The organism is Pseudoduganella ginsengisoli, assembly GCF_009720865.1.
Lineage (GTDB): Bacteria > Pseudomonadota > Gammaproteobacteria > Burkholderiales > Burkholderiaceae_D > Rugamonas > Rugamonas ginsengisoli.
Genome location: NZ_WNLA01000010.1, coordinates 56,916 through 172,258 on the forward strand (window position 1 = coordinate 56,916; position 115,343 = coordinate 172,258).

90 protein-coding genes, 4 tRNA genes and 1 riboswitch (2 of these 95 cut by a window edge) are annotated in these 115,343 nt (G+C 60.5%); of the genes, 61 read left to right on the forward strand and 33 right to left on the reverse strand.

Features of this window, described 5'->3' with window-relative positions; all coding sequences use genetic code 11:
* The 7 genes from GM668_RS15640 to GM668_RS15670 form a co-directional block, all read right to left on the reverse strand.
* Positions 1 to 1,337, reverse strand: the 5' portion of a protein-coding gene (locus GM668_RS15640) for a PglL family O-oligosaccharyltransferase (protein ID WP_155439898.1). The gene continues 421 nt to the left of window position 1, outside the view; the window shows 1,337 of its 1,758 coding nt (coding positions 1-1,337); it begins with the start codon at positions 1,335 to 1,337; the stop codon falls past the left edge of the window.
* 22 nt (positions 1,338 to 1,359) lie between these two features.
* On the reverse strand, positions 1,360 to 2,547 hold the full coding sequence (locus GM668_RS15645; protein WP_170305661.1) for an RCC1 domain-containing protein: 1,188 nt from the start codon (positions 2,545 to 2,547) through the stop codon (positions 1,360 to 1,362).
* A 133-nt stretch (positions 2,548 to 2,680) separates the two neighbouring features.
* The gene (locus GM668_RS15650) at positions 2,681 to 3,700 is read right to left on the reverse strand and encodes an NAD(P)H-dependent glycerol-3-phosphate dehydrogenase (RefSeq protein WP_155439900.1); all 1,020 of its coding nucleotides are present in this window, start codon (positions 3,698 to 3,700) and stop codon (positions 2,681 to 2,683) included.
* 3 nt (positions 3,701 to 3,703) lie between these two features.
* Positions 3,704 to 4,165: an SH3 domain-containing protein gene (locus GM668_RS15655; RefSeq protein ID WP_371868708.1), complete on the reverse strand. Its 462-nt coding sequence runs from the start codon at positions 4,163 to 4,165 to the stop codon at positions 3,704 to 3,706.
* A gap of 78 nt (positions 4,166 to 4,243) precedes the next feature.
* Positions 4,244 to 4,735 carry a protein-export chaperone SecB gene (gene secB, locus GM668_RS15660; RefSeq protein WP_154380544.1) on the reverse strand — a complete coding sequence of 164 codons (492 nt, stop codon included), beginning with the start codon at positions 4,733 to 4,735 and terminating at the stop codon, positions 4,244 to 4,246.
* Positions 4,736 to 4,857: 122 nt separating this feature from the next.
* On the reverse strand, positions 4,858 to 5,118 hold the full coding sequence (grxC, locus tag GM668_RS15665; RefSeq protein WP_155439902.1) for a glutaredoxin 3: 261 nt from the start codon (positions 5,116 to 5,118) through the stop codon (positions 4,858 to 4,860).
* Positions 5,119 to 5,128: 10 nt separating this feature from the next.
* On the reverse strand, positions 5,129 to 5,530 hold the full coding sequence (locus GM668_RS15670) for a rhodanese-like domain-containing protein (RefSeq protein ID WP_170305662.1): 402 nt from the start codon (positions 5,528 to 5,530) through the stop codon (positions 5,129 to 5,131).
* 93 nt (positions 5,531 to 5,623) lie between these two features.
* Between GM668_RS15670 and gpmA the strand changes: the two genes are divergently transcribed.
* From gpmA to GM668_RS15755, 17 genes are all read left to right on the forward strand, one after another.
* Positions 5,624 to 6,370 (forward strand): 2,3-diphosphoglycerate-dependent phosphoglycerate mutase, encoded by a 747-nt coding sequence (gpmA, locus tag GM668_RS15675; RefSeq protein ID WP_155439903.1) that lies wholly within the window; start codon positions 5,624 to 5,626, stop codon positions 6,368 to 6,370.
* Positions 6,371 to 6,454: 84 nt separating this feature from the next.
* Positions 6,455 to 8,041, forward strand: a complete 1,587-nt coding sequence (locus tag GM668_RS15680) for a murein hydrolase activator EnvC family protein (RefSeq protein WP_155440013.1) — start codon at positions 6,455 to 6,457, stop codon at positions 8,039 to 8,041.
* 76 nt (positions 8,042 to 8,117) lie between these two features.
* A complete protein-coding gene (locus tag GM668_RS15685) occupies positions 8,118 to 9,602 on the forward strand; it encodes a S41 family peptidase (protein ID WP_155439904.1) in 1,485 nt (494 codons plus the stop codon).
* Between the two features lie 6 nt (positions 9,603 to 9,608).
* On the forward strand, positions 9,609 to 10,364 hold the full coding sequence (locus GM668_RS15690; protein ID WP_155439905.1) for a HesA/MoeB/ThiF family protein: 756 nt from the start codon (positions 9,609 to 9,611) through the stop codon (positions 10,362 to 10,364).
* A gap of 29 nt (positions 10,365 to 10,393) precedes the next feature.
* On the forward strand, positions 10,394 to 12,517 hold the full coding sequence (locus GM668_RS15695) for an amidohydrolase family protein (protein WP_155439906.1): 2,124 nt from the start codon (positions 10,394 to 10,396) through the stop codon (positions 12,515 to 12,517).
* Positions 12,518 to 12,634: 117 nt separating this feature from the next.
* The gene (gspG, locus tag GM668_RS15700) at positions 12,635 to 13,075 is read left to right on the forward strand and encodes a type II secretion system major pseudopilin GspG (RefSeq protein WP_155439907.1); all 441 of its coding nucleotides are present in this window, start codon (positions 12,635 to 12,637) and stop codon (positions 13,073 to 13,075) included.
* Positions 13,076 to 13,091: 16 nt separating this feature from the next.
* Positions 13,092 to 13,565, forward strand: coding sequence for a type II secretion system minor pseudopilin GspH (gspH, locus tag GM668_RS15705; RefSeq protein ID WP_155439908.1), 474 nt, complete (start codon positions 13,092 to 13,094; stop codon positions 13,563 to 13,565).
* Between the two features lie 3 nt (positions 13,566 to 13,568).
* Positions 13,569 to 13,949, forward strand: a complete 381-nt coding sequence (gspI, locus tag GM668_RS15710; RefSeq protein ID WP_155439909.1) for a type II secretion system minor pseudopilin GspI — start codon at positions 13,569 to 13,571, stop codon at positions 13,947 to 13,949.
* The gene (locus GM668_RS15715) at positions 13,949 to 14,644 is read left to right on the forward strand and encodes a PulJ/GspJ family protein (RefSeq protein ID WP_155439910.1); all 696 of its coding nucleotides are present in this window, start codon (positions 13,949 to 13,951) and stop codon (positions 14,642 to 14,644) included. The genes gspI and GM668_RS15715 overlap by 1 nt, the downstream gene beginning before the upstream one ends.
* On the forward strand, positions 14,641 to 15,630 hold the full coding sequence (gene gspK / locus GM668_RS15720) for a type II secretion system minor pseudopilin GspK (RefSeq protein ID WP_155439911.1): 990 nt from the start codon (positions 14,641 to 14,643) through the stop codon (positions 15,628 to 15,630). The genes GM668_RS15715 and gspK overlap by 4 nt, the downstream gene beginning before the upstream one ends.
* A 25-nt stretch (positions 15,631 to 15,655) precedes the next feature.
* Positions 15,656 to 16,888 carry a type II secretion system protein GspL gene (gene gspL / locus GM668_RS15725; RefSeq protein WP_155439912.1) on the forward strand — a complete coding sequence of 411 codons (1,233 nt, stop codon included), beginning with the start codon at positions 15,656 to 15,658 and terminating at the stop codon, positions 16,886 to 16,888.
* Positions 16,885 to 17,409, forward strand: coding sequence for a type II secretion system protein M (locus GM668_RS15730; protein WP_155439913.1), 525 nt, complete (start codon positions 16,885 to 16,887; stop codon positions 17,407 to 17,409). Before gspL ends, GM668_RS15730 begins: the two co-directional genes overlap by 4 nt.
* A complete protein-coding gene (gene gspN, locus GM668_RS15735; protein WP_371868709.1) occupies positions 17,406 to 18,194 on the forward strand; it encodes a type II secretion system protein N in 789 nt (262 codons plus the stop codon). The genes GM668_RS15730 and gspN overlap by 4 nt, the downstream gene beginning before the upstream one ends.
* Entirely contained in the window at positions 18,194 to 20,377 is a 2,184-nt protein-coding gene (gspD, locus tag GM668_RS15740) for a type II secretion system secretin GspD (RefSeq protein ID WP_155439914.1), read from the forward strand. Before gspN ends, gspD begins: the two co-directional genes overlap by 1 nt.
* Entirely contained in the window at positions 20,374 to 21,792 is a 1,419-nt protein-coding gene (gene gspE, locus GM668_RS15745; protein ID WP_155439915.1) for a type II secretion system ATPase GspE, read from the forward strand. Before gspD ends, gspE begins: the two co-directional genes overlap by 4 nt.
* Before the next feature lie 3 nt (positions 21,793 to 21,795).
* Positions 21,796 to 23,019 carry a type II secretion system inner membrane protein GspF gene (gene gspF / locus GM668_RS15750; RefSeq protein WP_155439916.1) on the forward strand — a complete coding sequence of 408 codons (1,224 nt, stop codon included), beginning with the start codon at positions 21,796 to 21,798 and terminating at the stop codon, positions 23,017 to 23,019.
* A gap of 119 nt (positions 23,020 to 23,138) precedes the next feature.
* Positions 23,139 to 23,720, forward strand: coding sequence for a type II secretion system protein N (locus GM668_RS15755; RefSeq protein ID WP_155439917.1), 582 nt, complete (start codon positions 23,139 to 23,141; stop codon positions 23,718 to 23,720).
* Positions 23,721 to 23,931: 211 nt separating this feature from the next.
* Here GM668_RS15755 and GM668_RS15760 read toward each other — a convergent pair whose 3' ends face one another.
* The 10 genes from GM668_RS15760 to GM668_RS15805 form a co-directional block, all read right to left on the reverse strand.
* A complete protein-coding gene (locus GM668_RS15760; RefSeq protein WP_155439918.1) occupies positions 23,932 to 24,123 on the reverse strand; it encodes a hypothetical protein in 192 nt (63 codons plus the stop codon).
* An 18-nt stretch (positions 24,124 to 24,141) separates the two neighbouring features.
* On the reverse strand, positions 24,142 to 25,473 hold the full coding sequence (gene hslU / locus GM668_RS15765; protein ID WP_211923405.1) for an ATP-dependent protease ATPase subunit HslU: 1,332 nt from the start codon (positions 25,471 to 25,473) through the stop codon (positions 24,142 to 24,144).
* The gene (gene hslV, locus GM668_RS15770; protein WP_155439920.1) at positions 25,470 to 26,018 is read right to left on the reverse strand and encodes an ATP-dependent protease subunit HslV; all 549 of its coding nucleotides are present in this window, start codon (positions 26,016 to 26,018) and stop codon (positions 25,470 to 25,472) included. Before hslV ends, hslU begins: the two co-directional genes overlap by 4 nt.
* A 174-nt stretch (positions 26,019 to 26,192) precedes the next feature.
* Positions 26,193 to 27,584, reverse strand: coding sequence for a hypothetical protein (locus tag GM668_RS15775; protein ID WP_170305663.1), 1,392 nt, complete (start codon positions 27,582 to 27,584; stop codon positions 26,193 to 26,195).
* Between the two features lie 174 nt (positions 27,585 to 27,758).
* Complete coding sequence (dksA, locus tag GM668_RS15780; protein ID WP_154380577.1) at positions 27,759 to 28,205, reverse strand: RNA polymerase-binding protein DksA; 447 nt, start codon at positions 28,203 to 28,205, stop codon at positions 27,759 to 27,761.
* Between the two features lie 112 nt (positions 28,206 to 28,317).
* The gene (locus GM668_RS15785) at positions 28,318 to 29,379 is read right to left on the reverse strand and encodes a CobW family GTP-binding protein (protein ID WP_155439921.1); all 1,062 of its coding nucleotides are present in this window, start codon (positions 29,377 to 29,379) and stop codon (positions 28,318 to 28,320) included.
* A gap of 229 nt (positions 29,380 to 29,608) precedes the next feature.
* Positions 29,609 to 30,541, reverse strand: a complete 933-nt coding sequence (locus GM668_RS15790) for a tyrosine recombinase XerC (protein ID WP_155439922.1) — start codon at positions 30,539 to 30,541, stop codon at positions 29,609 to 29,611.
* 4 nt (positions 30,542 to 30,545) lie between these two features.
* The gene (locus GM668_RS15795; RefSeq protein WP_155439923.1) at positions 30,546 to 31,217 is read right to left on the reverse strand and encodes a DUF484 family protein; all 672 of its coding nucleotides are present in this window, start codon (positions 31,215 to 31,217) and stop codon (positions 30,546 to 30,548) included.
* Between the two features lie 222 nt (positions 31,218 to 31,439).
* Positions 31,440 to 32,735 (reverse strand): porin, encoded by a 1,296-nt coding sequence (locus GM668_RS15800; protein WP_155439924.1) that lies wholly within the window; start codon positions 32,733 to 32,735, stop codon positions 31,440 to 31,442.
* Positions 32,736 to 32,931: 196 nt separating this feature from the next.
* On the reverse strand, positions 32,932 to 34,044 hold the full coding sequence (locus tag GM668_RS15805) for a porin (protein ID WP_155439925.1): 1,113 nt from the start codon (positions 34,042 to 34,044) through the stop codon (positions 32,932 to 32,934).
* Between the two features lie 499 nt (positions 34,045 to 34,543).
* On the opposite strand from GM668_RS15805, the gene GM668_RS15810 reads away from it, so the two are divergent.
* Positions 34,544 to 36,034, forward strand: coding sequence for a tetratricopeptide repeat protein (locus GM668_RS15810; RefSeq protein ID WP_371868710.1), 1,491 nt, complete (start codon positions 34,544 to 34,546; stop codon positions 36,032 to 36,034).
* A gap of 3 nt (positions 36,035 to 36,037) precedes the next feature.
* Here the strand turns inward: GM668_RS15810 and dapF are convergent, their stop codons facing one another.
* Genes dapF through GM668_RS15825 form a run of 3 tightly spaced genes read right to left on the reverse strand, consistent with a single transcriptional unit; the run spans position 36,038 to position 38,640 of the window.
* On the reverse strand, positions 36,038 to 36,901 hold the full coding sequence (gene dapF / locus GM668_RS15815; RefSeq protein ID WP_155439927.1) for a diaminopimelate epimerase: 864 nt from the start codon (positions 36,899 to 36,901) through the stop codon (positions 36,038 to 36,040).
* Positions 36,902 to 36,904: 3 nt separating this feature from the next.
* Positions 36,905 to 37,804 (reverse strand): LpxL/LpxP family acyltransferase, encoded by a 900-nt coding sequence (locus GM668_RS15820; RefSeq protein ID WP_155439928.1) that lies wholly within the window; start codon positions 37,802 to 37,804, stop codon positions 36,905 to 36,907.
* On the reverse strand, positions 37,801 to 38,640 hold the full coding sequence (locus GM668_RS15825; RefSeq protein WP_155439929.1) for a lysophospholipid acyltransferase family protein: 840 nt from the start codon (positions 38,638 to 38,640) through the stop codon (positions 37,801 to 37,803). The genes GM668_RS15820 and GM668_RS15825 overlap by 4 nt, the downstream gene beginning before the upstream one ends.
* Before the next feature lie 186 nt (positions 38,641 to 38,826).
* On the opposite strand from GM668_RS15825, the gene metK reads away from it, so the two are divergent.
* From metK to GM668_RS15850, 5 genes are all read left to right on the forward strand, one after another.
* Positions 38,827 to 39,990 carry a methionine adenosyltransferase gene (gene metK, locus GM668_RS15830; RefSeq protein ID WP_155439930.1) on the forward strand — a complete coding sequence of 388 codons (1,164 nt, stop codon included), beginning with the start codon at positions 38,827 to 38,829 and terminating at the stop codon, positions 39,988 to 39,990.
* 108 nt (positions 39,991 to 40,098) lie between these two features.
* Positions 40,099 to 40,165, forward strand: a riboswitch (S-adenosyl-L-homocysteine riboswitch).
* Between the two features lie 29 nt (positions 40,166 to 40,194).
* The gene (ahcY, locus tag GM668_RS15835) at positions 40,195 to 41,622 is read left to right on the forward strand and encodes an adenosylhomocysteinase (protein ID WP_155439931.1); all 1,428 of its coding nucleotides are present in this window, start codon (positions 40,195 to 40,197) and stop codon (positions 41,620 to 41,622) included.
* Positions 41,623 to 41,686: 64 nt separating this feature from the next.
* Positions 41,687 to 42,043 (forward strand): phage holin family protein, encoded by a 357-nt coding sequence (locus tag GM668_RS15840; RefSeq protein ID WP_155439932.1) that lies wholly within the window; start codon positions 41,687 to 41,689, stop codon positions 42,041 to 42,043.
* On the forward strand, positions 42,030 to 42,857 hold the full coding sequence (metF, locus tag GM668_RS15845; protein WP_155439933.1) for a methylenetetrahydrofolate reductase [NAD(P)H]: 828 nt from the start codon (positions 42,030 to 42,032) through the stop codon (positions 42,855 to 42,857). The genes GM668_RS15840 and metF overlap by 14 nt, the downstream gene beginning before the upstream one ends.
* A gap of 97 nt (positions 42,858 to 42,954) precedes the next feature.
* Positions 42,955 to 43,230, forward strand: a complete 276-nt coding sequence (locus GM668_RS15850; protein ID WP_155439934.1) for a hypothetical protein — start codon at positions 42,955 to 42,957, stop codon at positions 43,228 to 43,230.
* Here GM668_RS15850 and GM668_RS15855 read toward each other — a convergent pair.
* A complete protein-coding gene (locus GM668_RS15855) occupies positions 43,227 to 43,763 on the reverse strand; it encodes a 5-formyltetrahydrofolate cyclo-ligase (RefSeq protein WP_229499405.1) in 537 nt (178 codons plus the stop codon). The genes GM668_RS15850 and GM668_RS15855 overlap by 4 nt on opposite strands.
* Before the next feature lie 84 nt (positions 43,764 to 43,847).
* Here GM668_RS15855 and GM668_RS15860 point away from each other — a divergent pair, with 84 nt between their 5' ends.
* Genes GM668_RS15860 through GM668_RS15880 form a run of 5 tightly spaced genes read left to right on the forward strand, consistent with a single transcriptional unit; the run spans position 43,848 to position 49,228 of the window.
* Positions 43,848 to 45,824 (forward strand): lytic transglycosylase domain-containing protein, encoded by a 1,977-nt coding sequence (locus tag GM668_RS15860; protein WP_155439936.1) that lies wholly within the window; start codon positions 43,848 to 43,850, stop codon positions 45,822 to 45,824.
* A gap of 34 nt (positions 45,825 to 45,858) precedes the next feature.
* Positions 45,859 to 46,584: a glutathione S-transferase family protein gene (locus GM668_RS15865; protein ID WP_155439937.1), complete on the forward strand. Its 726-nt coding sequence runs from the start codon at positions 45,859 to 45,861 to the stop codon at positions 46,582 to 46,584.
* 5 nt (positions 46,585 to 46,589) lie between these two features.
* Positions 46,590 to 47,696, forward strand: coding sequence for a tRNA nucleotidyltransferase/poly(A) polymerase-related protein (locus GM668_RS15870; RefSeq protein WP_155440016.1), 1,107 nt, complete (start codon positions 46,590 to 46,592; stop codon positions 47,694 to 47,696).
* A 59-nt stretch (positions 47,697 to 47,755) separates the two neighbouring features.
* Positions 47,756 to 48,433, forward strand: coding sequence for a GNAT family N-acetyltransferase (locus GM668_RS15875; protein ID WP_155439938.1), 678 nt, complete (start codon positions 47,756 to 47,758; stop codon positions 48,431 to 48,433).
* A 9-nt stretch (positions 48,434 to 48,442) separates the two neighbouring features.
* Positions 48,443 to 49,228, forward strand: a complete 786-nt coding sequence (locus GM668_RS15880) for a substrate-binding periplasmic protein (protein WP_155439939.1) — start codon at positions 48,443 to 48,445, stop codon at positions 49,226 to 49,228.
* Here the strand turns inward: GM668_RS15880 and GM668_RS15885 are convergent.
* Positions 49,197 to 49,718: an Lrp/AsnC family transcriptional regulator gene (locus GM668_RS15885; protein WP_155439940.1), complete on the reverse strand. Its 522-nt coding sequence runs from the start codon at positions 49,716 to 49,718 to the stop codon at positions 49,197 to 49,199. The two genes, GM668_RS15880 and GM668_RS15885, sit on opposite strands and share 32 nt — an antisense overlap.
* A gap of 193 nt (positions 49,719 to 49,911) precedes the next feature.
* On the opposite strand from GM668_RS15885, the gene hppD reads away from it, so the two are divergent.
* The 6 genes from hppD (at position 49,912) to GM668_RS15915 (ending at position 60,054) form a co-directional block, all read left to right on the forward strand.
* Positions 49,912 to 51,021: a 4-hydroxyphenylpyruvate dioxygenase gene (gene hppD / locus GM668_RS15890; RefSeq protein WP_155439941.1), complete on the forward strand. Its 1,110-nt coding sequence runs from the start codon at positions 49,912 to 49,914 to the stop codon at positions 51,019 to 51,021.
* 136 nt (positions 51,022 to 51,157) lie between these two features.
* Entirely contained in the window at positions 51,158 to 54,727 is a 3,570-nt protein-coding gene (locus tag GM668_RS15895; RefSeq protein ID WP_155439942.1) for an indolepyruvate ferredoxin oxidoreductase family protein, read from the forward strand.
* 205 nt (positions 54,728 to 54,932) lie between these two features.
* Entirely contained in the window at positions 54,933 to 56,354 is a 1,422-nt protein-coding gene (locus GM668_RS15900) for a sensor histidine kinase (protein WP_155439943.1), read from the forward strand.
* Positions 56,351 to 57,772: a hybrid sensor histidine kinase/response regulator gene (locus GM668_RS15905; protein ID WP_155439944.1), complete on the forward strand. Its 1,422-nt coding sequence runs from the start codon at positions 56,351 to 56,353 to the stop codon at positions 57,770 to 57,772. Before GM668_RS15900 ends, GM668_RS15905 begins: the two co-directional genes overlap by 4 nt.
* 77 nt (positions 57,773 to 57,849) lie before the next feature.
* Complete coding sequence (locus GM668_RS15910; protein WP_155439945.1) at positions 57,850 to 59,610, forward strand: M14 family metallopeptidase; 1,761 nt, start codon at positions 57,850 to 57,852, stop codon at positions 59,608 to 59,610.
* A 165-nt stretch (positions 59,611 to 59,775) separates the two neighbouring features.
* Positions 59,776 to 60,054 (forward strand): hypothetical protein, encoded by a 279-nt coding sequence (locus GM668_RS15915; RefSeq protein WP_155439946.1) that lies wholly within the window; start codon positions 59,776 to 59,778, stop codon positions 60,052 to 60,054.
* A gap of 17 nt (positions 60,055 to 60,071) precedes the next feature.
* On the opposite strand, the gene ttcA is transcribed toward GM668_RS15915, so the two are convergent.
* From ttcA to GM668_RS15930, 3 genes are read right to left on the reverse strand one after another with little or no spacing between them, the layout of a single operon-like run.
* Entirely contained in the window at positions 60,072 to 61,019 is a 948-nt protein-coding gene (gene ttcA / locus GM668_RS15920; RefSeq protein WP_155439947.1) for a tRNA 2-thiocytidine(32) synthetase TtcA, read from the reverse strand.
* Entirely contained in the window at positions 61,019 to 61,417 is a 399-nt protein-coding gene (locus GM668_RS15925; RefSeq protein WP_155439948.1) for a dihydroneopterin aldolase, read from the reverse strand. Before GM668_RS15925 ends, ttcA begins: the two co-directional genes overlap by 1 nt.
* A 31-nt stretch (positions 61,418 to 61,448) precedes the next feature.
* A complete protein-coding gene (locus tag GM668_RS15930; RefSeq protein WP_155439949.1) occupies positions 61,449 to 62,231 on the reverse strand; it encodes an SDR family oxidoreductase in 783 nt (260 codons plus the stop codon).
* 32 nt (positions 62,232 to 62,263) lie between these two features.
* Here GM668_RS15930 and GM668_RS15935 point away from each other — a divergent pair, with 32 nt between their 5' ends.
* Together GM668_RS15935 and GM668_RS15940 are read left to right on the forward strand one after the other, a co-directional pair.
* Positions 62,264 to 63,415, forward strand: coding sequence for a class I SAM-dependent methyltransferase (locus GM668_RS15935; RefSeq protein WP_155439950.1), 1,152 nt, complete (start codon positions 62,264 to 62,266; stop codon positions 63,413 to 63,415).
* A 123-nt stretch (positions 63,416 to 63,538) separates the two neighbouring features.
* Entirely contained in the window at positions 63,539 to 64,492 is a 954-nt protein-coding gene (locus GM668_RS15940; RefSeq protein WP_155439951.1) for a J domain-containing protein, read from the forward strand.
* A 30-nt stretch (positions 64,493 to 64,522) separates the two neighbouring features.
* On the opposite strand, the gene GM668_RS15945 is transcribed toward GM668_RS15940, so the two are convergent.
* Positions 64,523 to 66,211, reverse strand: a complete 1,689-nt coding sequence (locus tag GM668_RS15945; RefSeq protein WP_155439952.1) for a methyl-accepting chemotaxis protein — start codon at positions 66,209 to 66,211, stop codon at positions 64,523 to 64,525.
* A gap of 7 nt (positions 66,212 to 66,218) precedes the next feature.
* Complete coding sequence (locus GM668_RS15950; RefSeq protein ID WP_155439953.1) at positions 66,219 to 66,710, reverse strand: chemotaxis protein CheW; 492 nt, start codon at positions 66,708 to 66,710, stop codon at positions 66,219 to 66,221.
* Positions 66,711 to 66,937: 227 nt separating this feature from the next.
* Between GM668_RS15950 and GM668_RS15955 the strand changes: the two genes are divergently transcribed.
* Positions 66,938 to 68,542 carry a DUF3369 domain-containing protein gene (locus GM668_RS15955; RefSeq protein ID WP_155439954.1) on the forward strand — a complete coding sequence of 535 codons (1,605 nt, stop codon included), beginning with the start codon at positions 66,938 to 66,940 and terminating at the stop codon, positions 68,540 to 68,542.
* Positions 68,543 to 68,705: 163 nt separating this feature from the next.
* Positions 68,706 to 70,241, forward strand: a complete 1,536-nt coding sequence (locus GM668_RS15960; RefSeq protein ID WP_155439955.1) for an HDOD domain-containing protein — start codon at positions 68,706 to 68,708, stop codon at positions 70,239 to 70,241.
* Here the strand turns inward: GM668_RS15960 and GM668_RS15965 are convergent.
* The gene (locus GM668_RS15965; protein WP_170305664.1) at positions 70,231 to 73,455 is read right to left on the reverse strand and encodes an EAL domain-containing protein; all 3,225 of its coding nucleotides are present in this window, start codon (positions 73,453 to 73,455) and stop codon (positions 70,231 to 70,233) included. The two genes, GM668_RS15960 and GM668_RS15965, sit on opposite strands and share 11 nt — an antisense overlap.
* A gap of 212 nt (positions 73,456 to 73,667) precedes the next feature.
* Here GM668_RS15965 and GM668_RS15970 point away from each other — a divergent pair.
* From GM668_RS15970 to rpoC, 13 genes are all read left to right on the forward strand, one after another.
* Positions 73,668 to 73,752, forward strand: a tRNA-Tyr gene (locus tag GM668_RS15970).
* 49 nt (positions 73,753 to 73,801) lie between these two features.
* Positions 73,802 to 73,875 (forward strand) — tRNA-Gly (locus GM668_RS15975).
* Between the two features lie 41 nt (positions 73,876 to 73,916).
* Positions 73,917 to 73,991, forward strand: a tRNA-Thr gene (locus GM668_RS15980).
* A gap of 80 nt (positions 73,992 to 74,071) precedes the next feature.
* Entirely contained in the window at positions 74,072 to 75,262 is a 1,191-nt protein-coding gene (gene tuf, locus GM668_RS15985; protein ID WP_155439957.1) for an elongation factor Tu, read from the forward strand.
* Between the two features lie 132 nt (positions 75,263 to 75,394).
* Positions 75,395 to 75,470: transfer RNA gene (locus GM668_RS15990), tRNA-Trp, on the forward strand.
* Between the two features lie 35 nt (positions 75,471 to 75,505).
* Positions 75,506 to 75,889, forward strand: coding sequence for a preprotein translocase subunit SecE (gene secE, locus GM668_RS15995; RefSeq protein WP_155439958.1), 384 nt, complete (start codon positions 75,506 to 75,508; stop codon positions 75,887 to 75,889).
* Positions 75,889 to 76,500, forward strand: coding sequence for a transcription termination/antitermination protein NusG (gene nusG / locus GM668_RS16000; RefSeq protein WP_155439959.1), 612 nt, complete (start codon positions 75,889 to 75,891; stop codon positions 76,498 to 76,500). Before secE ends, nusG begins: the two co-directional genes overlap by 1 nt.
* A 119-nt stretch (positions 76,501 to 76,619) precedes the next feature.
* Entirely contained in the window at positions 76,620 to 77,051 is a 432-nt protein-coding gene (gene rplK, locus GM668_RS16005) for a 50S ribosomal protein L11 (RefSeq protein WP_155439960.1), read from the forward strand.
* 2 nt (positions 77,052 to 77,053) lie between these two features.
* Complete coding sequence (gene rplA / locus GM668_RS16010; protein ID WP_155439961.1) at positions 77,054 to 77,749, forward strand: 50S ribosomal protein L1; 696 nt, start codon at positions 77,054 to 77,056, stop codon at positions 77,747 to 77,749.
* 270 nt (positions 77,750 to 78,019) lie between these two features.
* A complete protein-coding gene (rplJ, locus tag GM668_RS16015) occupies positions 78,020 to 78,535 on the forward strand; it encodes a 50S ribosomal protein L10 (protein ID WP_170305665.1) in 516 nt (171 codons plus the stop codon).
* Between the two features lie 64 nt (positions 78,536 to 78,599).
* Positions 78,600 to 78,977 (forward strand): 50S ribosomal protein L7/L12, encoded by a 378-nt coding sequence (gene rplL, locus GM668_RS16020; RefSeq protein WP_155439963.1) that lies wholly within the window; start codon positions 78,600 to 78,602, stop codon positions 78,975 to 78,977.
* A gap of 228 nt (positions 78,978 to 79,205) precedes the next feature.
* On the forward strand, positions 79,206 to 83,315 hold the full coding sequence (rpoB, locus tag GM668_RS16025) for a DNA-directed RNA polymerase subunit beta (protein ID WP_155439964.1): 4,110 nt from the start codon (positions 79,206 to 79,208) through the stop codon (positions 83,313 to 83,315).
* 69 nt (positions 83,316 to 83,384) lie between these two features.
* The gene (gene rpoC / locus GM668_RS16030; protein WP_155439965.1) at positions 83,385 to 87,626 is read left to right on the forward strand and encodes a DNA-directed RNA polymerase subunit beta'; all 4,242 of its coding nucleotides are present in this window, start codon (positions 83,385 to 83,387) and stop codon (positions 87,624 to 87,626) included.
* Between the two features lie 68 nt (positions 87,627 to 87,694).
* On the opposite strand, the gene GM668_RS31755 is transcribed toward rpoC, so the two are convergent.
* Positions 87,695 to 88,234, reverse strand: coding sequence for an STY0301 family protein (locus GM668_RS31755; RefSeq protein WP_371868711.1), 540 nt, complete (start codon positions 88,232 to 88,234; stop codon positions 87,695 to 87,697).
* Positions 88,131 to 88,520 (reverse strand): BPSL0067 family protein, encoded by a 390-nt coding sequence (locus GM668_RS16035; RefSeq protein ID WP_155439966.1) that lies wholly within the window; start codon positions 88,518 to 88,520, stop codon positions 88,131 to 88,133. The genes GM668_RS31755 and GM668_RS16035 overlap by 104 nt, the downstream gene beginning before the upstream one ends.
* Before the next feature lie 211 nt (positions 88,521 to 88,731).
* On the opposite strand from GM668_RS16035, the gene GM668_RS16040 reads away from it, so the two are divergent.
* The 8 genes from GM668_RS16040 to GM668_RS16075 all read left to right on the forward strand — a co-directional run bounded on the left by GM668_RS16040 (position 88,732) and on the right by GM668_RS16075 (position 101,634).
* A complete protein-coding gene (locus tag GM668_RS16040) occupies positions 88,732 to 90,327 on the forward strand; it encodes a M64 family metallopeptidase (protein WP_155439967.1) in 1,596 nt (531 codons plus the stop codon).
* A 42-nt stretch (positions 90,328 to 90,369) separates the two neighbouring features.
* Positions 90,370 to 91,308 carry an alpha/beta hydrolase family protein gene (locus GM668_RS16045; RefSeq protein WP_155439968.1) on the forward strand — a complete coding sequence of 313 codons (939 nt, stop codon included), beginning with the start codon at positions 90,370 to 90,372 and terminating at the stop codon, positions 91,306 to 91,308.
* A 422-nt stretch (positions 91,309 to 91,730) separates the two neighbouring features.
* The gene (locus tag GM668_RS16050) at positions 91,731 to 92,333 is read left to right on the forward strand and encodes a helix-turn-helix domain-containing protein (RefSeq protein ID WP_155439969.1); all 603 of its coding nucleotides are present in this window, start codon (positions 91,731 to 91,733) and stop codon (positions 92,331 to 92,333) included.
* Position 92,334: 1 nt separating this feature from the next.
* A complete protein-coding gene (locus GM668_RS16055) occupies positions 92,335 to 92,649 on the forward strand; it encodes an Mpo1-like protein (RefSeq protein ID WP_155439970.1) in 315 nt (104 codons plus the stop codon).
* 127 nt (positions 92,650 to 92,776) lie between these two features.
* Positions 92,777 to 96,913: a response regulator gene (locus GM668_RS16060; RefSeq protein WP_155439971.1), complete on the forward strand. Its 4,137-nt coding sequence runs from the start codon at positions 92,777 to 92,779 to the stop codon at positions 96,911 to 96,913.
* Positions 96,910 to 97,773, forward strand: coding sequence for a CheR family methyltransferase (locus GM668_RS16065; RefSeq protein ID WP_155439972.1), 864 nt, complete (start codon positions 96,910 to 96,912; stop codon positions 97,771 to 97,773). The genes GM668_RS16060 and GM668_RS16065 overlap by 4 nt, the downstream gene beginning before the upstream one ends.
* Positions 97,774 to 97,849: 76 nt before the next feature.
* Positions 97,850 to 98,458 carry a chemotaxis protein CheB gene (locus tag GM668_RS16070; RefSeq protein ID WP_229499407.1) on the forward strand — a complete coding sequence of 203 codons (609 nt, stop codon included), beginning with the start codon at positions 97,850 to 97,852 and terminating at the stop codon, positions 98,456 to 98,458.
* On the forward strand, positions 98,455 to 101,634 hold the full coding sequence (locus GM668_RS16075; RefSeq protein ID WP_155439973.1) for a response regulator: 3,180 nt from the start codon (positions 98,455 to 98,457) through the stop codon (positions 101,632 to 101,634). Before GM668_RS16070 ends, GM668_RS16075 begins: the two co-directional genes overlap by 4 nt.
* Before the next feature lie 106 nt (positions 101,635 to 101,740).
* On the opposite strand, the gene GM668_RS16080 is transcribed toward GM668_RS16075, so the two are convergent.
* The 3 genes from GM668_RS16080 to GM668_RS16090 form a co-directional block, all read right to left on the reverse strand.
* Complete coding sequence (locus tag GM668_RS16080; RefSeq protein WP_155439974.1) at positions 101,741 to 103,555, reverse strand: DUF885 domain-containing protein; 1,815 nt, start codon at positions 103,553 to 103,555, stop codon at positions 101,741 to 101,743.
* Positions 103,556 to 103,844: 289 nt separating this feature from the next.
* On the reverse strand, positions 103,845 to 105,017 hold the full coding sequence (locus GM668_RS16085) for an HPP family protein (RefSeq protein WP_155439975.1): 1,173 nt from the start codon (positions 105,015 to 105,017) through the stop codon (positions 103,845 to 103,847).
* A gap of 4 nt (positions 105,018 to 105,021) precedes the next feature.
* Positions 105,022 to 105,507, reverse strand: coding sequence for an Lrp/AsnC family transcriptional regulator (locus tag GM668_RS16090; RefSeq protein WP_155439976.1), 486 nt, complete (start codon positions 105,505 to 105,507; stop codon positions 105,022 to 105,024).
* Between the two features lie 128 nt (positions 105,508 to 105,635).
* On the opposite strand from GM668_RS16090, the gene GM668_RS16095 reads away from it, so the two are divergent.
* Positions 105,636 to 107,666, forward strand: coding sequence for an aminotransferase class V-fold PLP-dependent enzyme (locus GM668_RS16095; RefSeq protein WP_155439977.1), 2,031 nt, complete (start codon positions 105,636 to 105,638; stop codon positions 107,664 to 107,666).
* 277 nt (positions 107,667 to 107,943) lie between these two features.
* Positions 107,944 to 115,343, forward strand: partial view of a GH36-type glycosyl hydrolase domain-containing protein gene (locus GM668_RS16100; protein ID WP_155439978.1) — the 5' portion only. 1,255 nt of this gene lie beyond the right edge of the window; 7,400 of the gene's 8,655 nt are visible here — the first part of the coding sequence; the start codon lies at positions 107,944 to 107,946; its stop codon lies beyond the right edge, outside the window.

A 115,343-nucleotide genomic window follows, 5' to 3' on the forward strand; every position in this document is an offset into this window, starting at 1 on the left:
TTGATGGCCACCACCAGCATGGCCACTAAGGCCAGCGTTGCCACGGTATTGGCGCGCAGCGGGCGGCCGGAAGGATCGGCAATTCCGGCAAACAGCGCAGCCAGGCCAAGGAAATACGCGTAATACAGTGGCTGTTCCAGCATCGAGTGGATCAGCAGGATGCCCAGTGCGCCGCAGACAAACAGGCGTTCCATGGTGCGCGGCTGGCGGTACAGCCGGACTACCAGCAACAGCACGGGCACGGCCAGCGCCACTAAGCCGGGCAGGCCGGCTGCCGCCATCAATTGCAGCGGCAAATTGTGCGCATACTGGTCGACGGCAAAGGGGGCGGGCGCCGTCAGCTGCGCTTCCAGTTGCAGTGCAAAGCCATCGAAGCCCACGCCCAGCCACGGATGCGCGATGAACATGCGCAGTGCATGCGACCAATAAAACATGCGGGGACCAAAAGCGCCATCTTGCGGCGATACGAGCCGCGTCAATTGCGGGCCCAGCGCCGTCGGCGAGATGCGGGCAACGGTTGCCAGCACCGTGACGGCAACCAGCATCACCAGCACGGCCATCAGCAGCCAGCGGCGCAAATGCAGCAGGCGGCCCGTGAGCGGCAACAGCAGGAAGGCGGCGGCCAGCATCCATGCCAGGTAAAGCAGCATGCTGCGCGAACCGGACAGCGCCAGCGCCGCCAGCAGTACCATGGCGGCTGCGATGGCCCAGCGCAGCGCCAGCCGGTCCGCCAGCGCCAGGTAGGCACAGGCAGCCAGCGCCAGCGCTTCATACGTGGCGAAATGGTTTTGCTGTGACAGGTTGCCGAACACACCGTAATCAGCCACCGGCTGCGGTGTGCTGATCAAGCCGCCAAATGCAGGCCACCAGCCCACATATTGCAATAAGCCAAACAGCGCGCTGACCATGCCGCCCGCCGCCAATGCCCACGCGAGGCGGACCAGCAACGGCGCCGTGCCCATGGCGGCCGCCAATGTCCGCCCGGTTACCGCCAGGGCGGCAGCCCACAGCAAATACAGCGCCAGCAATACGCCGCTGGCGCCATACGCGAATTGGTCCGCCGCCACTTGCAGCAGCGCGAGCGCCATCAGCGCCAGCGGCGCGGCGGTGATGCCTGGGATGAGCAGTGGAGACGCCGCCGGACGCGGCAGCAGGAACAGCATGCCGAGCAAGCCGCAGACCGCGGCCAGCCACTCGGCATAGAAAGATGTCAGTGGCAGCTCATGCCAGGGCTGCAGGAATGGCAGGCTGGCCATCAAGACCAGCATGCCGCACGCCCAGCGGTCGCCGCCACGTGCGGCCGGCATGGAAACAGCAGGTGCTGCCGGTGTTTGCATGGTGAAACACCGGCATACCGGCTTAGCGGTTAGCCGACTTGCCCAGGTTCAGGTTGCCGATGCCGCCCACGCCCGCCGCTTGCACTGGCAAGTTGCTGCCAACGGTGGTGTTGGTGCCCAGCTGGCCAGCCGTATTGCGGCCGAACGAATACACGGCGCCATCGCTGCGCAAGACAGCGATGTGGCCGGCGCCGATCGCCATCGCAACCGCGTCGCTGATTGCGTTGACTTTCTTCGGTGCGAACGAGACTGCCGTGGTGCCGTCGCCCAGCTGGCCGAAGGTATTGTTACCCCAAGTCCAGACGGAGCCGTTGTAGTTGACGATACCGGAGTTGTACGCGCCGGCGGACACCGAACGCACGCCGTTCGTGCCGGCAGCCGGCGCAGGCAAGCCTTTAATGGCGATCGGGGTGTAATACGCGTGCGTCGTGCCGCCCAGCTGGCCATAGCTGTTGTTACCCCAGCCCCATACCGTGCCATCCTGCTTGAGCACCAGCACGTGCGACATGCCGGCTGCGATGGACGTTGCGTTGGTGATGCCCGCCACGGCTGCCGGACCGGCCGAGCGGCCTGCCGCCGTGCCATTGCCCAGTTGGCCGAACAGGTTGACGCCCCACGTCCACACTTTGCCGTCGGCAGCCAGCGCCACGCTGTAATCCTGGCCGGCGGCAATGGATTTCACATTGCTCAAGCCCTGCACGATGGCGGGCGAAAGGGAGGAGGCGCCGCCGCGGCCCCAGCCCCAGACACTGCCATCGGTCGTCAGCGCCAGCATGTGGCCCTGGCCGGCTGCAATGGCTTTGACGTTGCTCAAACCGTAAACCATTTGTACGCCGCGCGACGAAACTGTCCACACGGTGCCATCTTGTTTCAATGCCAGGCTCGTATAGCCGCCAGCCTTGATGGCTTTAACGTCGCTGAAATTGGCTTTGACGCCGCTCAAGCCGCCAACCAGCACTGGCGTCAGCGCTACCTGGCCTGCATCGTTGCGGCCCCATGCATAGACTTTGCCATCGGCGCCCAGGCCAGCCGTGTGTTCCACGCCGGCAGCCAGACGGTTTTCGTCCACCAGCACTTCTGGCGTAAAGGATGGGGCGCCTTCGACTTTGCGCGCGCTGGTTTCTGCGCTGCCGCTGTTCATATTGCCGCCGCAAGCGCTCAGCGCCAGCAGCGCCGTTACGCCGGCCGTTACTTCAAACCATTTCGCCATGTGTGCAGTCCTACCCGTAATGAAATTGCAATCTTTGTAAGATCGTGAACTGCGTATGGTACTTTTGGTATTGACGCTAGTCAACTCAATTATTTTAATGGTAAGTAATTGAGTGCCAGTATGAGGGCAGGAATTACTTGGCAGCGGCTTCGCCGCGCGGGTCGCGGGCCAGCAAACGGGCCACCAGTGCTTGCGGCTGGTCACCGTCAAACAAGACGCCGGCGACCGCATTGGTGATCGGCATGTCGACGCCAAGGCGCGCAGCCAGGTCGCGCACGGCTTTGGCGCAGGGAACGCCTTCTGCCACGTGGCCCAGTTCACTGACGACGGTATCCAGCGATTTACCCTGCGCCAGGCCCAGGCCGACTTTGCGGTTGCGCGATAAATCACCCGTGCACGTGAGGATCAAGTCGCCCATGCCCGTCAAACCCATGAAGGTTTCCGCTTGGCCGCCCAGCGCCAGGCCCAAGCGCGTAATTTCCGCCAAGCCACGGGTGATCAGCGCGGCGCGGGCATTGAGGCCCAGACCAAGGCCATCAGCCACGCCGGTCGCGATGGCCAGCACGTTTTTCACGGCGCCACCGACCTCGACACCGGCCAAGTCCGGCGTCGAATACACTCGAATATTGCCGCCGTGCACGATAGAAACAACTTTATTACGCAGGTTTTCCGAGCTGGACGCGATCGCCAGCGCGCATGGCAAGCCTCTTGCCACCTCTTGCGCAAACGATGGGCCGGATAAAGCGCCGCCCGGAACGGTGTCGCCCAGTACTTCTTGCACGATCTGGTGCGGCAGCAAGCCGGTTTCATATTCGAAACCTTTGCACAGCCACACGATGTTGGGAATGGCGCGGCCTTTCAACTGGTGCAGCAGGGGGCGCAGGCCGGCCACGGGCGACGCGGCAACCAGCAAGCCGTCTTCGCCTGCATGTGCGACGGCGGCGTCGAAATCCGTGGCGACCGTGAGATTCGGCGGGAATGGATGGCCCGGCAGGTAGGCGAGGTTGTCGCGCGCCGTGGCCATTTCCTGCATGGCTACAGTGTTGCGACCCCACAACATTACATCATGGCGATGGGCCAGCGCGATTGCAACAGCCGTGCCCCAGGCGCCGGCGCCTAATACGCCGACACGGGTTTTTTTCTTGTCTTGCATGCGTCAATTGCCCCAGATGTCGCTGCTTTTTACAAAACCAGTGGCGCCGTCGCGGTGGCGCACTTTGATCCAGCCGCCTGCGGCGACTTCCACCAGATCCAACAGTACGCCTTTATCGGCAGTAAAGGCCAGTGGGGAATTGTCATCGGCCGCGGTGCGCACCTTGGCGGACGCGGTTTTCACCACGACCGTGCGTTTCGGGCTCAGGGCACGGGCTTCGGCCCACGCCAGGTCGCCGCCCGCATCGCGCACTTTGACCCAGTCGCCGTAGCTGAGCACGATTTCGACCGGCATGCCGCGTGGCGCCACGAACAATTTGCTGCCTTTGGTCGACGGGGCGTCGTACAGGATGGCCGGGGCCGCGCCCACCGATTTGAAGTCCAGCGCATGGCTGGCGCTGGCGGCCAATAACAGGGCGGCGCCGGCAATCAAATGGGAAACAGTGGTGGTACGGCTCATGGTCATCTCAAAGGCTGATATAAGAAACGCTCAAAGGCCGTTGCCGGCCTTTGATGGGGTACTGCTATCTTACTTTAAATGCAATTAGTGCGCTGCACCATTTGCTTCCGGCGCAGCGGCTGCGGCGGTTGCGGCTTGCTGTTCAGCCAGAGCGGCCAGGCGCTGCTGGTAGAACACTTCAAAGTTGATTTCCGCCAGGTGTACTGGTGGGAAGCCGGCGCGGGTGATCAGGTCAGCGATATTGGCGCGCAGGTATGGGTAAACGATGTTCGGGCAACCGATGCCCAGCAGTGGATCCAGCTGTTCAGCAGGGATGTTGCGTGCTTCGAAGATACCGGCTTGCTTGCCTTCCACCAGGAAAGCCACTTTATCTTTGACCTTGGCGGTCACGGTAATGGTCACAGTCGATTCGAAGATGCCGTCTGCCAGCGGCTCAGCGCCTACATCCAGGGCAACTTCGATGGCCGGCGCTTCCTGTTCCAGGAAGATTGCTGGCGAGTTAGGCTGTTCCAGCGACATGTCTTTCAGGTAGACGCGTTGGATTTGGAATACTGGTTGCTTGATTTCTTCAGACATGGAACGCTTTCGTAGAGTGGAAAAGAGCGGCTTGGCCGCTCACGATGTCATGCGTTGCAGCGGCCGCGGGTAGCAGCCGCCCAAATGCGCTGGCAATTGTAGCAAAACCAATATGGGGCGGGTCAGCCTTTTAACAAGGGGTCCAGGCCGCCGGCCTGGTCCAGCGCGTACAAATCATCGAAACCGCCGACGTGGGTGTCGCCGATATAGATTTGCGGCACGGTGCGGCGGCCCGTCTTTTGCATCATCAGCACGCGCTGTTCCGGGTCGAGGTCGACGCGGATTTTTTCAATGTCATTGACGCCTTTGGCGACCAGCAGGCGCTCGGCGCGCACGCAATAAGGGCACACGGCAGTGCTGTACATCGTGACATGAGCAGTCATAGCAACTCCTTTACTTTGCCAATGGCAACCCGGCGGTTTCCCAGGCGGCTTGGCCGCCTTCAAGGACGACCACGTTTTCGTATCCCGCCTTTTCCAGGGTCTTGGCAGCACCAAATGCGCGCGCACCTTGCTGGCAAACGACGACAATCGTGCGGTTTTTAAACTTATCCAGCTCACCCGTGCGGTTGGCCAGTTCGCCTGCCGGAATATGTTTCGCCTCGGGCAGGTGGCCGTTCGCATAAGCGGCTGCATCCCTGATATCCACAATGGCGGCTTTGGTCCGGTTTATCAATAGCGTGACTTCTTGCGGAGACGCTTTTTTACCCCGTTGCGTGAGCACTGGCCACAGCAAGGCGCCGCCGGAAAGGACGGCGATGCCGATGAGAAAGATTTGGTCGATGAGGAATTTCACGGTGTTCCAATGGTTTAAGGATATCCGCGCATTATAAAATAGAAGCTTGAACACCACTTCAGCAGCTTTTTTTCACACTTGATAGACAGAGCTATGTACAAAATTGTTTTCATGCGCCACGGCGAATCCACCTGGAACCTCGAAAACCGCTTCACTGGCTGGACCGATGTTGATCTGACGGAAAAAGGCGTCGCAGAAGCCAAAGCCGCCGGTAAAGTCCTGAAAGAAGAGGGATACACTTTCGACCTGGCCTACACGTCCGTGCTGAAGCGCGCGATCCGCACGCTGTGGCTGACCCTGGACGAAATGGACATGATGTACCTGCCGATCAAGCATGACTGGCGCCTGAACGAACGCCACTATGGCGGCCTGCAAGGGCTGGACAAGGCGGAAACCGCTGCCAAATATGGCGATGAACAGGTATTGGTATGGCGCCGCAGCTATGACACCCCGCCGCCGCCGCTGGCTGAAAATGATGACCGTACGTCGTTCAACGATCCGCGCTACGCCGGCCTGCCGAAAGCGTCGATTCCGCTGACCGAATGCCTGAAAGACACCGTCGCCCGCGTGATGCCGGCCTGGGATGAAGAAATTGCACCGGCCATCCGTGCCGGCAAGAAAATCATTATTTCCGCCCACGGCAACAGCCTGCGCGCGCTGATCAAGATGCTGGACGGCATCAGCGACAGCGATATCGTTGGCTTGAACATTCCGAACGGCCAGCCGCTGGTGTATGAACTGGATGCCGACCTGAAGCCGATCCGCCACTACTACCTGGGCGATCCGGCAGCCATCGCTGCAGCCCAGGCTGCTGTTGCCAACCAGGGTAAGGCCAAGTAAGTTTTGATGTCGTTGTCTTCGATTGTCCGCCGCACCGCTGTGCGGCGGTTGCCTTTCCTGTTGCCGCTGCTGCTGTCTTCCCTGATGGCTGCCGGGGCGGCGCATGCCGCCGTGGCGAAACCAACCGAGCGCAGCAAGCAAAAAGCTGCCGCCGAAGCGGAACGCGCGGAATTGCAGCAAAAGCTCAACGCCCTGAAACGCGACATCGGCAAGACGGAAAGCGCGCGGGAAGATGCGGCCGATACCTTGGCCGAATCCGAAGAAGCCATTTCCAAAGCCAACCGCACGCTGCGGGAGCTGGCCGATGAACAGGCGCAAACCAATGCCCGCTTGACGGAACTGGCGGCGGAACACACGCGCCTGCAAGCGACCGTCAACCAGCAAAAGCAGCAGCTGGCCAAGTTGCTGCGCGAGCATTACGTGGCGGGCAATGAAGACCGCATCAAATTATTGCTGTCCGGGGATAACCCGAACCGCATCAACCGCGACCTGCAAATGATGGCCTATGTGTCCCAGGCGCAGGCGCGGCTGCTGGAATCGCTGCGCGCGAACTTGAAAGCCGTGGAAAGCAACCAGGCCGAAGCGGAAAATGCACGCAATGAGCTGGAAGAAATTGCGCAGGAAGAACGGCACCAGAAATCCGTGCTGGAGCAGGAAAAAGCCAAGCGCGCCGCCGTGCTGGCGAGCCTGTCTCAGCGTCTCGTGTCGCAGCGCAAGGAAGCGGGCAAGCTGGCGCAAGATGAACAGCGCATGGGCGCGCTGGTTGACAGCCTGAACAAGTTAATTGAAGAACAAGCCCGGGCGGCCGCTGCGGAAAAGCGCCGCCTGGAAGCGCTGGCCGCGGCCAAAGCCAAGGCGGAAGCGGAAGCGCGCGCCAAGGCCAAGGCGGAAGCGGAGGCGAAAGCGCGCCAGCTGGCGCAATTGCGCGCGAAAGCGCAGCAAGCCGAGAAAGAACGGTTGGCGAAGCAAGGCAAGCCGGGCGCGTCGACGCCGCTTGCATCGGCGCCACCGGTTCCTGCGGCGCCCACTGCTACGCCGGTCAAACCGGCGCCGGATACGCGCGTGGCGTCCGTGCCTGCCGCCGAGCCGGCCAAGGAACCCGTCAAAGAGCCGGCCAAAGTCCCGGCCAAAGAACCAGCCAGGGAACCTGCCAAAGAGCCGGCCGCCACCGTTGCCATGCGCGAACCGATCGCCGTGCGCGAAGTGCCGAACGATGAACCGCCTGCCCGTCCGGCGCGTGCCGCCGACGTGGCGCTGGCGCCGGCTGCGGCGGAAGGCGCGTTTGCCGCGCTGAAAGGCCAGTTGCGTCCGCCGGTGGCGGGCAAGATCGGCGCCCGTTTCGGCGCCAAGCGCGGCGATGGGCCAAGCTGGAAAGGCATGTTTATCCGTACCGCCGAGGGTACGCAAATCCATGCGATTGCTGCCGGCCGCGTCGTGTTTGCCCAGTGGCTGCGGGGCTACGGCAACTTGATCATTGTCGATCACGGCGGCCAGTACTGGAGTATTTACGGCAATAACCAGTCGCTGCTGCGGCGTGAAGGCGATGCCGTTAAAAGCGGCGACGTGATTGCCGCTGCCGGAAATACCGGTGGCAACGAGGAATCGGGTTTATACTTTGAGCTCCGGCATCGGGGTAAAGAGTTCGATCCGGCTTCCTGGGTAAAGTTTTAAAGGAATCCCGGCGGCACTACCGGCAGGGATAATAAATGCGGGCTACCAGCCCGCCATAGAGAGACGCAGGCGCATCATGGGCAATAAAATCAAGAGTTTCGGCCTGGTCGGCCTGGGTATGGTGGCTGGCATTGCCGCTTCCATGCAATTTTCCGCCATCGCGCAAAAACCCATGGGCACGCCGCTGCCGCTGGAAGAATTGCGCCAGCTGTCTGACGTGTTTGGCTTGATCAAGACGGATTACGTGGAAGACGTCGACGACAAAAAACTCGTGACCGATGCGATTTCCGGCATGGTGGCGTCGCTCGATCCCCATTCGGTCTACCTCGATAAAAAAGCCTTCCGCGAAATGCGCGAAACCATGCTGGGCAAGTTTGTCGGCATCGGGATCGAAGTGGGCATGGAAGACGGCTACGTCAAAGTCGTGTCGCCGATTGAAGATTCGCCCGCCTTTAAAGCCGGCATCAAGGCCGGCGACCTGATTACCCGCCTGGACAATGAGCCGATCCGCGGCTTGTCGCTCGATGATGCGATCAAGAAAATGCGCGGCGAACCGCACTCCAAGATTGTGCTGACGCTGTCGCGCAAGGGCGAAGACAAGCCCGTCATCGTGCCCATCGTGCGCGAAGAAATCCGCGTACAAAGCGTGAAAGCCAAGATGGTGGAGCCAGGCTATGCGTGGCTGCGCATTGCACAATTCCAGGAACCCACTGTCGACGACATGGCGCGCAAGCTGACGGCGCTGTATGCATCGAATCCGGGCATCAAGGGACTGGTGCTGGACTTGCGCAACGACCCGGGCGGCGTGGTGCCGGGCGCCATTGGCGTGTCGGCTGCCTTCTTGCCGAAAGATTCCGTCGTGGTCTCCACCAATGGCCAGTTGCCGGATTCGAAAATGACGTATTACGGCCGCCCCGAGTTTTATTCGAGCCGCAGCCATGGCGATCCGCTGGCAAAATTGCCGGCCGCGCTGAAGACAGTACCGATGGTGGTGCTGGTCAATTCCGGTTCCGCGTCCGCGTCGGAAATCGTGGCCGGCGCCCTGCAAGACCACAAGCGCGCCATCATCATGGGCTCGCAAACCTTTGGCAAAGGCTCGGTGCAAACCCTGCGCCAGCTGACTGCCGACACCGCCGTCAAACTCACGACGGCCCGCTATTACACGCCGCAGGGCCGCTCGATCCAGGCGCGCGGCATCGTCCCGGACATGCTGGTCGATGAAACCGCCGATGGCGAAGGCTTGAATGGCCTGCGCCTGCGCGAAGCCGACCTGGCGCACCATCTGCACAACAAGGATGGCGACGAAGCGCCGTCGGCCAAGGTCGATGAACTGGAAGAAGAACTGCGCCTGGCTGCGCTGGCGAAAAACCAGAAGCCCGTCGAATTTGGCAGCAAGGATGACTTCCAGCTGGCGCAGGCGATTAATCATTTCAAGGGCTTGCCCGTCAAACTGTCGAAGACGGAAGTGGTGCGCGATTTCGAAGCGCCCGCCAAATCCGACAAGATGGATAAAGTCAACGATAAGCCTGCTGCCGGCAAGCCTGAGAAGTCGAAGAAATAAGATTCAATGGATGACTCCCAGCTGTTGCGCTACTCGCGCCATATCCTGCTTGATGAAATCGGTATCGAAGGCCAGCAAACACTGCTCGATGCGCGCGCGCTGATCATCGGCGCGGGCGGCCTTGGTTCGCCGGCCGCCATGTTCCTCGCGTCAGCCGGCGTCGGCCACATCACGCTGGTCGACAATGACACGGTTGATCTGACGAATTTGCAGCGCCAGATCGCGCACGACATGGACCGCGTCGGCCAGCCCAAAGCCCAATCCGCGAAAGCCACGATGGCCGCCATCAACCCCACCATTGTGATTGACGCGCTGGTGGAGCGGGCCGGCGATGCGCGCCTGTCTGAACTGGTCAGCCAGGCCGATGTGGTGCTGGACTGCACCGATAATTTCGCCACCCGCCATGCCGTCAACCGCGCTTGCGTGGCCCATAAAAAGCCGCTGGTGTCGGGCGCCGTGATCCGGTTCGACGGCCAGGTCAGCGTATTTGATCCGCGCAGCGGCGGCCAGCCCTGCTATTCCTGCCTGTTCCCGCAAGACCAGCAATTTGAAGACGTGGCCTGTTCCACCATGGGCGTATTTGCGCCGCTGGTGGGTGTGGTCGGCGCCATGCAGGCTGCCGAAGCCTTGAAAGTGTTGATGGGCATTGGCGAAACGCTGGCTGGCCGCCTGCTGCTGCTCGATGGCTTGCGCATGGAATGGACCAGCATTGCCATATCCCGTAATGACTCATGCCCGGTCTGCGCCACAAGCGCGGATTGAAATTAAAAAAAACCCGGAGACACAACCTGATGAAACGCATTACCACCGTCATGGCGCTGGCCATCGCCACGGCTTTTTCCGCGCACGCTGCCACTACCACCCGCTACGTCATCATTTCCGAAAACGGCAAGCAAGTGGGCGAACAGGTGGTCGAGCGTGCCGATGACGGCAATACCAATGTGCGTTTCATCTACAAGGACAATGGCCGCGGCCCGGAATTGACGGAAAAAATCCGCTACGCCGCTGACGGCACGATGGCCAGCTATGCCGTCAAAGGCAACTCCACGTTTGGCGCCGTCGTCGATGAAACGTTTGAAGCGGCCAACGGCAAGGCCGTATGGAAATCCACGACGGAAAAAGGCGAGCAGGCTGTCAGCGGTCCGGCCATGTACGTGCCGCTGAACAGTTCCTTCGAGACGGCATCGGCCGCCATCGCGGCACTGGCCGCCACGCCGGACAACAAGCTGGCGCTGCTGCCATCGGGTATGCTGTCGCACCGCAAGCTGGCGGAAGCCGTCGTCACCAGGGGAACGGAAAAACAGACCGTGCAATTGCTGGCGCAAACGGGCCTGGGCCTGTCGCCGCAATTCCTGTGGGCCACGACGGGCGCCAATGGCAAGCCGGCGCGCCTGTTTGCCGTGATCGCGCCGGGTGCGTTCATCGCGGTGGAAGAGGGCTGGGAAGGCAATGACAAGGCGCTGGCGGCATTGCAAAAAGACGCGGAACAAAAGATGCTGGCCGAACTGGCCGCCACGTTACAGCATCCGCTGAACGGTTTGACTGTCGTAAAAAATGCGCGCGTGTTCGACAGCGACAAAGCCGTGCTGACTGCGCCGTCCGACGTCTACGTGCTGCGCGGCCGCATCACTGCCGTGGTGCCGGCCGGTTCGCCCGTGCGTGGGGCCGTCAATGAAATCGATGCGGCGGGCCGCGTGCTGCTGCCCGGCCTGTTCGACATGCACGGCCACGTGGGCCGCTGGGAAGGCGGCCTGAATATCGCGGCCGGCGTCACTACCGTGCGCGATATGGGCAACGACAACGCCCAGCTGCAATTGATCATGGATGAAACGGCAGCGGGCAAGCTGCTGTCGCCGCAACTGGTGCCGGCGGGCTTCCTGGAAGGGGAAAGCCCGTATTCGTCAAACGGCGGCTTTGTCGTGAAAACCCTGCCGCAAGCGAAAAATGCCATCGACTGGTATGCGCAGCACGGCTACCCGCAACTGAAGATTTACAACTCGTTCCCGAAAGAGATCCTCAAGGAGACGGTCGCGTACGCGCACTTGCGCGGCTTGCGCGTGTCGGGCCACATTCCGGCCGGCCTGCGCGCGTTTGAAGCGCTGGATGCGGGCTACGATGAAATCCAGCACATCAACCAGGTGATGCTGAATTTCCTGGCCACGCCGAAAACGGAAACCCGCACGCTGGAACGCTTCATTTTGCCGGCGGATAAAACCGCGGGCCTGGATTTTGATTCCAAGCCGGTCAAGGATTTCATTGCCCGCCTGGCGAAACAAAAGACTGTCATCGACCCGACCCTGGCCACGTTTGCCTTCCTGAAGCAAAAGGATGGCGACATCAATACGCCGTTCGCGCCGATCGCCGGCCACATGCCGCCGGACGTGCAGCGTGGCTTCCACGTCGGCACGATGAAGATCGATGATGCCGCCACCTTGCAGCGTTACGAAAAATCGTACAAGAAGATGGTGGAATTCGTGGGCCGCCTGTACAAAGCCGGCGTGCCGATCGTGGCCGGCACCGATGAACTGGTGGGCTTCACCTTGCAGGCGGAGCTGGAATTGCTGGTGCAGGCGGGCCTGACGCCGTCGCAGGCGATCCAGGTGGCGACCCGCAATGGCGCGCTGTACACCCGCACCGCCCACGAACGCGGCAGCATCACGCCGGGCAAACTGGCGGACCTGGTGCTGGTCGATGGCGACCCGACCAAAAACATCGGCGATATCCGCAACGTGGCGGCCGTGATTACGCGCGGCGTCCTGGTCTATCCGCATGAAGTGGACCAGGCGCTGGGCGTGAAGCCATTTGTATCTGCCGCGCCACAGGTTAAGAAACTTGAACCGGTGTCGTCGAATATCGCCGGCAGTAACGATGGGGTGTTGCAGCGCGTAGGCTTGTCGGCCCGCGAGCGCGACTGATCAATTCCCGTATGTTACAGACCATGGCGCATCTGCTGCGATGCAGCTATGCTGACGGGCGCTTAACGCTTATACTTCAGGACCCTATTGTTAAATTAGCTATTTGGACAGGTTTTCATGCAGAAAGTGATTTCCCAACGCCGCGCACGCGGTTTCACCCTGATTGAAATCATGGTGGTGGTCGTCATCATGGGCGTGCTGGCTGCGCTGGTGGTACCGAAACTGCTGAACCGTACCGGTGAAGCCAAAGTGGCGGCCGCCAAGGTCGACATTGCCAACATCGTGCAGTCGCTCAAGCTGTACAAGCTGGATAACCAGCGCTATCCCACCACGGAACAGGGCTTGAAGGCGCTGATGGAAAAGCCGGCCACCGGTCCGGCGGCCAATGGCTGGAAAGCCGGCGGCTACCTGGAGAAAATGCCGAAAGACCCGTGGGGCAACCCATACCAGTACCTGTCGCCAGGTGTGCGCGGTGAAATCGACGTGTTCTCGTTTGGCGCTGACGGCCAGGCCGGCGGCACGGGCGACGACGCCGACATCGGCAACTGGGATAACTAATCCGCCGCGGGCCGCCATGTTTGCCGCCGGCCGCCAGCGCGGCTTCACGCTGATCGAGCTGCTGGTCGTGCTGGTCATCCTCGGCATTTTGCTGGGGGTGGTCTCCGTCAACATGGCGCCCAGCCGGCGCCAGGCTATGCAGCAGGAAGCACAGCGTATAGCCATGCTGCTGCAACTGGCCCGTGATGAAGCCATTGTGCGCAACTGCCCCGTCGCATTTGAAGCCGATGCCGATGCATACCGCTTCCTGGTCCGCAACGACGTGCGCGCGTGGGAACCGGTAACGCAGGACGACATGCTGCGCGAGCGTCCTTTTAAAAGCAGCCCGGTGTCGCTGCTGCTCGATCCTGCATCGACTGTGCCAAGCGACAAGCTGCGCATCGTGTTCGGCCGTGAACCGGTCGACCGTCCCTTCAAGCTGACCATGGTCAGCGGCGACGTTTCTGTCGCCATTCTCGCTGATGGCATCGGCCATTTCACGGTGGAGTAAGCGATGCGGCGCCTGCAACGATCCCTATCATCAGGTTTCACCTTGCTGGAAGTGCTGGTGGCGCTGATGATCGTCGGCACCGCGCTGGGCGCATCGCTGCGCGCCATCGGCAGCCTGACGCAAAACAGCGATGGCTTGCGCGCCACCATGATGGCCACGTGGTCGGCGGAAAACCGGCTGGTGGAAGTCCGGCTGGCCAAGCGCTTCCCGCCGCTGGGCAAGAGTAATTTCGATTGCCCGCAAGGCGACCTGGCCCTGGTGTGCACGGAAGACGTGATCGCCACCCCGAACCCGCGCCTGCGCCGCGTGGAAGTCAGTGTACGCGACCAGAAGCAGCCGGACCGGCTGATTATTAAACTGGTCCAGCTGGTGCTGCAGGAGTGATGATGCGGTCCAGGCAAAATGGTTTTACGCTGGTGGAATTGCTGGTCGCGATCACGATCCTCGCATTTATCGCCGTGATGAGCTGGCGCGGCCTGGATGGCATTATCCGTTCGCGCCAGGCGCTGACGGCGCAAATGGACCAGACCCGCGGCGCACAGCTGGCGTTCGCGCAACTGCAAAACGACCTCGAACAATTGTCGGACAAGGTGCAGATCGGCGACCGCACGCGCCTGGTGGCCGACGACACCAGCATGGTCTTTGTGCGCAACGTGCTGGCGGAAGGCGAACCGACGCGCGTGCAAGCGGTGTCGTACCGCATCCGTGACGGCGTGTTGATCCGCAAGGAATCTGTCGCTACGCGCGACTTGCGCCAGCTCGACACGCTGTGGCAGGCGGCGCTGTCGGATACGGGCCCTGCGCCAGCCGTGGCGCTGCAAAGCGGCGTGGCGAAAATGACGTCGCGCATTTGGGATGCGGGCGGCTGGCAGCCGGCGCCCGTGCCGGGCAACGCCAATGCCGCCACAAGTACTGCCCCTGCCGTTGGCGTGGCCGGCGCCAATCCGCCGGCGCCGCTGCAAAACACGGGGTTTACCGGGCTTGAATGGACGCTGCAGCTGCAAGGCAACGTGGTGCCGGGGCAGGAACAGGCCGCGCCGCAAAACCTCGTCAAATACTTCATGGTGGGGGCGCTATGACGGCGCGCCGCAAGACAGTGAAATCCCGTGCGCGCCAGCGCGGCGTGGCGATTGTCACGGCGCTGCTGTTGACGACCTTGGCCGTCACCATCGTGGCCAGCCTGTTCTGGCAACAGCAAGTGCAGGTACGCTCGATTGAAAACCAGCGCTTGCACTTGCAGACGCGGTGGATCTTGCGGGGCGCGCTGGACTGGGCGCGGCTGATTTTGCAGCAGGATGCCAACGATAGCCGGATCACGGCGGAGACCAGCGTGTGGGCGACAGCGCTGGCGGAAACGCGGCTCGACGATTACGTGGAGCGCGAGCGCAATGACAATGAAAAGTACGACGCCACGCTGTCCGGGCGGATTCAGGATGCACAGTCGCGTTATAATCTTGGCAATTTGGCCAGGAACCGCGACATCAACGCCGATCAGCTGAAGGTGTTCCAGCGCTTGCTGGAAGGCTTGCGCTTGAACAGTACGCTGGCCAAGGGCGTGGCGGAAGAAGTGGCGCGCAGCCAGGCGCCGAAAATCGAAGTGCCGCAGGGCGGCAGTAGTGGGCCCAAGCAGCAGTCGACCGCCTTGCCGATGGATGGCCGCGAACCGCTGCCGCCGCAGCGTGTGGAAGACTTGCTGGCGGTCGCCGGTTTTTCGCCGGATGCGGTGGAAAAGCTGCGGCCATTTGTGATTGTGCTGCCGCCGCAGCAGCAAGATACAAAAATCAACGTCAACATGGCACCGCCGGAATTGCTGGCGGCCATGATGGACAATTTTTCCGTGTCGGAAGCGGCGAACCTGGTGCAGTATCGCAAACGCACGCCGTTTTTAGACCAGAACGGCTTTAAAAGCTACATCGGCAGCCACAGCGTGAAAGTCGACTATGACGTCAGGAGCGACTTTTTCCTGGTGGAGAGCCATATCCGCCTGGGCAGGGCGGCGCTGGATGCGGAAGCGCTGATCCAGCGCGGCAAGACCGCCAATGTGGTGTGGATCAGGGAAAACTAATAAGTACGAACGAAAGAGAGATGCTTTGACGACGCTATACATCCGGTATCCTGCCCGGGCCGCGGCCGACAGCGGCGCCATCCAGCAATGCCATTTCGCGCTGCTGGGCGACAGCGGCAATGTGATGCAGCAGGGCGTGTCCGCGCTGGGCAACATGGCGGAACTGGTCGCGTCCGCGCGCCGCGTGGTGCTGTTGCTGGCCGCTGCAGACGTCACCCTGCTGCGTGTGAAAACACCGCCGCTGTCCGCTGCGCGCCTGAAAGCCGCCTTGCCGGCGCTGGTGGAAGACCAGTTGCTGGGCGACCCTGCCGATTGCATTTTGGCGCTGGCGCCGCTGGGCCCGGACGAAAGCGAAGGCGAACGCACGGTGGCTGTCGTGCAGCGCGCCTGGCTCGAAGTGCTGGTCAAGGCGCTGGTGGCGCAGGGCGCGCATGCCGTCTCCGCCGTGCCAGCGCAATTGTGCCTGCCACTGCAGCCGGGCGGCGCATCGGCCGCCATTGCACTCGATGATGCGGGCCTGGAATTGACGCTGCGCACGGGCCATCACGCGGGCCTGGGCTTGACGGTGGCGCCGGAGCCGGAAGCGGCGCTGCACACGCTGCGCGCGCTGGCTGGCGAAGCGCCGCTGACCGTGTACCTGCCTGCCGCGCTGGCGCCGCAATACCAGCCGGTGGCCAGCAATATGGTGGGCGTCTCCGTTGAGCATGACAACTGGACGCATTGGGTGGCGGCTGCCCGCACGGCGGGACCAGACCTGGCGGCGGGCATGGCCACCGGCACGCAGGCGCGCGCGCTGCGGCGCTGGCGCTGGCCTGCCGCGCTGGCGATTTTGGCGGTGATTGTCAATGTCGCGGGCCTGAACATTGAATGGCTGCGCATGAAGCGCGAATACGCGGATATCCGCAAAGGCATGGAGCAAACGTTCCGCGCTGCGTATCCGCAGGAAGCCATGCTCGATCCGGTCGCGCAAATGCGCAGGAATATCGCGAACGCCAAAGCCAATAGCGGGGAACTGGCGCCGGACGAATTCACTGCGCTGGCCGCCGCATTGGGTGAAGGATTGGCCGCGACGGGCAGGCGTGACGTGGTAGCCGGCCTGGCGTACAAGGAACGCATGCTGACCGTCAAACTCAAACCCAACACGGTCGATGCCGGCGTGCGCGACCAGGTCAAAGGCGCGCTGTCGCAGCGCGGCCTGGCGCTGTCGGAAGGAGAAGGCGGGGTTTGGCAAATTCGCATAGCTGGAGGTAAATCTTGAGCGAATTCACTGCAAAAATGCAGAAGCTGCAGGCGTCCGCGCAAGCATTCTGGCAAGAGCGTACCGAACAGGAACGCCGCATGCTGACCATTGGCGGTATCGTGGCCGGCCTGGGGCTGTTCTATGGCGTGCTGATTGATCCGGCACTGGAAGGCCGCGCGAAGCTGCGCAAGGATTTGCCGCTGCAGCGGCAACAGGCAGCCGAGTTGACGGCAATGGGCCGCACGGCGATGGAATATAAGGCGCGTACGCCGATCCAGCCTAATCCGCTGAGCAGCGACAACTTGAACGCCAGCCTGGCTGCCAATGGCTTGAAAGCGCAATCGCTGGCCATTACCGGCACGTTCGTGAAACTGGAATTGAAAGGCGTGCCATTTGCCGCCGTCGCCACGTGGCTCGATACAGTGCGGCGCACCGATGCGATCAGCGTGCAGGATGCGAATATCACGGCCACATCGACGCCGGGCATGGTCGACGCCTTCTTCACTTTGCAGCAGCGCTCCGCGGGGGCGGCGCAGTGAAACGTTTTGGGTTATGGCTGCTGGCAGCAACGCTTGGGGCGCTGTTGACGGTCTTGCTGTTCTTTCCCGCCACGTGGATGGCGGGGCTGGTGGAAAAACAGACTGGCGGCCGTTTGACCTTGGGCGATGCGCAAGGTACGCTGTGGCGCGGTTCCGCCTTTATCGGCGGAGCGGCCAGCAGCAATGGCGCCGTGACGCCGCTGCTGCCGGGGCGTTTTACGTGGAAGCTGTCGCCGCTGGTGGTGTTTGGCATGGTTGACCTGGAGCTGGGGAACCCGGAAGCGCTGGCGCAGCCGGTGAACTTCCGTGGCTCGTGGCGCCAGTGGCAATTGAGCCCGTCCGCGCTGCTGCTGCCGGCCGATGGCCTGGCGGGGCTGGGGGCGCCACTGAATACGCTGGCGCCGTCGGGCATCATGCGGCTGTCGTGGAGCGCGCTGGAGCTGGTGGCTGAGGGGAATAATGCGGGCAACATGGTCGCCATCAATGGCCGCACGACGCTGGACATGACGGACATGTCATCGAGGCTGTCGCCCATCAAGCCGCTGGGCAGTTACCAGCTGGCGCTGGACTGGCGTGGCCAGCAGGCGCAGCTTGATTTGAAATCCATGAAGGGCCCGCTGCTGTTGAGCGGGAAAGGCAGCCTGAATAACGGCCGCCTGCAGTTTTCCGGGCAAGCCCAGGCCGCCGACGGCTACGAGCAGTCGCTGGGCAATCTGTTGAATTTGCTGGGCCAGCGCCGTCCTACCAGTGACGGCAAAAACATCATCGCTTTAGAGTTCAGATAATGAAAAAACAGTCTGTGAACAAACCGAATTTCCAATTGCGCCGTATCGGTGCAGCTGCATTACTGTGCTGCGCGATGGTGACCAGTCAACCTCCGGCGTGGGCGGCGGCCGGTGATGACACCGTGCTCAATTTTGTCGGCGCCGACATCGAAGCCGTCATCAAGGCGGTCGGCCATTACACCAACATCACGTTCCTGATCGACCCGCGCGTCAAAGGCCAGCTGACCCTCGTGTCGGAAGGCCCGCTGACCAAGACCCAGGCGTTTGCGCTGCTGACGTCCGCGCTGCGCCTGCAAGGTTTTGCCATTGTCAGCGGCGACGGCTACGCGAAAGTCGTGCCGGAAGCCGAAGCCAAGCTGCAGGCCACGCCGACGCAAGTGGGCGGCACCGCGCTGAAAGGCGACCAGATCGCCACGCAAGTATTCCAGCTGAATTACGAATCGGCAGCCAACCTCGTGACGGTGTTGCGCCCGCTGATTACGCCGAATAACACCATCAACGCCAATCCGGGCAACAACACGCTGGTGGTGACGGATTACGCGGACAATTTGAAACGCCTGGGCAAGATCGTGGCCGCGCTGGATGCGCCGTCGCACGTGGACCTGGACGTGATCCCCGTGCGCTACGCGATTGCCAGCGACCTGGCGACGATGATGAATAAATTGATGGAACCGGGCGCTGGCGGCGGCGGCGATTCCGGCCGCGTGTCCGTGCTGGCCGATCCCCGCACCAATTCGCTGGTGCTGCGCGCACCATCGGCAGCGCGCGCCAACCTGGCGAAGTCGCTGATCGCAAAACTCGACCAGCCGACGCAGCAGCTGGGCAATGTGCACGTGGTGTACCTGAAAAACGCGGAAGCGACCAAACTGGCGCAAACCTTGCGTTCCGTCGTATCGGGCGACAGCTCGATCACGGGCGCCGCATTGGGCGGTTCCGGTTCGAACGCGGGCCTGGGCCAGGGCCAGAGCGGCGGCAGCCTGGCCGGCGGCCAGCAGGGGGGCATGAACAGCAGCACGGGCGCGGCCGGCACCGGCTCCACCAACCCGCTGCTGAACGCGGGCAGCAGCAGCCAGCAATTGAACGCAGGCGGCTCGGGCGGCTTTATCCAGGCCGATGCATCTACCAATACCCTGATCATCACGGCGCCGGAATCCGTGTACCGCAATTTGCGCGCCGTGATCGACCAGCTCGACGTGCGCCGCGCGCAGGTGTACCTGGAATCGCTGATCGTCGAAGTGGCGTCCGACAAGGCGTCTGAATTCGGCGTGCAGTGGATGGGCGCAACCGGCAACGACAACAGTACGTACCGCGTCGGCGGCATCCAGTCGCTCAGCAACGGTTCCAACAACCTGGCTGCCCTTTATACTGGCGCGAAGTCGGGCAAACCGGCGATCGGCAATGGCTTGACCATCGGCGTGTTCAAGCAGCTGGCCAGCGGCGCGCTGGGCCTGGGCGCTGTCGCGCATGCGCTGGAAACGGATGGCGGCACCAATATCCTGTCGACGCCGAACCTCGTTACGCTGGACAATGAAGTGGCCACCATCCGCGTGGGCCAGAACGTGCCGATCCTGACGGGCCAGTTCACGACGACGTCCGGCACCAATTCGAATCCATTCCAGACCATCGACCGCAAGGACGTTGGCCTGACGCTGAAGGTGCGTCCGCAGATTTCCGAAGGCGGCACCGTCAAGCTGGCAATTTATAACGAGAGTTCCAGCATCGACGATTCCATCGTCTCCGCTTCCGGCATCGTGCTGAAAAACCGCGTAATTGAAACCAACGTGATCGCCGACGACGGCCAGGTGATCGTACTGGGCGGCTTGATTTCCGACGACGCGGGCGACAGCGCCGATAAAGTGCGCGGCCTGGCCGACATTCCTATCCTGGGCAACCTGTTCAAGTACCAGCGCCGCGCGCGCAAGAAAACCAACCTGATGGTGTTCCTGCGTCCGGTGGTGATGCGCACCCGCGAACAGAGCAGCGAACTGGCGGCAGACCGCTACGATTACATGCGCACCACCCAGCAAGCCGTGAAGCCGGATGACACGGTGCTGTTGAAAGACCTGGGCCAGCCGATGCTGCCGCAATTGAACAATGGCCGGCCGGCGCCTGGCGACGGCCAGCTGGCGAATCCGTTGACGGCGCCTGCCGTCCCAGCCCCTGCTGACAAGTCCAAGCAATGAGCAACCTGCTGCCTTACGCCTTTGCCCGCGATTACGCGGTGCTGGCCAAACAATCTGATGGCGCCGCAGTCGATGTGTTCGTGTCCGGCGCCACCACGCCGGCGGCGATTGCCGAAGTGTCGCGCCGCTTCGGCCGCGTGAACTTGAAGCACATGGGCCGCGCGGACCTGGAAGAAGCCATTGCCGCAGCCTATGCGGGCGGCGGCAACGACGCGTCGCAGGTGGCCGATGAATTCGATGCCGACCTGGATTTGACCAAACTGCTGCAGGATGTGCCGGCCATTGAAGATTTGCTGGAGTCGTCCGACGATGCGCCCGTGATCCGCATGATCAATGCGCTGCTGACGCAAGCGCTGCGCGAAAGCGCATCGGACATCCACATCGAACCGTTCGAGCAGACGTCCGTCGTGCGCTTCCGCGTGGACGGCGCGCTGCGCGATATCGTGCGGCCCCGCAAGGCCATTCACGGTTCGCTGATTTCCCGTATCAAGATCATGGCGCAGCTGGACATTGCGGAAAAACGCTTGCCGCAGGATGGCCGCATCACGTTGCGCGTGGGCGGCAAACCAGTCGACGTCCGTGTCTCGACTTTGCCGACAGGCCATGGCGAACGGGCCGTGCTGCGTTTGCTGGACAAGGAAGCGGGCCGCCTGGACTTGAACCACCTGGGCATGAGCAGCGACATGCTGCCGCAATTCGACAAGCTGATTAACCAGCCGCACGGCATCGTGCTGGTCACGGGGCCGACCGGTTCCGGTAAAACCACCACCTTGTACGCTGCGCTGTCGATGCTGAACGCCTCGACCACCAACATCATGACGGTGGAAGACCCGGTCGAATATGACTTGCATGGCGTGGGCCAGACCCAGGTCAATGCGAAGATCGACATGACGTTTGCCAAAGCCTTGCGCGCGATTTTGCGGCAAGACCCGGACGTCATCATGATCGGTGAGATCCGCGACCTGGAAACCGCGCAGATTGCCGTGCAGGCATCGCTGACGGGCCACCTGGTGCTGGCCACGCTGCACACCAACGATGCTGCCGCCGCCGTCACGCGTTTGCTGGATATGGGCATTGAACCATTCCTGCTGTCGTCGTCCTTGCTGGGCGTCCTGGCGCAGCGCCTCGTGCGCAAGCTGTGCGTCGAATGCAAGCGCGTCGATGAACAGGGCGAGTGGCATGCGGTGGGCTGCGACGCCTGCGGCCATACGGGCTTCCACGGCCGTGTCGGTATTTACGAACTGTTGCAGACCACGCCGCAAATCAATGCGCAAATCCATAACCAGGCGTCGGAAGCCGAGATCAAGGCTGCGGCCCAAGCCGATGGCATGGTGACCATGCGCGAAGATGGCGAGCGCTGGCTGAAAGCCGGCATCACGACGCGCGCTGAATTGCTGCGCGTGGCGAAGGACTAAAGCATGCCAGCGTTCCGCTATGAAGCCGTCGATGCGGGCGGCTCCACTAAAAAAGGCGTCGTCAATGCGGACAGCCCCCGTGCCGCCCGTGCCGACTTGCGCACCCAGGGGCTGACGCCGTTAAAGGTTGATGCGATTGCCGCGCAAGTCGACGCCAGCGGCAAAGCTACGCGCCGCGGCGGCTTTGGCGAAAAGCTGTCATCCACGGAACTGGCGCTGTTTACGCGCCAGCTGGCCAGTTTGCTGGAAGCAGGGCTGCCGCTGGAGCAATCATTTACGGCCTTGCTGGAACAGGCCGAGCGTCCGTATGTGCGCGACTTGATTGCATCGATCCGCTCCGAAATCATCGGCGGCGCTGCGCTGTCGGACGTGCTGTCGCGCCATCCGCGCGACTTCCAGGAAATTTACCGCGCACTGGTGGCGTCCGGCGAACAGATCGGCCATTTGTCGCGCGTGCTGTCGCGGCTGGCCGATTACATCGAGCGCCGCAATGCGCTGATCGACAAGGTCAAGCTGGCGTTCACGTATCCGGCCATTGTCACGGTGGTGGCGTTTTCCATCGTGATTTTCCTGCTGACGTATGTGGTGCCGCAGATTGTGTCCGTGTTTGCCAATACCAAGCAAAAGCTGCCGCTGCTGACAATCATCATGCTGGCCGTGTCGGACTTTGTGCGGGCCTATGGCGTCATCGTTGCCGTGCTGCTGGTGGGGGCGTGGTTTGCATGGCGCCGCGCGCTGGACAATCCCGCGCTGAAGACCCGCTGGCATACGTGGCTGCTGACGGCGCCGTTGTATGGCAAGTTTGAACGCAGCCTGAATACGGCGCGCTTTGCCAGCACTTTGGCCATTACCACGGGTTCCGGCGTGCCGATCTTGCGCGCGCTGCAAACCAGCCGCGATACGCTGAACAACGTGGCCATGCAGCACCTGGTGGAAGAAGCGTCGGATGCCGTGCGCGAAGGCGTCAGCCTGGCGCGCGCGCTGTCGGCGCAAAAGCATTTCCCGCCCATGTTGATCCATATGATCCGCGCGGGCGAAATCACGGGTGAATTGCCGGCCATGCTGGAACGGGCGGCGAGCGCGCAGGAGGCGGACCTGGAACGCCGCACGCTGCGGATTGCCGGCCTGCTGGAGCCGGCGCTGATCCTGGCCATGGGTGTGGTCGTGCTGCTGATCGTGCTGGCCGTGCTGATGCCTATTATTGAAATTAACCAGCTGGTGCGCTAAGAGGCTGCATCAAAAAGCCCGCAGCGGTGTTGCAGCGCCTTGCCGTGCAGGCGCACTGTCTGCGGCGCTGCGCCTGGCTGCAGTCATTTTGAAACAGCCTCGACAGAAGAGAGAGTTTGATGAAACGTTTGCCTGTACCTGTGACTGTCGCCACGTTTGGCGCCATTGCCGCGCTGTCGGCTTCGATGGCTTACTGGGGCATGCAGCTGTTCAAAGAGCAGCAGCGCCCGATTGCCGCCGTCGTGCAGCAGGCCGCGCCGGAGCCATCGATTGAAGCGGCCAAGGGCTTGTTTGGCGGCGATGTTGCGGTGGCCGTGGCCAGCAATTACCAGTTGAAGGGCGTGGTGGCCGCCATCAATGGCCGCCACAGCGTGGCGATCATCTCGGCCGATGGCCAGCCGCCGAAAGCGTATCCGGTCAATGCGGAAGTCGCGCCGGGCGTGAAAGTGCAGGAAGTGGCGCCGCGCTATGTGGTGCTGACGGAAGGCGGCATGCCGAAACGGATTGAATTGCCGGCCGATGCGCCGCCCGGCAGCAGTACTGCCGCCATGTTGCCGCCGCTGCCATCGCCGGGTGCACCAACGCCGCCCGCCCTGCAGGCTGCAACACCGCCGCCACCGCCGATGCCGGTGCCGCAAAACATGCCGCCACCGCAAACGCCGATGACGGGTGGCGGCCCAGTGCCGCAGCCGCGGCAATAAACTGGCGTTCAGTCCACAGCACCAAGCCTTGTCATCCTCGCGAAGGGTATAGCAGGGAATTCGGAGAGCATTGCTCTCCGCCTGCGGAACGATGGGCGCCTGCCAGCGCCCATGCGCCCTGCAAGGGAGGATCCATGCGGCGCAGATCAGGATGGCGTTCCATGGATGCCCGCCTTCGCGGGAATGACGAATCTGGCGCGCGGCAGGGGACTTAAGCGTCGTCGGTTTTTTTCGGATCGATTTTTTTCAGCGCCACCTTGGCAGCCTGGCGCTGAGCCGATTCGGTTTTGACGTGCGGACCCGCTGACCGGTTTTTGGCCAGCGCCGCAATGGGATTGCGGGGTTTCGAGGGCGTGACGCGGAACTGCATTTTTTGCCGCGTCGCCAGTGCTTTATTCGCCATGTGCCCTCTCAGATCCGCTTACAGCACGTAACGCGACAAATCTTCGTTGACGGCCAGCGCATCCAGGCGCGCGTTGACATATGCGGCATCGATGCTCAGGGTCTTTTCCGACGTCTCGGTGGCCGAGTACGAAATTTCTTCCAGCAGCTTTTCCATCACCGTGTACAAGCGGCGCGCACCGATGTTTTCCGTGCGTTCGTTGACTTGGTAAGAAATTTCCGCCAGCCGCGTAATGCCTTCCGGCGAGAATTGCACGGTAATGCCTTCTGTCGCCAGCAGTGCTTCATATTGCTTGGTCAGGCAAGCGTCGGTACTGGTCAAAATGCGCTCGAAGTCGGCAATCGACAGCGATTCCAGTTCCACGCGGATGGGGAAGCGGCCCTGCAATTCCGGGATCAAGTCGGACGGTTTGGCCAGGTGGAAGGCGCCCGACGCGATAAACAGGATGTGGTCGGTGCGGATCATGCCGTACTTGGTGTTGACGGTCGTACCTTCCACCAGCGGCAGCAAGTCGCGCTGCACGCCGGCGCGCGACACATCGGCGCCGCCCACTTCGGAACGGGACGCGATCTTGTCGATTTCGTCCAGGAACACGATGCCGTTTTGCTCGACGTTCTGGATGGCTTTCTGCTTCATCTCGTCTTCATTGACCAGCTTGGCAGCCTCTTCATCCAGCAAGATCTTCATGGCTTCCTTGATCTTGACCTTGCGCGACTTCTTGCGGCCCCCGCCGATGCCGGAAAACATCGACTTGATTTGCTCCGTCATTTCTTCCATGCCGGGCGGCGCCATGATTTCCATCTGCGGCACGCTGTCGGCCAGTTCGATTTCAATTTCCTTGTCGTCCAGCTCGCCCTGGCGCAGACGCTTGCGGAAGGTCTGGCGTGTCGTGTCGGATTTGTCTTCCTGCGAACTTTGCGCAAAACCGAAGTCGCGCGGCGGCGGCAGCAGGATATCGAGCACGCGGTCTTCCGCCGCGTCTTCCGCGCGGGCGCGCACTTTCGCCATTTCCGACTGGCGCGTCTGCTTGACGCCGATGTCGATCAAGTCGCGGATGATGGTGTCGACATCGCGGCCCACGTAGCCTACTTCCGTGAACTTGGTGGCTTCGACTTTAATGAATGGCGCGTCGGCCAGCTTGGCCAAGCGGCGTGCGATTTCTGTTTTACCGACACCGGTCGGGCCGATCATCAAGATGTTTTTCGGCGTGATTTCATGGCGCAGGGGCTCGGCCACCTGCTGGCGGCGCCAGCGGTTACGCAGCGCAATGGCGACGGCGCGCTTGGCCTTGCCCTGGCCGACGACGTGTTTGTCGAGTTCGCCGACGATTTCTTGTGGAGTCATGTTCATTGTGCGGTCCCGTCCAGCGTTTCAATGATGTGCGATAAATTGGTGTAGATGCACAGTTCACCAGCGATGGTCAGCGATTTTTTCACGATGTCGGCCGGGCTCAAGTCCGTGTTTTCAAACAGGGCCTTGGCAGCCGATTGGGCATATGTGCCGCCCGAACCGATGGCGCCAATGCCGTCTTCCGGTTCCAGCACATCGCCGTTGCCGGTAATGACGAGCGTCGATTGCGCGTCGGCAACCAGCAGCATGGCTTCCAGGCGGCGCAGCACGCGATCGGTGCGCCAATCCTTGGCCAGTTCGACCGAGGCGCGCAGCAAATTACCCTGGTGTTTTTCCAGCTTGGCTTCAAAGCGGTCCAGCAGGGTGAAGGCGTCGGCCGTGCCGCCGGCAAAGCCGCACAAGACTTTGCCCTGGTACAGCTTGCGCACTTTGCGCGCCGAGCCCTTCATGACGATATTGCCCAGCGTAACCTGGCCATCGCCGCCCAGTGCAACCTGATTGCCGCGGCGCACGCTCAGGATAGTGGTGCCGTGAAATTGTTCCATTCTAGACCTCAATGATGTATTTCCATGTGCCTGATACCTTGGTGTCAGGTACATCAATATGCGCGCGAAATGACAGTCGATTTGCGCGCCAGCCGCCCAAATGGGGTTGATACTGGGAATTGCAAGGTATTAATCAATACCTGACAGATGCTTGATATAGAGCAAGAACGAGAACTAATACTTGTGGGCGAAAATGCGTCCCAATGCAGTGTAGCCCAAGAGCCGCATCAGTGCCGCCACCAGGTGGTTGACTTCGCGGAATTCCACGCGGCGTGGGCCGTCCGGCACGTCGATTTGCGTGTCGGGCTCGGCACCCGGGGCGGACGCCGGCGGCGGGCTGGACGCAGGAGCTTGCGCCAGGCCCTGCAAGTGCGACAGCAACTGGCCGGCGGCAGCAAATCCCATGCGCGCCACATGCGAACAGTCGAAGACGAGGGCGCTGGATTTCCCGGCATAGGCGGTAATGGCGGCCAGCAGTGGCGCCATGTCGCCATCGATCACAGGCGGCAGCATGAAGCGGTCAGTGGGGATGGCAATGCGCTGCCGTGCCGCTGTCTCCACTTTATAAGGCGCCGTGAACGAGGGCGGCGAGACTTCGAACGTCACGCAGTAATCCATACTGGTTTCTTCGAATTCCTTTTCCCGGTTCAGTAATTGCAGCAATTCCAGCAACAGCAGCCAGGTGGACGCGCCATCTTCCTTGCGGCCAACGCACGTGCAGGCGCGCAGCAGCTTGACCAGTTCATCGGCGGCTACCACGATCAATTCGCGCCTGGCTTTCACCAGTGCCTGCAAATGTTCCAGCAAGACGGCGCAGCCCGCGTCATCGCACGCGGCAATGCGGCTGAAATCCAGGCGCAGCACGGGGGCGTCGCCGGCCTGCGCACGCCATTGTTGCAGCGGGGCGGCACTGCGCGCATCCAGTGCGGCAGCGAAAATATGCGCTGGTGTGACGCCGCTGTACGCAGGTTCCGCTTCGGTAGCGGCAGGCTGCATGTCGCGCCACGCCGGCGGCGACGTTTCAAACGTGCTGGCGTAATCAATCGACAAGTTATCGAATGCCTCTTGCTGTCCGGTGGCTTGATACAGGTCAAACAGCAGCCACCAGGCGGTACGGTCTTGCCGCATGCCTTCAGCAGCCGCTTCGGCAATCGCGCCTGCCAGCATGTGGCCTGCGACATCGGCCTGGCCATTGGCGTACAGGATCGCGCTTTCATCGATGACGGGCGCGGTGGCTCCGGCAGGCGCCGGGGCCGGCATTTCATCGTCGGCCAGCAGCAGCGTCGTGGGGGCGTCCAGCAGCGGCAAGGTGGCGGGATTGTCCGCATCGGCGTCCGGCAGGCGGGGGCGGGGCGGCGGCGCCCACGCGGGTTCACTGTCGTTGAAGATATCCGCTTCCATCGCCGCTTCGATGGCGTCGATTTTCAGGGCCGTGGCGCGGGCAATGTCGCGCTGCCGTTTGGCTTCGGCCTGGCGCTGCATTTCACTGTCGGCAGCCAGCCGCGCGGCAGCGTCATCGCTGTCGCTGGCGTCCTTGCCTTTTTTGAACAGTGAAAAGATTCCCACGGACTCCTCGCTATGTACCCCTCGCTTAGTGCCTGCTAGTGTAGCCCAGGAGCAAGCTTATTCTGTGTCTTGCCGTACGCAGAAATAAAAAAAGCATGCGGTATGCATGCTTTTTTTGTGAGTCAGCCCCCTTGTCCGGCGCGCAGCCGGCGGGAGCCCTGGCTGTGACAGCGTTCAGTCGCCGTACAGCTTTTGCTTCAGTTCACGGCGCTGCTGCGCTTCCAGCGACAGGGTAGCGGTCGGGCGGGCGATCAGGCGGGGAATGCCGATAGGCTCGCCCGTCTCTTCGCAATAGCCATACTCGTTATTGTCGATGGCCACGATGGACTGTTGCACTTTTTTCAGCAGTTTGCGTTCACGGTCACGCGTACGCAATTCCAGTGCATGCTCTTCCTCGATGGTGGCGCGGTCAGCCGGATCCGGCACCAGCACGGTCTCGCGCAAGTGTTCGGTCGTTTCGCCGGCATTCTTCAGCAACTCTTTCTCCAATGCCTGCAACTTGGCCTTGAAGAACGCCATTTGTGCCGGGTTCATGTAATCGGCGTCGCTCATCTTCAGAATTTCTTCTTCGGTGAGGATACGTTCTTCGCTGGCGGCAGGGGTTTTATTAGTTTTAGTCATCACTTCGCTTACCTTCGATACGACAAGTTTTCAAATTTCAGTTGATGCGGCCTTGCCAACAACTGTACCGGCACGCTAATTGCTAACCGGCACCCCACAAAACCCGGTTAGTTTATACCAAACATTGTTCCAAACCGCGAACAAATACGTCTTTCGGTAGATTTTTGCCAATAAACACCATTTTGCTGCCACGAGTGTCGTTTGCACCCCATTTTGCACCCAGGTCGCTGCCCATAATCTGGTGTACGCCCTGGAACACAACCTTACGATCAGCCCCATCCATGAACAATACGCCTTTGTAACGTAACATGCGAGGGCCGTACACATTGATTAGTCCACCCAGGAATTCATCCAGTTTGGCGCTATCGAACGGCCGTTCGCTCTTGAACACAAATGCTGCAATCTCGTCAGTATGGTGCGAATGGTGATGATCGTGCGCATGATTGCAGTGTTCGCCATGTTCATGGTCGTGGCCGCAGTGTTCATGATCATGGCCGTGGTCGTGATCGTGTTCTTCGGCAGCGAGGAAATCCGGATCGATTTCCAGCTTTTCATTCAAGTTAAAGCCTTTTAAATCCAGCACTTCCTTGATATCGACCTTGCCGAAATCGGATGTCGTGATGGGCGCACGCGGATTGATGCGCTTAATGCGGGCCGTCAGCGCCGCCACTTCTTCCGGTTTCACCAGGTCGGTTTTGGACAGCAGCAGCTTGTCGGCAAAACCCACCTGGCGCTGAGCTTCCTCATTGTCGTCCAGCTGTTGCATCGCGTGGCGGGCGTCAACCACGGTGACGACGGCGTCCAGCATATACGACGCGCCGACTTTTTCATCGACAAAGAACGTTTGCGCGACCGGGCCGGGATTGGCCAGGCCCGTGGTTTCAATGACCACGCGGTCAAAGGCAATTTCACCGGCTTCCCGTTTCGACGCCAGGCTGTCCAGCGCCACGATCAAATCGCCGCGCACGGTGCAGCAAATACAGCCGTTATTCATTTCAACGATTTGCTCTTTGCTGTCCTGCACCAGGATTTCATTGTCGATGTTTTCCTGGCCGAATTCATTTTCAATGACGGCAATTTTCATGCCGTGGTTTTCTTGCAGGATGCGGTTCAACAGCGTGGTTTTGCCTGCGCCGAGGAAACCCGTGAGGATGGTGGTCGGGATCAGTTTCATGTCGTCAGCGTGCCGGTAAAGGTTAGGGCCTGCCAGGCGGGCCCGGGAATCGGGGGATTATGCCGGAATTTCACGTACGCGGCCAAATCAGCCGCGATAGCAGGAATTGTTTAGCCAACAAGCTCTTGGCGTTGCAAGTTCGAAACTTGGGGTCAGGCCCCGAAATGTCGACTTCGAAACTTGGGGCCAGGCCCCGAAATGTCGACTAGATTTGGACAGGGAGCGGGTTTTACTTGACCTTGGCGCGCGGGTGGGCTGTGTCGTACACCTTCGACAGGTGCTGGAAATCCAGCGCCGTATACACCTGGGTCGACGTGATGCTGGCGTGCCCCAGCATGTCTTGCACAGCGCGCAAGTCGCCAGACGATTGCAGCACGTGCGACGCAAACGAGTGGCGCAGCATGTGCGGATGTACGTTGGCCGGCGTGCCGGCCTTCAAACCATGGGCTTTCAGCCGCAATTGCACGACGCGGGGGGAAATCCGCGTCCCCCGCGTACTGACGAACAGGGCATTGGAGCCATCCGTCGGCGCCGGCCGCAAGGCCAGCCACGCGGCAACGGCGTCGAGCGCGGCGCGCCCCACGGGCACCCGGCGCATCTTGTTGCCCTTGCCGGTGACGATGACTTCGGCATTGTCCGCTTCCAGCCAGCCCAGCGATCCCTTGCCCGGCGCCGCATCGAGCCCCGCCAGTTCCGACACCCGCAAGCCGCTGGAATACAGCAATTCAAACATGGCGCGGTTGCAGACTTCGGCCGCTTCCTCACCGGCCGCGGCAGTCCGGGCAGCGGCCGATACCAGGTGCACAGCGTCGTCCACTGACAACGCTTTCGGCAGCGGCTTGCCCCGTTTCGGCGCGCGCACCCCTTCAACAGGGTTGGCCGCCAGGTGGATTTGCCCGCTCAGCCACGTAAAAAAGCCCCGCCAGCCCGACAGTTTGCGGGCGATGGAACGGGGATCGAGGTCTTTGGAATGCAATTGCGCGGCATAGCGCCGCACGTCGAAATGCGTGAGCGCGGGCCACGCCTTGTCGCCGGACAGGGCGATCAGCTCGGCCAGGTCGCGGCGGTAAGCTGCTACCGTGTGATCCGACAGCATGCGCTGCGTCTGCAAGTGCGCGAGGTAGGCATCCGCCCACCCGTCCTTGCTGCGCGCGCTGTCCATGGCGTTAAGCGAGCAGCGGCTGCAGCGCCGTGGCCGCCGTTTCGCCGATGTGCACGAGGAAATCCGTGGCCATCAGCGACGTGAAACGCTCGGAATCCGGCGAACCCAGGATCAGCAAACCGAAGGTCGCGGTTTTGGAACCGGCCTTGCGCAGTGGAATGATGACAGTCGACTGGATCCCTGCCGCATCGTCGAGCCAGCGTACGGCTTCAAAATCGTTATTGCTGCCGCAATAGGGCGCTTGCAGGCTATTGGCGAAAATGCGGGCGTCATCGGACACATCGCGGGTAAACCAGCCATCGGCAAACGCCGGTGCGGTATTCCACAGGCGCAAAGTCACTTGTGGCACGTGGAAATTCGATTTCAAGCTGTCGACCAGCACGCGCGGCATGTCGGCATCGTCGCGCACTTGCAGCAGCGCTTGCGTCCAGCCGTGGAAACGGTTGGCAATGGCGGCGTTTTCATTGGCGTGGCGTACCAGTTCGGACATGCGCAATTCCAGCGCTTTATATTTGTCGCGCATGACTTCCATCTGGCGCTCTTGCAGCGAGACGGCGCGTCCAGTCAGCGGGCTGGACAGTTTAAATTCCCCCAGCAAACTGGCATGTTCTTCAAAGAAATGCGGATGGTCGGTCAGGTATTGGGCTACAGCAGCGGAATCCAGGGTGGTGATCATCTTCTTACAAGTCGGAAATCTAGGCGAAAGTACATTCTAACCGAGGCGCGCCGTCGAGGCCGATACAAAAAAAAGCGCTCCGGCATTTTTGAAGCCGGAGCGCCCGTGAGGCGGCGCACTGCGGGTGGCGGCGCGCCGTTGGGAAGTTGGCGGGATGGAGTTACCCGCCAGCAGGAAGAAGTTAACAACGGGTGCCGGGCCTTCAGGCCGGGCATCCCCACGTTAGAAGCGGTGGCGCATGCCGATTTGCACGCCCTTGCTGGACATGCCAGGCTTGGCCGTGAAGCCGCCCGATGCGCTGGCGGCGCCAATCGCATACTGGCCATCGTTTTCATTCTTGATGTATGCGCCGATCAGGTACACGTCGGTACGCTTGGACAGGTTGTAGTCATAGCCCAGGCCGTATTGGGTGGCGTCGCTGGCGTCGGCGCGCTTGTCATCCTGGCGCACGATGGACGCCATCACGCGGCCCTGGCCCATCCGGTAGTGGAAACCAGCCTGGTAGCTGATGGCGTCCAGGTTGAAGTTACGCTGCAGGGCTGCGCGGGTCTGTGCCGACAGGATCGGGCCCAAGGTGGTGCCGAAACCGGCAAAGGTCGGCGCCAGCGTGTCCATCGCGTAGCGGATGATGACGGAATTCGGGTTCTTTTGTTCGTGCACGCCTGCGAAGATTTTCCATGGGCCGGTGCTGTACGAACCGGCCAGCGTGGTGGTCACGAGCCCTTTTTCGCCAACCTGGTCGGTGCCGTAGTTGTAGCCCAGGCCGACATCCCAGCCGTTGGCCACATAGCGCACATTGGCGCCCCACGTGCGCTTGTCCATGCCGACGTAGCCGGATTTTTCAAAGCCATACATCAGGGCCGCTTTCACGCCGTTGGGCGTTTCAATACGGTATTGCACGGATTTGTCGGAACGGATCGACACGCCGGCCGTCAACAGGCCGCCGGTACCGCCCACGATGCCGCCCCAGCCGGCTGCCGTGCCGGATTCAAAGACGTCGCCGGCGGCCAGCACTTCATAGCCTGGCGTGTACATGCGGCCCAGCAAGATGGCGCCAGCCGGCGTGACCAGGCCCACCATCGACGTGCGGTCGAACAATGCGTTGTTGATGTTGACGTTGACGGCTGGATTCAGTGCCGCCTGCACGCCGGCCAGCAACTTGGCTGCCGTGGCGGCGCCGCCTGCCGCTGCCGGCAGCGTGTACGTCAAACCCTCCGTCAGCGCCATCGTCTGGTTGCTGGACAGGTTACCCGTCTGCTGTTTGCCGTTGTCCAGCTCAACGCGGGCTTCCAGGTTAAAGATGGCTTTGTAGCCGCCGCCCATGTCTTCCGTGCCACGGAAGCCCAGGCGCGAGCCATCAGCGATACCGCTGACCAGCTTGACCTTGGAGTCGCCGCCACCGTTGTTCACGTACATCACGCCTGCGTCGGCAATACCGTAAATGGTTACGGACGATTGCGCCATGGCAGGCGCGGCAAATACGGCGGCAATACCAGCTGCGAGTAACTTGGCCTTCATTAGTGTCTCCGATGAATATGCTTTTTGTGGATGAAATAGAACGCGCGTACTATTCTCGGTGGTAAGAATGACAGTTATCGGGCGCGTTGTACAGGAAGCCATGTGGCTCGAACGGTCATGGTTGCATAAAACACACAACCAGCCAAAAAAAAGCCCCGGAACCAGTCCAGGGCTTGCAGGCAGAAAGCTGTAATGATTAGAAGTTGTGGTGGATACCCATCGAGTAGTGGTTTTGCGTGATTTCCACCGTCGATGTCGCCGTCGTTGGCAATTTCTTGTTCGACAAGTCCAGGTACACATACGTACGTGGCGACAGGCTGTATTCATAGCCGATCGAAGCCTGCTTGGTTTTTGCCACCAGGTCTGGATTCTTTTGGCCATAGCCCAGCAGCAGCTTGCCAGGACCCATCGTGTAGTTCAGGCCCAGTACCCACGAATCCATGTCCGCGTTAGGCTTGCCGGCCGCGATGATGTGTTCCAGGTCTTGCTTGTTGTAGGTCGCCATCAGTTTCAGCGCTGGCATTGGGCGGACGTAGCCGGCAATTTGCCACAGCTTGACTTCGGTCGCGTTGCGTTCCGTTGCCAGCATCACGGAGTAGCGTGGCGCCGAACCTGGCTCGGTGAAGGTGGCGCTCACCGAATACGGATAAGCGGAACCCATGGCGCCTACCGCGTATTGCGGTGCGGCTGCCGTGCCACGGCCAACGATGGCTGCGCCTGGGCCGCCATTGTTTTCCTTGGTGCCCCAGGTCACGTTCAGCTGGAAGCCGTTGTAGACAGGCGTGTTGTAGAAGAGACCGTTGGCAAAGCGGTTGCCCGAGTTGCCAGCCAGGCCCAGCGGATCGCTGCCGCTGCCTGCCAGCGACGTGCGGTAGCCGCCCACTTGCAGGTCGGTCTGGTAGCCGGCCACGTTAGGCAGGCCGCTCCATGGCTCATACGCCACGGTGGATTCTTGCAGTGCCGTCAGGCCACGGCCCAGGCGAACGGTACCGAAGTCGCCTTGCAGGCCGACACGACTCTGGCCCTGGAACAGTGGGCGGGTCACACCTTCAATGGTGCCGGTGTCGGGTTCGAAACGAATTTCCAGCTGGAACAGGGCCTTCAGGCCGCTGCCCAGGTCTTCCTGGCCACGGAAGCCCAGTTTGTTGTTGTCGCGTTTGCCGATGGTGGTCGGGCTGGACACGCCTGGTGTGGTATTGGTGGTTTTTGCAAAACCAGCGTCCAACGTACCGTAAATAGTTACCGATGATTGTGCGTGAGCGGCAGAGAAAGCCCCCAACAGTGCCAGGGCCACCAATGATTTTTTCATTTGCTGTTCCTTCATTAAGAGAAATCGTTCAACAATCCAAAAGCATAAAGTGCGGCGCTACTTGCGCACAGTTGGCCTAAACCTTAATTGCCAGCCGCGAATCGAAGCGGCGGATTGGTCGATTATGATGGTTAGTATTGGTTGAAAGCCAAAGATGCACGGCTTTCTGTTGTATTTTTGTAACGCCTGCCATTGTCTACGATTGCTGAAGTTTTATCCATATGTCCTTTCGTTTTGTAAATACGTAGTAGTACAGAGTAACTGCCGGAAGGTAATGGAATACTTGAGCAATATCAAATGCTTACGTGATACTTACACGACTGTTGTATGACGCGTCAACGCCACTTTTTGTGATTTTTGAGTAGTGCCGGATTGTTGGAATGTGGCAAGATTAGTAAATGCGCCTGGCCGAATACATTAATTTTTGCGGCTTAACGCAGCGTTTTCTTGAATGAATCATATTAATAGTGGAACGATGGCAAATCGTGAAGAACTAGGAATGATCCGAGGGGCGCGCGCCGGCGATGCTGAATGCCAGCTGGCATTAGGGAAGCTTTATTTGTTTGGCGGCGCCAGTCTGCCCCAAAGCCAGCCGACTGCGCTGCATTGGCTGAACCGCGCCGCGTTGCAAGGCCGCGATGAAGCGTGGCGCCTGATTGGCCGGCACGTCGGATTCGAACATGCGCGGCAAAACCCCGGCATGCTGCCGTGGTATGAGCGCGCCTGGGATGCTGGCGTGACGCAAGCCGGCCTGGTGCTGGCGCAACTGGTCTTGCTGGCGCCGGAAGCCGTCAGCGCGCCTTTGCGCAGCAAAGCCATGCAGGCGCTGGAAACTGCCGCGCGCGCAGGGATGCCGGATGCCGTCCGTCTGCTGGCGCAGCAGCGCCACCAGGCGCGGGCGTCAGGTAGCCCGGTGCCGCAGCCGCTGCCGCCAGTGAAAAACGATGACAGGCCGTTCAACGATACCGCGCTGGCACAAGCATGGGAAAAGTTACCGCGTACCATGTTCCTGGAGCAAGCGCTGCCGCTGGCGCGGCAATTGGTGCAGGATGCGCCGCAAGATGCGGAGGCAGCTCGCCTGTGCGGCTGGCAGCCTGCGCCGGATCAAGTGTTATTGCTGGCGCGCTGCGCACGCGCGATGGCGGAGGGGCCGGCAGGCGACATGGCGCGCCAGGCGGAACGGCAGCGTTATTGCGAGCTGGCTGCCTATGGCGGCGACCGTGGCGCCCAGCTGGCGCTGGGCTTGTGGTTTGCCCGCATGACATGCGATGGCGCCCGCGTGTCGGACGGCATTGCCGCCGCCAATTTCAAGCGTGCGATCCGCTGGCTGACGCAAGCGGGTGAGCAGGGCTTGGCGGATGCATGGTTTGCGTTGTCGCGGATTTACATCAAACCGGAATTTTCCCAGCGCAGCGTGGCGGAAGCGCAGGCTTGCCTGGAGCGCGCTGCCGGCATGGGCCACAGCGCGGCCCAGCTGGAGTGCGGTATCCATGCGTGGCGTTCGCGGCGCGGCGATGAACAAAATGATGTGCGCGCCACGTACTGGCTGCAGCAAGCCGCCGCACAGGGCGCGAAAGAAGCGGAAGCCGCATTGCAGCGGATTGCACCGGATACGCCTGATGCCGCGGCATGGGCGGCCGGCATGCTGGATTTGCGCGAATGGCAGCATAGCCAGCCGTTGCTGGCGGCGCGCATTGAGCTGGCGCAATTGTTTGGATTGACGCGGGCGGAAGCGCTGTTGCTCGACGTGGTGGCGGCCGACCAGGGGCATTGCCTGGTGGTGGACATCCGCGCCAGCTACGGGCGCAGCAAGCGCCGCCTGGTGCTGGTACAGACGGCCCAGCAGCGCCAGGCGCTGGACCGGATTACCCGGCTGTTCGAGCAGGTCGATTGCAGTGTGGATGGTCCCGAAGGGAATTACCGCCAGCGCTTGTACCGGTTAAAAACCTTGTTGCCGGATGAAAATGGCAACGGGCTGGCGGTGGTATAAAACTTAAATTTCTATTTCACCTTCATAGACCGTGACGGCAGGCCCCGTCAGCCACACCGGCTTGCCTTCGCCTTCCCACGTGATCGACAACTGGCCGCCGCGCGCATCGACTTTGACTGGCGAGTCCAGCAAGCCGCGGCGGATACCGGCCACGACTGCCGCGCACGTACCCGTGCCGCATGCCAATGTTTCACCCACGCCACGCTCAAACACACGCAAGCGGATGTGCTGGCGGTTGACCAGTTGCATGAAGCCCGCGTTGACGCGGCGCGGGAAGCGCGGGTGGTTTTCAATCAGCGGACCGGTCAGTTCGACAGGCGCCGTATCGACGTCGCTGACGATTTGCACGGCGTGGGGATTGCCCATCGACACCACCGACACCAGCACGGTTTCCTTGTCGCCAGCCAATTCCAAGGTCAATGGCCACAACGTGTCGCGGCCTTCTTTGACGCCGGTCAGGTTTTCCGTGTCGAATGGCACTTGCTCAGGTTCCAGGATCGGCGCACCCATGTCCACCGTGATGCTGCCATCGTCTTCCAGGCGCGGTGCAATGACGCCGGCCATGGTTTCCACGGAAATGCTCTTGCGGTCAGTCAGTCCTTTTTCCACGACGAATTTCACGAATGCGCGCGAACCATTGCCGCACTGTTCCACTTCGCCGCCATCGCTGTTGAAGATGCGGTAGCGGAAATCGCAATCCGGGCGGGTGGACTTTTCCACCACCAGCATCTGGTCGGCGCCCACGCCAAAGCGGCGGTCGCCCAAATGTTTCCATTGTGCCGGCGTGAAATCGATTTTCTGGTTGATCGCGTCGATCACGACAAAGTCGTTGCCGGCGCCGTGCATTTTGGTGAACTTCAGTTTCATCAATTAATTTCCTGTGTAAAGCGACGGTTCGCCATTGGGGCGGGTTTTGAAGCGCTTATGCGTCCAGAAATACTCTGCGGGCGCCTCGCGCACGCGGTCCTCGATAAAGGCATTCATGCGGCGGGTGGCTTCCACCATGTCAGGGCCAGGGTAATTCTGCCATGGTGCATAAAATTGTACTTGCCAGCCGCGATAACCGGGCAGGAACGTGCAGATCACGGGCATCACTTGCGCCCCGGTAGTGGCGGCAATGCGGGCCGTGGCCGTCAAGGTGGCGCACTGGATACCGAAGAAGGGCACGAATTCTGCATCTTTTTCACCGAAATCCATGTCGGGCAGCATGAAGTAAGGCAGTTTTTCCTTCAGGGCGCGCAAGATGGGCTTGATGCCGTCGTGCCGCGTGAACAATTTCACGGGTTTAAAACGGGCGCGGCCATCGCGCAATACCTGGTCGAACACTTTGTTCTTTTGCTGCACGTACATCGACGATGCCGACATTTCCATGGCGATCGAGGCGCCTGCCACGTCCAGGCACACGAAGTGGGGGCACAGCATGATCGTGGGTTTTTCTGAAATGGCCGCCACCGGCACGCCATGGGTTTCCGGGTGGGGGCCGTCAAATGACACCACCTTGATCAGCCGCTTTAAACGCTGTTCGGACGCCCACCACAAGATGCCCCGTTCAAAGACGCTGCGCGCATAGCTTTGGAAATGGCGGCGCGCCAGGCCGACACGCTGTTGTTCCGTCAATTCCGGCATGGTCAGCCGTAAATTCGTCAGTGTGATATCTCGGCGCGGCTTCATCACGGCAAACAGCAGCGACCCGACGGCCGTGCCAAAGCGGCCCAATACCGGCAGCGGCAGCCAGTGCAGCAGCCACATGAATCCCAGCAATATCCTCATGCCGCCTCCTGTTTGGCGCCGGCCGGCACTTTATAGCGGTTATAGCTCCAGTAATATTGGGCAGGGGAGCGGGCAATGAGTTTTTCCATCGCGGCATTGATGGCGCGCGCCTGTTGCGCGGAATCGCCTTCCAGCGTGCCGTCAAACGGGACGAAACGGATCACGTAGCCACGGCCGAACGGCAGCCGCTCGGCATACGTGGCGATGACGACGGCGTCGCCCAGCTGTGCCAGCTTGGCAGGCAAGGTCATCGTATAGGCTGTGCGGCCAAAGAAATCAGCAAACACGCCTTCGCCTTCCTGTGGCACCTGGTCCGGCAAGATGCCGACCGGCGCGCCTTTTTTCAGGAACTTGGCCAGCATGCGCACGCCCGACATGTTGGCTGGCGCCAACAGTAAATTCTTGCGGGCGCGGGCGCCTTCGATCAGCGGCTTCAGTGCTTCCTTTTTCGGCGGGCGGTACATCACCATCAATTCCTGGCGCAGCGCGATTTCTTGCGCGACGATTTCAAAGCAGCCCAGGTGCGGTGTCAGGAACACAATGCCGCGGCCCGCATCCAGTGTCTGTTGTACCAGTTCCCAGTTTTCCAGCGTGGCGTGGCGCGACACTTTTTCAGGTGGAGCGCACCAGATGAACGGCAATTCGGATATGCTTTTCCCAGATTCACTAATTGCTGCACGCAAATGTTGTTCAAACCCCGCCTGGCGCATGTTTTCTTTCATGCGGCGGCGGTGTGAAGGCGACAATAAATACACGAGCCAACCGAGCCATGCCCCTAGTATGTGGAGCAATGGCAACGGAAAGTGCGAAAAAAAGCGAAAAATAGTGACAAGCATGTATCGTTGGAGTAGGCAAAGTGCATTGCTTTGCCAAAAGTTCTGAAAAGAAGCGTAAAATACCACGTCGTAGTATCCGCTGAGTTAACAGACAACTTGCGAGGCGGAATATAAATCTCGCTAAAGCGTCGCAAGCCGGTTTTGGTTGTTGCGACAATGTTTTTCAACCATTATCAGGAGCTTGCGATGCCAGTTGATTACCTGTTTACCTCCGAATCCGTTTCCGAAGGCCACCCAGACAAGGTTGCCGATCAGATTTCCGATGCCATCCTGGACGCCATCCTGGCCCAGGACCCGAAAGCCCGCGTTGCCGCGGAAACCCTGTGCAATACCGGCCTCGTCGTGCTGGCTGGTGAAATCACCACCCACGCCAACGTCGACTATATCCAGGTTGCGCGCGAAACCATCAAGCGCATTGGCTACGACAACACCGACTACGGTATCGATTACAAAGGTTGCGCCGTGCTGGTCGCTTACGACAAGCAATCGCCGGACATCGCGCAAGGTGTGGACGAAGGCAAGGGCCTGGACCTGGATCAGGGCGCGGGCGACCAGGGCTTGATGTTCGGCTACGCTTGCGATGAAACGCCGGAACTGATGCCTGCTGCCATCTACTACTCGCACCGCCTGGTGGAGCGCCAGTCGCAACTGCGCAAGGATGGCCGCCTGCCATGGCTGCGTCCGGATGCCAAATCGCAAGTCACGTTGCGCTACGTAGACGGCAAGCCTGTCGCGGTGGACACCGTCGTGCTGTCGACGCAGCACCACCCGGACGTCACGCACAGCCAGATCGAAGAAGCCGTCATCGAAGAAATCATCAAGCCAGTGCTGCCAGCGGCATGGCTGAACGGCACCAAATTCCTCGTCAACCCGACCGGCCGTTTCGTTATCGGTGGTCCGCAGGGCGATTGCGGCTTGACCGGCCGTAAGATCATTGTCGATACGTACGGCGGTGCAGCCCCGCACGGCGGCGGCGCGTTCTCCGGCAAGGATCCATCGAAAGTGGACCGTTCCGCAGCTTACGCCGCGCGTTACGTGGCGAAAAACATCGTGGCCGCCGGCCTGGCGCGCCAGTGCCAGGTGCAAGTGTCGTATGCGATTGGCGTGGCCCGCCCGATCAACATCACTGTGTACACGGAAGGCACGGGCGTGATTGCTGACGAGAAAATTGCCGCACTGGTGCAAGAACACTTCGACCTGCGTCCGAAAGGCATCGTGCAAATGCTGGATCTGCTGCGTCCGATCTACGCGAAAACCGCGGCGTACGGCCACTTCGGCCGCGAAGAGCCAGAGTTTACGTGGGAACGCACCGATAAGGCCGCAATCCTGCGCGCCGCTGCCGGCCTGTAAGCTGTTTGGCGGATTACGCGCGTTCGCGCTAATCCGCCCTACATCCGGATGTAGGGCGGATCGTGATCCGCCATTGCATGCAACCCTTGGTTGCGTGCTAGAATCAAATTCTCCGAGGAGCGCTGCGACCAGTCACCTGGCCAGGCTCGGAACCTCAACACCGCGCTCACGTTACTTTTTTCAACCAATTGAAAGGAGGGCGTGATGAACGCCGTACTGAAATCCTCGCAAGACTACATCATCGCTGACATTGGCCTGGCGGCCTGGGGCGAAAAAGAAATCAAGATTGCTGAAACGGAAATGCCTGGCTTGATGGCCATCCGTGAAGAATTCGCTGCAGCCCAGCCACTGAAAGGCGCGCGCATCACGGGTTCGCTGCACATGACCATCCAGACCGCCGTGCTGATCCGCACGCTGGAAGCGCTGGGCGCCCAAGTGCGTTGGGCGTCGTGCAACATTTACTCCACGCAGGACCACGCTGCCGCCGCCATCGCGGCAGCGGGTACGCCAGTGTTCGCCGTGAAAGGTGAAAACCTGGATGAATACTGGGAATACACGCACCGCATCTTCGAGTGGCCAAACGACGCCGCCGGCAATGCCGTGTACTCGAACATGATCCTGGACGATGGCGGCGATGCGACCCTGCTGCTGCACCTGGGCGTGCGCGCGGAAAAAGATATCTCCGTGCTCAACAATCCAGGTTCCGAAGAAGAAATCTGCCTGTTCAACTCGATCAAGGCCCACCTGGCAAAAGACGCCACGTGGTATTCGAAGCGCTTGCCGGAAATCCTGGGTGTGACGGAAGAAACCACCACCGGCGTGCACCGCCTGTACCAGATGCACAAAGAAGGCAAGCTGGCCTTCCCAGCCATCAACGTCAACGATTCCGTCACCAAGTCGAAGTTCGACAACCTGTATGGCTGCCGTGAATCGCTGGTGGACGGCATCAAGCGCGCCACCGACGTGATGATCGCAGGCAAGATCGCCGTGATTGCCGGCTACGGTGACGTGGGTAAAGGTTCCGCGCAAGCAATGCGCGCGCTGTCGGCGCAAGTGTGGGTGACGGAAATCGACCCGATCTGCGCACTGCAGGCCGCGATGGAAGGCTACCGCGTTGTCACGATGGATGAAGCCGCTTCGCAAGGCGACATCTTCGTGACCTGCACCGGCAACTACCACATCCTGACTGAGCAGCACATGCTGCAAATGAAGGACCAGGCCATCGTCTGCAACATCGGTCACTTCGACAATGAAATCGACGTTGCGTCGCTGAAGAAATACCAGTGGGAAAACATCAAACCACAAGTGGACCACGTGATCTTCCCTGATGGCAAACGCATCATCTTGCTGGCGGAAGGCCGCCTGGTGAACCTGGGTTGCGGCACGGGCCACCCATCGTATGTGATGTCGTCGTCGTTCGCGAACCAGACCATTGCACAGATCGAACTGTTCACGAACACCAAGCAATACCCGGTGGGCGTGTACACGCTGCCTAAGCACCTGGATGAGAAAGTTGCTCGCCTGCAGCTGAAAAAGCTGAATGCGAAGCTGACCACTCTGACGGAAGAGCAGGCCGCTTACATCAACGTGAAGGTAGAAGGCCCTTACAAGCCTGAACACTACCGTTATTAATCCGTAGATGAGGGCTGCCGTCCACAGGCGGCAGCCCTTTCATCCAGCGGTTGCGAGGCTTTCTATGCGTTTGGTCCTTACCTGGTTAATCAATGCGGCCGCCCTGCTTGCCGTGCCCTACCTGATGCATTCCGTCGATGTCACAAGCATTGGCGCCGCCCTGGTTGCAGCCCTTGTGCTGGGCCTGGTCAACACCCTGATACGTCCTGTTTTGCTGCTGCTTACCTTGCCTGTGACCGTGATGTCGCTGGGCTTGTTCATCCTCGTCATCAATGGCTTCATGTTCTGGCTGGTGGCGCAATGGGTGGACGGCTTCCACGTCGATAGCTTCTGGTCCGCAATGGGCGGCGCGATTTTGTACAGCGTGATTTCCTGGGCTCTGTCTACCTTACTTTTGAAGAATGCAGATGGAAACTCATAATTTCAGTATTGAATTCTTTCCGCCCAAGACGGCGGAAGGGGCGGAAAAGCTGCGTGCGACGCGCGCCAAGCTGTCCGAATTGCACCCTAAATATTTTTCCGTGACGTTCGGCGCCGGCGGCACGACGCAAACCGGCACCCTGGATACCGTACGGGAAATCATGGCCGCGGGGGAAGAAGCGGCGCCGCACCTGTCGTGTGTCGGCGGCACGCGCGACTCGATCCGCGCCATCCTCAATGAATACAAGTCGCATGGTATCAAGCGTATAGTGGCGCTGCGCGGCGACTTGCCGAGCGGCTATGGCGCATCCGGCGAATTCCGCTATGCCAATGAACTGGTGGAATTCATCCGCGCCGAGACGGGCGACTGGTTCCACATTGAAGTGGCGGCCTATCCGGAAGTGCACCCGCAAGCCCGTTCGCCGCAGCATGACCTGGACGCCTTCGTGCGCAAGGTGAATGCCGGCGCCAATGCTGCCATCACGCAGTATTTCTACAACGCGGATGCGTATTTCCAGTTTGTGGAACAGGCAACCAAAGCCGGTGTCACGGTGCCGATCGTGCCGGGCATCATGCCGATCACCAATTACACGCAGCTGATGCGCTTTTCCGACATGTGCGGCGCGGAAATCCCACGCTGGGTGCGCCTGAAACTGGCCAGCTTCGGCGACGATACGGCATCCATCAAGGCGTTTGGCCTCGATGTGGTGACGGACCTGGCCCAGCGTTTGCTGAAAGGCGGCGCGCCAGGCTTGCACTTTTACTCGATGAATCAGGCGGCGCCGACCACGGCGCTGTGGCAGCGTCTGGTGTGATGGTGCTCAACAAGGGCGCTGGCGGGCGCCCTTGTTGACTCATTGTAATTTTTCCAAGTGGCTGGTACATTGCGCGCCCCTGCTCTGGATCTGATCAATGATGATACGCCGTCCCATGCACGTGTTTCTGTTCTTCTTTGCCTTACTTGGTGGCATCTTGGTTTTGGCCCTGTCAGCCGCCACCCATAGCGCCAGCAATGCCCTGTTAGGGCTGGGATGCCTGGCGGGTGCCATGGCCATGTTGCCTAATGCGTTTCCAGTTGTTGCCGAAGGCGCCGCCGCCTCGGTGGCGAAGCAATATTCGACCATATTTTGGCTGCTGAATATGGCATGCCTTGGCGTCGGCCATGCATGGCGGCTTGGCTGGCTTTAATCCGCCTCCGTCAGCATGACATCGAGCGCCACGTCGTGCGGATCGTCAGGGAAATCCGCCTGCAGGCAACTGTAGGCAATCCCAGCCGTGGCCGGACGGGGCGTATGTTCCAAGGTCCGGTCATAAAAGCCGCCGCCATAGCCGAGCCGGAAACGGTGCGGGTTATAGCCTAGACACGGCACCAGCAGCGCGGGCGGGTAATCCGTCATGCGCAAGCCGGCGGGTACCGCCACCCCCATGGTGTCTTTGACCATGGCTTCCCCAATTGTCCATTCCGCAAATTCCAGCGCCGTATGCTTTGCCACCACCACAGGCAGCAACAGCCGCACACCGCGCCTTGCCAGTTCGTCATACGCCGGCCGCAAATCCGGTTCATCGCGTAGCGGCCAGTACACCCCCAATTCCTGGATCTTGTTTTCCGCCTGCCACGCCAGCACCTTGGCGCATAGCGCCTGGTCCCATGCGGCCCGTGTTTCCGGCGCCAGTGCGCGGCGCGCGGCCAGCAACTGCTTGCGTAGTTCGGCCTTGCCCAAGGGCAGTTTATCTGGTGGCGTGGCAGGGTTGCGTGGTATTCTTGGATCGCTGGTCATGTCTGGATTTTTTGTGAGAGTCGTACCTTGATTTCCCCTTCGAAATGGATAGCCGGCATCGCGATTGCCTGTGCTTTCGCCTCCGCTGCATCCCACGCCCAAGCTGACGACATCGACACCCGCAAGGAAGACGATGCGTTCCTGTTGCTGCGCGAAGCCGTGCGCAAGGAGGAACCGGCAAAGGTGGACTTTTATGCAGCCCGCCTTGGCAATTATTCCATTCCGTCGTACGTTGATTATTATCGGCTGAAATCCCGTTTGAAGGATGCCGCCACCTACGATATCCGCGAGTTCCTGAAGCGCTACGAAGGCAGCGCCATTGCCGACCGCCTGCGCAATGACTGGCTGCTGGAACTGGGCCGCAAAAAAGACTGGCCGAATTTTGATGACCAGTTGCCATTGTTCGTGTTGAACGACGATACGCAAGTCAAATGCTATGCGCTGCAATCGAAAGCCTTGAAAGGCTTGAAAGTCGCGGACGATGCGCGCGTGCTGCTGACGCAGCCGAATGTCTATGGCGAAGCGTGCGCCGGCTTGATTGCCACCTTGTACCAGGCCGGCCAGTTCTCCGCGGACGACGTATGGGCGCAAGTGCGGCTGGCCGGGGAATTCAATGCCACCGGGCAGGCGCGGCGCGCCATCCTGCTGCTGGGCGGCGTCGATAAAAAGATTTCGCAGGCAGTCGATACGCCGCTGGTGGCGCTGGCCAAGGGCGCCGGTTCGTCCAAGGCGGATCACGAAACTTTCCTGGTGGCCGTAGGCCGCTCGGCGAAGACCAGCATGAAGCTGGCCACCCTGGCATTGAATAAAGCCGCGCCTAAACTGACGGCGCAGGAACAGGCAATCGGCTGGGCCAATATCGCACTGCAATCGTCGTACACGCTGGCGCCGGAAACCGATGAATACTGGCGCAAGTCGAATGGCGCGCCCTTGTCGCTGGACCAGCACCAGTGGAAGACCCGCTTCGCGCTGCGTGCCGGCGACTGGAAGCAAGTGAAAAAAAATATCGCTGCCATGCCGGAAGTGCTGCGCAGCGACCCGGCGTGGGTGTACTGGAAAGCGCGCGCCCTGATGGCGGAACATCCGGGCACGCAGCCATCGGGCGAAGCGGCGCAGTTGCTGCGCTCGATTTCAGACCAGCCGAATTTCTATGGCTTGCTGGCGCAGGAAGAACTGGGCAAGCTGGTGACGATCCCGCCGCCAGGCGCGCCATTGACGGACGCTGAAGTGGCGGCCATCGCAAGCAGGCCCGGCTTCCAGCGCGCATTGAAATTCTTTGGCATGCGCCTGCGCTTCGAAGGCACACGCGAATGGAATTGGGAATTGCGCAGCCTGAATGAACGGGAACACCTGGCTGCGGCGGAATTCGCGCGGCAAAACCATATCCTGGACCGCATGGTCAACACGTCGGACCGCACCCGCGTGCAAGTCGATTATTCGCAGCGCTTCCCCGCACCGCATGACGACATCATGCATCCGGCCACGCAAACACTGGGCCTCGACAAGGCATGGGTATATGGCTTGATCCGGCAAGAGTCGCGTTTCATCATGGATGCGCAATCGCATGCCGGTGCGTCCGGCCTGATGCAAGTGATGCCATCGACGGCGCGCTGGGTGGCAAAGAAAATCGGCTTGACGGATTACGTGTCGGACGCCATCACGGACGTGCGCACGAATATCCTGCTGGGCACCAATTACATGAACATGGTGCTGGGGAACATGGATGGCTCACAAGTATTGGCGTCGGCTGCGTATAACGCGGGCCCGGGCCGCCTGCGTTCGTGGCGCTCCACCTTGGACAAGCCGATGGAAGCGGCCGTGTTCATTGAATCGATTCCCTTTGTGGAAACCCGCACGTACGTGAAAAATGTGATGTCCAACGCCACGTATTACGCTGCCCTGTTCGAGGGCAGGCCGCAGTCGATCAAGGCGCGCATCGGCATCGTGGCGCCGAAGGGCTATACCGAACAGCAATTGCAGGAAGCCGCATTTGGCGGCCGCTGAACCTTAATCGATATCCTCTTATCCCTGGAAACCCATGCAAACTGAACTCGACCCCCTGCTGTCGCAAACCCTCGCCGCTGCACGTGAACCAGGCTTGACCCTGGTGATCGGCAACAAGAATTATTCGTCCTGGTCGATGCGCCCGTGGGTCGCGATGACGGCTTTTAATATTCCCTTCCACGAAGTGCGCGTGCTGCTGGACCAGCCGGATACGGCAACGAAAATCGCCGCGTATTCCGCGTGCGGCCGCGTGCCGGTGCTGCTGGCGGGTGAAATGACGATCTGGGACAGCCTGGCCATTTGCGAATACCTGGCCGAGCAATTCCCTGAAAAACATTTGTGGCCGCAGGATGTGGCCGCGCGCGCCATGGCGCGTTCCGTGTGCGCGGAAATGCATTCGGGCTTTTCCAGCCTGCGCACGTCGATGTCGATGAATATCAAGGGCCGCTATCCGGGCAAAGGCCGCACGCCCGGCACGCAGGCGGACATCGGCCGCATCAGTGAAATCTGGGAAGAATGCCTGGCCCGCTTCGGCCACACGGGCGGCCATTCCGGCTTCCTGTTTGGCGACTTTTCCATTGCGGATGCGTATTACGCACCGGTCGTGATGCGCTTCCACACGTATGGCGTGACGTTGCCGCCTGCGCTGAACGGCTATTGCGAGCGCGTGCGCAACCATCCTGCCGTGGCCCGCTGGATCGAGGAAGCCATGGCGGAAACGGAAACCTGCCCGTTGCATGACGCGGAAATGCCGGACTGATGCCGATGCAGATTTATGTGGTCGGCGGTGCGGTCCGCGACGAGCTGCTGGGATTGCCCGTCCAGGACCATGACCACGTGGTGGTGGGCGCGACGCCGGAAGAGATGGTGCAGCAAGGCTTCCGCCCCGTCGGCAAAGACTTCCCCGTCTTTTTGCATCCGACAACCCACGAAGAATATGCGCTGGCCCGCACCGAGCGCAAAACAGCGCCCGGTTATAAAGGTTTTGTATTCCACACGTCGCCCGATGTGACACTGGAACAGGACCTGGTGCGGCGCGATCTCACCATCAATGCCATTGCCAAGGCCGGTGACGGCGCGTTGATCGACCCATTCAATGGCCGCGCCGATATCGCGCAGCGCATCTTCCGCCACGTGTCCGATGCGTTTGCGGAAGACCCGGTGCGCATCTTGCGCGTGGCGCGTTTTGCCGCGCGCTACAGCGACTTCACGGTGGCGCCGGAAACCAATGCGCTGATGCGGCACATGGTGGAACTCGGTGAAGTGGATGCGCTGGTGGCCGAGCGCGTATGGCAGGAAGTGTCGCGCGGCTTGATGGAAGCGGCGCCGTCGCGCATGTTTGCCGTGCTGCGCGATTGTGGCGCGCTGGCGCGCATCATGCCGGAATATCCGGATGACGCGCAGGCCATGCAAGTGGCCGATTATGCGGCCGCCAGCGGACTGGATTTGCCGGTGCGCTTTGCCGCCTGGCTGCAAGGGCTGGACGTCAAAGCCGTCGAGCAGTTGTGCAAGCGCCTCAAGGTTCCCGCCGAATGCCGCGACCTGGCCGTGATGGCGGCGCGCGAGCGCGGCGTGGTGGCCGATGCGCTGGCGCTGGATGCCGGCGCCATCGTCAAATTGCTGGAGCGCTGCGACGGTTTCCGCAAACCGGCCCGCTTCAGCCAGATGCTGCAGGCAGTGCAGGCGGGCGCCTGCGCAGGCAAGGAGGCCAATTGCCCGTATCCGCAGCGGGCGCGCCTGGAAGCAGCGTTGTCCGCTGCACGCGCCGTCAATGCCGGCGGCATCGCACTCTCCTGTGCGGATAATCCGTCGCGGATTCCTGACGCTGTGCACGGTGCACGCGTGGCCGCCGTCCATGCAGCGCTGGCATAACCTGCGCTAAACATGGGGTAAGATGGCAGGCGAGCCGCGCCCCGCGGCCGGGAGCCGCCATGAAGCTGAACCTGTTCCGCAATCCATTGCGCCGCTGGATGTCCGGCGACGGCAGGGATCGTCCTACTGTTCCAGTCAAGGAATTGGCAGAGCGCGACCGGCGCCGTATGCTCCGGCATTTCATGGCGCTGGAAAAGCCGGACCGTCTGCTGCGTTTCGGCGTCCATACGCCCGATGACCAGGTTGCCAATTACGTCATGGGCATCGATTTTTCCCGCGATATGGTGTTTGGCGTCTACAACCGCGTGTTCAAGCTGGTGGCGGTCGGGCACCTGGCGTTTGCGCCGCGCGAAGAAAAGAATTCATCGTCGGAAAAAGAGCGGGTGGCGGAATTCGGCGTGTCCGTGCTGAAGGCGGCGCGCGGCCTGGGCATCGGCTCAAAATTGTTTGAGCGGGCTGCTATTCACTGCCGCAATAACGACGTCGATACCCTGTACATGCACTGTCTGTCTTCCAACAAGACCATGATGCATATTGCGAAAAAGGCCGGGATGGAAATCCACCGCGATTATGGCGAAGCGGACGCTTACCTGAAACTGCCCGCGCCCAGCCCGGGCACCGTCTTGCAGGAAGCGCTGGATGAACAATTGGCAACGCTCGACTATGCGCTGAAAGCCAATACGCGGGCCGCTGCCAAGCTGCTGGACAAGCTGCCCGGCATGAAATCCAACGATTGAAAGGCCGCCATGCGATACGTGTCGTGTGCGTTTGTTGCTCTGTTCGTTGCGGTGAAGGTGTCCGCCGCGCCGCTCAACCTGTGCTTTGAAGATATCCCGCAGGCGCCGTGGACCACGCCGGACGGCGCGGGGCTGAATATCGAGCTGTTGAAGCGCGTGGCGCGCATGACGGGCGAACAATTCAATTACATTGCCCGTCCATGGAAGCGCTGCGAAGAAGAGACGCGCAGCGGCGTCATGGATGGCATGATCGGTCCGTCGGACAATCCGCGCCGCCGCGCTTACAGCCTGCCGCCGCGCAAGCCAGATGGCACGCAAGACCCGGAGCGCGCCATGTATCACGACCATGTGCCGCTATTCCTGCGTACCGGCAGTGGCGCCAGCTGGGATGGCAAGCATCTGGTCAACCCGCGCGGCCTGGTGGTGGCGCAGCGCGGCTACTACACGGTGGATATGCTGCAGGCGCTGGGCCAGAAAGTCATCGACACGCCCAAGTCAGCGGAAGAGGGCTTGCGGCTGCTGGCGGTGGGAGCGGCCGATGTGGCGGTGCTGATGGGACGCTCGGCGGAAGGCGCGCTAAGCGCGGATCCCCGGTTCCACGGCCAGATCGAACTGGCGCGGCAGCCGTTCGCCACCTTCGACTTTCATTTGATGATAGGGCGTAAGACGTTCGAGCAGGACCCCAAACGCATCGAAGCCATCTGGAACGCCATTGCCGCCGTGCGGGCCACGCCGGAATACCGCAAGCTGGAAGCCGCGCAGCTTACAGCAGCGGCAACGCCGTCGTATCCTTGATCCGCTGCAGCGCAAACGACGACTTCACATCCAGCACAGCAGGGTGGCGCAGCAGCGTCGCCATCATGAAGCGGGAAAAGTGGTCCATGTCTTCCACGTGCACGCGCAGCAGGTAATCCATTTCACCGGTCATCGCATAGCACGCCACCACTTCCGGCCACTGTTCCACCGCCACGGCGAAGTCCGCGCGCGGCGACGCGCCGGCCGGGTTCACGCCCAGTGCACGGGCATTGCTGTGGGCTGCCGCATCACTGTGTTTTTCCAGCCGCACGTTCACGTAAGCCAGCAGGCCCAGGCCGATCTTGTCCGGGTCCAGCAGCGCCACGTACTGGCGGATCACGCCTTCCTCTTCCAGCCGTTTGATGCGGCGCAGGCAAGGGGAGGGCGACAGGTTGACTTGTTCGGCCACGTCCTGGTTGGACAAGCGGCCATCGCTTTGCAAGATGGACAAAATCTTACGGTCGGTTTTGTCGAGCGCAATTTTAGTCATGATTTCCTCTTATTCTTTTGGCGATCGGTTTTGCCGGCCGCGTTCATGGTCACAAATCCCTATTTTTGTCAGGCATTCGGCAATATTATTGCGCAAATTTTGTGAGGTCAGGAATTATTCGCAATTAAATGCTGCCCTTAGAGGTCTATACTGTGCGAAAAATACCTTACGTATACGTAAACCGGAGACCGCCATGAAATTTGAGCCGTGGGACAATCCAATGGGGACCGATGGATTCGAGTTCGTCGAATATGCGGCGCCGGATCCGAAGGCCCTGGGCGCGCTGTTCGAGAGCATGGGCTTTACCGCCATTGCCCGCCACCGCCACAAGGATGTGACCCTGTACCGCCAGGGCGGCATCAATTTCATCATCAATGCGGAAAAGGATTCGTTTGCACAGCGTTTCGCGCGCCAGCATGGTCCATCCGTGTGCGCCATTGCCATCCGCGTCAATGACGCGGCGTTTGCGTACCAGCGCGCGCTGGAAATGGGCGCGTGGGGTTTTGACAACAAAACCGGCCCGATGGAGCTGAATATTCCCGCCATCAAGGGTGTCGGCGATTCGCTGTTGTATTTCGTCGACCGCTGGCGCGGCAAGAATCCGCAGGGCGGCATTGGCGATATTTCCATTTATGACGTGGATTTCGTGGCGATTCCAGGCGCCGAGGCCAACCCGGTGGGCAATGGCCTGACCTATATCGACCACCTGACGCACAACGTCCACCGTGGCCGCATGAAGGAATGGGCATCGTTCTATGAAAACCTGTTCAACTTCCGCGAAATCCGCTACTTCGACATTGAAGGCAAGTTGACGGGCCTGAAGTCCAAGGCCATGACGTCGCCGTGCGGCAAAATCCGCATCCCCATCAATGAATCGTCGGACGACAAGTCGCAAATTGCGGAATACCTGGACGCGTACCACGGCGAAGGCATCCAGCACATCGCGCTGGGGACCGACAATATTTACCACTCCGTGCAAGCCATGCGCGACACGGGCATCGTGTTCCAGGACACCATCGCCACCTACTATGAACTGGTGGACCGCCGCCTGCCGAACCATGGCGAAAACCTGGAAGAATTGAAGCGGCTGCGCATCCTCATCGATGGCCACAGCAATGAGCAAGAGCGCGAATTGCTGCTGCAAATTTTCACGCAAAACGTCATCGGCCCGATTTTCTTTGAAATCATCCAGCGCAAAGGCGATCAAGGTTTCGGCGAAGGCAACTTCCGCGCGCTGTTTGAATCCATCGAGCTGGACCAGATCAAGCGCGGCGTGCTGAAAGACGACACCGCGAAAGCCTGACTTTTAAAACGGTAGCGCCACAGCAGAATGGCGCGCCTGGCTGTGCTACCCTGAATCCACAGGATTGCATAACCATTACATCGATTCCGACGGCGCTCCCACAAGGTGCGCCCCGAGTAACAATTGGAGACATTGAATGAATGCACCAGTCAAAGGTTCCGACCTGGAACCGGGTTCGCCGGCGAACGACATTTCGCTGGACGATAAATGGACGCTGGAACGTGGCCGCGCGTTTATGACGGGCACGCAAGCGCTGATCCGCCTGCCGATGATGCAGCGCGAGCGCGACGTGAAAGCAGGTTTGAATACGGCCGGCTACATCACCGGCTACCGTGGCTCGCCCGTCACCAGCGTTGACATGACGGCGATGAAGGCGAAGAAATACCTGGACGCCCACCACATCAAATTCCACCCTGGCATGAACGAAGACCTGGCTGCGACTGCCGTGTGGGGCACGCAGCAGACCAATTTGTTCCCAGGCGCGAAATATGACGGCGTGTTCGGCATGTGGTACGGCAAAGGCCCTGGCGTGGACCGCTGCGGCGACGTCTTCAAGCACGCGAACAATGCCGGTACGTCGAAATACGGCGGTGTGCTGGTGCTGGCCGGCGACGACCATGCGGCGAAATCGTCGTCGATCGCGCACCAGTCGGATCACATCTTGAATGCCTGCGGCATTCCCGTGCTGTACCCATCGTCCGTGCAGGAATACCTGGATTACGGCTTGCATGCATTTGCCATGAGCCGCTACACGGGCCTGTGGGTATCGATGAAATGCGTGACCGACATCATCGAATCGGGCGCCGTGGTGGACTTCGATCCGGACCGCGTGCAAATCCAGACCCCGACCGACTTCGAACTGCCGGCAGGCGGCTTGAACATCCGCTGGCCGGATGCCGTGCTGGATCAGGAAGCGCGCATGAACACGTACAAGTGGTATGCAGCGCTGGCTTACGTGCGCGCCAACAAGCTCAATAAAATCATCTGGGACAGCCCGAAACCCAAGATCGGCATCATCACGGCCGGCAAATCGTACCTCGATACGCGCCAGGCGCTGGCCGACCTGGGCATCGATGAACAGGCTGCCGCCGATATCGGCCTGCGTCTGTACAAGATTGGCATGACGTGGCCATTGGAAGCGTCCGGCGTGCAGGATTTTGCGCGCGGCCTGGACGAAATTCTTGTGGTCGAGGAAAAGCGCCAGATCCTGGAATACCAGCTGAAAGAAGAGTTGTACAACTTGCCGGACTCGCAGCGTCCGCGCGTGGTCGGCAAATTCGACGACACGGGCGAATGGTCGCTGAACCCGAAAACCGGCCACGGCGACTGGCTGCTGCCGGCCACGTATGAATTGTCGCCGGCGCAAATCGCGCGCGCCATCGCGTCCCGCATTTCGCACTATTGCGCCGGCCATCCGGTGGCAGCCCGCGTGGCGGAACGGATCGCGTTCCTGGAACAAAAAGAACTGGTGCTGAAGAACATCAACACCAAGCCGGACCCGCAAAAAGACCGCACGCCATTCTTCTGCTCCGGCTGCCCGCACAACAGCTCGACCAAGGTGCCGGAAGGTTCGCGCGCACTGGCCGGTATCGGCTGCCACTACATGGTGCAGTGGATGGACCGCGAAACGTCGACCTTTACGCACATGGGCGGCGAGGGCATCACGTGGGTGGGCCAGGCGCCGTTCACCAATGAAAAGCACGTATTCACCAACCTCGGTGACGGCACGTACTTCCACTCTGGTTTGCTGGCGATCCGCGCGGCGGTCGCGGCCAAGGTCAACATCACGTACAAGATCCTGTTCAACGACGCGGTCGCCATGACGGGCGGCCAGACCTTCGATGGTCCGCTCGACCCGGGCATGATTTCGCGCCAGATCGCGGCGGAAGGCGTGAGCCCGATCATTGTCGTTACGGACGAACCGGAAAAGTATCCGGACAATTACAACTGGGCGCCTGGCGTCACCGTGCGCCACCGTTCTGAATTGATGGACGTGCAGCGCGAACTGCGCGATGCGCCGGGCGTGTCGGCCATGATTTATGACCAGACCTGTGCGTCGGAAAAACGCCGCCGCCGGAAGCGCAATGAATTCCCTGATCCAGCCAAGCGCGCCGTCATCAATGAAGCCGTGTGCGAAGGCTGCGGCGACTGCTCGGTCCAGTCGAACTGCCTGTCGGTGGAACCGCTGGAAACGGAACTGGGCCGCAAGCGCCAGATCAACCAGTCGTCGTGCAACAAGGACTTTTCCTGCACCACCGGCTTCTGCCCGAGCTTCGTGACGGTGGAAGGCGGCGCGCTGAAAAAGCCGAAGAAAGCTGCTGCCGGCGATACCGCCATGCCTGTGCTGCCGACGCCGGCCATGCCATCGACGGCGGAACCGTTCGGTATCCTGGTGACGGGTATCGGCGGCACCGGCGTCGTGACCGTGGGCCAGATCCTGGCCGTGGCCGCGCACGTGGAAGGCAAGGGCGCCGTGGTGCTGGACATGAGCGGCCTGGCGCAAAAGGGCGGCCCTGTGATGTCGCACGTGCGCCTGGCCGATAAACAGTCCGACTTGCACTCGACCCGCGTCGGTACCGGCATGACGGACCTCGTGATTGGCTGCGACCAGATCGTGACGGCCAGCCGCGACGCGCTGTCGCGCATGGGCGAAGGCCGCACGTGGGCCGCCGTCAATTCGACGGGCGCCACCACGGCAGCGTTTGTGAAAAACCCGGACTGGCAATTCCCGGCAGCGTCGTCGCAAGGTGAAATCATCAAGGCGTGCGGTCAGGACCGCGTTGATTTCGTCGACGCCGGCACCATGGCGACAGCGCTGATGGGCGACTCGATTGCCACCAACATGTTCATGCTGGGCTATGCGTTCCAGAAGGGCCACGTGCCGTTGAGCGAAGCGTCGATCATGAAGGCGATTGAATTGAATGCCGTGTCGGTAGGCTTCAACAAAGCGGCATTTACGTGGGGCCGTACGGCTGCGCATGACCTGGCGCTGGTGACCAGGCTGACCATGCCGGCGCAAGTGATCGAGTTCAAGCGCACGCAGTCGCTGGACGATGTGATCAGCCGCCGCGTTGAATTGCTGACCGCGTACCAGGATGGCGCCTATGCGGCGAAGTACAAAGCCTTCGTTGACCAGGTGCGTGCTGCGGAAGACAAGGTTGCCAACGGCAAGCCGCTGCGCCTGACGGAAGCGGTCGCGAAATACCTGTACAAGCTGATGGCGTACAAGGATGAGTATGAAGTGGCGCGCCTGCACAGCGACCCGGCGTTCCGCGCGAAAATCGAATCCATGTTCGAAGGCGATTACCAGCTGAAGTTCCACCTGGCGCCGCCGCTGCTGGCCAAGAAAGACAAGGATGGCCATTTGATCAAGCAGCAATTCGGCCCATGGATGATGAAAGCGTTTGGCGTGCTGGCCAAGTTCAAAGGGCTGCGCGGAACAAAGCTGGATATCTTCGGCTATACGGAAGAGCGCAAGATGGAACGCGCGCTGATCGGTGAATACCTGCAAACGGTATCGGGCTTGCTGGGCCGGCTGACTGCCGACAACCTGGCGCAAGCCGTCGCCATCGCATCCATTCCGGAAAATATCCGCGGCTATGGCCACGTGAAGGAGCGCCACCTGAAGTCGGCCAAGGAGAAAGAAGCCGCACTGCTGGCTGCCTTCAACGCACCGGCATCGGCCAAGGCGCCGCACGCCGCGTAATCCGGGCCAGATGGCTTGAACAACGCCGGTATCCGCGCTGCGGAGCCGGCGTTTTTTTCTATATATCGGCGATTGAACACTACTCTCCGTTTTAAAAACAACGGGCGGCGGTTACTGCCGGTACCAGCATTGTAAAATAGCTTACTTCCGGGTAAGCCATTGCACCACAGCCCGGGCCGATCAACCACGCGCATATGAGGCGATCATGGTGAACTGGTCAGACGTGGCATTTGACCTTTACCCGCATGGCTATTGCCTGTCCTGGCAGCCATTCCTGCTGTGGCTGCACGCGGGCGCGGACCTGGTGGTTTCCCTCGCCTATTTCGTGATTCCCGCCCTGTTATTGAAACTGGTGCGCCAGCGCCAGGATTTACAGTTCAGCTGGATGTTTGTATTGTTCGGCGTCTTTATCCTGGCGTGCGGCGCCACCCACGTGATGAATTTGTGGACCCTGTGGCGTCCTGACTATCTCGCGGCCGGCATGGTGAAAGTCGTGACGGCCATTGCCTCGGTGGGCACCGCCATTGCACTGGGGGTGTTGCTGCCCACGGCGGTTGCACTGCCTGGGCCCGCGCAATGGGAATCCGTCCACCAGAACTTGCGCCGCGAAATTGGCGAGCGCAAGGAGGCGGAACAGCAGGTCAATCAATTGAACCTGGAACTGGAACAGCGCGTGCGCGAACGCACGGCCGAGCTGGAAACGGCGAACCGCCATTTATCGTTGCTGCATGAAGAATTGGAACAGCGCATCCGCGACCGCACACGCGAACTCGAACAGGCGCAGGCTCAATTGCTGGCGGCCGCCCACCAGGCCGGGATGTCGGAAATCGCCACCAACGTGCTGCATAACGTGGGCAATGTGTTGAACAGCGTGAATGTGTCAGCCAATGTGATTGGCCATAAGGTGCGGGCATCGGAAGTATCCGGCCTGGCCCGCGCCGTCCGGTTGATGGAGCGTCCCGATGGCGACCTGGCGGCGTTCTTGTCGGATGACCCCAAGGGAAAACTGTTGCCGGCCTATTTGTCGAAATTGTCCGATGCGCTCGCGGAAGAACAGCAAAGCATCGCCGCCGAAGTGGCGTCGCTGATGTCCAGTGTCGAACATATCAAGCAAATCGTCGCTATCCAGCAATCGTATGCAGGCGTGGCCAGCCTGTCGGAAGCCGTGGCGCCTGCCGCGCTGCTGGACGATGCGCTGCGCATGAGCGCCGATGCGCTGGAGCGCCATGGCGTGGACGTACAGCGCGAGGTGGCAGACATGCCAGTGTTGCCGCTGGACCGCCACCGCACGTTGATGATCTTGCTGAACTTGATCAGCAATGCCAAGTATGCGGTGGAGGGGCGGCCGGAGCCCCGGATCATCACGGTATCGGTTAGCATGCCGGCGCCGGACCGGCTGCGTTTTTGCGTCAGCGATACCGGCGTCGGCATCGCCGCGGCGGAACTCACGCGTATCTTTGCGCACGGCTATACAACGCGGCGCGGCGGCCACGGTTATGGCTTGCACAGCTGCGCCATTGCCGCGCGTGAAATGCACGGCGTGTTGACGGCGCACAGCGATGGGCCGGGAAAAGGCGCAGTCTTCACTTTGGAATTGCCTGTGCAGACCTGGGAGGGCCGCGCATGATCAAGCTGGCGCCCAATTTGCGCGTGCTGGTGATTGACGACATGCCGTCGATACACGACGACTTCCGCAAGATCCTGTGTCCCGCGCCATCGGCCCGCAGCGAAATGGCGGCGCTGGAAATGGCCCTGTTCGATGATGCGCCGCCGGCGCCGGCAGCCAGTTCCGCGCCGGCGCAATATGACGTGGCGTTTGCGCTGCAAGGGCAGGATGGCGTGACCCAGGCGGATGAAGCGCTGACGGCAGGGCGGCCATTTGCGCTGGCGTTTGTCGACATGCGCATGCCGCCCGGCTGGGATGGCATCGAAACCATCGAGCGCCTGTGGCGCCTCGACCCGCAATTACAAGTGGTGATTTGTACGGCGTATTCGGATTATTCGTGGACGGAAGTGTTGCGCCGCCTCGATGCGCGCGACCGTTTGCTGGTGCTGAAAAAGCCGTTCGACAGCATCGAAGTGAGCCAGCTGGCGTGCACGCTGACTGCCAAATGGAACTTGAGCCAGCGCGCCGCATTGCAGATGAGCGGGCTGGAAGATGAAGTGCTGCAGCGGACCTCGGAACTGCGCCGCACCAATGCCGCGCTGGAGTCGCAGGTGGTGGAGCGCAAGCATTTGGAAAACCAGATGGTGCAGCAGGATAAGCTGGCGTCCCTGGGCCAGCTGACGACGGGGATTGCCCATGAACTCAGCGGGCCGATGGAGTATGTGTACGCCAACCTGGCCACCTTGGCGGAATACTTCAATGCCATGCAAGCGATGCTGATCGCTTATGGCAAGGAGTGCGGCGAAATGCTGGAGAGCCCTGCGCAACAGCGGTTGGCGAAGCTGTATGACCGCCTGGAGCTGGACTTCCTGCAAGACGACGTGCCGGCATTGATGGACCATTCCCGCATCGGGCTTGAGCGGGTACGCGCCATCGTGCAGGATTTGACGGACTTTTCCCGTGTGAATACGTCGGAGCCGTGGCAATGGAGTGATTTGCACCGGGGGATCGACGCCACGTTGAACCTGGCGGCCAGTGAACTGCGTCCCCATGCCGACATCGTGAAGGAATATGGCGAACTGCCGGAAATCGAGTGCCAGCCATCGCACTTGAATCTGGCCATCATGCATTTGCTGGTCAATGCCGCGCAAGCGATGGGACGTGAGCGGGGCGTCATACACATTCGCACCGGACGTTCCGGCCATGGCCTGGTATGGCTGGAAGTGGCGGACAATGGCAATGGGATTCCGCTCGATGTACAGCAGCGCATCTTTGAACCGTTTTATACGACCAAGCTGAAAGGCACGGGATTGGGCCTGTCCATTGCCAGCGGCGTGATACAGCGCCATGGCGGCAATATGGAGGTCCACAGCTCGCCGGGAGCGGGCTCGACCTTCCGCATCTTGCTGCCGGTACGCCAGCCATTTCGCACGGGTTGAGGCCGCGCTGCAAAGCAGCGTATGCTTGTCTATAATTTCCGGCTGTTTGATCTTTATCAACCTCCGGAGACTTTTTAATGAAACGCTGCGCCCTGCTGCTTGCTTTGTCCGCTGCTGTTCCCCTCGCTTTTGCTAATCCGGCCCTGACGACTGTCTCCGAACGTTCGGGCTTCCAAATGACTGGCCGCTACGATGAAGTGCAGCGGCTGTGCCACGCTTTCCAGCAAGCGTATCCGAAAGCCGTGCGCTGCTTTGAATTCGGCCGTACGCCGGAAGGGCGGCCGATGGTGGCGCTGGCAGTATCGCGTACCGGGGCGCTGACGGCGGAACAGGCGAAGAAGAAAAATGTGCCGGTGCTGCTGGTGCAGGGCGGTATCCATGCGGGTGAAATCGATGGCAAGGATGCGGGGTTCCTGGCGCTGCGCGAAGTGCTGGACAACAAGGCGGCGCCGGGTGCGCTGGACAAGCAGGTGCTGCTGTTCGTGCCTGTATTTAACGTCGATGGCCATGAGCGCTTTGGCCCCAACAACCGCCCCAACCAGCGCGGCCCCGTTGAAATGGGCTGGCGCACCACGGCGCAAAACTACAACTTGAACCGCGATTACGTGAAAGCGGATGCGCCGGAAATGCAGGCGATGCTGGCGCTGGTGAACCAGTGGGATCCGCTGGCCTACGTTGACCTGCACGTGACCGATGGCGCCAAGTTCCAGCCCGATGTGTCGATCCAGGTGGAGCCCGTGCATGGCGGCGATGCCGCGCTGATGCAGTCCGGCGTGGCCTTGCGCGACGCCGTGATGGCGGATTTGCGCGCAGCCGGTTCCGATCCCAAGCATTTCTACATTTCATTCGACAAGACCGATGATCCGACGTCCGGCTTTGTCGACAGCGTAGCGGCGCCCCGTTTTTCCACCGGCTACTTCCCGCTGCGTAACCGCTTTGCCATGCTGGTGGAAACCCATTCGTGGCGCGACTATCCGCACCGCGTGCGCGTGACGCGCAACACCATCGTGTCGCTGCTGTCGCAAGTGGCGGCCCATGGCGCCGAGTGGAGCCGGCAAGTGCGTGAAGCGGACCAGCGCGCGCTGGCGCTGGGCGGCCAGCCGGTTCCGCTCAGCTACAAGACCACGGACAAGGTGCAAATGATCCAGTTTGCCGGCTATGAATATACGCGTACGCCGTCCGACGTGTCAGGCGCGCTGTGGACCCGCTATGACGAAAGCAAGCCGCAAATGTGGACGCTGCCGCTGCGCGACGAAGTCGTGCCGGACTTGCAGGTGGCGGCCCCGGCTGGCGGCTACATCGTGCCGGCTGCCTGGGCGGAAAAAATCAGCGCCAAGCTGAAGCAGCATGGCATTACGTACAAGGTGCTGGATAAAGAGCTGGGCAAAACCGATGTGGAAGCATTCCGCGCCATGTCCATGAAATTCAATGCGCAATCATTTGAAGGCCGCCAATCCGTGACGGTGACGGGCGCATGGAAAACCGAACAGCGCGATATCGGCAAGGGCGCACTGTTTGTGCCGACGGCGCAGCCGAAAGCGCGCCTCGTGGTGACGATGTTTGAACCGCAAAGCGCAGATTCGCTGCACACGTGGGGCACGTTCAACACGGCTTACGAACGCAAGGAATACATGGAAGAGTATGTGGCGGAACAGGTGGCGCGCGAGCAGCTGGCCGCTGACCCGGAACTGGCTGCCGCCTTCAAGCGCAAGCTGGAATCGGACCCGGCGTTTGCTGCCAGTCCGGAAGCACGGCTGGACTTCTTTGTGCGCCGCCACGCATCATGGGATGAGCGGTATCAGCTGTATCCGGTGCTGCGCAGCGCTGTATCACACTGAACGCACTGAGCGAACCAAGCGCGCTGAAGATAGCGATTGTCGTGGAGGCGACACTTTTTCTGGTTGCAGAAAAAATACTGGTAAAATAAAAAATCAAATTATCAATAAGCTAATAGTAATTTGATACTCAATACCGGTAATGTCCAGATTTGAAGAGGTAACCCCATGACTCGCATCGATAGCGCCACCTTGACCCATGCCCAGGATGGGACGGTTCCGTCCGGCTCGGCGCCGTCTTTCGCGCACGCTGCCACGCCGGAACAGGCTGCCGCCCTGTATGACGAGCAAGCCCGCAAAGCCGCCGCAGTGGAAGCGGCGCTGGACGGCATGGGTTTTGCTGCATTGCCGGCCATGTCGGTACGCAGCCTGGATGCTATGACGCAGGGAAATGATGTGAAACTTGCGCGTTCGCGCATCAAACAGGCGGAACCGCCGAAAAAGTAACGGTCCCGCCCGCAGCTTTATTCTTGCTGCAGAGGAATAATCCCCGGTACCGTGCTTGGCGTCGAGCACGGTTCTTCATCAAATGCGATATCGCCCAGCGGATTGGCCAGGCCATCGGCCTTGATGTCGGCAAAGCCAAACAAATCGCGGTCCATCAGGTGCGACGGCACCACAGTCGACAAGGCCGAGAACGTGTTTTCCACACGGCCCGGATGTTTCTTTTCCCACTCGCGCAACATGGCCTTGATTTGCTTGCGCTGCAAATTTTCCTGCGAACCGCACAAGTCGCATGGAATGATGGGGAAGTTCTTCACTTGCGCATAGCGCTCCGTGTCTTCTTCCTTCACATACGCCAGCGGGCGGATCACAACGTGCTTGCCATCATCGGACACCAGCTTGGCCGGCATGCCTTTCAGCTTGCCGCCGAAGAACATGTTGAGGAAGAAGGTTTCCAGGATATCGTCGCGGTGGTGGCCGAGGGCGATCTTGGTCGCGCCCAGCTCATCGGCCACGCGGTACAGGATGCCACGGCGCAGGCGCGAGCACAGCGAGCACGTGGTTTTGCCTTCCGGGATCAGGCGCTTGACGATGGAATACGTATCCTGGTTTTCAATGTGGAACGCCACACCCAGTTCCGTCAGGTAGCGCGGCAGCACATCGGCCGGGAAGTTCGGCTGTTTCTGGTCCAGGTTGACGGCCACGATGTCGAAATGGATCGGGGCGCGCTCGCGCAAGGTCATCAAGATGTCCAGCAATGCGTAGCTATCCTTGCCGCCGGACAGGCACACCATGACTTTGTCGCCTTCTTCAATCATGTTGAAGTCGCCAATGGCCTGGCCGACGAGGCGGCACAGGCGCTTGTGCAGCTTGTTGTCTTCGCGCGCGATTTTGTCGGCGGCGGGTTTGGTCACAGTTGCGGCAGCGGCGGTATCCACGGCCTGCAGGTTGTCAATCACGGCATTCATTACACGTCATCCTTGATACGGAACACTTCCACGCCCACGCCCAGGCAATCCGGGTACACGTCAGGCTTCATCGTCGATACGCGCACGGCGCGCACGCGCGGGTGCGCCAGCATGGCTTTGACCACGTCGTCGCACAGGGTTTCCTGCAAATGCACGTGGCCTTCGGCCATGCGGCGGGCAATGGTGTCGCGCATGAAATCGTAATCGACCACTTCGTGCAATTCATCCGCGTGCGGCGTGGACACGGCCAGCGGAATGTAAAGGTCAACGTTGATGAGGACGCGCTGCTCGCCCTTCTTTTCAAATTCGTGCACGCCGATGTTGATCATCACTTCATAGTCGCGAAGGAATAAACGGCGGCAATCTTGCAGGCGCGGGTGGGTGAGGGCGGACAGCATGGTTGGGCTTTCTACTAATATTGAATGTAAATTATTTTGCGAGGAACATCACATCGCGCGGCAAGGCCATCAAATGCTGGCCGCCATCGACCAGCAAGGTGCAGCCGGTCAGCGCGCCCGCGTTGGCCGCATACAGCACGGCTTGCACGATATCGGCAGGGGTGCTGGAGCGGCCCAGCGGCGTTTGCTGGTGCGCGTTGGCGAACCCTTCCTCGGTCTGGTCGCCGGACACCAGGGTAATGCCTGGCGCGATGCCGACCACGCGCAATTTCGGCGCCAGTGCCTGCGCCAGCAAGGTGGTCGCCGTATGCAGCGCAGCCTTGGATAGCGTGTAGGACAGGAAGTCGGGATTGAGATTGTACAGTTTTTGATCAAGCAAATTGATAACCACTGCTTGATGACCCTCTTTCGTGGCGGCATGCAGTGCTTGCGCCAGCAGCAGCGGGGCGGCCACATTGGCCGACATATGGGCTTCCAGCCTTGCCTGCGTGAAGTCGGCGGCGCTGTCATAGTCGAACAGCGATGCGTTATTCACCACGCATGACACGGGGCCCAGTGCGGCCATCGCTTGCGGCAGCAAAGCCTTCACCTGCGCTTCGTCGGACAAATCGCACGGCAGCGCGGCGGCGCGCCGCCCCAGTGCGCGGATGTGCGCCACGACTTCGTGCGCTTCCGCTTGCGAATGGCGGTAATGCACGGCGATATCCCAGCCGGCTTCCGCCATGCCGACGGCGATCGCGCGTCCGATGCGGCGTGCGGCGCCCGTCACCAGCGCGACGCGGGGATGTTCAGTGTCAGAAATGGTCAAATTCATGGTCAATGGAAAACATAATCTACAATGCCGGGATGTCCTTACCTGCACCCACCCCTGACGCGCTGGACGCGTCCCATGCCCTGCAACGCCTGATCGCCGCGGAAATCGCCGAGCACGGCGGTGCGATTCCATTTGCCCGCTTTATGGAACTGGCGCTGTATGCGCCGGGTCTCGGCTATTACAGCGGCGGTTCTGCCAAGCTGGGAAAAGATGGCGACTTTACAACTGCGCCGGAAATGTCACCGCTGTTTGGCGCGACCTTGGCGCACGTGGCAGCCGCTATTATCGCCCAAAGCGCCCCCCACATCCTCGAATTCGGCGCCGGCACCGGCAAACTCGCGTTCGATATCCTGACCGAAGCACAGGCGTCCGGCATTGCCGTGGAGTCGTATTCCATCGTGGAGTTGTCCGGCGAATTGCGCGCGCGCCAGCAAGCGCTGCTGGCGTCTTTCCCGCAAGTGCAATGGCTGGACGCATTGCCGGCATCGTTTACCGGCGTGGTGTTCGGCAATGAAGTGCTCGACGCCATGCCCGTGCAACTGGTGAAAAAGACAGCGCAAGGCTGGCGTGAACTGTACGTCACTGTGGCCGATGGCGAATTCGCTTATGTGGAACGGGAACCGGGCGAAGCGCTGGCTGCGCAAATTGCCGCGCAAATCCCGGACCAGGAATACCTTGCCGACGGCTATACGACGGAAGTGCATGGCGCTGGTTGCGGCTTTATGGCCACGTTGGGTCAGATGTTGTCGCGCGGAAACAACGGCGCGGCCATCTTGCTGGATTACGGTTTCCCGGCCCACGAATATTATCTGGGCCAGCGCGATGCGGGTACGCTGATGTGCCATTACCGCCACCACGCGCATGCGGAACCGTTTTATCTGCCGGGCTTGCAAGACATCACGGCGCACGTGGATTTCACGGCCATGGCGATAGCCGCGCAAGATGCCGGCGCGGACGTGCTGGGCTATATGAGCCAGGCGGCGTTCCTTATTTCCGCGGGTATTGGCGACTTGCTGACGCGCACGGATCCAGCCGATGTGAAAGCCTATTTGCCCCAGGCCAACGCCGTGCAAAAGCTGCTATCTCCGGCGGAAATGGGCGAATTGTTTAAAGTATTGATTATCGGGAAAAACGTGGATTTGCCTGCTCAAATTGCTGCCGCAGACCGCACGCACAAGTTGTAATATGAAGAAATAACACGGTTTTTATGCCGTGTTTGCTGCGCTGTAGCGTAGGTAATCCGCTATGATGACTGGCTAGGTGCGGCATCCGCCGCGCAGTGCACCGCTCCAACAACGAACGTAACGATGGGCAAAGTACATTCTCACTATGACAACCTGAAGGTGTCCCGCATGGCGCCGCAGGAAGTCATTCGTGCTGCTTACAAGGCGCTGAGCCAAAAATATCACCCGGATAAAAACCCGGGTGACGACAAGGCTGCGCGCATCATGGCGATTATCAATACCGCCTACGGGACGCTGTCGGACCCGCAAAAGCGCAAGGAACACGATGAGTGGATTGCTGCCGAAGAGTGGGAAATCGGCTGGCTGGAAGGTACGCATGAAGAGGGCGACCATGCTCCGGCGCACCGTAGCGAAAATTGGCCGGGTGAACCGCGCCCGGTGAAATCCGGCTTGCGGCGCAACTGGAAGTGGGGCGTGGCGCTGGGTGTCGGCATTATCGGCGGCTGGATCGGCGGCGTACTGTCGGCAGGCCAGCCGCGCTTGCAGGCGGTGCTGGCGTCCGCGCTGGGCGCCAAGAGTGAAATGAGCGCGACTGTCATGAATGCGCACGTGCCGCTGCGTCCGGCGGAAGTCGCGCCGAAGTCGGACCCGTTGGCCGACAGCTGGGCAGTCATGAAGCCCCATGTCGCCGATGCGGCGGCGCGGCCGCCTGCCATCAAGGTGATGGCGCTGTCGCAAGTGGTGCTGCCTGGCGCCGCTGCCCAGCAAGATTGCGAAGCGGACCAGCCGACCTTGGTGGCGCCGAATGGCGAACCGTGGCCCGCACAGTCAGGCTATGTGGATGGCTTCCCGATCGGGAACAAGGGCGACGATATGCAGTTGACGCTCGATAACAGCAACAATGCATCCGCCGTGTTCATCAAGGTGTTTGATTTGGAGCGCAAGTCCAACGTGCGCTATGCATACGTCCAGCCGCGCGATACGCTGGTGGTCGACAAGCTGGCGGCGGGCAAGTATGAAATCCGCTACCAGAACCTGGATATGGGGATAGACCGCACGGGGTGCCGGCGGAAATAAAAACGGCGGCCGAGGCCGCCGTTTTTTACGTTAAAACTCTTCCCACCCATCATCCGCAGGCGCGGTTTTCGGTGCGGCCTTGGGCGTTGCCTTCACCGCCAGCTGGCGCTGTGTCGAGGCTGGTTTCGCAACCGGCTTCGGCGCCGGCGCCGCCACTGCCGGCTCTCCGCCGATCAGCTTGAAGATGCTGACCGATTGCGCCAGGGTTCCCGCCTCATCCTGCATGGATTGCGCAGCTGCTGCGGCCTGTTCCACCAGCGCGGCATTTTGCTGCGTCATTTCATCCATCTGTGAAATCGCTTCATTGACTTGCTCAATGCCGGCGCTTTGCTCCTGGCTGGCTGATGTGATTTCACCCATGATGTCGGCCACCTGTCGTACAGACGTGACGATCAATTCCATCGTCTGGCCCGCCTGATCGACCAGCTTGGAACCGCTGTCGACCTTTTCCACGGAATCATCGATCAAGCCCTTGATCTCTTTCGCGGCCGAGGCGGAGCGCTGCGCCAGCGACCGCACTTCGGACGCGACCACGGCAAAGCCGCGGCCCTGTTCACCGGCGCGGGCAGCTTCCACGGCGGCATTCAAGGCCAGGATATTGGTCTGGAACGCGATGCTGTCGATCACGCCAATGATGTCGACAATGCGGCTGGAACTTTCCTTGATCGAACCCATCGTATCGACCACTTGCGACACCACCTGGCCGCCTTGCTGCGCCACGGACGATGCGGAAATCGCCAGCTGGTTGGCCTGGCGCGCATTGTCGGCATTTTGCTTCACGGTCGACGTCAATTCTTCCATCGAGCTGGCGGTTTCTTCCAGCGAACTTGCCTGCGATTCCGTGCGGCCCGACAAGTCCATATTGCCGCTGGCGATTTCACTGGAGGCGCGGGAAATCATGGCGGAGCTGGCGCGCACGCCGTGCACCGTCATTGACAGGCTTTCATTCATATGGCGCAGCGCCAGCAGCAGTTCGCCTGTTTCCGTATGGTCGTTGGGATCGACGGCAATGGTCGCCGTCAAGTCGCCTTCGGCCACGTTCTTGGCCACGCCCACGGCTTTGTCCAGCGGGCCGGTGATCGAGCGGGTAATCAACACGGACAGCAGCGCCGTCAGCGCCAGGCCGGCAATGCCGATGGCAATCATCAGCCCGCGCGAAAACGCGATGTCGCGCTGATTTTTATTGCTGGCTTCGTCAATGTCGGCAATCTGCGTTTGCGCCATGCCCTTGGTGGCTTCCAGCAGCTTGTTCAGCGCCGGGAACGCTTCATTGTTCATTTGCGTGGCCGCGTCATCCTTGCGGTCTTCTTCGACCAGTTCCGCCACTTTGATGTAGGCCGCGGTATACGTGGCCAGGGTTGCGCGGATCTTCGCCAAGCCTTCTTTGTCGGATGGCGTATCGGCGGTTTTTTCCATCAAGCCCAGCGCTTCATCGATGGTTTTTTTATTGGCGTCGATAATGCCGTAGAACTGGCCGCGCTGGGCCTTGTCCGGCAAGATGAACAGGGCCAGCGTGCGGCCCGCGTTTTCACGGGCCAGGGCGTCAACTGTGTTGGCGGCGCGTGCGCTGACAAAGTCGAATTCGCGCATGTGGCGGTTGTCGCGGTCAATGGCGGTGAAGCGGGCAAAGGCCACGGCAATGACAATAATCAGCAGCGCCACCATGACGCCGAACGCTGCGTTGAGACGGGTACGGATATTTAAGCGGGATATGTTCATGACTACCTTAGGCTGCGGTTGGATCGGTCAGGCCCATTTCAGGGCTGGTCATCAGGCGGTCGATATCGACCAGGATCAGCATGCGCTCATCGATGGTGCCCAGGCCGATGATGTATTCCGTGGAAAACGCCGTCCCCATTTCTGGCGGCGGTTTGACCTGGTCTGGCGTCAAGGTGGTCACGTCGGACACGGAGTCGACGACCATGCCGACCACGCGGCCATTGATGTTGAGGATGATGACGACCGTGAACTGGTCATACACAGCCTCGCCCAGCTGGAACTTGATGCGCATGTCGACCACGGGGATCACGATGCCGCGCAAGTTAATGACACCCTTGATGAATTCCGGCGCACTGGCAATGCGCGTGACGGCTTCATAGCCGCGGATTTCCTGCACCTTCAGGATATCGATCCCGTATTCTTCCTTGCCTAATTTAAATGCCAGGAATTCACGGCCTGAAATATCGTCATCAGCATTTGCTGTGGTGGGGACTTGCATAATGTCATCCTTGTAACGAAAGTGGACGAGCGGCAGCGCCGCGCCAGACCATCAGAGTAGCGGGTTTCAGGGCTTTTTGCAGAATGTTGCCAGGATGCGCCGCTCTCAGGGGTAGGGGTTGTCATGGTATTAAATTCTGATTATGCTGGGAACTAGACGTGACGTGAGCGCCGGCTCGAGCGCGAACCGCACTGCCGCAATCCGAACAGTGCGACCTGGGAGACTGTATGACCGAATCAAATGCCGCAGATGACAACTGGCTGCTCGACGAGGATGAAGATGAGACGCCAGCTTCCGGCCAGTCTTCCCCCGACCAGCGCCTGTGGCGTGTCTTGATTGTCGACGATGACGTCGATGTCCACGCCGTCACCCGCCTTGCCCTGCGCAATGTCAGCTTCAAAGGCCGTGAACTGGAATTGTTTTCCGCCCACTCTGGACGGGAAGCATTTGAAATCCTGCGCGATACGCCGGACATCGCGCTGGTGCTGCTCGATGTCGTGATGGAAACTGACGATGCGGGCTTGCTGCTGGCGCGCCGCATCCGCGAAGAATTGCACAACTCGATCGTGCGTGTCGTGCTGCGGACGGGCCAGCCGGGCCAGGCGCCGGAACAGCGCGTCATCATTGAATACGACATCAACGATTACAAGGCAAAGACGGAACTGACCACGCAAAAGCTGTTCACGACCGTGATCTCTGCGCTGCGCGCGTATGAGAGCCTGAATATGCTGGAGCGTTCCCGCATCGGCCTGGGCAAGATCCTGGCCGGCGCCACCAACCTGTATCAAATTCACTCGCTGCGGGAATTCGCTTCCGGCGTGCTGAACCAGGTTTCCGCGATCCTCGACGTGGGCGCGGACGGTGTGCTGTGCCTGATGCAGGGCGACACCGGCCCGGCGACGGTGGTTGCTGCCACGGGGGGCTACGCACCCCTCGCGGACAACGAGCAAATGCCGACCAGCCACCCGCTGTGGCCGACCATCGCGAAAGCGTTTGCGGAAAAGAAAAGCCAGTTTGACCACCCGGCCAACGTGCTGTTCATCCACACGCAGGAAAACCGCGAAGTGGCGATTTCCGTCACGCCGCCGTGGCCGCTGGCGCAAATCCAGCGCGACTTGCTGGAAGTATTTTGCCAGCGCATCGCGGCGGCATTCGACAACCTGTATATCTTCGGCCAATTGCGCAAGGCACAGGAAGCCACGGTCGTGGCGCTGGCCGACCTGGCGGAATTCCGCGACCGCGGCACGGGTGGCCATGTGCGCCGCGTGCAGGCGCTGTCGTCCGCCATTGCCGGCCGCCTGAAAGAAAAAGGCGTGTATGACGATGAGGTGACGCCGCAACTGATCGACATGATCGGGCTGGCCAGCATTTTGCACGACGTGGGCAAGGTGGCGACGCCGGACCATATCTTGCTGAAGCCAGGCGCCCATACGCCGGAAGAGCGCGCACAAATGCAAGACCATGCGGATGTCGGCCGCACCATCCTGGAGCGTGCCGCCAACATGGTCGATGGCGTCAGCTACCTGACCTATGGCGCGGAAATCGCCGGCGGCCACCACGAACACTTCGATGGCAATGGTTATCCGAATGGTTTGAAAGGCAAGCAAATCCCCATCTCCGCGCGCATCGTGGCCGTGGTGGATGTGTTTGATTCGCTGTTGCATGAACGGCCGTACAAGGAGCCTTGGCCGTATCCGGAAGTCATGACGTACATCAAGGCCCGCGCCGGTGCGCAGTTCGATCCGGAAATCGTGCAAGCGCTGCTGGACGTCATCGAGCGCGATCCGGAACTGGGACAGCAGCCAGCGCCGCTACCGCCGGACGAAGCGTGACAGCCTGATAATTTCAACGTAGCACCCTGTGGCGGCACAGCCCCGCCACAGGTACAAATCTCTCCAAATCCCACGGAATTGCGTTTCTTTCCCGCACTACCAGCATATACTTTCAGGTAGACAGTCAGGCGCGCCGCGCTTGCCATCCAGTGCAGGAATTTCAATGAACATCGCCTTTCAACCTCCGGACCAGCCTGCCCGGCCGGTGCGCGGACCGCTGCTGAAAAAGCTGTGCGGCGATGAAAACGTGTTTGCACTGGGTGTCTCCGTTGCCCGTGTCGTGCAACTGATTGATTCGGATGACGGCGGCACGCACGACCTTGCCTATTACGTGTTATCGGATGCGGGGCTCACGCAAAAAGTGCTGCGCCTGGCCAATACGCCGCAATACCGCACCAAGGCCGGCACGCCTGTCACTACCGTGTCGCGCGCGATTTCGCTGCTGGGCTTTAACAACGTCAAGGCGTCGGCGCTGGCCATGATGCTGGTCGATACACTGATCAATTCAGGCCAGGAACAAAGCGTGCGCACGGAGCTGGAAGCGGCCCTGTGCGCCAGCCTCGTGGGGCGGGAAATGTCGCGCACGGGCGCGCACCAGGGGACGGAAGAGGCATCGATCGGTGCGCTGTTCCGTAATATCGGACCGCTGTTGATTGCCGCCCACCAGCATGAGCGCTACCGCGATATCGGCGTGCTGGTGGCAGCGGGTACGCATACGATCAACCAGGCATCGCAATCCGTGCTGGGCAGCAGTTATGACACGCTGTCGGCCGCCATCCTCAATGAATGGAAAATTCCCGACCCCATCATCCGTTCGATAGCCCCGCTGCCGCCCGGCGTCGTCAAAGCGCCGCAGAGCAAGCCGGAGTGGGTGCGCGTGGTGGTGTCATTCAGCATGGAAGTGGCGCGCATCCTGGCCCGCAAAGGGGGCCCTGCGCAAGGCGTATTGCAAGCACTGCTGGACCGCTATGGCGTAGCGCTGGGGCTGGACCGTGACCAGTTGGCGACCTTGCTGGGCAACGTGCGCAGCGGCATGAATGACTTGCTCGACTCCATGCAATTGCGGCCGCGCGATGAAGCGGATGCGGCCGGCGCCAATGTGTTGCCGGACGTGCTGTTGATGGCCACCATGGAGAGTGGCGCAGTGTCCACTCCCGGCACCCACGCCAGCGGCAAGCCGCACAATGCGCGCGAACAGTTGCTGGCCGGCGTGCAGGAAGTCGCGCAAATGCGCGCGGCGGGCCACAGCCGCTTGAATGAATTGATCCAGGCGGTGCTGGAAACCCTGTACCGCAGCATGGGCTTCCGCTTTGCCACTGTGTGTCTGCGCGACATGCGTGCCGGCCTGTACCGGGCCCGTATTGCGTTTGGCGAAAAGCACGTGGAGCGCATGGCGGGTTTTACGTTTGCGCTGACTGGAACGGACTTGTTCCACCTGGCGATGCAAAACGATGCGGATTTGATGATTGCCGATGCGGCCACGCACAAGGTCCGCGAATTGCTGCCGCCATGGCACCGCACGTTGCTGCCTGATGCACGCAGCTTTATCGTGCTGCCGCTGGTGGTGCAGGGGCAGCAGCTGGGGCTGTTTTATGCGGACCGCTCCGTGGCGGCGCCGGAAGGCGTGCCGCCCGATGAAGCGTCACTGATCCGCGCGTTGAAGGCGCAATTGATTGTCGCGCTGACGCCTACGCAGTAATGGCCGCCGCCATTGCTTCAAACTGTTCCACCGGCATCGGCTTGGCAAACAAATAGCCCTGCGCCGTCTCGCACCCCTTGCTGCACAGGAAGGCCCGCTGCGCTTCCGTTTCCACGCCTTCCGCCGTGACTTCCAGGCCCAGCGAATGGGCCAGCGCAATGGTGGCGCTGACAATCACGGCATCGTTGGGATCCGTCTCGATATCCTTGACGAAACTGCGGTCGATTTTCAAACGGTCCAGCTTGAACTCTTTCAGGTAGCTCAGCGATGAATAGCCGGTGCCGAAATCATCAATGGCCACCTTGATGCCCCGTGCCCGCAATGCCTGCAGCAGCGTGCGGCTGCTTTCCGGGTCTTGCATGGCGGCCGATTCCGTGATTTCCAGTTCCAGCTGTGCTGCAGCAATGCCATTGTCTGCCAGCAGCTTGTCGAGCAGCGGGACGAGGCTGGTGCCACGGCACTGGCGTGCCGACAAATTGACGGCAAGCCGCAAATGGCCGAGCCCCTGCTCGCGCCAGGTCACCAGCAATTGTGCCGCGCGCCGCAGCACCCAGTCGCCCAGCGGCAAGATCAGGCCGGACTCTTCCGCAATGGGAATAAAGCGGTCCGGACTGATCATGCCCAGTTCCGGATGGTGCCAGCGCAGCAGTGCTTCCGCGCCGATAATGCGGCCATCGGTCATGGCCACCTGCGGTTGCAAATACAATTCGAATTCCTGTTTTTCCAGCGCTTGCGACAAGCGGTTTTCCATCAGCAAACGCTCATGCGTGGCGCGGTTCATGGAACTGGAAAAGAATTGGAAATTGCCCCGGCCCTGGCTCTTGGCGGCATACATGGCCGTATCCGCATGGCGCAGCAAGGTGGCGCTGTCTTCGCCGTCGGCCGGGTACATGGCGACGCCCACGCTGGTACCCGTGTGTACGGTTTTGCCGGCCAGCATAAACGGCGCCGCCAGCGCTTCAACGATGCGCACTGCCACGATGGCGGCAGTTTCCGGCGTACTGTCGCAATCGGTCACGATAATGAATTCATCGCCGCCCAGCCGCGCAATGGTGTCCACTTCGCGCAGCATGTCGCGCAAGCGGTTGGCCACGGCCACCAGCAGCAAGTCGCCCGTCTGGTGGCCGTGCGTATCATTGATTTTCTTGAAGTGGTCGAGGTCGATGAACATCACGGCCGCCGTGCCTTGCATGCGGCGTGCGCGGGCCAGCAACTGGTCCAGGCGCAAGTTCAGCGACAGGCGGTTGTCCAGCCCCGTCAGCGGGTCATTGTGCGCCAGCCGGTGGATGTGTTCTTGCGCGCGGCGCTGTTCCGTCAAGTCATGCAAGATGGCAACGAACAAGTGTTCATCGGGCAATTCCACTTCGCTGACAGAAATCGCCAGCGGGAAGTCGGAACTGTCACTGCGATAACCCAGCGCTTCATATTCGTGGGCGTCGCCGCTGGCAATCAGGCGCAGCAGTTCAGCCGGTGTCTGGTTTTCGCGCGGCGGCAACAAGGTTGCCAGCGGCACGCCGGCCATGCGTTCCGGCGGGTAGCCAAACAAGCGGCCGGCGGCGCCATTGGCCGACAGCACCACGCCATCCAGGCCGATCGTCAAAATAGCGTCGGCCGCCTTGTCGAGAATGGCTTGCAGGCGTGCTTCCCGTTCCCGCAAGCGCGCCGTGCTGTCCTTGACTTGCGCCTGGATTTGCGCGCGCTCGCCGGAAATCAGCAACATCATGCCGCCCAGCAGCGCCGTCAACAGCAAGCCGCACGTCAGCACGGTCCAGCTTTGCCACCCGCGCTGGGCTGCCGCGTACGCGGGTGTCGGCGCCACCAGCAGCATATACTGGCGGCCGCCAAAACTGATCACGCGCTGCACATCGCCATTGCGTGCCGGACGGCGCACGTGGTCAACCAGCGGCATGCCGGTGCCGCCCGTGATGTCTTCCAGCCGTACCAGCAGCGATGGAAAATTTACTTGCTGCAGCATGCGCTGCAAGTACGGTTCCACTTGCAGCGAAATCATCAGCATCCCCGGCGATTCGCCGCCGCCCACGGGATGCACGGCTTGCAACAGCAACAGTGCACGCGCCGACTGCTTTTGCAGGAAATTGAGGGGAGCGCTGGCGGCGGGTTGTCCGGTGCGCAAAGCCTGGATGACAGCATCCGAGCGCAGCGGTTCACTGAGCAAATCGATACCCCGGTACAGCCGCGTGCGCGGCGGTTCGATAAACGTGGGGACCATGTACAGTTCGCGGTCGCTGGCCCGCTGCAATTGCTGGGGGCCCGCCACTTCGCGGATTTCAAAATCCGGCGCCAGCTGTTCCTTGCCCCACTGCTCAAAGGCGTCGCGCTGGTCGCGCCGCACGGGCACCAGCCAGCTCATGGAAGCCAGCTCAGGCCGCTTGTCGAGATAGCCAGTGGCCAGCGCGGAAAAATCATCGGCCGCCAGTGTGCGGCGCGGATCGCCCAGTGCGCGCGACATGGCGTGCAAGAAGCGTTCATGTTCAGAAAATTGCGCTTGCAACATGTCGCCCGCCTGCTGCGCTTTCAGGCGGAAGGTTTGCATTTGCTGCGCACTTTCCCAATGCTCAGCCTGGAAGTAAATGGCAATGAATACCGTGCCGGACAGTAGCAGCGGCAAGCCCACCAGCATGCGGCGACGGCGCCACAGCACGCGCGGCTGGCCGATGGCAATCCACGTCAGCGGCGCCGCCAGCAAGATGCCGATGGTGTCGCCCAGCCACCATGTGAACCAGTTCAGCGCCATGTCAGCGGGCGCCACTTTGCCCAGCAACACCGCGCCGGTCATCGAAACGGTGCTGCTGATCGTGGCCAGCACGGGGGTGGACAGCATGAACGTCAACACATGGCGGCTGGCGCCAATGGCTGGCTGCATCGTGCGGCGCAGGAACAGCATGGCGATCCCCGCTTGCAGGGCGGCGCCGGCGCCGGCCGCCAGCGCGGCCAGCGCCTGGCTGCCGTCCACCGCGACGCCATTGGCCAGCGGGAACAGGTTGACCGTTATGGCGCCCAGCGCCACGGCGGGCAGCAGCCGGGGCCCCAGCGTATAGATGGCGGCCAGCGCTATGCCGGCGGAAGGAAACAGCGGCGATGCATAAGTGGGGCCGATGGTGAGGCCCAGGCACAGGCAGCCCGCCACGACATAGACAGCGAACAGGAGCAGGCAAGAGGGCAGGGCGTTGCGCCAGGCGGCAGTGCGTTCCACGTGCGTTACTCCAAGTTGTCGCAGATAAATTTAATTGTACGAAAGGATGTATGAGAAAAATCTAAAAATTTACCCTTGCAGTTTGAAAAATGTGTGCTTATAATCTCGCCCCGAAGCAGACGAAACATCGTCACTTACGAAATGAAGTGAAAACTGAAACGTAAGCGGAGTTGACAAGTCAAAGTAATTGCTTCATACTCTGCGGTTCCCGCGGAGGGGTGGCCGAGTGGTTAAAGGCGACGGACTGTAAATCCGTTCTCTCAGAGTACACTGGTTCGAATCCAGTCCCCTCCACCAAGTTTCTTGCAAGAGACTGAGTGGGTATTAGCAGTGAAGTGGAAACCTCGCGGGTGTAGCTCAATGGTAGAGCCGAAGCCTTCCAAGCTTAAGACGAGGGTTCGATTCCCTTCACCCGCTCCAGAGATTTCTTGCAGTGCCAGATGCGTTCAGCATCAAAATTAGCCCTTGTAGCTCAGTGGTAGAGCACTCCCTTGGTAAGGGAGAGGCCACGTGTTCAATCCACGTCAAGGGCACCAGAATTCGCAACACCCGTAGTAAATTCCCGAAAGACAGAAGGGCGATTGCCCGGCATCTCATCTATTGTTAGGAGTCTAAAATGGCAAAAGAGAAGTTCGAGCGGACTAAACCGCACGTGAACGTTGGCACCATCGGTCACGTTGACCATGGCAAAACGACCCTGACCGCTGCAATCGCAACCGTTCTGTCGAAGAAATTCGGCGGCGAAGCTAAAGCTTACGACCAGATCGACGCTGCTCCAGAAGAAAAAGCACGCGGCATTACCATTAACACCGCCCACGTTGAGTACGAAACGGCTAACCGCCACTACGCTCACGTTGACTGCCCAGGCCACGCCGACTACATCAAGAACATGATTACCGGTGCTGCGCAGATGGACGGCGCGATCCTGGTTTGCTCCGCTGCTGACGGCCCAATGCCACAGACCCGTGAGCACATCCTGTTGGCTCGCCAGGTTGGCGTTCCATACATCATCGTGTTCCTGAACAAGTGCGACCTGGTTGACGACGCAGAACTGCTGGAACTGGTGGAAATGGAAGTTCGCGAACTGCTGTCGAAGTACGAGTTCCCAGGCGACGACCTGCCAATCATCAAAGGTTCGGCACGTATGGCGCTGGAAGGCCAGCAAGGCGAAATGGGCGAAGACTGCATCGTGCGCCTGGCTGAAGCCCTGGATTCCTACATCCCAACCCCAGAGCGCGCTGTTGACGGCACGTTCCTGATGCCAGTGGAAGACGTGTTCTCGATTTCCGGCCGTGGTACCGTTGTGACCGGTCGTGTTGAGCGCGGCATCATCAAGGTCGGCGAAGAGATCGAAATCGTTGGTATCACCGACACCGTGAAAACCACCTGCACCGGCGTGGAAATGTTCCGCAAACTGCTGGACCAAGGTCAGGCAGGCGACAACGTTGGTCTGCTGCTGCGCGGCACCAAGCGTGAAGACGTTCAGCGTGGCCAGGTTCTGGCTAAGCCAGGTTCGATCAAGCCGCACTCGCACTTCACCGGTGAGATCTACGTTCTGTCGAAAGACGAAGGCGGCCGTCACACCCCGTTCTTCAACAACTACCGTCCACAGTTCTACTTCCGTACGACTGACGTGACCGGTTCGATCGAGCTGCCAGCAGACAAAGAAATGGTTATGCCAGGCGACAACGTGTCGATCACCGTTAAACTGATCAGCCCGATCGCTATGGAAGAAGGTCTGCGCTTCGCTATCCGTGAAGGCGGCCGTACCGTCGGCGCCGGCGTGGTTGCCAAGATCATCGCCTAAGAATCCTGCCAAATAATACTAGCGCCGGACGCTGTTCGGTGCTAGAATTACGGATTCTGTCAGCGAGGAAAAGCGCTGATAAAGCAGTAGTGGTAATAAATAAGCAGTAAGTTCGACTAGTAAGTTTTACGTAGGGGCGTAGCTCAATTGGCAGAGCGTCGGTCTCCAAAACCGAAGGTTGGGGGTTCGATGCCCTCCGCCCCTGCCACCGAATTCTGGTGCAGGGCACCGAAAGTAAAATAAATGTCTAATCAATCCGTGCAAACCGTTGGCACGTCGAACGACAAGTTCAAAGTCGTGCTGGCCGTGGTTGCTGCGATTGCAGGCGTAGCCGGGTTCTTCATCCTGGCAGGTCAACCAACCCTGGTGCGTGCCATCGCGCTTGTGGTTGGTTTGCTTATTTCCGCCGGCATTGCATACACGTCTTCCTCCGGCCGCGATTTCCTGAATTTCGCCAAAGAATCTGTTCGCGAGACGAAAAAAGTCGTCTGGCCAACGCGTAAGGAAACGACGCAAATCACGATGATCGTGTTTGCTTTCGTGCTGGTAATGGCTGTGTTCCTGTGGGGCACGGATAAGCTGTTGGAATTTGTGTTGTACGACGTAATCCTGGGTTGGAAACAATAATGAGCGACAATGTGCAAGATAACGCGCCTGGCGATGTTCCGGCGCAAGACGCTGGCGCAGAGCTGAGCAAGCCAGTCAGCAACAAGCGCTGGTACGTGGTGCACGCTTATTCCGGCATGGAGAAAAGCGTACAGCGCGCATTGATGGAGCGCGTTGAGCGCGCTGGCATGCAAGACCAGTTTGGCCAAATCCTGGTGCCGACCGAAGAAGTGGTCGAAGTACGCAATGGCCAGAAGTCTGTCACCGAGCGCCGTTTCTTCCCTGGCTACGTGCTGGTGGAAATGGAGATGACGGATGAAACGTGGCACTTGGTGAAGAACACCAGCAAAGTCACCGGTTTCATTGGCGGCAAGTCGAACAAGCCAACCCCGATTCCTGCGCGCGAGATCGACAAGATCATGCAGCAAATGCAGGAAGGCGTGGAAAAGCCACGGCCAAAAGTGCTGTACGAAGTGGGCGAGCAAGTCCGCATCAAGGATGGCCCGTTCACCGATTTCAACGGCAACGTCGAAGAAGTCAACTACGAGAAGTCCAAAGTGCGCGTATCGGTCACCATCTTCGGTCGTGCAACGCCAGTCGAACTCGAGTTCGGCCAGGTCGAGAAAGTCTAAGTTTTAAGCGCCCCCACGGAGCGCGGCTCCGGTCAAAATCTGTGAACAAAGAGGAGCCCCGTCCGGTTGTATAGCCAGGCGGGGCGCTACTACTCAATCCAACGATAGGAAGTGCCCAAATGGCAAAGAAAATCATTGGCTTTATCAAGCTGCAAGTGCCAGCTGGTAAGGCAAACCCATCCCCTCCAATCGGTCCAGCGCTGGGTCAGCGCGGTCTGAACATCATGGAATTCTGCAAAGCGTTCAACGCGCAGACCCAAGGTATGGAGCCAGGCATGCCGATCCCTGTAGTGATCACTGCTTTCGCTGACAAGTCCTTCACGTTCGTGATGAAGACCCCGCCAGCAACCTACCTGATCAAGAAGCACTCGGGCGTGACCAAAGGTTCGTCCAAGCCGCACACCGACAAGGTTGGCAAGCTGACCCGCGCTCAAGCGGAAGAAATCGCTAAACTGAAAACCCCGGACCTGACCGCTGCCGACATGGAAGCCGCTGTGCGCACCATCGCTGGTTCCGCACGTTCGATGGGCATCACCGTGGAAGGCATCTAATCATGGCAAAACTGTCCAAGCGCGCTCAAGCTATCAAAGCTAAAGTAGACCGTACCAAAGTGTACGCCTTCGACAACGCTGTTGCTCTGGTTAAAGAACTGGCTACCGCCAAGTTCAACGAATCGATCGACGTATCCGTGCAACTGGGCGTGGACCCGAAGAAGTCGGACCAGGTTGTTCGTGGTTCCGTGGTTCTGCCAGCCGGCACCGGTAAGACCGTTCGCGTTGCTGTGTTCGCAACCGGCGACAAGGCTGAAGCTGCTAAAGCAGCCGGCGCCGACGTGGTTGGTATGGAAGACCTGGCTGAGCGTGTTAAAGCCGGCGACATGCCTTTCGACATCGTCATCGCTTCGCCAGACACCATGCGTATCGTTGGTACCCTGGGTCAGATCCTGGGCCCACGCGGCCTGATGCCTAACCCGAAAGTTGGCACCGTCACCCCAGACGTGGCTACCGCTGTGAAAAACGCGAAAGCCGGTCAGGTTCAGTACCGTACCGACAAGGCAGGTATCATCCACGCGACGATCGGCCGCAAGTCGTTCTCCGACGCAGATCTGAAAACCAACCTGGTTGCTCTGATCGACGCGCTGAACAAAGCTAAGCCAGCATCGTCGAAAGGCGTGTACCTGCGTAAAGTAGCGATCTCGTCGACCATGGGCGCTGGCGTCCGTGTGGACCACGCTGGTCTGGCTGCTTAATAGCTGCATCGCGCTGTAAAGAATTAAGTCCCAGTATGAACACTGGGCGAATCTTTGGGCTGGTGGCGTTGCGGAAGTAGCGCCGCCAGGCAATCAAAGACCGTTGGGCTGGAGGCAGCAGGCAGGCCGAAGGTTAATCCGCCCTTGGGCGGCCCAACGCAGATGGTGTACCCGAACAAGTTTCTGTAGTCCATTGGACTCCTAAACCTCGGACGCCGTTGTTCGAACCGATACCGGGCATTTGCCCAGTATCATTTAAGGAGGTTGACCGTGGGTCTCAATCTGAATGACAAAAAGGCCGTCGTCGCCGAAGTTTCCGCAAAAGTAGCAACTGCGCAAACCATCGTCGTGGCCGAGTACCGTGGCATCCAGGTTGGTCACTTGACGCAACTTCGTGCTAAGGCGCGTGCCCAGGGCGTGTACCTGCGTGTTCTGAAGAACACGCTGGCTCGTCGCTCCGTGGAAGGTACGCAATTCGCTCCTCTGGCTGACGCCATGACCGGTCCGCTGATCTACTCGATCTCGGATGACGCCGTTGCTGCTGCGAAAATCATCGCTGATTTCGCAAAAACCAACGACAAACTGGTTGTGAAAGCTGGTAACTACGCAGGTAAACAGCTCGACGTAGCTGGCGTTACCGCGTTGGCGAGCATTCCAAGCCGTGAAGTCCTCATCTCGCAGCTGTTGGGCGTTATGCTGGCTCCGGTTTCGGGCTTTGCACGTGGTCTGGCTGCTCTGGCAGCGAAAAAAGGCGAAGGCGCTCCTGCCGAAGAAGCCGCAGCTTAATTGTTGCGCACCTTTTTTCTCAAGTAATCAATTCTGTAGCATACAAATCAATTAGGAGTTTCAAATGGCAATTAGCAAAGACGACATCCTGGCAGCAGTAGGCGAAATGTCCGTAATGGAACTGAACGACCTGGTTAAGGCGTTCGAAGAGAAGTTCGGCGTATCGGCAGCTGCAATGGCAGCTCCAGCAGCCGGCGGCGCAGCTGCTGGTGCAGCTGCTGCTGAAGAGCAGACCGAATTCAACCTGGTTCTGGCCGACGTTGGCGCGAACAAAGTTGGCGTGATTAAAGTTGTTCGTGAAATCACCGGCCTGGGCCTGAAAGAAGCTAAAGACGTAGTGGACGGCGCACCTAAGACCGTTAAAGAAGCTATGTCGAAAGCTGACGCTGAAGCCGCTAAGAAGAAGCTGGAAGAAGCTGGCGCCAAGGCTGAACTGAAGTAATCTTGTTGTACCGGCGGGTAGTTTAAACGCCGAGAGCCAAAGTCAGATACTCCCTCCGGAAGGGGGGCGTATCGGCTTTGGCTCCTTTGTCGTCTGCATTTGGTTTAGCTGTACTAGTAGTAAGTCACCTTGTTCGTTTCACCGACCTGGAGATGATAGCGGATTGAAGTTTCGTCTGTATGAAGAAACTTGAATTTTCTATCCTTTCCTGTCACTCACGGAGTGTCCATGCACTACTCATTTACTGAGAAGAAACGCATTCGTAAGTCTTTTGCGAAGCGCGCCAACGTCCACAACGTTCCGTTCCTGCTGGCGACCCAGCTCGAGTCCTACGAAAACTTCTTGCAGGAGCATACTGCTCCGTCCGCACGCAAGAATGAAGGCCTGCAATCGGCTTTCACGTCGATCTTCCCTATCGTCTCCCACAATGGCTTCGCACGCCTGGAGTTCCTGTCGTACGTGCTGGGTGACCCCGCGTTTGACGTTAAGGAATGCCAACTGCGCGGCCTGACTTTCGCATCCCCGCTGCGCGCCAAGGTGCGCCTGGTGATCCTGGACAAGGAATCGCCAACCAAGCCGGTTGTGAAAGAAATGAAAGAGCAGGAAGTGTACATGGGCGAACTGCCGCTGATGACGACGACCGGTTCGTTCGTGATCAACGGTACCGAACGTGTGATCGTTTCTCAGTTGCACCGCTCGCCTGGCGTGTTCTTCGAGCACGACCGCGGCAAGACCCACTCGTCCGGTAAGCTGCTGTTCTCGGCACGTATCATTCCTTACCGTGGCTCGTGGCTGGACTTCGAGTTTGACCCGAAAGACATCCTGTACTTCCGCGTTGACCGCCGCCGCAAGATGCCGGTATCGATCCTGCTGAAGGCAATCGGCATGACGCCGGAACAGATCCTGGCGAACTTCTTCGTGTTCGACAACTTCCACCTGCGTTCGGAAGGCGGCGAAATGGAATTCGTGGCTGAGCGCCTGCGTGGCGAAGTTGCGCGTTTCGACATCGTCGATCCGAAGACGGGCAAGACCATCGTCATGAAGGACAAGCGTATCAACGCCAAGCACGTGCGCGACATCGACGCTGCCGGCTTGAAGCACATCTCCGTGCCAGAAGACTACCTGCTGGGCCGTGTGCTGGCGAAGAACATCGTGGATCCGGAAACCGGCGAAGTGGTGGCCAACGCCAACGACGAGCTGACCGAAGAAACGCTGAACAAGCTGCGCGACGCGAACATTTCCGACATCCAGACGCTGTACACCAACGACCTGGACCAGGGCGCCTACATTTCGCAAACCCTGCGTATCGACGACACCGTCGACCAGACCGCAGCCCGTATCGCGATCTACCGCATGATGCGTCCAGGCGAACCACCAACCGAAGAGTCGGTGGAAGCCCTGTTCAATGGCTTGTTCTACAGCCCAGACCGTTACGACCTGTCGGCTGTCGGCCGCATGAAGTTCAACCGCCGTATCGGCCGTGATGAACTGACCGGCATGATGACGCTGTCGAACGAAGACATCCTGGCTGTGATCAAGATCCTGGTGGAACTGCGCAATGGCCGCGGCGAAGTCGACGACATCGATCACCTGGGTAACCGCCGCGTACGCTGCGTGGGTGAACTGGCGGAAAACCAGTTCCGCGCCGGTTTGGTGCGTGTTGAGCGCGCCGTCAAAGAGCGTCTGGGCCAGGCGGAAGCCGACAACCTGATGCCGCACGACTTGATCAACTCCAAGCCGATCTCGGCTGCTATCCGTGAGTTCTTCGGTTCGTCGCAGCTGTCGCAGTTTATGGACCAGACCAACCCGCTGTCGGAAATCACCCACAAGCGCCGTGTCTCCGCTCTGGGCCCTGGCGGTCTGACCCGCGAACGCGCCGGCTTCGAAGTGCGCGACGTGCACCCGACCCACTACGGCCGTGTGTGCCCGATTGAAACGCCTGAAGGCCCGAACATTGGTCTGATCAACTCGCTGGCTCTGTACGCCCGCCTGAACGAGTACGGTTTCCTGGAAACCCCGTACCGTAAAGTGGAAAACAGCGTCGTCACCGACAAGATCGACTACCTGTCCGCGATTGAAGAAGGCCGCTACATCATTGCTCAGGCAAACGCGACCATCAATGCCGAAGGCAAGCTGAGCGACGAACTGGTTTCGGCCCGTGAAGCCGGCGAAACCATCCTGGTATCGCCAGAGCGTATCCAGTACATGGACGTTGCGCCAGGCCAGATCGTGTCCGTTGCAGCTTCGCTGATTCCATTCCTGGAGCACGATGACGCGAACCGTGCACTGATGGGCGCCAACATGCAGCGTCAGGCTGTGCCTTGCCTGCGTCCTGAAAAGGCGCTGGTCGGTACCGGTATTGAACGCACCGTGGCAGTCGACTCCGGCACCACCGTGCAAGCGCTGCGTGGCGGTGTGGTGGACTACATCGACGCGGGCCGTGTCGTGATTCGCGTGAACGATGAAGAAGCACAGGCTGGTGAAGTCGGTGTGGACATCTACAACCTGATCAAGTACACCCGTTCCAACCAGAACACCAACATCAACCAGCGTCCTATCGTCAAAGTGGGCGACCGTGTTGCCAAGGGCGACGTGATCGCTGACGGCGCATCGACCGACCTGGGCGAACTGGCACTGGGCCAGAACATGACCGTGGCGTTCATGCCATGGAATGGTCTGAACTTCGAAGACTCGATCCTGATTTCGGAAAACGTCGTCAAAGACGACCGTTACACGTCGATTCACATCGAAGAATTGTCCGTGGTGGCGCGTGACACGAAACTGGGCGCGGAAGAAATCACCCGCGATATCTCGAACCTGGCGGAAAACCAACTGGCCCGTCTGGACGAGTCCGGCATCGTGTACATCGGCGCGGAAGTGCAAGCCGGCGACACGCTGGTTGGTAAAGTGACGCCAAAAGGCGAAACCCAGCTGACCCCGGAAGAAAAACTGCTGCGCGCGATCTTCGGCGAAAAAGCATCCGACGTGAAAGACACGTCGCTGCGCGTGCCTTCGGGCATGGTCGGTACCGTCATCGATGTGCAAGTGTTCACCCGCGAAGGCATCGTGCGCGACAAGCGCGCCCAGCAAATTATCGACGACGAACTGAAGCGCTTCCGTCTGGATCTGAACGACCAGATGCGTATCGTGGAAGGCGACGCGTTCCAGCGTCTGGAAAAAATGCTGATCGGCCAGGTTGTGAACGGCGGTCCGAAGAAGCTGGCAAAAGGCGCCAAGATCACGAAGGAATACCTGGACGATCTGGACAAGTACCACTGGTTCGACATCCGCCCAGCGGAAGACAATGCAGCCGTTGCACTGGAAGCCATCAAGGAATCCATCAACGAGAAGCGCCACCAGTTCGACCTGGCCTTCGAAGAGAAGCGCAAGAAGTTGACGCAAGGCGATGAACTGCAGCCTGGCGTACAGAAGATGGTGAAAGTGTACCTGGCCGTGAAACGCCGCCTGCAGTCGGGCGACAAGATGGCAGGCCGCCACGGTAACAAGGGTGTGGTTTCCCGTATCGTGCCAGTGGAAGACATGCCATACATGGCGGACGGTACGCCGGCCGACGTGGTGCTGAACCCGCTGGGTGTTCCTTCCCGTATGAACGTGGGTCAGATTCTGGAAACCCACCTGGGTTGGGCAGCAAAAGGTTTGGGTATCCGTATCGGCGAGATGCTGGCACAGCAGATCAAAGTCGAAGAAATGCGCAAGTACCTGACCACCGTCTACAACGAGACGGGCCGTTCGGAAGACATCGCCAACTTCACCGATGACGAGATCATGTCGCTGGCGCACAACCTGAAGAAGGGTGTGCCATTCGCAACGCCGGTGTTCGACGGCGCGCACGAGTCGGAAATCCGCCGCATGCTGGACCTGGCGTACCCTGACCACATCGCTCAGCACCTGGGCATGACCGCTTCGAAGAATCAGGTCACGATGTACGACGGCCGCACCGGCGAAGCATTCGAGCGCAAAGTCACCGTGGGCGTGATGCACATGCTGAAACTGCACCACCTGGTGGACGACAAGATGCACGCGCGTTCGACCGGTCCATACTCGCTGGTGACGCAGCAGCCGCTGGGCGGTAAAGCCCAGTTCGGTGGCCAGCGCTTCGGTGAGATGGAGGTGTGGGCACTGGAAGCGTACGGCGCATCGTACGTGCTGCAGGAAATGCTGACTGTGAAGTCGGACGACGTGAACGGCCGTACCAAAGTGTACGAAAACCTGGTGAAGGGCGATCACGTGATCGACGCAGGTATGCCGGAATCGTTCAACGTGCTGGTGAAAGAGATCCGTTCCCTGGGTATCGACATCGACCTGGAACGCAACTAATACCGCGCGCAGCCCGGTTGCTTAGTCAACCGGGCAAGTTTAAGAATTCATCACTACCTGGAGTGATACATGAAAGCCCTGCTCGATTTATTCAAGCAAGTACAGCAAAACGAGAGCTTTGACGCGATCAAGATCGGTCTGGCCTCGCCTGAAAAAATCCGTTCGTGGTCCTACGGCGAAGTTAAAAAGCCGGAAACCATCAACTACCGTACGTTTAAACCGGAACGGGACGGCCTGTTCTGCGCCAAGATCTTTGGCCCGATCAAAGACTACGAATGCTTGTGCGGCAAGTACAAGCGCCTGAAGCACCGCGGCGTGATCTGCGAAAAGTGCGGCGTTGAAGTCACGCTGGCCAAAGTGCGCCGTGAGCGCATGGGCCACATCGAACTGGCTTCGCCAACCGCCCACATCTGGTTCCTGAAGTCCTTGCCGTCGCGTCTGGGTATGGTCCTGGACATGACGCTGCGCGATATCGAACGCGTACTGTACTTCGAAGCATACGTCGTGACCGATCCTGGCATGACCCCGCTGAAGAAGTGCCAGATCATGTCGGAAGACGATTACGCCGCCAAGTACGAAGAGTACGGCGACGACTTCACCGCCTACATGGGCGCGGAAGGTATCCGTGAACTGCTGCGCTCGATCGACATCCACCGCGATGCCGAAGCCCTGCGCGTGGAACTGAAGGAATCGAAGTCCGAAGCGAAGATCAAGAAATACGCGAAGCGCCTGAAAGTGCTGGAAGCGTTCCAGCGTTCCGGCATCAAGCCTGAGTGGATGATCATGGAAGTGCTGCCGGTGCTGCCGCCGGAACTGCGTCCACTGGTGCCACTGGACGGCGGCCGCTTTGCGACTTCCGACCTGAACGACCTGTATCGCCGCGTCATCAACCGTAACAACCGTCTGAAACGCCTGATGGAGCTGCGCGCTCCAGAGATCATCACGCGTAACGAAAAGCGTATGCTGCAAGAAGCAGTGGACTCGCTGCTGGACAACGGCCGTCGCGGCAAAGCGATGACCGGCGCCAACAAGCGTCCGCTGAAGTCGCTGGCAGAGATGATCAAAGGTAAGGGCGGCCGCTTCCGTCAAAACTTGCTGGGTAAGCGCGTCGACTACTCGGGCCGTTCGGTCATCGTGGTGGGTCCACAGCTGAAACTGCACCAGTGCGGTCTGCCGAAGCTGATGGCCCTGGAACTGTTCAAGCCATTCATCTTCAACAAGCTGGAACTGATGGGTCTGGCAACGACCATCAAGGCTGCGAAGAAGCTGGTCGAAGTGCAAGAGCCGGTGGTGTGGGACATCCTGGAAGAAGTCATCCGCGAACACCCGATCATGCTGAACCGTGCACCAACGCTGCACCGTCTGGGTATCCAGGCGTTCGAGCCAGTGCTGATCGAAGGCAAAGCTATCCAGCTGCACCCGCTGGTCTGCGCGGCATTCAATGCTGACTTCGACGGTGACCAGATGGCAGTTCACGTGCCGCTGTCGATCGAAGCACAGATGGAAGCCCGTACGCTGATGCTGGCGTCGAACAACATCCTGTTCCCGTCGAACGGCGAACCATCGATCGTTCCTTCGCAGGATATCGTGCTGGGTCTGTACTACGCGACCCGCGAAGCCATCAACGCCAAGGGCGAAGGCATGATGTTCCCGGACGTGTCGGAAGTGATCCGCGCGTACGACAACAAGGAAGTGGAACTGGCGACCCGCATTACCGTGCGTATCGTCGAGCATCCAAAAGATCCGGCAACCGGCGAGTTCGTGCGCACCCTGACCCGTTATGAAACGACGGTCGGCCGCGCCATCCTGTCGGAAATCCTGCCGAAAGGTCTGCCATTTTCCGTGCTGAACCGCGCACTGAAGAAGAAAGAAATTTCGAAACTGATCAACACGTCGTTCCGCAAGTGCGGCCTGCGCGCTACCGTGGTGTTTGCCGACCAGCTGATGCAGTCGGGCTTCCGCTTGGCAACCCGCGCCGGTATCTCCATCTGCGTGGACGACATGCTGGTTCCGGAAGTCAAGAAAACCATGATTTCCACCGCTGAAGCGGAAGTTAAACAGATCGAGCAGCAGTACGCTTCGGGTCTGGTGACGGCCGGCGAGCGTTACAACAAAGTGGTCGACATCTGGGGTAAAACTTCCGACGAAGTCGGCAAGGCCATGATGGATCACTTGAAAGTGGAAGCAGTCACCAAGCGTGACGGCACCCAGACCACCCAGGAATCGTTCAACGCGATTTACATGATGGCTGACTCGGGCGCCCGTGGTTCCGCAGCACAGATTCGCCAGCTGGCAGGTATGCGTGGTCTGATGGCTAAACCGGACGGTTCGATTATTGAAACGCCGATTACCGCAAACTTCCGCGAAGGTCTGAACGTTTTGCAGTACTTCATCTCGACCCACGGCGCTCGTAAAGGTCTGGCGGATACGGCACTGAAGACTGCAAACTCGGGTTACCTGACCCGCCGTCTGGTGGACGTGACGCAGGATCTGGTGGTGATCGAAGACGATTGCGGCACCTCGAACGGCACGCTGATGAAGGCAATGGTCGAAGGTGGTGAAGTGATCGAAGCCCTGCGCGACCGTATTCTGGGCCGCGTGGCAGGTACCGACATCGTCAACCCTGAAACCCAGGAAACCCTGTACGAAGCCGGCACCCTGCTGGACGAAGACATGGTGGAAGAGATCGAGCGCGTGGGCATCGACGAAGTCAAAGTCCGCACGCCGCTCACTTGCGACACTCGTTATGGCCTGTGCGCGAAGTGCTACGGCCGTGACCTGGGCCGCGGCCTGCTGGTCAACGCCGGTGAAGCAGTGGGTGTGGTGGCGGCACAGTCGATTGGTGAACCGGGTACCCAGCTGACCATGCGTACGTTCCACATCGGTGGTGCGGCATCGCGTGCAGCAGTGGCATCGTCGGTGGAAGCCAAGTCGAACGGCACCATCCGCTTCACGTCGACCATGCGTTACGTGACCAACGGCAAGGGCGCGCAGATCGTCATTTCCCGTTCCGGTGAAGTGCTGATTACCGACGACCACGGCCGTGAGCGCGAGCGCCACAAGGTGCCGTACGGCGCGACCCTGATCGTCAAGGATGGCATGGCTGTCAAAGCCGGTACCGCCCTGGCAACGTGGGATCCGCTGACCCGTCCGATCATTACCGAGTACGCCGGTACGGTGCGCTTCGAGAACGTCGAAGAAGGCGTGACCGTGGCCCGCCAGGTGGACGAGGTGACCGGTCTGTCGACCTTGGTGGTAATCGATGCGAAACGCCGCGGTAACCTGACCAAGACCATGCGTCCCCAGGTGAAACTGCTGAACGACGACGGCCATGAAGTGAAGATTGCCGGTACCGAACACGCTGTGGCGATCGGTTTCCAGGTTGGCGCACTGATCATGGTGAAAGACGGCCAGCAAGTGTCCGTGGGTGAGGTTCTGGCGCGTATCCCGACCGAATCGCAGAAAACCCGTGACATTACCGGTGGTCTGCCACGTGTTGCTGAACTGTTCGAAGCACGTTCGCCGAAAGACGCGGGCATGCTGGCGGAAGTTACCGGTACGGTTGCGTTCGGTAAGGAAACCAAAGGCAAGCAGCGTCTGGAAATCACCGACATGGACGGCAACAAGCACGAGTTCCTGATTACCAAGGACAAGCAAGTGCTGGTGCACGACGGCCAGGTGGTGAACAAGGGCGAGATGATCGTGGACGGCCCGGCCGATCCGCAAGACATCCTGCGTCTGCTGGGTATCGAAGCGCTGGCGCGTTACATCGTTGACGAAGTGCAGGACGTGTACCGTCTGCAGGGCGTGAAGATTAACGACAAGCACATCGAGGTGATCGTTCGCCAGATGCTGCGCCGCGTGCAGATCACCAACGCCGGCGACACCGACTACATCGTCGGCGAGCAGGTGGAACGTTCGGAACTGCTGGAAGAAAACGACCGCGTCAACGCGCTGAACAAGCTGCCGGCACAGTACGAAAACGTGCTGCTGGGTATTACCAAGGCATCGCTGTCGACCGACTCGTTCATCTCGGCCGCATCGTTCCAGGAAACCACCCGCGTGCTGACCGAAGCGGCGATCATGGGCAAGCGCGATGGTCTGCGCGGCCTGAAGGAAAACGTGATCGTCGGCCGCCTGATCCCAGGCGGTACCGGCCTGGCCTTCCACCGCGCCCGCCGCGAGAAGGAAGTGTGGGAAGCCGAAGAGCGCAAAGCGCTGCTGGAAGCCGAAAAAGCTGCCGCCATCGCCACCGCGCAGGAAGAGCTGTCGGAACACGCTGCTCAGCATCCGGAGGGCGACGCGCAGTAATCTGCCGTTGCTTCTGTGACAAAAAAGCCACCTTCGCGGTGGCTTTTTTTATGCGCGCTTACGTCACCTTATGGCTGGCTGCACACGATGTGCAGTGAATATTGGCCTGCCTTGGATCCCTTGCGTTGCGTGATTTGACAGCTATCGGTTTCGTCAGCGAGACGCATGGACAGCGTCAACGCATGATGCTCGCCATATGCACACTGCATCCATTTGCCATTCGGGGATGGTCCATCGAGTACATACGTATACGTCACCTCATCTTTGCCGTGACGTATCGAACTATGGATCAAATGCGCCCGCGACTCAGGGGGACCGGCTAGTGGCGCCGCCCCATGCAAATACACGGGCGCTTCTGCGAAATACGTCCATCCGGACATTGCTGGGGTCAACTGCAATGATGAAGGGGCAAGTTCGGTAGGGCAGATGATGGTTTGCTGCGCTGCAAGACATGGCGAAGACAACAGCGTCAGCGTGAGAACTCCGCAGCGGGTAAGCATGGCATTACTCGATAATGAAATAAGCATCCGCGTTGTTGCTGGGACGGATGAATTTGCCACGCTTGTCTTTGCCCAACGATGGTATGAAGCGTGATGATACTTTTCCATCGGGCTTGTTTTTCCATTGATCCATTACGTAGAACCCGCCCGCTCCCGGCCGCAAATAAAATGCCGCGTGGTTGCCTGCTTGGTGGCTGGGATAGCGGCCATTGACGAAGGTTGCAATGGCGGTGCCTGGCTGGATCGGAGACGTGCTGTCGATGACGCGCTCCCCTTGCCGCCATGCGAATGTCGCAGGCGCGTTGGCATAAAAGCGTATCAGCGCAACGCATTGCTGCGTTCCGACCATTTCGGATTCTTCAAGTTCTTCGACTCTTGCATAGAGATAGGCCATGACAGTGCTCCGGAAATGAAGGAGTTCTGAGCATAGGTCCAGGCAAACCAAGCGCTTTGCTTTACGGCAAAAGCCTGTTGGTACCGGACATTGCAGATATACGACACCCGCCAATGTTCCAGCAGGTTTGTGCAAGTCCGGCATTTCTGTGCAAGCTCGTCTTTTGCAACCCTTCTACAGTCTCTACACCACTACAAAAAAGGAGACTGACATGCCGTACCTGCGCCGTTCCGCAGCATTGCTTGCTTTGCTCGCTTCCCAAGCCGCTTACGCGGACAATATTTCCCTGCGCTTGAACTTCACGGAAGGCCGCAATGGCACCGAGTTCACGCCGGCCCATGCTGAAATCGGCACGTTTGCCGTCACGCCAGACGTGCGTAAAGGCGCGGAAGGCAGTCAGTGGCGTGTGGTGGCGAAGGATGCTGCCGGGAATATCCTGCATGAAGTGACCGTCCATAACAGCCAGCAGCGCCACATCGAAGTATTCAACCGTAAAACAGGCGCCATTGACGTGTCGCAGCACGTCAAGCGTCCGAACGGCGTGTTTGAAGTCTCGCTGCCGTTTGATAAAGCCACGGCGACGGTAGAAGTGTTGCCAGTCGTTCATGGCAACTCGGCGGCCAAAACCGCCGCAGCCACCACGCCGCTGGCGACCTATGGCCGCGCCGCATTGGAACAGCTGGCCACCACCAGCCAGGCCAGTAGCAAAACCGCGTTAGCTGCAGTGCCTGCCGCGACGGCCACCACCATCCTCAACAATGGTCCTTCCGGCATCAAGATGGATTACGTGTTTGTCGGCGACGGCTACACGGCAGCGGAAATGGGCAAGTGGCAAGCTGATGCACAAAAAGTCATCAATGGCTTCCTGGCCGACCCTGTCTTTGCCGCGAATAAATCGTCGATGAATATCCGCCGCGTGGACGTGGCCAGTAACCAGTCCGGCGCCGACGAAATCGACAAGGGCATTTATAAAGACACGGCCATGGATGGCGCGTTCGGCTGCTACAACATCGACCGCTTGCTGTGCGTGGATTCCACCAAGGTGTACAACATCGTTGGTTCCGTGTTGAAGCCGGATGAGCGCGACGTGATTGTCGTGATTTCGAATTCCACCCGATATGGCGGTTCCGGCGGCGATGTGGCCACACTGTCGATGGCGGACCAGTCGATTGAAATTGCCCTGCACGAAATCGGCCACACGGCATTTGCGCTGGCCGATGAATACGAGTACGGCACGTGCGACACGTCGGCCGAGCCAGCGCAAGTTGACGTTTCGCTCAACGGCACGCGTTCCGTAAAGTGGGGCAATTTGATTTCTGCCAGCACGCCGGTACCGACGCAGCCAGGCATGTATGCCAACGGCACGGTCGGCGTGTTCCAGGGCGGGCAATATTGCACTGCAGGCAAGTATCGCCCGACGGAAAACTCGCGCATGCGCACGTTGGGCTATCCATGGCATGCCGTCAATGAAGGCGCTGTGCGCAACGTGTTTGCGAAATACACCGGCGTGACGCAGACCGGCACGCTGGCATCCGGCGGCAGCGCCAACGCACCGAGCGCGTCGCCTGGCTATGTGTCGGCTGGCGCAGGCACCTTTACGCTGCAGCTGACGGGCCCGGCAGGTACAGATTTCGACTTGTTCTTGTACAAATATTCCGGCAACGCATGGGTAAAAGTTGCCTCCAGCGAAGGCTCGACGTCGTCGGAATCCATTTCGTATAACGGTACGGCCGGTTATTACTACGCGCAAGTGAAGTCGTATTCGGGTGCTGGCGCTTACACGCTGGTCTATAACTTCCCGAAATAATGGTTGGGCAGGCATGATAATATTTTCAATTTATCAATTAGCATGCCTGCATTTTTCTCCCGCTACCGGCGCCACTTGGCGCTGGTACTGACCTTACTGCCGGGAATAGCTGCGGCGCAGCTGTTCTCGTCTGCCCCCTCCGTCGTCCGCCAGCGCCCCTGCTTTGACGAGCCGGCGGCATTCAAATCCGAGAAATTGCAGCGTTTGGAAGAGCGGCTGGCCTGCTATGCCTTCACGTACCAAGTGGATGGATTCAATGTGCCGGGTTACGCCGTCATTCCCAAATCAACGGCACAAAAGAAACTACCGGTATTGATTTATAACCGGGGCGGTAACAGCAGCCTTGGCCAAATTACATTGGAAAATGTGGCGCGTATTCATATGGACTGGGCAGATCAGGGCTTTATTATCGTGGCAAGCCAGTACCGCGGTACCAAGTTGCCTGGCGTACAAACCGAAGGCAGGGATGAATATGGCGGCAGCGATGTCGCGGACGTCATGGCCTTATTGCCGATAATCGATGGCATACCGGAAGCGGACGCCAACCGTATTGGCATGTTTGGTATTAGCCGGGGCAGCATCATGACTTACCGTATGGTTGCGCGCACTCGGCGCATTAAAGCCATTGCCATCTGGGGCGGCATTTCGGATATGGTGACGGAATTGCCTCGCCGCCCGGAAATGGAACGGGCCATGGTTAACTATATTCCAGGATTTGCTGCGAACCGTGACCGGCTATTAAAAGACCGTTCCGTCATTTATTGGATGGATAAGCTCGATCCTGCATTGCCCATCTTATTGCTGCATGGCGATGCCGATAAAAATGTGGCTGTAGAAAACGCTTCAGTCATGGCCGAAAAACTGAAAGAAAGAAACCAGCCGCACAAGCTGGTGATTTATCCCGGCGGCGATCACGGGTTGACGAAATACAGATCACAAGCGCGGGAAGAGATACTCGGCTGGTTTAAACAATATCTGTAAAGCAGTGGCGCAAAAAGAAATGGCCACCCTACAAGAGTGGCCATTTGCGAAGTACCTGTCCGGTCCCGCTCAGCAACCCCGGCACACCTGTACTTCACGTCTTCACTATAGCACGCACTGCTAAAAAATCGAGCAAAAAAATTGTATGGCGCGGAGAAATTTTAATTCACGCCTGATACATTGATTTAATCAATCCCCGGTAATCATTAATAGAAATGGGCTATTTGCATGTGCGATGTGCAGCGTTCTTGCCATTCAATTGATGCGTCCGCGCCAGTGTTGCCGATGGCCGGTTGCCATGCGGCGGCGGCAGGCTACTGTCGCACCGGCGCGTCAGCTGTCTGTTGGTGTTCCTCTATGCAATAGCGAAAGTGCATGCTCTCTGTGCCAGAAGCTGGCGCATACGTGCTAAGATTTGGCCCATGATCGCCCAAGCCCTCTTCACACCCGCCCAGCAAAAGCTACTGGGGTTGATGTTCGTCCGCGTCAACGATGGTTTTCACCTGAACGAGATCATGCGTCTCACGGGGCTCGGCAGTGCATCTGCGCAACGTGAATTGCGCCGCCTGCATGATTCCGGATTGATTGTTTCCGAGCGCATTGGCAATGTACGCCGTTTCCGTCCCAATAAAGACAGTCTCGTGTACGAAGAGTTATCGAGCCTCGTGCGTAAAACCTTCGGCCTTGTCAGTGTATTGAATTCCGCGTTGTCGCCGCTGGGCGATGTATTGAATGTCGCCTTTGTTTATGGCGCCAGCGCCATGGAACAGGAAGCCACTGAAGGCAAGATTGAATTGCTGCTGATTGGCGATAACACCAGCTATGGTGAATTGCTGTCTCGGCTTCCCGTTGCGGAACGTATTCTGCGCCGTAAAATCAACCCCAACCTGTATTCGCTGCCGGACTTCCGCCGCCGCTTGCGTGAACAACAGCAATTCCTCGTGCAGGTTTTACGGGAGCCCAAAGTCTTTGTGTGGGGCGATGAAACGGATTTGAATTATGTGAGCCGTATCGAGGAGAATTAACATGCAGACGCAGATACAACGGTTTAATACTTTTACCGAGTTTTATCCGTTTTATCTGCAAGAGCATTCCAATGCCACATGCCGGCGTTTGCATTTCGTTGGATCGTCGCTGGTGCTGTTAATTCTGGTTGCTGCGATTGTGACCGGGCATTATGTGCTGTTTTGGATGATGCCGTTTGCGGGTTACGGTTTTGCATGGATCGGCCATTTCTTCTTTGAAAAAAATCGCCCGGCCACATTTACCTACCCAATTTATAGTTTGATCGGCGATTGGGTCATGTATAAAGATATGTTGGTTGGAAAAATCCGCTGGTAAATGCCGCCTTGTGGCGGGCGTGCCGCAGCATTCTGGCAATAAATTACTTTCCTCTTGACACCAATTTAGCAGTCGCGGATGCTTTCTATAATGCATGTGCTTTGACTGACGCCGCTCGGGAGGTTCTTTGAAACCCCTGTTTTACCCCGCTATCAGCCTGATGAGCAGGCTGCGCTATGCGCATAAGTTTTTCCTGCTGGGGGTGCTTGCGCTGGGGGCGATTGTTGTATTGCTGACGCAATTGTTCGTCGCGGTGGATAAAGTGATCGAACCCAGCCGCGAAGAATTGCGGGGTGTCGAAGCGCTGGTGCGGTTAAACCGCGCTATTCAATTAGTCCAGCATGACCGCGGCTTGTCGGCCGGGTTACTTGGCGGTAATCCCGCCTTTGGTCCCAAACAGCGCGCCAAGGCTGCCGAAGTCGACCTCGCATTTGGCCAGCTAACAGAAACTATTCCCGTGTCAGTGGCCGCGTCGCAGCGCTGGCGCGAAGTCACGTCCGATTGGCGCGCGCTGCGCCAGTTTGGTTTGGAATGGACGCAGAAGATCAATACGCTGCGCCACGAGCAATTGATTGCAAAAATGCTCACGCTCGGCACGGACATTGCCGATGCCAATTCGCTGACCCTGGATCCGGAGATTTCTTCGTATTACCTGATTGATACGCTGGTCAAATTGCCCTTCTTTACGGAGCGGCTGGGCCAGCTGCGTGCCGCCGGGGTTGCTATCGTGGCGCGTGGCACGGTCACCGATGCGGAAAAACTGGAAATGGCGGGATTGCTGGGCCATATGCGTATCGCGCGCGACTTGCAGACGGCTAACCTGGAAAAGGTCACGACTTACAATCCCGCGCTGCGGCCCGTCATCGCGGGGCTGGACCAGCGAATCGAAGCAGGCATCCGCAATACCGTGACGATCGTGCAAGAGGAAATCATGGGCGGCCGCATGGGAATGAGCACGGCGGCGTATATCGACCACTTTACTCACTTGATTGACCAGTTTTATGCCGGTGGCGAAGAAGTGCTGGCGCCGGCGCTGCGTTCCGCGCTGACCAGGCGCATTGCCCTGGCCCGTGAAAAATTGATATGGTTCGGCGGACTGACCTTGCTGGCTTGCCTGCTGTTTGCGTATTTCGCAGTGGGCGCTTACTTATCCCTGACGGAACAAATCCAGCATGTACTGGCCACGTTGCGCGTCCTGGGCGACGATTGCCGCGAGCGGGCCGAGATGGTGGAAGCCATTGCCGCCGGCGATTTGAGCCGTGACGTGCGCGAGCCGCCGCCGCTCGACCTGGGCAAGTTTTCCGGCTTGCGCGACGAAATCGGCGCGCTGGGCATGGCGATGGCGGGCATGAGCGATGCGCAGCTGTTGCTGGGCAAGGGCTTTGCCCGCATGACGCGGACCTTGCGCACGCACCGCGACGATGAGCGGCGCCAGGACTGGTCCAAGAGCGGTATCAATACCTTAAATAGGCAATTACGGGGCGACCGCGAACTGGAACAATTGACGGCGCCCGTGATCCGTTTCATGACGGAACACGTGGGCGGCGCCGTGGGGGCGCTGTACCTGTTTGATTCGGAACGGCAAATACTGGATTTGGCCGCGTCGTATGCCATGACGCCGTCGCAGCCGGCGCGCGCCCACATTGCGCTGGGCGAGGGATGGGCAGGCATGGCCGCGGTCGAGCGCCGCACGGCGGTATTAAAGCAAGTGCCATCGTCTTATCTTGATGTGGCGTCCGCGCTGGGCGGCACGGCGCCCGCTGCCGTGGTGGCGGTGCCGCTGGTGCATGACGGCAGTTTGATGGGACTGGTGGAGGTGGGCACCCTGGGCGAACTGGAGGACTACAAAACCGCGTGGCTGGAACAGGCGGCCGAAGCCGTGGCGGTGGCCATCAGCGTCGAACAGGGGCGCCGCCGTGTGTCCACGCTGCTGGAGCAGACGCAGGTCCAAACTGAAGAATTAATGGTCCAGCAGGAAGAATTGCAGCAATCGAATGAAGAACTGGAAGAACGCGCGCAATTGCTGGAACAGCAGCGTGAAGTGATCCGGCAAAAGAGTGCGGAAAGCGAGCAAGTCAGCCGTGAATTGCGGCGCAAGGCCGAGGAACTGGAACGCACCAGTGCCTACAAGTCGGAATTCCTCGCCAATATGTCGCATGAATTGCGCACGCCGCTAAACAGCATGCTGATTCTGTCCAGCCTGCTCAAGCAAAACAAGGAAGGCAAGCTCAGTGACAAGCAAGTGGAATATGCGGCCACCATCAACAGTGCCGGCAAGGATTTGCTGAACTTGATCAACGATATCCTGGACTTGTCGAAGATCGAAGCGGGCCGCGTGGAATTACAGATGGAATCCGTCGCGATCGGTGATTTGGCCACGCAATTGCGCGACTTGTTCATGCCGCAGGCGGAGCACCAGGGCTTGGCGTTTTCCGTCGACGTGGCGCCAGGCGTTCCTGCGGTCGTGACGACGGATGAACAGCGCTTGCAGCAGGTATTGAAAAACTTGCTGGCCAATGCCATCAAATTCACGTCGCACGGCCGGGTGGGGCTGTCGATCCGTCCCGCCGTGCCGGGCGAACATGGTTTGCAGGACGCCGCCGTGGCATTTGCCGTCAGTGACACTGGTGTCGGCATCGCGCCGGACCAGCACGAACGCATCTTCCACGCGTTCCAGCAGGCAGATGGCTCCACCAGCCGCAAATATGGCGGCACGGGCCTGGGGTTGTCGATTTCCCGCCAATTGGCGCGCTGCATGGGCGGCGAACTTGCGCTGTCCAGCGCTCCTGGCGCCGGCAGCATCTTTACGCTATTCCTGCCGTTCGACGGCAGCGCCGCGAACGCAGCCCACGCGTATGCGCCGCCTGCGCCCGCCGAGTTGCCGCCGGCTGCCGCGCCGGCGCCGCATGCTGGCGTCCCCGTTCAGCCGTTGCAGGAATTTTCCGCGCCACCGCCGGCTGCATTCCCCACGGCTGCAGGCGGCCCGGCCCGGCCTGCATTTGCCGCACCGGCTGCCGCCCCCACTGCGCAGGGCGCCGGCGCGATGGAAGATGACCGCTGCAGCGTGCTGCCGGAAACCCGCTGCATCCTGATCGTGGAAGATGATGTGGCGTTTGCCGGCATCTTGCGCGACACCGTGCGCGAACATGGCTTCCAGGCCATCGTGGCCTGCGATGGCGAAGAAGGGCTGGCGCTGGCGGAGCGCTTCCGCCCCAATGCCATCCTGCTGGACGTGATGCTGCCCCACATCGATGGCTGGGGCGTCATGCGCAGTATTAAAGACAACCCGGCCACGCGCCACATTCCCGTGCACTTCATCACGTGCCTGGAGGACCGCCAGAAAGCGCTGGGACTGGGCGCCATCGGTTTTATCACGAAGCCGGTCTCCTCGGAACAGCTGGACCAGGTGCTTGATTCCATTGGCGCCGTCATTGACCGCAAGGACAAGCGCCTGCTGGTGGTGGAAGACGATGAAGCCGAAGCCATGAGCGTGGCGGAATTGCTGTCAGCCGATGGCCTGCATATCACGATTGCGCATTCCGGCGGCGAAGCACTGGCCTTGCTGCGGCAGCGCTACTACGATTGCATGGTGCTGGACCTGGGCTTGTCCGGCATGTCCGGCTTTGAGTTGCTGGACCAGCTGCAAGCGAACCAGTGCGCGCCGCACATGCCGGTCATCGTGCATTCGGGCCGCAGCCTGTCGGAGGCCGATGAAGCGCGTCTGCGGCGCTATACGGACAGCATCATCGTCAAGGGCGCCAAGAGCCCCGAGCGGCTGGTGGGGGAAGTCAGCCTGTTCCTGCACCTGGTGGAAACGTCGCTGCCACAAGACCAGCAAAAAATGATCCGCCGCTCGCTCGACAAGGAAGCCATGTTTGAACGGCGTAAAGTGCTGCTGGTCGATGACGATATCCGCAATATCTTTTCGCTGACCTCCGTGCTGGCCGAGAAGGGCATGCAAATCGTAGAAGCGGGCAATGGCATTGAAGCACTGGCGCGGCTGCAGGAACATCCCGACATCGACATCGTGCTGATGGATATCATGATGCCGGAAATGGATGGTTTCGAAGCGATGCGCCGCATCCGGCGCGATGCACGCTGGGCGCGCTTGCCCGTGATTGCGCTGACAGCTAAAGCCATGCTGGGCGACCAGCGGCAGTGCCTCGACGCGGGTGCCAGCGATTACCTGGCCAAGCCGGTCGATCTCGACAAACTGTTTTCGCTGATGCGGGTCTGGCTGTATCAGGCCGGGGAGGTGGCATGAACGAACAGCAGATTGTTGCACTGGAAATCGATATGCTGGTGTCCGCCATCCGCCAGGCGCACGGCTATGACTTTTCCGAATATGCGCAAGCGTCGCTGACGCGGCGCCTGATGGCGTGGCTGGCCAAATCCGGCTATGGCAGCTTTGGCACGGCCATGTCGGCCGTGCTGCGCGATGCCGCCGTCTGCCGCGCACTGGTGGAAGACGTCACCGTCAATGTGTCGGACATGTTCCGCGATCCCGTGTTTTTCCGCACGTTGCGCGCGGAAGTGGTGCCGCATTTGCGCACGTATCCGCACGCGAAAATCTGGGTGGCGGGATGTGCGGGCGGCGAAGAAGTACTGTCATTGGCCATCATCTTGCGCGAAGAAGGGCTCGACGAACAGTGCCGCATCTATGCGACGGATTTGAATGAAGCCGTGCTGGAACGGGCGCGCCAGGGCATGTTTGATTTGCGTGAAATGCAGCGCTACACGCGCAATTACCAGCAGTCTGGCGGCACGGCAGCCTTTTCCGATTACTATGTGGCGCGCTACGGCCGCGCGCTGTTTGATCCGGGCTTGCTGCGCAATGTGGTCTTTGCTGCGCACAACCTGGCCACTGACGCTGATTTCAGTGAAATGCAATTGATCCTGTGCCGTAACGTGATGATTTACTTTAAGCCGTCGCTGAAGGAGCGCTTGCTGTCGCTGTTTGACGGCTGCCTGACGCCGGGCGGTTTCCTGTGCCTGGGCACCAAGGAAACACTGGACCAGCGCGGCATTTCGCCTCATTACAAGGAAGTCGCGCCACAAACACGCATCTATCGCAAGGAATACACGCGAAACATGCGCGCCGCAGTAATGGGAGTGGCGCCATGAAGCGCGCAATCAAAAAACATATCTATCGCAAGGAGTACACGCGCAACACACGCGCTGCAGTGACGGGAGCGGCGCGATGACCATGCCTGTGAAAAAAGTGCAGGGCACGCGGCGCTACAGCGCTGTGGCCATTGCTGTGTCGACGGGCGGAGTGGAAGCGCTGAAGCGTGTATTGCCGCCGTTGCCGGCTGGCTTCCCGCTGCCGGTGCTGGTCGTGATCCATATTGCTGCCGCCAGCGGCGACGGGCTGGCGCGCCTGCTGGACGGCATGTCGAAGCTGCACGTGAAAGAAGCGGATGAAGGCGAGCTGGCAGTGGCCGGTACCGTGTACATGGCGCCGCCGGACTATCACATGCTGGTGGAACTCGATGGCGGGCTGGCGCTGACGTTTGATCCACCCGTGAATTTTGCGCGGCCGTCGGCCGATGTGCTGTTTGAATCGGCTTGCGCCAGCTATGGCCCGGCGCTGATCGGCGTGGTGCTGACGGGGGCAGGGTCGGATGGCGCCATGGGTTTGGCGCACATTGGCGCGGCAGGCGGCTACACCATCGTGCAAGACCCGGATGATGCGCTCATGGATGCCATGCCGTGTGCGGCACTGGCGTGCCGCACACCGGACAGCGTGGTCAAGCTCGATGCGTTGCCTGCGCTATTGCAAAAGCTGGCTGCGGAGGTTCAACCATGAACCGCATCCATCCGTTTCCCGTTTTGCTGGTTGACGACAATGACAACAATTTGCTGGCATTGTCAGGTTTGCTCGATGGTGTCGACAATCTGGAAATCGTCACCGTCACCAGCGGCGAAGAAGCGTTGCGCCAGTTGCTGCGGCGCGAATTCGGCCTGGTGCTGCTGGACGTGCAAATGCCCGGCATGGATGGCTATGAAACGGCCACGCTGATGCGCGCCAATCCCAAGACCCGCCACGTACCGATCGTGTTCGTTACGGCGGAAATGGATGGCGCCCAGTTTGCTTTCCGCGGCTATGAAAGCGGCGCCGTTGATTATCTGGTCAAACCCATTGAAGCCGTGGTGCTGCACGCCAAGGTCAACGTGTTTGCCACGCTGTTCCGGCAGCGGCTGGCCATCATTGAATTCGAGCGCTACGTGCACCAGGTGGAAAACGTGCTGGCGGCGCGGCGTATCGGGCCGGAAGGGCAGCAGCTGCGCCTGTTGATCGTTGACGACCAGCCAGCCAACTTGCTGGCGCTGGAAGGCATGCTCAGTGACCTGGAAGATGTGCAGCTGGTGCGCGCTAACTCGGGGCCGGAAGCGCTGCGTGCCGTGCTGCGCTCGGATTACGCGGCCGTGCTGCTGGACGTGCAAATGCCGGGCATGGATGGCTTTGAAACAGCGGAACTGATCCGCGCCAATCCCAAGACAGCCACGTTGCCGATTATTTTCGTCACGGCCGGCATGAAGGGGCGCGATGCCCAGTTCAAAGGATATGAACTGGGCGCAGTGGATTACCTGATCAAGCCACTGGAACCAGCGATCCTGATGTCCAAAGTGCGCGTGTTTTGCGACTTGTACAGGCAGCGCATGGCGCTGGAGCAGCAAAGCTCGCACCTGGAAATTCTCGTGGCGGAACGCACGGAAGCGCTGCGCCGCAGTGCTGATGAATTGACGGAGAGCCGCGAGCGCTATCGCCGCTTGCTGGGCGCCGTGACGCACCAGCTGTTTTCGCTGCGCCGCAGTGGCGACGCACTGCGTTCCTATGGCCACGGCTCCGGCTGCGAAGCGGTGACGGGCTACCCGCCGCAAGCATTTGAAAACGACCCGACCTTGTGGCTGACCATCGTGCCGGAAATGGACCGCGCGCAAGTGGCCGCCCGTGCCGCCGCGGCGCTCGACAACAATGCCATCAGCCAGCTGGAACACCGCATACGCTACGCCGACGGTTTGCCGCGCTGGGTGCGTTCGACGTTTGTGCGGGCCGGCACGGAAGAGGCGCCGGCTTGCGACGTGCTGATTGAGGATATTGACCAGCGCCGCCGCGTTGAAGAAGACCGCGCGCGCCTGGTTGACCAGTTGGCGCTGGCCACGCGGGCGGCCCGCCTTGGTATCTGGGACTGGAACCTGGCGACCGATGAACTGGTGTGGGATGAACGCATGTACCAGATGGTGGGTGTCACGCCGGGTGAACTGGGCGATGCGCACCATACGTGGCTGGCGACCGTGCATCCGGACGACCGCGCGCTGTGTGAACGGGCCAAGCTGCAGGCGCTGGAACGGGACCAGCCTTATGACATTGAATTCCGCGTGTGCCGCCCGGATGGCACGGTAAGGTACATCAAGGCCGACGGCCAAGTGGTGCGCAATGCGCAGGGCCAGCCGATGCGCATGACGGGCATCCATTACGACATCACGGAACGCAAACAGGCGGAAGAAGAAATGCGGCGCCACCGCGACCACTTGCTGGAACTGGTGGATGAACGCACGGCCAGTTTGCTGGCGGCCACCAAGGCGGCGGAAACCGCGAACCGCGTGAAATCGGAATTCCTGGCCAAGATGAGCCACGAGCTGCGCACGCCGCTCAATGCCGTGATTGGCTTTTCCCAGCTGATGGCGCGCACGCAGTCGCTGTCGCCGGACCAGCAGCGCAACCTGGAAATCATCCACCGCTCGGGCCAGCATTTGCTGACGCTGATTAACGACGTGCTGGCGCTGTCGAAAATCGAAGCGGGCGGCACGCAGCTTGATCCTGCCGATACGGACCTGGCGCGGCTGCTCGATGAAGTGGCGGAAATGCTGCGCATCCGCGCGCAGGCTGCGGGACTGGAATTGTCGCTGGTACTGGAAGGCATACGTGATGAGCAGCTGGCGGTGCGGGTCGATTCCGTCAAGCTGCGCCAGGTGCTGATCAATTTGCTGGGCAACGCGCTGAAATTCACGCAACAGGGCAGCGTGCAATTGCATGTCCAGGCGGAAGTGGTCAACGGCCAGTCGCGCGTGGCCTTTATCATCCGCGACACGGGTGTCGGCATGTCGCGAGCGGACTTGCAGCGCATCTTTGAACCGTTCGTGCAAGTGGGCTCGCACACGGGCGAAGGCGGCACGGGCCTGGGATTGGCGATTTCACGCCAGTATGTGGAATTGCTGGGAGGTGAACTGGAGGTGGAATCGGAACTGGGACATGGCTCGATGTTCCGCTTTGCGCTGACCTTGCCGATGGCTTCCGCGGCGCCTGCCGCACCGCTGGTGCTGGGGCAGGTGCTGGGATTGGACCCGTCACAGCGCGGCAGGCGCGTGCTGGTGGTGGATGATGACCGTGAATCGCAGATGCTGCTGGGCGAATTGCTGGAGCCGCTGGGCTTCGTCGTGGCGTATGCGGGCGACGGCATTGAAGCGCTGTCGCGCATGAACAGTTTTACGCCGCACCTGGTGCTGATGGACTGGCGCATGCCGCAGCTGGACGGGCTGGCGACGATACGGCGCATCCGCAGCCAGGCCGATGGTCCCCAGCCGCGCATCATCATGTGTACGGCCAGCGCGTTCGAAGAACAGTGCACGGTGGCGCTGGACGCGGGAGCTGATGCATTCCTGCGCAAGCCGCTCAATGTCAACGAACTGTATGCGCACATTGAAAACCAGCTGGGATTGCATTTCCAGCGCGGCCCGGCGCCGGCGCAAGCGCAGGGCGCTATGGCGGCCAACAGCGTGGTGGAAGTGCAGCGGGACGAATTGGCGGCGTTGCCGGAAGAGATACGGATCGCGCTGAAAGAAGGAGCGCTGGCGCTGGACCAGCACCGCCTGGCGGGCGCGCTGGCCGCCATCGAAGGCCAACACCCGGACCTGGCGATGCGCTTGCGGCATATGACTGCCGCGTTCAGGTACCGGGAGTTGTGGGCGCTGCTGCCTTAACCGTGCGACGGCGCTGGCAAATAACGGCTGGCTAACTCCGTTGGGCGGCTTTTACAAAGCCGCGGGGCCGTCAACGCCTGCATGCGCCGCGTTGACGTATGCTGCGTCACTTGGCCGAAGCAATCCAGGCGTTAACCTTCTTCTCCAGCAGCGCCAGCGGCAGCGTGCCATCGCCCAGCACGACTTCATGGAACTTCGGCAGGCTGAATTTGTCGCCCAGCGCTTTCTTCGCCTTCTCGCGCAGTTCAACGATCTTCAGCGCGCCGATCTTGTAGCCCAGCGCCTGGCCCGGCCACGCCATGTAGCGTTCCGTCTGATTCTTCGCCACGTCCTGGTCGCCCAGCGTTTCATACATATAGGCGATGGTTTTCTCGCGGCTCCAGCCTTTTGCGTGCAAGCCCGTGTCGACCACCAGGCGCACGGCGCGCAGCAGTTCGTCGTTCAGGTGGCCGAAGTATTGGGCGGGATCGTCGTACAGGCCCATGTCCTTGCCCAGGGTTTCCGCATACAGCGCCCAGCCTTCCGTGAAGGCGTTGTTGCCGCCGAATTTGCGGAACTTCGGCTGATCCATTTCCTGCGTCAATGCAATGTGGAAGTGGTGGCCAGGTTTGCCTTCGTGCAGGAACAGCGTATTCATGCCGGTGCTGTTGTATTTGGCCGGGTCATTGACGACGGACCAGAACACGCCCGGGCGGGAGCCATCGGCGGCCGGCGACGTGTAATGATCGGAGGCGGTGGCGCGCGACAGTTCAGGCTCCAGGCGCAGGTCCAGCTTTGCCTTTGGCATCAGCGTAAACATTTGCGGCAGCTTGGTGTCCAGCAGCGCGTTCAGGTTGCGGTACACGGCTTGCACTTCATCTTCCGTCTTGAACGGGTAGAACTTGGCTTGCTTGCCGACCCACACCGGCAGGCCGGATGGCGGGCCATCGTAGCCCAGCTTCGGTCCCAGCACGGCGAATTGCTGCTGGATGCGCGCCACTTCCTTCAGGCCGATTTCATGGATTTGTTCCGGGGTCAAGGCAGTGGTGGTGGCATCGGCCACATTGGCCAGGTACCACGCGCGGCCATTGGGCAGCGCGCTCCAGCCGGACGTATCACGGCAGGCCGGCAGGTATTCGTTTTCCAGGAATGCCGCCAGGCGCTGCAGCGCGGGATTCAGGCTGTTGGCAATGGTGTCGCGGTATGCATTGGTTAAGCGCTGCTTGTCCGCGTCGCTGAACGTGGCGGGCAGCTTGGTGATGGGCGTGTAGTAAATGCTGCTTTGGGCATCGGCTGCCACCAGCTTTTTGAATTGCGGCAGGGCCGACACCATCAGTGCTTTCGGCAGCACGATTTTCTTCGCCATGCCTTCGCGCATATTGGCGATCGCCTGGTCGATCCACGCCGGGGTCTTCGCCAGGCGGGACAGGTAGGCGTCATATTCCTTGACGGTGCCGATCGGTTGCGAACCTTCTCCGCCGGCGAAATTGGCCAGCGTGACGGGGATGCTGTCCATCTGGTTCAGCGGCAGCAAGTGTTTTGGGAACGGCTCGAACGCCAGCAGGGTTTTCAGCTCGAACGCCAGCACGTCATAGTTGATGCGGTCGCTGCGGTTCAACTGCGCGCGGGGAATGGCTTTCAGGCGCTTCTGGTAGCTGTGGTACAGCGCGTATTGTTTCGCGCGTACTGCCGGCACGATATCCATTGTCATCTGGTCATCGAAGCGGTTGTCGCCATTTTGCGTGGCGCTGACGGGGTCGAAGCGGGCGACCGCATCATAGTATTCGTCGGCAAGGGCCGCCAATTGCTGCTGCGCCTGCGGTGCGCTGGCGGCAGGTGCTGTTTCAACTTTGTGGGCAGGGGATGGCGCGGCAAAAGCGGCAGGCGTCCAGGCCAGTGCAACGGCGGTAGCCAGCGCGGCCAGGGTAGAGCGATGATTCATGTGCGGTTCCTGGGTAAGGTCGAAGGTGAAAGCATACCCATATGGGGTCAGGCGTGCAATCATGCATTCCCCCCGTGGGGTCAGGCGTGCATTCGTGCATTCTCGTCCAGCAGCAAACCCCGCCAAATCAACCTCTCTGCGGGAAGGACTGCCTTGGCGGCGGCGATTCCGGTGCGGGCAGTGCCTCGACAGCCTGAAACTGTGCGCTATCAGCCTGATTTTGCTGCAACAGCAGGGGCGTAAAACCGCGAATGCACGATTGCACGACTGACCCCGCCGGTTAAATGCATCAATGCACGACTGACCCCAGGCCGTCTGCGAGGCGGCTTTCATACAGGGCGGCGACGACGTCGGACTGTGTGACGATGCCGGCGAAGCGGGCTTCGTCGTCGACCACGGGGATGTGGTGGTGGCCTGAATCCGCCATCAGCGCGACCAGTTCCACCACCGGGGTATCGAGCTGCGCCACCACGGGGTGGGTATGCATGATCTGCCCCACCACTTCCGCCTTTTCCGTATGCGTGACGCCGCTCTTGCGCAAGAAGCTGCGCAGCCGGTTGCGTACGCCCTGGTAGTCATCGAGCCCGCTATGGTCGAGGAAATCGCCCTGCGTGACGATGCCGATCACACGCCGCGCGCGGTTCAGCACGGGCAGCGCCGCCACATGGTGGCCGCGCATGTCGCGCCATGCGGCTTCCAGCGCTGTGCCGAATTCCGCAGTCGCCACGTCCTTCGACATAATGTCCGCGCAGCGAATCACGCCAAAGCGCCGCTTATACGCCTGCAATTCCGTGCGCAGGAAGATTTCTTCCAGGTCGTCGCGCGATACGTCCAGCACCTGGTTGTACTGCTTCAGCACCGCGTCCAGGTCTTCCGGCTGAAAGCCCAGCCGCATGGTCGGCACCGGGTCTTGCGTCGCATGGGGATTCGGATGGGGCGCCTGCTGCGTGTGCGGATAACGGCGCCCCGTCAAATTGTTGTAAGCCATGGCCGCCAGCACCATCAGCACGGAATTGAGCAGCAGCGGTCCCACTGCAAACTCCACCGCCACCGCGTGCAAGGCGGGCCCGCCCATTGCCACCGACAGCGCCATGCCGCCGCCCGGCGGATGCAGGCAGCGCAGCGCAAACATGGCGGCAATCGCCAGCGCCACAGAAAGGGCGGCAACGGCCACGCCATCGCCCAGCCAGCGCACGCACAGCGCCGCCGCCAATGCCGACACCACGTTGCCGCCCACGACCGGCCACGGTTGCGCCAGCGGGCTGGCCGGCAGGCAAAACAGCAGGATAGCGGATGCGCCCACGCCGCCCACGAGGAAAAGATGGGCCGGACTATGCGCCAGCAGGAATTGCGAAATCGCGCCGGTCAGCAGCAGCGCGATAAACGCGCCGGCCGCGGCCCGTGCCCGTTCACGGAAGGACGTATAGCTTTGTGCGGGGAGCAGCGATTGCAGAAAATTCATCAGATTACTTCGGAGTCCCATGCGCGACCAGATGCAGCGGCAGCGCCGTGGTGTACTTGATTTGTTCCATGGAGAACGCAGATGATACTCCGGACAGCTGCGCCACCTTAATCAGTTTTTTGTAAAAACGGTCGTACCCTTCGATATCTGTGGTCACGACTTTTAACAGATAGTCGATATCGCCGCTCATGCGGTGAAATTCCTGTACTTCCGGTAGCGATTCCACCGCTTGGGCAAACCGTTCCAGCCATTTGTCATCGTGCTGGCTGGTGCGCACGCTGACAAATACCGTGACGGGCAATCCCGCCTTGCGCCGGTTCACGATGGCCACGCGCCGCTCCAGGTAGCCATCATCTTCCAGCCGCTTCAAGCGCTTCCAGCACGGCGTGCTGGACAACCCCACCTTTTGCGACAGTTCTGCCACGGATAGCGTGCCATCCACCTGCAGTGCGCCAAGGATGGCGTAATCATAATGGTCGAGTGTATTCATTCTATTAATGGCGAAAATTAAGCATGTATATGCTAAGTGTAGTGGATTTCGCAGTGAAGTTTGGAATGAATCGTTTCGTACGGCTGCGTAAACTGTTGAGTATCCAGAATTTGACTCAAATCAATACCATGACACGAGAAATTTATCTCGACGGCAACGCCACCAGCCCGGTCTTGCCAGCCGCCATCGATGCCGCAGTCCATGCCATGCAACTGTGCTATGGCAACCCCAGCAGCACTCACACGACAGGCTTGCAGGCGCGTGCATTGCTGAACAGTGCCCGCGAACGCGCCATGCGCGTGATCGGCGCCGGCAACGGGCGTGTGATGTTCAACAGCGGCGCGACGGAAGGCATCCAGACCGCCGTGCTGTCGTCGCTGTGCGCGTTGCGTGCACGCCGCGATGCGGGGGAAGCCATCGGTACGTTGCTGGTCTATGGCGCGACGGAACACAAGGCCGTGCCGCAAAGCCTGTCGCACTGGAATACGGTGCTGGGCCTGAACCTGGAACTGGCTGCACTGCCGGTCGATGGCAATGGCTTGCACGATCTCGATGCATTGCGTGCGCTGGCGCCACGTGCGGCCATGGTGTGCACGATGGCGGCGAATAATGAAACCGGCGTGCTGTCCGATATCGCCGGTATCGAAGCCGTGTTGAACGATACGGCATGCACGGCTTACTGGATGGTCGATTGCGTACAGGCGCTGGGCAAGTTCCGTTTGCAGCTGGCTAACAGCCGCATTGATTACGCGCCGTTTTCCGGCCACAAGCTGTATGCGCCGAAAGGCATCGGCATGCTGTACGTACGCGACGGCGCGCCGTTCACGCCGCTGATCGTCGGTGGCGGACAGGAAAGCGCGCTGCGCTCGGGCACGGAAAACATGGCAGGCATCGCGGCGCTGGACGCCGTGCTGGCTGCGCTGGAGCAGGGCGGCGTATTCCGCACGCACGACCAGCTGTGCGACTTCCGCGACCGCCTGGCGGCCAGCCTGCGCCGCGCCTTCCCTGGCATCGTCTTCAATGCGCCGTTTGAACATGCATTGCCAACCACGCTGAATTTCTCCGTGCCGGGTTTGACCAGCCGCGAATTGATGGATGTCTTCGATGCGGGCGGCGTGCGTGTCAGCTCCGGAAGCGCATGTTCGTCGGCCAAGGCAGCGCCCAGCTATGTGCTGGAAGCGATGGGTGTTCCCGCATGGCGTGGCGCCAGCGCGATCCGCATGTCGTTCGGCCCCCTGGCAGACGACGCGATGATTGCCGCCGCGTGCGGGCAGATCGAACGGTGCGGCGTGATCTTGAATGCCGCCGGCAAAGGCGTCAGCGGCGAAGCGGCGGCACCCTACGTGCTGCAACTGGGCAGCGGCGGCGACTGCAGCTGGCTGGTGCTCGATGGAGCCAGCAATACTGCCGTCGTGATTGACCCCTGCGCTGAGCATGATGAGCGCATCGCCGCGCAGCTGGAATACCATGGCTGCCGCATGCTGGCCGTGCTGTCCACGTCGCCACGTCCGGGCCTGGCGATGGCCGGTATAGACAGCTATGGCTGGCCGCTGGACAGGGAAGCGCTGGTGTTTGGCGGCCAGCGGCTGGAACGCGCCGATTGCGGCGCCGGCCAGCAAGCGTATTTGCTGGGGACCGATATCGGCACGGAATTGCCCCGTGCCGCCGTGCGCCACGCATTCATCGGCAATGCGGCGCCCCAGCAACTGTCAGCCTTCGTGCATGACGATACCCTGCTGTGCGCCGCGCGCGATGAGCACCAGCCGGTATGCAGCAGCTTGCGCGTCACGCGCCGCCAGCCAGGCGACATGGAGAGCGATATGCACCTCGACAGCGAGAGCTTGCACAAGCTGCTGGCGGATTATCCGAACGCACTGCTGGTCGACGTGCGCGAAAGCGGTGAGCATGCCGCCAGCGGCATCGGCGCACCAGGTGCGGGGCCGGATGGCCGCACGGTGCTCAGTGTGCCGCTGGGCCGCCTGACCAGCCATATTGGCGGCTGGCTGCAAAGCGGCGTGCCGCTGGTGTTTTGTTGCCGCAGCGGCGCGCGCAGCGCCAAAGCCGCCGCATGCCTGCGCCGCCTGGGCCACCTGCATGCCTATGACCTGGCCGGCGGCATGGCGCTGACCAGCTGGCATCGGCTGCCGCACGCCGCCTGACGTAACGCTGCCTGACTGAACACTGCCGGCAGGAAACCCGGCAGGCGCGTGTATGTACGGCACCGCACAGTAGCTATACGTGCGCTTCCGTACTATTGCTTGGACCATACTTAACTTCCCGTTACGCGGGCAGATTGCGAGGTCCAAGTTGAACGAGCAACCGAAATTCTTGCGTTACTTTACGTTTGGTTTCCGCGAAGATGCACCGAGCGCAGTACAAGACAACACTGCTGATGATGATTCTCCTTTGCGCGCGGAATTATTCAGTGCACAGCAAATGGCAGCCCACGGCAAAGTGTTGGCCGCCAGCCACGAACTGAGCAAGCGGCAGGGCCCTGACCGCCTGCTGGCGCGCCTGCGTGAAAACGCCGACGTCATTGCGCAGACGTGCGAAGAATTGACGGAGGCCGTGAAATCGTCGCGCCAGATCACGCCCGCGTCGGAATGGCTGCTCGACAATTCATACCTGATCGAAGACCAGATCCGCACGGCCCGGCGCCACCTGCCGAAAAATTACAGCAAGGAGTTGCCCCGCCTGGCCCGAGGCGCGCCCGATGGCACGCCACGCGTATACCAGATTGCGCTGGAAATCATTGCCCACGGCGATGGCCGCGTCGACCCGGAAAGCCTGTGCCGTTTCGTCGATGCGTATCAGGAAGTGGCCACGCTGAAGCTGGGCGAGCTGTGGGCCATCCCCATCATGCTGCGGCTGGCGCTGATTGAAAACTTGCGCCGCGTGGCGGCCCGCGTGGCCGATAACCGCATGCAGCGCGACCTGGCCAATACGTGGGCCGACCAGATGATGGACATCGCAGACAAGAACCCCAGCGGCTTGATCTTGCTGGTGGCCGACATGGCCCGTTCCCATCCGCCGCTGTCGAGCGGTTTCGTGGCGGAACTGGCGCGCCGCCTGCAGGGGCAAAGCGCGGCCTTGACTTTGGCGCTAACGTGGCTGACGCACCGGCTGGCGGAAAATGGTCTGACCATTGAACAGATGATCCAGCAAGAAATCCAGACGCAGGCGGCAGAGCAAGTGTCGATTGCCAACAGCATCGGCAGCCTGCGTTTCCTCGGCACGATGGATTGGCAAGAGTTCGTGGAAACCATGAGCGTGGTCGAGCAAACCTTGCGCCTCGATCCGGCCGACGTCTATGGCGACATGGATTTTTCCACGCGCGACCAGTACCGCCACGTGATTGAAAAACTCGCGCGCCGCTCACCGCACAGTGAACAGGAAATCGCCGCCATGGCGGTCGAACTCGCGAAAAGCAAGCATGGCAATGGCGGCGATCACCGCATGGGCCACGTCGGCTATTACCTGATCGGCCGAGGCGTGGTCTTGCTGGAAAAACAGGCCGCCGTGCGCTGGCCCCTGGGCATCGCATTGCAGCAGACGTCGCGCGCATCGCCACTGACGTCGTACCTGGGCGCGGTTGCTGCGCTCACCGTGGTGCTGGCCGGGCTGGCGGTGGACCACGCCATGCGCGGCGGCGTGCAAAGCTGGTTATTGGTGGTGCTGGGCGTGCTGGCCGTGGCCGCCGGCAGCCAGCTGGCGCTGGCGCTGACCAACTGGGCCGCCACGTTGCTGACGCGGCCTAACCCCTTGCCCCGCATGGATTACCGCAACGGCATCCCCAGCGATGCGCGCGCGCTGGTGGTGGTGCCGACACTGATCTATAGCAAAGACAATGTCGATGAACTGGCCGAGCAAATCGAAGTGCGCTTCCTGGCCAACCGGGATCCGAACTTGCGCTTTTGCCTGTTGACGGATTTCGCGGATGCGAAAGAAGAAACACTGCCGGGCGACGCGGCCCTGCTACAGCAGGCGCAAGACCATATCCGCCGCCTCAATTCAAAGTACACGCCGGGCGCGGATGCGACGCCCCCTGGCGCGGCTGCCACCGTTCCGCCGGCCGGCAATGCGCCCGCCGCACCGTTTTTGCTGCTGCACCGTCCGCGCGTGTGGAATCCGGCGGAAGGCGTGTGGATGGGGCGCGAGCGCAAGCGCGGCAAGCTGGAAGACTTGAACCGCTACTTGCGGGGCGGCGCGCGCGACCGCTTTTCACTGGTGGTGGGGGACGTCGATGACCTGGAAACCGTCCGCTACGTGATTACGCTCGATACGGATACGCGCCTGCCGCGCGATGCGGCGCGCCAGTTCGTCGCCTCCATGCAGCATCCGCTGAACCGTCCCCGTGTAGACCCGCGGCATAACCGCGTCGTCGACGGCTATGGCATCCTGCAGCCCCGTGTTGCGGTCAGCCTGCCCAGCGAACAGGCGTCGCGCTATGAGCGCCTGTGCGGCGGCGAGCCGGGCATCGACCCGTACACCCGCACGGTGTCCGATGTGTACCAGGACGTGTTTTATGAAGGCTCGTTTATCGGCAAGGGCATTTACGATGTCGACGTGTTTGAGCAGGTGCTGGGCGGCCGCTTGCCGGATAACCGCATCCTCAGCCACGATTTGCTGGAAGGCTGCTACCTGCGGGCCGGTCTGCTCAGCGATGCGCAACTGTATGAACAATACCCGGCCAGCTACAGCGACGATATCTTGCGCCGCCAGCGCTGGATACGGGGCGACTGGCAATTGCTGTCATGGCTGATGCCGCGCACGCCGCTGCCGGGAGCCGATGGCCGTCCCACCGGCCGGGAACGCAATCCGCTGTCCTGGCTGTCGCGCTGGAAGCTGTTTGATAATTTGCGCCGCAGCCTGGTGCCGCCAGTGCTGGCGCTGTCGCTGCTGCTGGCGTGGGCCGCGCTGCCGGAACCGTGGTACTGGACGCTGGCCGTGCTGGCCGTGGTATTCGTGCCGCCGCTGGCCTCGGCCGTGTATGACCTGCTGAACCGTCCGCGCGATACGCTGTGGAGCCAGCACATTACGCAATCGCTGTGGCGCAGCCGTTTGCACTTTGCGCATGCGCTGCTGACCATGGTGTTCTTGCCGTATGAAGCGTACATCAGCGTCGATGCGATAGCCCGCACCACGTGGCGCCTGCTGGTATCGAAACGCCGCCTGCTGCAGTGGCGCGCTTCCGCGCTGGCGCGGGCCGGCAATGCGCCGGCAGATTACTGGCGCACGATGTGGGTGGCCCCCGTGGCGGCGGCCTTGATCGGCGCTGCGCTGGCGGTGTTCCGTCCGGAAGCGCTGCCCGCGGCATTCGCGCTGCTGCTGGCGTGGCTGGCCGCGCCGCTGGCGGCGTGGTGGATCAGCCGTCCGCAGCCCCGCGAGCTGGCGGAATTGTCGGACGAGCAGGGCGTCTTCCTGCATATGCTGGCGCGCCGTACGTGGGCGTATTTCGACACCTTTGTCGGACCTGATGACAACTGGCTGCCGCCGGATAACGTGCAAGAGCACCCGACCCAGGTGATTGCCCACCGCACGTCGCCCACCAACATGGGCATGGCGCTGCTGGCCAATTTATCCGCGCATGATTTCGGCTATATCTGTGGCGCGCAATTGATAGCCCGTACCTTGAATACGCTGAATAGCATGGGCAAGCTGGAACGCTACCAGGGTCACTTCTACAACTGGTACGACACAGTGACCATGAAGCCGCTGCACCCGATTTACATTTCATCGGTGGACAGCGGCAACCTGGCGGGCCATTTGCTGACGTTGCAGCAGGGGTTGCTGCACCAGATCGATGAACCCATTGCGGGCGGGCAGCTGTTGCAGGGCATCGCCACGACGATCCAGGTGCTGGCGGAAAGCGCGACGAATGCGGTTGCAGTGCAAGGCAGCGCTGCCGGGAACGCGGCGGCTGCGCCGCTGCCTGATGCCTTGCTGGCGCTGGGACGCGAATTCGCTGCCGCGCCGCCACCGTCATCGCTGCTGGACATGCATGCCTGCCTGCAGCGGGCCGCCCGCGCCGCCGATGCGTATCAACCGGACCGCGCGGATCCTTCCGTCCAGTATTGGGCGGCAGCGTTGCGCAACCAATGCAGCGCCGCGCTGGAAGACCTGGAAGCGCTGGCGCCGTGGCTGACCGCCGGTGAGGTATTCGACGCCAACATGGTGCGCATGCCGACTTTGCGCCAATTGGCGGACATGGATCACGCGGGCGCCGCCGTGCAATCAGACCTGGCGCCGGCAGAGCGGGAGCGCCAGGATGTGCTGGCCCGTCTCGTGTCGCAAGGCAGCAAGCTGGCCCGCAGCCGCATCGCGCAGCTGGAAGAACTGGCGCGTGAATGCGGCCAGTTCGCTCAAATCGAGTACGGCTTCCTGTTCAATCCCACGACGAAATTGCTGGCCATCGGCTACAACGTGACGGAGCGCCGGCTGGACGCCAGCTATTACGATTTGCTGGCGTCTGAAGTGCGGCTGGCCAGCTTTGTCGCCATTGCACAGGGCCAGCTGCCGCAGGAACACTGGTTTGCGCTGGGCCGCCAGCTGTGCATCCTGAACGGTGAACCGGTGCTGCTGTCGTGGTCCGGCTCCATGTTTGAATACCTGATGCCGCTGCTGGTCATGCCGACCTATCCGGAAACACTGCTGGACCAGACGTATCATTCCGTCATCGATGCGCAAATCGAATATGGCAAACAGCGCAGCGTGCCGTGGGGCGTATCGGAATCCGGCTACAACACGACGGATGCGGCGCTGAATTACCAGTACCGCGCGTTTGGCGTGCCGGGCCTGGGCTTGAAGCGGGGACTGGCCGATGACCTCGTGATCGCACCGTATGCGACGATGCTGGGCTTGATGGTGCGGCCGGAAGCATCGACCACCAACTTGCAAAAGATGGCGGCGCTGGGCTTCATGGGCCGCTACGGCTTCTATGAAGCCATTGATTACACGCAGGCGCGTTTGCCGCGCGGCCAAACCCACGCAGTCATCCGTTCCTTCATGGTGCACCACCAGGGCATGGGCTTGCTGGCGCTGTCGTACTTGCTGCATGACCGGCCTATGCAGCGCCGCTTTGAGTCCGACCCGCAATTGCAGGCGACCTTGCTGGTGTTGCAGGAACGCAGTCCGCAAGCGGGCGCGTTTTATTCGAGCACGGCGGAACAGGCGGCCATCCGCAGCGCCGCGCAAGAACAGGCGATGCTGCCGATGCGTATCCTCACGCAAGCGAATACCGCCGTGCCGGAAACCCAGCTGCTGTCCAATGGCCGCTACCACGTGATGGTGACCAATGCCGGCGGCAGCTACAGCCGCTGGAATAATTTGTCCGTCACCCGCTGGCGCGAAGACAGTACGCGCGATAACTGGGGCCAGTTCTGCTATATCCGTGACCTCGATGACGGCGCGTACTGGTCTACCACGTACCAGCCGACGCTGATGGAACCGCGCAAATACGAAGTAATCTTCTCGGAAGGGCGGGCGGAATTCCGACGCACGGACAAGGAACTGGAGCTGTACACGGAAATCGTCGTATCGCCGGAAGATGACATTGAAATGCGCCGCACGCGCATCACGAATAAATCCGACCGCAAGCGCCAGATTGAAGTCACCAGCTTTGCGGAAGTCGTGATGGCGCCGGCACCGGCCGATGCGGCCCATCCCGCGTTCAGCAAGCTGTTCGTGCAAACGGAAATCCTGCCGCAGGAAACGGCCATCCTGTGCACGCGGCGCGCACGCGGCAAAGGAGAAAGTCCGCCATACATGCTGCATTTGATGACGTTGCACGATGCGGCCATTGCCAACGTGTCGTATGAAACGGACCGTTCACGCTTCATTGGCCGCGGCAACACGGCGATGGCGCCGCGCGCCATGCAGGACAGGGAACCGCTGTCCGGAGCCGAAGGTTCCGTGCTCGATCCGATTGTCGCGATCCGCTATTGCATCACGCTGGAACCGGACGAATCCGCCGTGGTCGACATCGTGACCGGCATGACGGATACGCGCGACGCGGCCCTGCACCTGATCGACAAGTACCAGGACCGCCACCTGGCGGACCGCGTGTTTGAACTGGCATGGACGCACAGCCAGGTGGTGCTGCGCCAGTTGAATGCCAGCGAAACGGATGCGCAACTGTATGGCCGCCTGGCCAACAGCGTGATTTATCCGAATGCTGCGCTGCGCGCCGACCCGTCGATCCTGACGCGCAACCAGCGCGGCCAGTCCGGCCTGTGGGCGTATGCGATTTCCGGCGACTTGCCGATCGTGCTGCTGCAAATCCGCGATCCCGCCAATATCGAACTGGCGCGGCAAATGGTGCAGGCGCACGCTTACTGGCGCCTGAAAGGGCTGGTGGTGGACCTGGTGATCTGGTACGAAGACAATTCCGGCTACCGGCAGGCGCTGCATGACCAGATCATGGGGCTGATTGCTTCCGGTATCGATGCGCAGGCCATCGACCGTCCCGGCGGCATCTTTGTGCGGCTGGGCGACCAGATTGCGCCGGACGACCGCATCTTGCTGCAATCGGTGGCGCGCGTCATCATCAGCGATGACCGGGGCACGCTGGCGGAGCAAATCAAGCGCCCGGGTCCCGCCGCATTGCGCATGCCGCCGCTGCTGGCCGATGCGCGCGGTGAATATGCGGATGCGGGGCCGCACACGCGCCGGCCCCAGGGCCTGTTGCTTGATAACGGCATCGGCGGCTTTGCGCCGGACGGACGCGAATATGTGATTGTCACCAATGCGCAGCAGCGCACGCCGGCGCCGTGGTCGAACGTGCTGGCCAACCCGCAATTCGGCAGCGTGATTTCCGAAAGCGGGCAAGCGTATACGTGGCAGGAAAATGCCCATGAATTCCGTTTGACGCCGTGGCATAACGATCCCGTGTCCGATGGCAGTGGTGAAGCGTTTTACATCCGCGACGAGCACAGCGGCCAATACTGGTCGCCATCCGCGCTGCCGGCGCGGGGTACGGGCGATTACGTGACGCGGCATGGCTTTGGCTACAGCACGTTTGAGCATACGGAAGCGGGCATCACGACGGAAATGACGGCCTTTGTCGCACTCGATGCGCCGGTGCGCTATTCCGTGATCCGCGTGCGCAATGATTCGCAAGTCAGCCGCCGCCTGTCCGTCACGGGTTACGTGGAGTGGGTGCTGGGCGATATGCGCTCGAAATCCGGTATGCACATCATCACGGAAGTCGACGCGGCAAGTGGCGCGCTGCTGGCGAAAAATCCCTACAACACGGAGTTCTCTGGCCGGGTCGCGTTCTTCAATGCGGATGCGGCCATCCGCTCCGTGACGGCGGACCGTATGGAATTCCTGGGCCGCAATGGCACCATGGCCAATCCCCAGGCATTGCGGCGGGCGCGCTTGTCGGGCAGGGTGGGCACAGCGCTCGACAGTTGCGGTGCGATCCAGGTGCCGCTGGATTTGCTGCCGGGGCAGGAGCGGGAAATCGTGTTTGTACTGGGCCTGGGCGGGCGCCGCAACGCGGACGCGTCCAGCCTGGTGTTGAAACATGGCCGGCTGGCGGCCGCGCATGAAGCGCTGGCGGCCGTGCACGCGCACTGGAACCGCGTGTTGAATGCCGTACAGGTGAAGACGCCGGAGCCTGCGCTGGACGTGATTGCCAATGGCTGGCTGATGTACCAGACCATTGCGTGCCGCATGTGGGCGCGCAGCGGTTATTACCAGTCCGGCGGCGCGTTTGGCTTCCGCGACCAGTTGCAGGATGCGATGGCGATGGTGCATACAGAGCCGAAAATCCTGCGCGACCACATCGTACTGTGCTGCGCGCATCAATTCCTCGAAGGGGACGTGCAGCACTG

Bases quoted from the DNA above. Each gene is read 5' to 3' on its own strand.
- GM668_RS15645 (WP_170305661.1), bottom strand. From the start codon at position 2,547: ATGGCGAAATGGTTTGAAGTAACGGCCGGCGTAACGGCGCTGCTGGCG.
- GM668_RS15650 (WP_155439900.1), bottom strand. From the start codon at position 3,700: ATGCAAGACAAGAAAAAAACCCGTGTCGGCGTATTAGGCGCCGGCGCC.
- GM668_RS15655 (WP_371868708.1), bottom strand. From the start codon at position 4,165: ATGACCATGAGCCGTACCACCACTGTTTCCCATTTGATTGCCGGCGCC.
- secB (WP_154380544.1), bottom strand. From the start codon at position 4,735: ATGTCTGAAGAAATCAAGCAACCAGTATTCCAAATCCAACGCGTCTAC.
- grxC (WP_155439902.1), bottom strand. From the start codon at position 5,118: ATGACTGCTCATGTCACGATGTACAGCACTGCCGTGTGCCCTTATTGC.
- gpmA (WP_155439903.1), top strand. From the start codon at position 5,624: ATGTACAAAATTGTTTTCATGCGCCACGGCGAATCCACCTGGAACCTC.
- GM668_RS15680 (WP_155440013.1), top strand. From the start codon at position 6,455: ATGGCTGCCGGGGCGGCGCATGCCGCCGTGGCGAAACCAACCGAGCGC.
- GM668_RS15685 (WP_155439904.1), top strand. From the start codon at position 8,118: ATGGGCAATAAAATCAAGAGTTTCGGCCTGGTCGGCCTGGGTATGGTG.
- GM668_RS15690 (WP_155439905.1), top strand. From the start codon at position 9,609: ATGGATGACTCCCAGCTGTTGCGCTACTCGCGCCATATCCTGCTTGAT.
- GM668_RS15695 (WP_155439906.1), top strand. From the start codon at position 10,394: ATGAAACGCATTACCACCGTCATGGCGCTGGCCATCGCCACGGCTTTT.
- gspG (WP_155439907.1), top strand. From the start codon at position 12,635: ATGCAGAAAGTGATTTCCCAACGCCGCGCACGCGGTTTCACCCTGATT.
- gspH (WP_155439908.1), top strand. From the start codon at position 13,092: ATGTTTGCCGCCGGCCGCCAGCGCGGCTTCACGCTGATCGAGCTGCTG.
- gspI (WP_155439909.1), top strand. From the start codon at position 13,569: ATGCGGCGCCTGCAACGATCCCTATCATCAGGTTTCACCTTGCTGGAA.
- GM668_RS15715 (WP_155439910.1), top strand. From the start codon at position 13,949: ATGATGCGGTCCAGGCAAAATGGTTTTACGCTGGTGGAATTGCTGGTC.
- gspK (WP_155439911.1), top strand. From the start codon at position 14,641: ATGACGGCGCGCCGCAAGACAGTGAAATCCCGTGCGCGCCAGCGCGGC.
- gspD (WP_155439914.1), top strand. From the start codon at position 18,194: ATGAAAAAACAGTCTGTGAACAAACCGAATTTCCAATTGCGCCGTATC.
- gspE (WP_155439915.1), top strand. From the start codon at position 20,374: ATGAGCAACCTGCTGCCTTACGCCTTTGCCCGCGATTACGCGGTGCTG.
- gspF (WP_155439916.1), top strand. From the start codon at position 21,796: ATGCCAGCGTTCCGCTATGAAGCCGTCGATGCGGGCGGCTCCACTAAA.
- GM668_RS15755 (WP_155439917.1), top strand. From the start codon at position 23,139: ATGAAACGTTTGCCTGTACCTGTGACTGTCGCCACGTTTGGCGCCATT.
- GM668_RS15760 (WP_155439918.1), bottom strand. From the start codon at position 24,123: ATGGCGAATAAAGCACTGGCGACGCGGCAAAAAATGCAGTTCCGCGTC.
- hslU (WP_211923405.1), bottom strand. From the start codon at position 25,473: ATGAACATGACTCCACAAGAAATCGTCGGCGAACTCGACAAACACGTC.
- hslV (WP_155439920.1), bottom strand. From the start codon at position 26,018: ATGGAACAATTTCACGGCACCACTATCCTGAGCGTGCGCCGCGGCAAT.
- dksA (WP_154380577.1), bottom strand. From the start codon at position 28,205: ATGACTAAAACTAATAAAACCCCTGCCGCCAGCGAAGAACGTATCCTC.
- GM668_RS15785 (WP_155439921.1), bottom strand. From the start codon at position 29,379: ATGAAACTGATCCCGACCACCATCCTCACGGGTTTCCTCGGCGCAGGC.
- GM668_RS15790 (WP_155439922.1), bottom strand. From the start codon at position 30,541: ATGGACAGCGCGCGCAGCAAGGACGGGTGGGCGGATGCCTACCTCGCG.
- GM668_RS15795 (WP_155439923.1), bottom strand. From the start codon at position 31,217: ATGATCACCACCCTGGATTCCGCTGCTGTAGCCCAATACCTGACCGAC.
- GM668_RS15800 (WP_155439924.1), bottom strand. From the start codon at position 32,735: ATGAAGGCCAAGTTACTCGCAGCTGGTATTGCCGCCGTATTTGCCGCG.
- GM668_RS15805 (WP_155439925.1), bottom strand. From the start codon at position 34,044: ATGAAAAAATCATTGGTGGCCCTGGCACTGTTGGGGGCTTTCTCTGCC.
- GM668_RS15810 (WP_371868710.1), top strand. From the start codon at position 34,544: ATGATCCGAGGGGCGCGCGCCGGCGATGCTGAATGCCAGCTGGCATTA.
- dapF (WP_155439927.1), bottom strand. From the start codon at position 36,901: ATGAAACTGAAGTTCACCAAAATGCACGGCGCCGGCAACGACTTTGTC.
- GM668_RS15820 (WP_155439928.1), bottom strand. From the start codon at position 37,804: ATGAGGATATTGCTGGGATTCATGTGGCTGCTGCACTGGCTGCCGCTG.
- GM668_RS15825 (WP_155439929.1), bottom strand. From the start codon at position 38,640: ATGCTTGTCACTATTTTTCGCTTTTTTTCGCACTTTCCGTTGCCATTG.
- metK (WP_155439930.1), top strand. From the start codon at position 38,827: ATGCCAGTTGATTACCTGTTTACCTCCGAATCCGTTTCCGAAGGCCAC.
- ahcY (WP_155439931.1), top strand. From the start codon at position 40,195: ATGAACGCCGTACTGAAATCCTCGCAAGACTACATCATCGCTGACATT.
- GM668_RS15840 (WP_155439932.1), top strand. From the start codon at position 41,687: ATGCGTTTGGTCCTTACCTGGTTAATCAATGCGGCCGCCCTGCTTGCC.
- metF (WP_155439933.1), top strand. From the start codon at position 42,030: ATGGAAACTCATAATTTCAGTATTGAATTCTTTCCGCCCAAGACGGCG.
- GM668_RS15850 (WP_155439934.1), top strand. From the start codon at position 42,955: ATGATGATACGCCGTCCCATGCACGTGTTTCTGTTCTTCTTTGCCTTA.
- GM668_RS15865 (WP_155439937.1), top strand. From the start codon at position 45,859: ATGCAAACTGAACTCGACCCCCTGCTGTCGCAAACCCTCGCCGCTGCA.
- GM668_RS15870 (WP_155440016.1), top strand. From the start codon at position 46,590: ATGCAGATTTATGTGGTCGGCGGTGCGGTCCGCGACGAGCTGCTGGGA.
- GM668_RS15875 (WP_155439938.1), top strand. From the start codon at position 47,756: ATGAAGCTGAACCTGTTCCGCAATCCATTGCGCCGCTGGATGTCCGGC.
- GM668_RS15880 (WP_155439939.1), top strand. From the start codon at position 48,443: ATGCGATACGTGTCGTGTGCGTTTGTTGCTCTGTTCGTTGCGGTGAAG.
- GM668_RS15885 (WP_155439940.1), bottom strand. From the start codon at position 49,718: ATGACTAAAATTGCGCTCGACAAAACCGACCGTAAGATTTTGTCCATC.
- hppD (WP_155439941.1), top strand. From the start codon at position 49,912: ATGAAATTTGAGCCGTGGGACAATCCAATGGGGACCGATGGATTCGAG.
- GM668_RS15895 (WP_155439942.1), top strand. From the start codon at position 51,158: ATGAATGCACCAGTCAAAGGTTCCGACCTGGAACCGGGTTCGCCGGCG.
- GM668_RS15900 (WP_155439943.1), top strand. From the start codon at position 54,933: ATGGTGAACTGGTCAGACGTGGCATTTGACCTTTACCCGCATGGCTAT.
- GM668_RS15905 (WP_155439944.1), top strand. From the start codon at position 56,351: ATGATCAAGCTGGCGCCCAATTTGCGCGTGCTGGTGATTGACGACATG.
- GM668_RS15910 (WP_155439945.1), top strand. From the start codon at position 57,850: ATGAAACGCTGCGCCCTGCTGCTTGCTTTGTCCGCTGCTGTTCCCCTC.
- GM668_RS15915 (WP_155439946.1), top strand. From the start codon at position 59,776: ATGACTCGCATCGATAGCGCCACCTTGACCCATGCCCAGGATGGGACG.
- ttcA (WP_155439947.1), bottom strand. From the start codon at position 61,019: ATGAATGCCGTGATTGACAACCTGCAGGCCGTGGATACCGCCGCTGCC.
- GM668_RS15925 (WP_155439948.1), bottom strand. From the start codon at position 61,417: ATGCTGTCCGCCCTCACCCACCCGCGCCTGCAAGATTGCCGCCGTTTA.
- GM668_RS15930 (WP_155439949.1), bottom strand. From the start codon at position 62,231: ATGAATTTGACCATTTCTGACACTGAACATCCCCGCGTCGCGCTGGTG.
- GM668_RS15935 (WP_155439950.1), top strand. From the start codon at position 62,264: ATGTCCTTACCTGCACCCACCCCTGACGCGCTGGACGCGTCCCATGCC.
- GM668_RS15940 (WP_155439951.1), top strand. From the start codon at position 63,539: ATGGGCAAAGTACATTCTCACTATGACAACCTGAAGGTGTCCCGCATG.
- GM668_RS15945 (WP_155439952.1), bottom strand. From the start codon at position 66,211: ATGAACATATCCCGCTTAAATATCCGTACCCGTCTCAACGCAGCGTTC.
- GM668_RS15950 (WP_155439953.1), bottom strand. From the start codon at position 66,710: ATGCAAGTCCCCACCACAGCAAATGCTGATGACGATATTTCAGGCCGT.
- GM668_RS15955 (WP_155439954.1), top strand. From the start codon at position 66,938: ATGACCGAATCAAATGCCGCAGATGACAACTGGCTGCTCGACGAGGAT.
- GM668_RS15960 (WP_155439955.1), top strand. From the start codon at position 68,706: ATGAACATCGCCTTTCAACCTCCGGACCAGCCTGCCCGGCCGGTGCGC.
- tuf (WP_155439957.1), top strand. From the start codon at position 74,072: ATGGCAAAAGAGAAGTTCGAGCGGACTAAACCGCACGTGAACGTTGGC.
- secE (WP_155439958.1), top strand. From the start codon at position 75,506: ATGTCTAATCAATCCGTGCAAACCGTTGGCACGTCGAACGACAAGTTC.
- nusG (WP_155439959.1), top strand. From the start codon at position 75,889: ATGAGCGACAATGTGCAAGATAACGCGCCTGGCGATGTTCCGGCGCAA.
- rplK (WP_155439960.1), top strand. From the start codon at position 76,620: ATGGCAAAGAAAATCATTGGCTTTATCAAGCTGCAAGTGCCAGCTGGT.
- rplA (WP_155439961.1), top strand. From the start codon at position 77,054: ATGGCAAAACTGTCCAAGCGCGCTCAAGCTATCAAAGCTAAAGTAGAC.
- rplL (WP_155439963.1), top strand. From the start codon at position 78,600: ATGGCAATTAGCAAAGACGACATCCTGGCAGCAGTAGGCGAAATGTCC.
- rpoB (WP_155439964.1), top strand. From the start codon at position 79,206: ATGCACTACTCATTTACTGAGAAGAAACGCATTCGTAAGTCTTTTGCG.
- rpoC (WP_155439965.1), top strand. From the start codon at position 83,385: ATGAAAGCCCTGCTCGATTTATTCAAGCAAGTACAGCAAAACGAGAGC.
- GM668_RS31755 (WP_371868711.1), bottom strand. From the start codon at position 88,234: ATGGAAAAGTATCATCACGCTTCATACCATCGTTGGGCAAAGACAAGC.
- GM668_RS16035 (WP_155439966.1), bottom strand. From the start codon at position 88,520: ATGGCCTATCTCTATGCAAGAGTCGAAGAACTTGAAGAATCCGAAATG.
- GM668_RS16040 (WP_155439967.1), top strand. From the start codon at position 88,732: ATGCCGTACCTGCGCCGTTCCGCAGCATTGCTTGCTTTGCTCGCTTCC.
- GM668_RS16045 (WP_155439968.1), top strand. From the start codon at position 90,370: ATGCCTGCATTTTTCTCCCGCTACCGGCGCCACTTGGCGCTGGTACTG.
- GM668_RS16050 (WP_155439969.1), top strand. From the start codon at position 91,731: ATGATCGCCCAAGCCCTCTTCACACCCGCCCAGCAAAAGCTACTGGGG.
- GM668_RS16055 (WP_155439970.1), top strand. From the start codon at position 92,335: ATGCAGACGCAGATACAACGGTTTAATACTTTTACCGAGTTTTATCCG.
- GM668_RS16065 (WP_155439972.1), top strand. From the start codon at position 96,910: ATGAACGAACAGCAGATTGTTGCACTGGAAATCGATATGCTGGTGTCC.
- GM668_RS16070 (WP_229499407.1), top strand. From the start codon at position 97,850: ATGACCATGCCTGTGAAAAAAGTGCAGGGCACGCGGCGCTACAGCGCT.
- GM668_RS16075 (WP_155439973.1), top strand. From the start codon at position 98,455: ATGAACCGCATCCATCCGTTTCCCGTTTTGCTGGTTGACGACAATGAC.
- GM668_RS16080 (WP_155439974.1), bottom strand. From the start codon at position 103,555: ATGAATCATCGCTCTACCCTGGCCGCGCTGGCTACCGCCGTTGCACTG.
- GM668_RS16085 (WP_155439975.1), bottom strand. From the start codon at position 105,017: ATGAATTTTCTGCAATCGCTGCTCCCCGCACAAAGCTATACGTCCTTC.
- GM668_RS16090 (WP_155439976.1), bottom strand. From the start codon at position 105,507: ATGAATACACTCGACCATTATGATTACGCCATCCTTGGCGCACTGCAG.
- GM668_RS16095 (WP_155439977.1), top strand. From the start codon at position 105,636: ATGACACGAGAAATTTATCTCGACGGCAACGCCACCAGCCCGGTCTTG.